At 71.1% G+C, this 113,365-nt stretch carries 104 protein-coding genes, 2 tRNA genes, 2 pseudogenes and 1 riboswitch (1 of these 109 cut by a window edge); of the genes and pseudogenes, 61 read left to right on the forward strand and 47 right to left on the reverse strand.

Annotation, left to right across the window (positions count from 1 at the left end):
• Both P3T35_RS00005 and P3T35_RS00010 read right to left on the reverse strand, forming a co-directional pair.
• Positions 1-144, reverse strand: a 144-nt coding sequence (locus P3T35_RS00005) for a DUF397 domain-containing protein (protein WP_280704079.1), incomplete at its 3' end; no start/stop codon positions are given.
• Entirely contained in the window at positions 137-973 is an 837-nt protein-coding gene (locus P3T35_RS00010; RefSeq protein WP_101380765.1) for a helix-turn-helix transcriptional regulator, read from the reverse strand. The genes P3T35_RS00010 and P3T35_RS00005, both read right to left, overlap by 8 nt.
• Before the next feature lie 325 nt (positions 974-1,298).
• Between P3T35_RS00010 and P3T35_RS00015 the strand changes: the two genes are divergently transcribed.
• From P3T35_RS00015 to tgmC, 5 genes are all read left to right on the forward strand, one after another.
• Positions 1,299-1,505 carry a hypothetical protein gene (locus P3T35_RS00015; protein ID WP_101380766.1) on the forward strand — a complete coding sequence of 69 codons (207 nt, stop codon included), beginning with the start codon at positions 1,299-1,301 and terminating at the stop codon, positions 1,503-1,505.
• Positions 1,506-1,788: 283 nt separating this feature from the next.
• Entirely contained in the window at positions 1,789-2,214 is a 426-nt protein-coding gene (locus tag P3T35_RS00020; protein WP_101380767.1) for an ATP-binding protein, read from the forward strand.
• A gap of 54 nt (positions 2,215-2,268) precedes the next feature.
• Positions 2,269-2,544 carry a putative ATP-grasp-modified RiPP gene (gene tgmA, locus P3T35_RS00025; protein ID WP_101380768.1) on the forward strand — a complete coding sequence of 92 codons (276 nt, stop codon included), beginning with the start codon at positions 2,269-2,271 and terminating at the stop codon, positions 2,542-2,544.
• Between the two features lie 4 nt (positions 2,545-2,548).
• Positions 2,549-3,517: an ATP-grasp ribosomal peptide maturase gene (gene tgmB / locus P3T35_RS00030; protein WP_101380769.1), complete on the forward strand. Its 969-nt coding sequence runs from the start codon at positions 2,549-2,551 to the stop codon at positions 3,515-3,517.
• Entirely contained in the window at positions 3,514-4,656 is a 1,143-nt protein-coding gene (gene tgmC / locus P3T35_RS00035) for an ATP-grasp peptide maturase system methyltransferase (protein WP_101380770.1), read from the forward strand. Before tgmB ends, tgmC begins: the two co-directional genes overlap by 4 nt.
• A gap of 116 nt (positions 4,657-4,772) precedes the next feature.
• On the opposite strand, the gene P3T35_RS00040 is transcribed toward tgmC, so the two are convergent.
• The 10 genes and pseudogenes from P3T35_RS00040 to P3T35_RS00085 all read right to left on the reverse strand — a co-directional run bounded on the left by P3T35_RS00040 (position 4,773) and on the right by P3T35_RS00085 (position 16,127).
• Positions 4,773-5,936 (reverse strand): hypothetical protein, encoded by a 1,164-nt coding sequence (locus tag P3T35_RS00040; RefSeq protein WP_101380771.1) that lies wholly within the window; start codon positions 5,934-5,936, stop codon positions 4,773-4,775.
• 290 nt (positions 5,937-6,226) lie between these two features.
• The gene (locus P3T35_RS00045; protein WP_101380772.1) at positions 6,227-7,402 is read right to left on the reverse strand and encodes a Fic/DOC family N-terminal domain-containing protein; all 1,176 of its coding nucleotides are present in this window, start codon (positions 7,400-7,402) and stop codon (positions 6,227-6,229) included.
• Positions 7,403-7,711: 309 nt separating this feature from the next.
• Positions 7,712-8,878 (reverse strand): pyridoxal phosphate-dependent aminotransferase, encoded by a 1,167-nt coding sequence (locus P3T35_RS00050; RefSeq protein WP_101380773.1) that lies wholly within the window; start codon positions 8,876-8,878, stop codon positions 7,712-7,714.
• 165 nt (positions 8,879-9,043) lie between these two features.
• Positions 9,044-9,688, reverse strand: a complete 645-nt coding sequence (locus P3T35_RS00055; RefSeq protein ID WP_101380774.1) for a hypothetical protein — start codon at positions 9,686-9,688, stop codon at positions 9,044-9,046.
• The gene (locus P3T35_RS00060) at positions 9,685-10,896 is read right to left on the reverse strand and encodes an alpha/beta hydrolase (RefSeq protein WP_101380775.1); all 1,212 of its coding nucleotides are present in this window, start codon (positions 10,894-10,896) and stop codon (positions 9,685-9,687) included. The genes P3T35_RS00055 and P3T35_RS00060 overlap by 4 nt, the downstream gene beginning before the upstream one ends.
• A gap of 238 nt (positions 10,897-11,134) precedes the next feature.
• Positions 11,135-11,314 (reverse strand): annotated as a pseudogene (locus P3T35_RS00065) (aminotransferase class I/II-fold pyridoxal phosphate-dependent enzyme); the annotation flags it as partial.
• A 2-nt stretch (positions 11,315-11,316) separates the two neighbouring features.
• Positions 11,317-11,667: a cupin gene (locus P3T35_RS00070; protein WP_101380776.1), complete on the reverse strand. Its 351-nt coding sequence runs from the start codon at positions 11,665-11,667 to the stop codon at positions 11,317-11,319.
• A gap of 85 nt (positions 11,668-11,752) precedes the next feature.
• A complete protein-coding gene (locus P3T35_RS00075; protein WP_101380777.1) occupies positions 11,753-12,313 on the reverse strand; it encodes a YbjN domain-containing protein in 561 nt (186 codons plus the stop codon).
• 218 nt (positions 12,314-12,531) lie between these two features.
• Positions 12,532-15,126 (reverse strand): ATP-dependent chaperone ClpB, encoded by a 2,595-nt coding sequence (clpB, locus tag P3T35_RS00080; protein ID WP_101385060.1) that lies wholly within the window; start codon positions 15,124-15,126, stop codon positions 12,532-12,534.
• A gap of 95 nt (positions 15,127-15,221) precedes the next feature.
• A complete protein-coding gene (locus P3T35_RS00085) occupies positions 15,222-16,127 on the reverse strand; it encodes a LysR family transcriptional regulator (protein ID WP_101380778.1) in 906 nt (301 codons plus the stop codon).
• A 70-nt stretch (positions 16,128-16,197) separates the two neighbouring features.
• On the opposite strand from P3T35_RS00085, the gene P3T35_RS00090 reads away from it, so the two are divergent.
• The 5 genes from P3T35_RS00090 (at position 16,198) to P3T35_RS00110 (ending at position 21,739) form a co-directional block, all read left to right on the forward strand.
• Entirely contained in the window at positions 16,198-17,310 is a 1,113-nt protein-coding gene (locus tag P3T35_RS00090) for a TDT family transporter (RefSeq protein WP_101380779.1), read from the forward strand.
• 217 nt (positions 17,311-17,527) lie between these two features.
• The gene (locus tag P3T35_RS00095; protein ID WP_101380780.1) at positions 17,528-18,547 is read left to right on the forward strand and encodes a LuxR C-terminal-related transcriptional regulator; all 1,020 of its coding nucleotides are present in this window, start codon (positions 17,528-17,530) and stop codon (positions 18,545-18,547) included.
• A gap of 209 nt (positions 18,548-18,756) precedes the next feature.
• A complete protein-coding gene (locus tag P3T35_RS00100) occupies positions 18,757-19,089 on the forward strand; it encodes a hypothetical protein (RefSeq protein ID WP_101380781.1) in 333 nt (110 codons plus the stop codon).
• 608 nt (positions 19,090-19,697) lie between these two features.
• Positions 19,698-20,771, forward strand: a complete 1,074-nt coding sequence (locus P3T35_RS00105) for a LuxR C-terminal-related transcriptional regulator (protein ID WP_107503385.1) — start codon at positions 19,698-19,700, stop codon at positions 20,769-20,771.
• A gap of 2 nt (positions 20,772-20,773) precedes the next feature.
• On the forward strand, positions 20,774-21,739 hold the full coding sequence (locus P3T35_RS00110) for a LuxR family transcriptional regulator (RefSeq protein ID WP_143676827.1): 966 nt from the start codon (positions 20,774-20,776) through the stop codon (positions 21,737-21,739).
• 48 nt (positions 21,740-21,787) lie between these two features.
• On the opposite strand, the gene P3T35_RS00115 is transcribed toward P3T35_RS00110, so the two are convergent.
• Positions 21,788-22,408 carry a hypothetical protein gene (locus tag P3T35_RS00115; RefSeq protein WP_101380783.1) on the reverse strand — a complete coding sequence of 207 codons (621 nt, stop codon included), beginning with the start codon at positions 22,406-22,408 and terminating at the stop codon, positions 21,788-21,790.
• A gap of 404 nt (positions 22,409-22,812) precedes the next feature.
• Between P3T35_RS00115 and P3T35_RS00120 the strand changes: the two genes are divergently transcribed.
• A complete protein-coding gene (locus P3T35_RS00120) occupies positions 22,813-23,112 on the forward strand; it encodes a hypothetical protein (protein WP_143676828.1) in 300 nt (99 codons plus the stop codon).
• A gap of 50 nt (positions 23,113-23,162) precedes the next feature.
• Here P3T35_RS00120 and P3T35_RS00125 read toward each other — a convergent pair whose 3' ends face one another.
• The 5 genes from P3T35_RS00125 to dnaK all read right to left on the reverse strand — a co-directional run bounded on the left by P3T35_RS00125 (position 23,163) and on the right by dnaK (position 28,556).
• Positions 23,163-24,197: a helix-turn-helix domain-containing protein gene (locus P3T35_RS00125; protein ID WP_101380784.1), complete on the reverse strand. Its 1,035-nt coding sequence runs from the start codon at positions 24,195-24,197 to the stop codon at positions 23,163-23,165.
• 142 nt (positions 24,198-24,339) lie between these two features.
• Entirely contained in the window at positions 24,340-24,864 is a 525-nt protein-coding gene (locus tag P3T35_RS00130) for a helix-turn-helix transcriptional regulator (protein WP_101380785.1), read from the reverse strand.
• A gap of 6 nt (positions 24,865-24,870) precedes the next feature.
• Complete coding sequence (gene dnaJ, locus P3T35_RS00135) at positions 24,871-26,010, reverse strand: molecular chaperone DnaJ (RefSeq protein ID WP_101380786.1); 1,140 nt, start codon at positions 26,008-26,010, stop codon at positions 24,871-24,873.
• 87 nt (positions 26,011-26,097) lie between these two features.
• Positions 26,098-26,715, reverse strand: a complete 618-nt coding sequence (gene grpE / locus P3T35_RS00140) for a nucleotide exchange factor GrpE (RefSeq protein ID WP_101380787.1) — start codon at positions 26,713-26,715, stop codon at positions 26,098-26,100.
• On the reverse strand, positions 26,712-28,556 hold the full coding sequence (gene dnaK / locus P3T35_RS00145; protein WP_101380788.1) for a molecular chaperone DnaK: 1,845 nt from the start codon (positions 28,554-28,556) through the stop codon (positions 26,712-26,714). The genes grpE and dnaK overlap by 4 nt, the downstream gene beginning before the upstream one ends.
• A 287-nt stretch (positions 28,557-28,843) precedes the next feature.
• On the opposite strand from dnaK, the gene P3T35_RS00150 reads away from it, so the two are divergent.
• From P3T35_RS00150 to P3T35_RS00165, 4 genes and pseudogenes are all read left to right on the forward strand, one after another.
• Positions 28,844-31,066: a (Fe-S)-binding protein gene (locus P3T35_RS00150; protein WP_101380789.1), complete on the forward strand. Its 2,223-nt coding sequence runs from the start codon at positions 28,844-28,846 to the stop codon at positions 31,064-31,066.
• A gap of 347 nt (positions 31,067-31,413) precedes the next feature.
• Positions 31,414-32,487: pseudogene (locus P3T35_RS00155) on the forward strand (NDP-sugar synthase); the annotation flags it as partial.
• Between the two features lie 193 nt (positions 32,488-32,680).
• Entirely contained in the window at positions 32,681-33,658 is a 978-nt protein-coding gene (locus tag P3T35_RS00160) for a Yip1 family protein (RefSeq protein ID WP_101380791.1), read from the forward strand.
• 93 nt (positions 33,659-33,751) lie between these two features.
• Entirely contained in the window at positions 33,752-34,672 is a 921-nt protein-coding gene (locus tag P3T35_RS00165) for a metal-dependent hydrolase (protein WP_101380792.1), read from the forward strand.
• 23 nt (positions 34,673-34,695) lie between these two features.
• Here the strand turns inward: P3T35_RS00165 and dcd are convergent, their stop codons facing one another.
• Together dcd and P3T35_RS00175 are read right to left on the reverse strand one after the other, a co-directional pair.
• Positions 34,696-35,271 carry a dCTP deaminase gene (gene dcd / locus P3T35_RS00170; RefSeq protein WP_101380793.1) on the reverse strand — a complete coding sequence of 192 codons (576 nt, stop codon included), beginning with the start codon at positions 35,269-35,271 and terminating at the stop codon, positions 34,696-34,698.
• A 110-nt stretch (positions 35,272-35,381) separates the two neighbouring features.
• Positions 35,382-35,585, reverse strand: a complete 204-nt coding sequence (locus P3T35_RS00175) for a hypothetical protein (protein WP_101380794.1) — start codon at positions 35,583-35,585, stop codon at positions 35,382-35,384.
• A 230-nt stretch (positions 35,586-35,815) separates the two neighbouring features.
• Here P3T35_RS00175 and P3T35_RS00180 point away from each other — a divergent pair.
• Positions 35,816-35,886, forward strand: a tRNA-Gly gene (locus P3T35_RS00180).
• A gap of 178 nt (positions 35,887-36,064) precedes the next feature.
• Here P3T35_RS00180 and P3T35_RS00185 read toward each other — a convergent pair.
• The 3 genes from P3T35_RS00185 to P3T35_RS00195 all read right to left on the reverse strand — a co-directional run bounded on the left by P3T35_RS00185 (position 36,065) and on the right by P3T35_RS00195 (position 38,611).
• Positions 36,065-36,487, reverse strand: a complete 423-nt coding sequence (locus tag P3T35_RS00185; protein ID WP_101380795.1) for an organic hydroperoxide resistance protein — start codon at positions 36,485-36,487, stop codon at positions 36,065-36,067.
• Positions 36,488-36,498: 11 nt separating this feature from the next.
• The gene (locus tag P3T35_RS00190; RefSeq protein WP_101380796.1) at positions 36,499-37,416 is read right to left on the reverse strand and encodes a helix-turn-helix transcriptional regulator; all 918 of its coding nucleotides are present in this window, start codon (positions 37,414-37,416) and stop codon (positions 36,499-36,501) included.
• An 82-nt stretch (positions 37,417-37,498) separates the two neighbouring features.
• Positions 37,499-38,611, reverse strand: coding sequence for an NAD(P)/FAD-dependent oxidoreductase (locus tag P3T35_RS00195; protein ID WP_101380797.1), 1,113 nt, complete (start codon positions 38,609-38,611; stop codon positions 37,499-37,501).
• Between the two features lie 124 nt (positions 38,612-38,735).
• Between P3T35_RS00195 and P3T35_RS00200 the strand changes: the two genes are divergently transcribed.
• Entirely contained in the window at positions 38,736-39,329 is a 594-nt protein-coding gene (locus tag P3T35_RS00200) for a TetR/AcrR family transcriptional regulator (RefSeq protein ID WP_101380798.1), read from the forward strand.
• A gap of 98 nt (positions 39,330-39,427) precedes the next feature.
• On the opposite strand, the gene P3T35_RS00205 is transcribed toward P3T35_RS00200, so the two are convergent.
• Together P3T35_RS00205 and P3T35_RS00210 are read right to left on the reverse strand one after the other, a co-directional pair.
• Positions 39,428-41,353, reverse strand: a complete 1,926-nt coding sequence (locus P3T35_RS00205) for an ATP-binding protein (protein ID WP_101380799.1) — start codon at positions 41,351-41,353, stop codon at positions 39,428-39,430.
• The gene (locus P3T35_RS00210; RefSeq protein ID WP_101380800.1) at positions 41,343-42,071 is read right to left on the reverse strand and encodes a response regulator transcription factor; all 729 of its coding nucleotides are present in this window, start codon (positions 42,069-42,071) and stop codon (positions 41,343-41,345) included. Before P3T35_RS00210 ends, P3T35_RS00205 begins: the two co-directional genes overlap by 11 nt.
• A 101-nt stretch (positions 42,072-42,172) precedes the next feature.
• Between P3T35_RS00210 and P3T35_RS00215 the strand changes: the two genes are divergently transcribed.
• From P3T35_RS00215 to P3T35_RS00230, 4 genes are read left to right on the forward strand one after another with little or no spacing between them, the layout of a single operon-like run.
• Positions 42,173-42,874: a hypothetical protein gene (locus P3T35_RS00215; RefSeq protein WP_143676829.1), complete on the forward strand. Its 702-nt coding sequence runs from the start codon at positions 42,173-42,175 to the stop codon at positions 42,872-42,874.
• Positions 42,858-44,219, forward strand: coding sequence for a hypothetical protein (locus tag P3T35_RS00220; RefSeq protein WP_280703938.1), 1,362 nt, complete (start codon positions 42,858-42,860; stop codon positions 44,217-44,219). Before P3T35_RS00215 ends, P3T35_RS00220 begins: the two co-directional genes overlap by 17 nt.
• Positions 44,216-44,902, forward strand: a complete 687-nt coding sequence (locus tag P3T35_RS00225) for an ABC transporter ATP-binding protein (protein WP_101380802.1) — start codon at positions 44,216-44,218, stop codon at positions 44,900-44,902. The genes P3T35_RS00220 and P3T35_RS00225 overlap by 4 nt, the downstream gene beginning before the upstream one ends.
• Positions 44,899-46,146: an ABC transporter permease gene (locus tag P3T35_RS00230; protein ID WP_101380803.1), complete on the forward strand. Its 1,248-nt coding sequence runs from the start codon at positions 44,899-44,901 to the stop codon at positions 46,144-46,146. Before P3T35_RS00225 ends, P3T35_RS00230 begins: the two co-directional genes overlap by 4 nt.
• Here P3T35_RS00230 and P3T35_RS00235 read toward each other — a convergent pair.
• Entirely contained in the window at positions 46,108-46,440 is a 333-nt protein-coding gene (locus P3T35_RS00235; RefSeq protein WP_101380804.1) for a CapA family protein, read from the reverse strand. The genes P3T35_RS00230 and P3T35_RS00235 overlap by 39 nt on opposite strands.
• A 10-nt stretch (positions 46,441-46,450) precedes the next feature.
• The gene (locus P3T35_RS00240) at positions 46,451-46,792 is read right to left on the reverse strand and encodes a cupin domain-containing protein (RefSeq protein ID WP_218976684.1); all 342 of its coding nucleotides are present in this window, start codon (positions 46,790-46,792) and stop codon (positions 46,451-46,453) included.
• A gap of 120 nt (positions 46,793-46,912) precedes the next feature.
• Here P3T35_RS00240 and P3T35_RS00245 point away from each other — a divergent pair, with 120 nt between their 5' ends.
• From P3T35_RS00245 to P3T35_RS00275, 7 genes are all read left to right on the forward strand, one after another.
• Positions 46,913-47,845, forward strand: a complete 933-nt coding sequence (locus tag P3T35_RS00245; protein ID WP_280703939.1) for a helix-turn-helix domain-containing protein — start codon at positions 46,913-46,915, stop codon at positions 47,843-47,845.
• 86 nt (positions 47,846-47,931) lie between these two features.
• Complete coding sequence (locus tag P3T35_RS00250; protein WP_101380807.1) at positions 47,932-49,374, forward strand: pyridoxal-dependent decarboxylase; 1,443 nt, start codon at positions 47,932-47,934, stop codon at positions 49,372-49,374.
• Positions 49,375-49,582: 208 nt separating this feature from the next.
• On the forward strand, positions 49,583-50,464 hold the full coding sequence (locus tag P3T35_RS00255) for an alpha/beta hydrolase (RefSeq protein WP_101380808.1): 882 nt from the start codon (positions 49,583-49,585) through the stop codon (positions 50,462-50,464).
• A 322-nt stretch (positions 50,465-50,786) separates the two neighbouring features.
• Entirely contained in the window at positions 50,787-51,503 is a 717-nt protein-coding gene (locus P3T35_RS00260; RefSeq protein WP_101380809.1) for a WHG domain-containing protein, read from the forward strand.
• A gap of 149 nt (positions 51,504-51,652) precedes the next feature.
• A complete protein-coding gene (locus P3T35_RS00265) occupies positions 51,653-52,921 on the forward strand; it encodes an MAB_1171c family putative transporter (protein ID WP_101380810.1) in 1,269 nt (422 codons plus the stop codon).
• Positions 52,922-53,254: 333 nt separating this feature from the next.
• Positions 53,255-53,701 (forward strand): helix-turn-helix domain-containing protein, encoded by a 447-nt coding sequence (locus tag P3T35_RS00270; protein ID WP_101380811.1) that lies wholly within the window; start codon positions 53,255-53,257, stop codon positions 53,699-53,701.
• Positions 53,702-53,714: 13 nt separating this feature from the next.
• Positions 53,715-54,281, forward strand: a complete 567-nt coding sequence (locus P3T35_RS00275) for a toxin (protein WP_101380812.1) — start codon at positions 53,715-53,717, stop codon at positions 54,279-54,281.
• A 28-nt stretch (positions 54,282-54,309) separates the two neighbouring features.
• On the opposite strand, the gene P3T35_RS00280 is transcribed toward P3T35_RS00275, so the two are convergent.
• The 3 genes from P3T35_RS00280 to P3T35_RS00290 all read right to left on the reverse strand — a co-directional run bounded on the left by P3T35_RS00280 (position 54,310) and on the right by P3T35_RS00290 (position 60,000).
• Positions 54,310-57,798 carry an aminotransferase class I/II-fold pyridoxal phosphate-dependent enzyme gene (locus P3T35_RS00280; protein WP_280703940.1) on the reverse strand — a complete coding sequence of 1,163 codons (3,489 nt, stop codon included), beginning with the start codon at positions 57,796-57,798 and terminating at the stop codon, positions 54,310-54,312.
• The gene (locus tag P3T35_RS00285; protein WP_101380813.1) at positions 57,768-58,709 is read right to left on the reverse strand and encodes an NAD-dependent epimerase/dehydratase family protein; all 942 of its coding nucleotides are present in this window, start codon (positions 58,707-58,709) and stop codon (positions 57,768-57,770) included. Before P3T35_RS00285 ends, P3T35_RS00280 begins: the two co-directional genes overlap by 31 nt.
• 91 nt (positions 58,710-58,800) lie before the next feature.
• Entirely contained in the window at positions 58,801-60,000 is a 1,200-nt protein-coding gene (locus tag P3T35_RS00290; protein WP_101380814.1) for a hypothetical protein, read from the reverse strand.
• Between the two features lie 374 nt (positions 60,001-60,374).
• On the opposite strand from P3T35_RS00290, the gene P3T35_RS00295 reads away from it, so the two are divergent.
• Both P3T35_RS00295 and P3T35_RS00300 read left to right on the forward strand, forming a co-directional pair.
• Complete coding sequence (locus P3T35_RS00295) at positions 60,375-61,433, forward strand: NAD(P)-dependent oxidoreductase (protein WP_101380815.1); 1,059 nt, start codon at positions 60,375-60,377, stop codon at positions 61,431-61,433.
• A 156-nt stretch (positions 61,434-61,589) separates the two neighbouring features.
• The gene (locus P3T35_RS00300) at positions 61,590-62,381 is read left to right on the forward strand and encodes a maleylpyruvate isomerase family mycothiol-dependent enzyme (protein WP_101380816.1); all 792 of its coding nucleotides are present in this window, start codon (positions 61,590-61,592) and stop codon (positions 62,379-62,381) included.
• Between the two features lie 360 nt (positions 62,382-62,741).
• On the opposite strand, the gene P3T35_RS00305 is transcribed toward P3T35_RS00300, so the two are convergent.
• The 3 genes from P3T35_RS00305 to P3T35_RS00315 all read right to left on the reverse strand — a co-directional run bounded on the left by P3T35_RS00305 (position 62,742) and on the right by P3T35_RS00315 (position 64,703).
• The gene (locus P3T35_RS00305) at positions 62,742-63,500 is read right to left on the reverse strand and encodes a class I SAM-dependent methyltransferase (protein WP_101380817.1); all 759 of its coding nucleotides are present in this window, start codon (positions 63,498-63,500) and stop codon (positions 62,742-62,744) included.
• A gap of 219 nt (positions 63,501-63,719) precedes the next feature.
• Positions 63,720-64,166 carry an ATP-binding protein gene (locus P3T35_RS00310; protein WP_101380818.1) on the reverse strand — a complete coding sequence of 149 codons (447 nt, stop codon included), beginning with the start codon at positions 64,164-64,166 and terminating at the stop codon, positions 63,720-63,722.
• Positions 64,167-64,472: 306 nt separating this feature from the next.
• Positions 64,473-64,703 carry a hypothetical protein gene (locus P3T35_RS00315; RefSeq protein ID WP_101380819.1) on the reverse strand — a complete coding sequence of 77 codons (231 nt, stop codon included), beginning with the start codon at positions 64,701-64,703 and terminating at the stop codon, positions 64,473-64,475.
• A gap of 264 nt (positions 64,704-64,967) precedes the next feature.
• Between P3T35_RS00315 and P3T35_RS00320 the strand changes: the two genes are divergently transcribed.
• The 6 genes from P3T35_RS00320 to P3T35_RS00345 all read left to right on the forward strand — a co-directional run bounded on the left by P3T35_RS00320 (position 64,968) and on the right by P3T35_RS00345 (position 69,927).
• Positions 64,968-65,849, forward strand: coding sequence for a helix-turn-helix transcriptional regulator (locus P3T35_RS00320; protein ID WP_280703941.1), 882 nt, complete (start codon positions 64,968-64,970; stop codon positions 65,847-65,849).
• A complete protein-coding gene (locus P3T35_RS00325; RefSeq protein WP_101380820.1) occupies positions 65,846-66,040 on the forward strand; it encodes a DUF397 domain-containing protein in 195 nt (64 codons plus the stop codon). The genes P3T35_RS00320 and P3T35_RS00325 overlap by 4 nt, the downstream gene beginning before the upstream one ends.
• A 141-nt stretch (positions 66,041-66,181) precedes the next feature.
• Complete coding sequence (locus P3T35_RS00330) at positions 66,182-66,376, forward strand: DUF397 domain-containing protein (RefSeq protein ID WP_101380821.1); 195 nt, start codon at positions 66,182-66,184, stop codon at positions 66,374-66,376.
• Positions 66,377-66,635: 259 nt separating this feature from the next.
• Complete coding sequence (locus P3T35_RS00335; protein WP_101380822.1) at positions 66,636-66,905, forward strand: hypothetical protein; 270 nt, start codon at positions 66,636-66,638, stop codon at positions 66,903-66,905.
• Positions 66,898-67,527 (forward strand): DUF6879 family protein, encoded by a 630-nt coding sequence (locus P3T35_RS00340; RefSeq protein ID WP_101380823.1) that lies wholly within the window; start codon positions 66,898-66,900, stop codon positions 67,525-67,527. The genes P3T35_RS00335 and P3T35_RS00340 overlap by 8 nt, the downstream gene beginning before the upstream one ends.
• 93 nt (positions 67,528-67,620) lie before the next feature.
• Complete coding sequence (locus tag P3T35_RS00345) at positions 67,621-69,927, forward strand: tetratricopeptide repeat protein (protein WP_101380824.1); 2,307 nt, start codon at positions 67,621-67,623, stop codon at positions 69,925-69,927.
• 214 nt (positions 69,928-70,141) lie between these two features.
• Here the strand turns inward: P3T35_RS00345 and P3T35_RS00350 are convergent, their stop codons facing one another.
• Both P3T35_RS00350 and P3T35_RS00355 read right to left on the reverse strand, forming a co-directional pair.
• Positions 70,142-70,528, reverse strand: a complete 387-nt coding sequence (locus P3T35_RS00350; RefSeq protein WP_101380825.1) for a VOC family protein — start codon at positions 70,526-70,528, stop codon at positions 70,142-70,144.
• A 210-nt stretch (positions 70,529-70,738) separates the two neighbouring features.
• Positions 70,739-71,185, reverse strand: a complete 447-nt coding sequence (locus P3T35_RS00355; protein ID WP_101380826.1) for a DUF1772 domain-containing protein — start codon at positions 71,183-71,185, stop codon at positions 70,739-70,741.
• Positions 71,186-71,274: 89 nt separating this feature from the next.
• Here P3T35_RS00355 and P3T35_RS00360 point away from each other — a divergent pair, with 89 nt between their 5' ends.
• Both P3T35_RS00360 and P3T35_RS00365 read left to right on the forward strand, forming a co-directional pair.
• Positions 71,275-71,853: a TetR/AcrR family transcriptional regulator gene (locus P3T35_RS00360; RefSeq protein ID WP_101380827.1), complete on the forward strand. Its 579-nt coding sequence runs from the start codon at positions 71,275-71,277 to the stop codon at positions 71,851-71,853.
• 90 nt (positions 71,854-71,943) lie between these two features.
• Positions 71,944-72,078, forward strand: a complete 135-nt coding sequence (locus P3T35_RS00365) for a hypothetical protein (RefSeq protein WP_280703942.1) — start codon at positions 71,944-71,946, stop codon at positions 72,076-72,078.
• A gap of 59 nt (positions 72,079-72,137) precedes the next feature.
• On the opposite strand, the gene P3T35_RS00370 is transcribed toward P3T35_RS00365, so the two are convergent.
• Entirely contained in the window at positions 72,138-74,081 is a 1,944-nt protein-coding gene (locus tag P3T35_RS00370) for a galactose oxidase early set domain-containing protein (protein WP_101380828.1), read from the reverse strand.
• A gap of 286 nt (positions 74,082-74,367) precedes the next feature.
• On the opposite strand from P3T35_RS00370, the gene P3T35_RS00375 reads away from it, so the two are divergent.
• Positions 74,368-76,629, forward strand: coding sequence for a Dyp-type peroxidase (locus tag P3T35_RS00375; RefSeq protein WP_101380829.1), 2,262 nt, complete (start codon positions 74,368-74,370; stop codon positions 76,627-76,629).
• A 7-nt stretch (positions 76,630-76,636) separates the two neighbouring features.
• On the opposite strand, the gene P3T35_RS00380 is transcribed toward P3T35_RS00375, so the two are convergent.
• Complete coding sequence (locus tag P3T35_RS00380) at positions 76,637-77,551, reverse strand: LysR family transcriptional regulator (RefSeq protein WP_180356480.1); 915 nt, start codon at positions 77,549-77,551, stop codon at positions 76,637-76,639.
• A gap of 326 nt (positions 77,552-77,877) precedes the next feature.
• On the opposite strand from P3T35_RS00380, the gene P3T35_RS00385 reads away from it, so the two are divergent.
• The 4 genes from P3T35_RS00385 (at position 77,878) to P3T35_RS00400 (ending at position 82,400) form a co-directional block, all read left to right on the forward strand.
• Entirely contained in the window at positions 77,878-80,235 is a 2,358-nt protein-coding gene (locus P3T35_RS00385) for a glycosyl hydrolase family 18 protein (RefSeq protein WP_101380831.1), read from the forward strand.
• A gap of 158 nt (positions 80,236-80,393) precedes the next feature.
• Complete coding sequence (locus P3T35_RS00390) at positions 80,394-81,173, forward strand: hypothetical protein (protein ID WP_101380832.1); 780 nt, start codon at positions 80,394-80,396, stop codon at positions 81,171-81,173.
• A 97-nt stretch (positions 81,174-81,270) separates the two neighbouring features.
• The gene (locus P3T35_RS00395) at positions 81,271-81,855 is read left to right on the forward strand and encodes an NUDIX domain-containing protein (RefSeq protein WP_101380833.1); all 585 of its coding nucleotides are present in this window, start codon (positions 81,271-81,273) and stop codon (positions 81,853-81,855) included.
• Positions 81,852-82,400 carry an NUDIX domain-containing protein gene (locus P3T35_RS00400; RefSeq protein ID WP_101380834.1) on the forward strand — a complete coding sequence of 183 codons (549 nt, stop codon included), beginning with the start codon at positions 81,852-81,854 and terminating at the stop codon, positions 82,398-82,400. The genes P3T35_RS00395 and P3T35_RS00400 overlap by 4 nt, the downstream gene beginning before the upstream one ends.
• Before the next feature lie 15 nt (positions 82,401-82,415).
• Here the strand turns inward: P3T35_RS00400 and P3T35_RS00405 are convergent, their stop codons facing one another.
• Together P3T35_RS00405 and P3T35_RS00410 are read right to left on the reverse strand one after the other, a co-directional pair.
• A complete protein-coding gene (locus P3T35_RS00405) occupies positions 82,416-82,625 on the reverse strand; it encodes a hypothetical protein (protein WP_101380835.1) in 210 nt (69 codons plus the stop codon).
• Entirely contained in the window at positions 82,568-82,801 is a 234-nt protein-coding gene (locus P3T35_RS00410) for a hypothetical protein (RefSeq protein ID WP_280704084.1), read from the reverse strand. Before P3T35_RS00410 ends, P3T35_RS00405 begins: the two co-directional genes overlap by 58 nt.
• A gap of 153 nt (positions 82,802-82,954) precedes the next feature.
• On the opposite strand from P3T35_RS00410, the gene P3T35_RS00415 reads away from it, so the two are divergent.
• The 10 genes from P3T35_RS00415 (at position 82,955) to P3T35_RS00460 (ending at position 96,006) form a co-directional block, all read left to right on the forward strand.
• Positions 82,955-84,304: a CoA transferase gene (locus P3T35_RS00415; protein WP_101380836.1), complete on the forward strand. Its 1,350-nt coding sequence runs from the start codon at positions 82,955-82,957 to the stop codon at positions 84,302-84,304.
• Between the two features lie 207 nt (positions 84,305-84,511).
• Positions 84,512-86,638: a hypothetical protein gene (locus P3T35_RS00420; RefSeq protein ID WP_101380837.1), complete on the forward strand. Its 2,127-nt coding sequence runs from the start codon at positions 84,512-84,514 to the stop codon at positions 86,636-86,638.
• 189 nt (positions 86,639-86,827) lie between these two features.
• Complete coding sequence (locus P3T35_RS00425; protein ID WP_101380838.1) at positions 86,828-87,727, forward strand: sugar ABC transporter permease; 900 nt, start codon at positions 86,828-86,830, stop codon at positions 87,725-87,727.
• Entirely contained in the window at positions 87,724-88,542 is an 819-nt protein-coding gene (locus P3T35_RS00430; RefSeq protein WP_101380839.1) for a carbohydrate ABC transporter permease, read from the forward strand. Before P3T35_RS00425 ends, P3T35_RS00430 begins: the two co-directional genes overlap by 4 nt.
• A 43-nt stretch (positions 88,543-88,585) precedes the next feature.
• Entirely contained in the window at positions 88,586-89,962 is a 1,377-nt protein-coding gene (locus tag P3T35_RS00435) for an ABC transporter substrate-binding protein (RefSeq protein ID WP_101380840.1), read from the forward strand.
• Positions 89,963-90,180: 218 nt separating this feature from the next.
• On the forward strand, positions 90,181-91,479 hold the full coding sequence (locus P3T35_RS00440) for a hypothetical protein (RefSeq protein ID WP_280704086.1): 1,299 nt from the start codon (positions 90,181-90,183) through the stop codon (positions 91,477-91,479).
• 76 nt (positions 91,480-91,555) lie between these two features.
• Positions 91,556-92,332 (forward strand): MerR family transcriptional regulator, encoded by a 777-nt coding sequence (locus tag P3T35_RS00445; RefSeq protein ID WP_101380841.1) that lies wholly within the window; start codon positions 91,556-91,558, stop codon positions 92,330-92,332.
• A 146-nt stretch (positions 92,333-92,478) separates the two neighbouring features.
• Positions 92,479-93,795 carry a hypothetical protein gene (locus P3T35_RS00450; protein WP_101380842.1) on the forward strand — a complete coding sequence of 439 codons (1,317 nt, stop codon included), beginning with the start codon at positions 92,479-92,481 and terminating at the stop codon, positions 93,793-93,795.
• Positions 93,796-93,904: 109 nt separating this feature from the next.
• Positions 93,905-94,600 (forward strand): SigE family RNA polymerase sigma factor, encoded by a 696-nt coding sequence (locus P3T35_RS00455; RefSeq protein WP_348533388.1) that lies wholly within the window; start codon positions 93,905-93,907, stop codon positions 94,598-94,600.
• On the forward strand, positions 94,597-96,006 hold the full coding sequence (locus P3T35_RS00460) for a hypothetical protein (protein WP_180356481.1): 1,410 nt from the start codon (positions 94,597-94,599) through the stop codon (positions 96,004-96,006). Before P3T35_RS00455 ends, P3T35_RS00460 begins: the two co-directional genes overlap by 4 nt.
• Positions 96,007-96,047: 41 nt before the next feature.
• Here P3T35_RS00460 and P3T35_RS00465 read toward each other — a convergent pair whose 3' ends face one another.
• The gene (locus tag P3T35_RS00465) at positions 96,048-97,544 is read right to left on the reverse strand and encodes an aminopeptidase P family protein (protein ID WP_280703943.1); all 1,497 of its coding nucleotides are present in this window, start codon (positions 97,542-97,544) and stop codon (positions 96,048-96,050) included.
• A 144-nt stretch (positions 97,545-97,688) separates the two neighbouring features.
• Positions 97,689-99,209, reverse strand: coding sequence for a PP2C family protein-serine/threonine phosphatase (locus P3T35_RS00470; RefSeq protein ID WP_101380845.1), 1,521 nt, complete (start codon positions 99,207-99,209; stop codon positions 97,689-97,691).
• A gap of 529 nt (positions 99,210-99,738) precedes the next feature.
• Between P3T35_RS00470 and P3T35_RS00475 the strand changes: the two genes are divergently transcribed.
• Positions 99,739-100,452 carry a bifunctional DNA primase/polymerase gene (locus P3T35_RS00475; protein WP_101380846.1) on the forward strand — a complete coding sequence of 238 codons (714 nt, stop codon included), beginning with the start codon at positions 99,739-99,741 and terminating at the stop codon, positions 100,450-100,452.
• Between the two features lie 267 nt (positions 100,453-100,719).
• Here P3T35_RS00475 and P3T35_RS00480 read toward each other — a convergent pair whose 3' ends face one another.
• From P3T35_RS00480 to P3T35_RS00495, 4 genes are all read right to left on the reverse strand, one after another.
• Positions 100,720-101,694, reverse strand: a complete 975-nt coding sequence (locus tag P3T35_RS00480) for a DUF5926 family protein (protein ID WP_101380847.1) — start codon at positions 101,692-101,694, stop codon at positions 100,720-100,722.
• A gap of 126 nt (positions 101,695-101,820) precedes the next feature.
• Entirely contained in the window at positions 101,821-102,366 is a 546-nt protein-coding gene (locus P3T35_RS00485; RefSeq protein WP_101385067.1) for an ATP-binding protein, read from the reverse strand.
• A gap of 226 nt (positions 102,367-102,592) precedes the next feature.
• Entirely contained in the window at positions 102,593-103,435 is an 843-nt protein-coding gene (locus P3T35_RS00490) for a glycerophosphodiester phosphodiesterase (RefSeq protein WP_101380848.1), read from the reverse strand.
• Between the two features lie 61 nt (positions 103,436-103,496).
• Positions 103,497-104,867, reverse strand: a complete 1,371-nt coding sequence (locus P3T35_RS00495) for a cytosine permease (protein WP_101385068.1) — start codon at positions 104,865-104,867, stop codon at positions 103,497-103,499.
• Positions 104,859-105,007, reverse strand: a riboswitch (TPP riboswitch). It overlaps the preceding gene by 9 nt.
• 239 nt (positions 105,008-105,246) lie before the next feature.
• Between P3T35_RS00495 and P3T35_RS00500 the strand changes: the two genes are divergently transcribed.
• The 6 genes from P3T35_RS00500 (at position 105,247) to P3T35_RS00525 (ending at position 111,072) form a co-directional block, all read left to right on the forward strand.
• The gene (locus tag P3T35_RS00500; protein ID WP_280703944.1) at positions 105,247-107,106 is read left to right on the forward strand and encodes a trypsin-like peptidase domain-containing protein; all 1,860 of its coding nucleotides are present in this window, start codon (positions 105,247-105,249) and stop codon (positions 107,104-107,106) included.
• A 73-nt stretch (positions 107,107-107,179) separates the two neighbouring features.
• Positions 107,180-107,267 (forward strand) — tRNA-Ser (locus P3T35_RS00505).
• 94 nt (positions 107,268-107,361) lie between these two features.
• Positions 107,362-108,213: a hypothetical protein gene (locus P3T35_RS00510; RefSeq protein WP_143676831.1), complete on the forward strand. Its 852-nt coding sequence runs from the start codon at positions 107,362-107,364 to the stop codon at positions 108,211-108,213.
• A 114-nt stretch (positions 108,214-108,327) separates the two neighbouring features.
• Entirely contained in the window at positions 108,328-109,119 is a 792-nt protein-coding gene (locus P3T35_RS00515) for a hypothetical protein (RefSeq protein WP_101380849.1), read from the forward strand.
• Between the two features lie 75 nt (positions 109,120-109,194).
• A complete protein-coding gene (locus P3T35_RS00520) occupies positions 109,195-110,559 on the forward strand; it encodes an FAD-linked oxidase C-terminal domain-containing protein (protein WP_101380850.1) in 1,365 nt (454 codons plus the stop codon).
• Between the two features lie 180 nt (positions 110,560-110,739).
• On the forward strand, positions 110,740-111,072 hold the full coding sequence (locus tag P3T35_RS00525; RefSeq protein WP_101380851.1) for a hypothetical protein: 333 nt from the start codon (positions 110,740-110,742) through the stop codon (positions 111,070-111,072).
• Positions 111,073-111,111: 39 nt separating this feature from the next.
• On the opposite strand, the gene P3T35_RS00530 is transcribed toward P3T35_RS00525, so the two are convergent.
• On the reverse strand, positions 111,112-112,065 hold the full coding sequence (locus P3T35_RS00530) for an EamA family transporter (RefSeq protein ID WP_218976685.1): 954 nt from the start codon (positions 112,063-112,065) through the stop codon (positions 111,112-111,114).
• A gap of 183 nt (positions 112,066-112,248) precedes the next feature.
• Here P3T35_RS00530 and P3T35_RS00535 point away from each other — a divergent pair, with 183 nt between their 5' ends.
• The gene (locus P3T35_RS00535; protein ID WP_101380852.1) at positions 112,249-113,151 is read left to right on the forward strand and encodes a glycoside hydrolase domain-containing protein; all 903 of its coding nucleotides are present in this window, start codon (positions 112,249-112,251) and stop codon (positions 113,149-113,151) included.
• Here the strand turns inward: P3T35_RS00535 and P3T35_RS00540 are convergent.
• Positions 113,148-113,365, reverse strand: partial view of a nuclear transport factor 2 family protein gene (locus P3T35_RS00540; RefSeq protein WP_101380853.1) — the 3' portion only. Its footprint extends 196 nt past the window's final position; 218 of the gene's 414 nt are visible here — the last part of the coding sequence; its start codon lies off the right edge, out of view; its stop codon occupies positions 113,148-113,150. The genes P3T35_RS00535 and P3T35_RS00540 overlap by 4 nt on opposite strands.

Here is a 113,365-nt window from a genome sequence, read left to right on the forward strand (position 1 = left end):
GGGGAAGTAGAGGGCGGGGCCTTCGGGGTCCTTGCTGTCGCGGACCGGGGTGACGCCGGGGAGGCCGGGAGCGACCTCGACGCAGTTGCCGCCGTGGTCGCTGTAGGACGACTTGACCCAAGCCGTCGCAGTGAGGTCAGTCATGCTGGAGTTCCCTTCGCACCGTTTTGATCAGGTCCAGGGTCTGGGCTGGACTGAGCGCATTCACCTGCAGCTGATCGTAGGCCACTTCCCAGGCCCTCAGCAGCTCCAAATCCCGTTCCAGATAGCCCCGTGCGGCCGATTCGCTGTAGCCCAGCAGGCTCCGGTCGCGCATGGTCAGGAGCACCACTGGCCGGTTGAAGGGCTGGAGCTCACCCATGCTGAACGGGACGGCCTGGATGGTGACCTTGGGGCGGGTCGCAAGCTGCTCCAGGTAGTCGAACTGGATGTCCATCACCTCCGGTCCGCCGACCATCCGGCGCAGACAGCTCTCGTCCATGACGGCATAGAACCGGGGCGCGGTCGCGGCGTTGATCAGCTGGCGTTGGCGGTTCTCCAGGAACGCCAGGCGCTCGCGTGCCTGGCCCGCTGTGACCGCCCCGCGCCTCACATGGGCGCTGGCCAGGGCCGCCGCATACTGCGGTGTCTGGAACATGCCGGGAATGACGTTGAGTTCATACGTGCGGATCTCCGCTGCCCGCACCTCCTCGTTCGACAACTCGGTGAACCCGTCGAGGAAGACCTGGTCCTTGATCGCCCTGCAGAGGATCTGGAAGGTCAGGCCGGTGCCGAACAGCTCATCCGCTCTTTTCGCGAACTGGGGACTCGGTGACTTCGCCCCCGTTTCTAGCCCGGAGATGTGCGCACCGGTGCACCCCATCAGCTCGCCGAGCTGCACCTGGGTCCAGCCCTTCTCCATGCGTGACTTGCGCAGTTGGTTGCCGAAGGCGGCCACGGAAGACGCCGAGGGGTCCAGCTTCTTGATGTTCATGGTGGCTCCCGCTATCTAACCCGGGGGTTTCCGAAAGTTGCGCAAGTACCGGACAGCCCGGGATGGTTGTCCCGCTCGGTGGTCGTACGGCTACCAAGAGGAACGGTGCTGCCCAGCGGCAGGATCGCTGATCACGCGTCAGATCGCCAGCCATTCCGCACGCGTAGCGCAACTTTGCTCGATTCGGGATGGATTGAGGCAACCGCACGTCAACTAGCCGAATGACTTTGTTCGTTTACCCGCGTTTTCCGGACCAGACCGATCGGGCCCTTGTCGTCCCTGAGGACGGTCCGCCCCAACCGCCGTGAACCGAAGGGATATCGCCGTGAGCACCGCTCCCTCCTCCCCGTCGGCCTACCAGGCCGCCGCCCTCGCCGAGCTGCGCTCCCTCGGGTGCAGCCTGGACCGCCAGGTGGCCGAACGCACCGGTGTCGCCGAGCACGAGGTGGACGCCATGCTCCGCCTGATGAAGCAGGTGCACACCGGGATCGTGACGTCCCACGGGGAGAGCAGGGTCGCCCGCGCCGCCTAGCCGGCGCTCCACAGACCCCCGCAGAGCAAGGCGTTTCTGCGGGTTCGGCCCCTCTCCGGTGGCACGAGGGGGTCAACTCCGCCATCGGCCATGGGCGTTGGCCGAAGCGGACACCGGGGGCCCCGCCTGCGGGCGGGGCCACCACCGCCGCAGACTCCCGCACGGCCGAGCTTGGGGAAGAGGCCGCGCGGGCCGCCCGCCCCGGTCGCCGCCCCGTGCACGGCGTCCGACCGGGGCGGGCTATCCACCACAGGGGGGCCGGTCCACCAGTACAGGAGGCCTCATGCGTCTCATTCCCGTGCCCACTCCGACTGTTGACGAGCCGTCCGTCACCGCCGCCGACGACCCCCTCCTCGCGCTCGTCGTCGGCGCCACCCTGCGAGCGGCACGCCACCGCCTCCGCGATCACCTCACCAGCCTGGGCCTGGACCCCGACGACGCCTGCCTGGTCCTCTCGGAGCTGGTGGGAAACGCCCTGCTGCACGGCGGCGACACCGCCGCCGTCGCCTGGCGCCTGGCCGGCGACCGCCTCCACATCGGCGTCGCGGACGCCGCTGCCCTCAGCCTCCCGGTCATCCAGGACAGCTGCACCCGCGAGGGCGGCCGCGGCCTGCTCCTCGTCGAGCAACTCGCCGAATCCTGGGGCGTGCGGCCGCTCGGCGCCCTCGGCAAGGAAACCTGGTGCAACCTGCAGGTCGCTTCGGCCTGAAGCACCGGACCCACTCATCTCGCCACCGTCACCCACCAGATGAAGGAAACCACGATGCCGAACACCGTCCCCGTTCCGTGGGGTACCACCCGCATGCGCCCCTACGCCGACACGCACCCGGTGGCAGCGCTGACCGCCGCCATCGACCCGCGCACCCAGGTCGCCGTCTTCCACGACCAGCAGGGCCGCACCGTGGAGATGGGCAAGCACGGCACCAGCACCGATACCAGCACCCCGACCAGCACCGGTGGCGGTGGCGGCGACGGGCAGAGCGGAGGCCAGTCCCAGCCGACCGACCTGGACAGCATCACCGCCAACGACCAGGACTGACGCAATGACCGGAGAGCGGCAGCGGGCCGTGCTGGTCCTGACCTCCCCCTATGACGCGACGGCCGACCTGGTCCTACGGATCCTGGCCGACCGCCGGGTCCCGCTCGTCCGTACCGACCCCAGCGCCGATCTCCACCAGGGTGCCGCGCTGACCGCCTGCTACACCAGCGGCGGACGGCGCGGCACCCTCACCACCGCCAGCCGAACCCTTGACCTCGACCGGGTCCGATCGGTCTGGTACCGGCGTCCATCGAACTGGCAGGCCCCGGACGGCATGGAGGGACAGGATGCGGCGTTCGCCCGCTCCCAGGCGCAGTGGGGCGTCGGCGGCATCCTCGGTGCCCTGCCCGGCGCCCACTACGTGAACCACCCCTGGCGGATCCGGGACGCCGAGCACAAGCCCGCCCAACTCGACGCCGCGCTCGCCACCGGGTTCGCCGTCCCGGACACGATCGTCACCAGCGACCCCGCGCAGGCCCGTCGCTTCTGCGCCGATCAGCGCGGCGGAGCCGTCTACAAGCCGCTGTGGAACTCCCCCTACGCCAAGGACAGCGGCGCTGCGCAGGCATGGGTCGCGCCGGTCGCGCCGGGCGAGATCACCGACGCGGTCTCGGCCTGCCCGCACCTGTTCCAAGCCCGGGTGGACAAGGACTTCGACGTGCGGCTCACCGCCGTGGGAGCCGAGCTGTTCGCCGTACGGATCGACAGCCCCGACCTGGACTGGCGCCGCCGCCAGCACCTGCTCGCGTACACCCCGATCGACGTCCCGCCCCCCGTGCGCCGCTCCGTGGCCCGCTATCTGGAGCGGTTCCAACTCGTCTACGGTGCCTTCGACTTCGCGGTCGACCAGACCGGCCGGTGGTGGTTCTTCGAGTGCAACAGCAATGGGCAGTGGGCGTTCTTCCCGCCACCGACGACCGATGCCATCGCCACTGCGATCGCCGACCAGCTAGAGAAAGGCCCTGCCGCATGACTCCCACGTCCGCCGGACTGCGTGCCGCCCTGGCCCAGCAGTTGGCCGCCGACGGCTACCTCACCGACCCGGCCTGGCGCGCCGCCGTCGAGGCGGTCCCCCGTGAGGTCTTCGTCAGCGAGTACTTCCGCGAGATCGCCGGCTCGTTCCCGACCGCCTACGAGCCCGTCACCGAAGGCGGTGACCGCCGGCTGCAAACGGTCTACGGCAACCAGACCCTCATCACCCAACTCGACGGACGGCTACGGCCAGGTGACACGGACGGCCCGGCTACCGGCTCCCCGTCGTCATCCTCCACTCTGCCGTCACTCGTCGTGCAGATGTGGCACCAGCTCGACGTCCAGCCCGGCCACCGGATCCTGGAGATCGGGACCGGCACCGGCTACTCGACCGCACTCGGCGCGCACCGCCTGGGCGCCGAGAACATCACCAGCATCGAGGTCGACCCGGGGGTGGCCGCCCGGGCTGCCACCTCCTTGAAGGCGGCCGGGTTCGCGCCGCACCTGGTCGTCGGCGACGGGCTGGCCGGCCACCGACCCGAGGCGCCGTACGACCGGCTGATCGCGACCTGCGCCGTCCGCACCCTGCCCTACGCGTGGCTCCACCAGGTCCGGCCGGGCGGGAAGATCCTGGTCACGTTCTCCGGGTGGATGTTCGCCTACGGCCTCGCCCTGCTGACCGTCACCAGGCCGGGCGAGGCGACGGGCCGGTTCCTGCCCGGCCACACCAGCTTCATGATCGCCCGCCCGCACGACCGGCCGCCCCGCCAGAACCCGGCGCTGCTGCCCGGCGACGAGACCTCGACCTGCCTCGATCCGGCCGTCCTCAGCAGCTGGACCGGCAGTTGGGTCGCCCAGCTCGCCGCGCCGTCTGCCGAACGCATCGGCGCAGGGAGCCAGCAGATCCTCGCGGACCACGCGACCGGTTCCCAGGCCCGCACGGCTCCGGACGGCGACGGCGGGTGGACCGTCACCCAGCGCGGCCCACTCCGCCTGTGGGACCAGGTCGAGAGCGCGATCCATGACTGGCAGCACGCCGGCGCCCCGCACCAGGAGCAGTTCGGCATCACGATCACCGACCACGGACAGCGGGTGTGGATCGGCACCGAGGACGGACCCGGCTGGAACCTCCCGGTCTAGCCGTCGCCGGCCGGCTCCCCGTCACTCGGCGGGGCGGTCAAAGACAGGGCCCCCGTCGTCAGTGACAGGGCCCCCGTCGGCGTCGTGCCGACGAGGGCCCACGGCCGCTGCTGGGCTCAGTCCTTGTCCCCCGGGACGAACAGCAGGCCCTTGGGGTTGACCAGCGTGACGCCGGCCGAGACGTGGGTCACCACACCGGTGCGGGTGTTCACCACCGCGAGCGCCGGGTCGTTCGGCAGGTCGCCCGCCTTCGGCGCGGGCTGCGAGGCGAACAGCGTCCCGGCGGGGACGTCCCCGGTGTCCGCCCGGTAGATGGTGCCGGTGCCGCCGTCCGCGACGAAGAGGGTCCCCGGACCGTCCACCCGCTCGACGTCGTCGAGCTGCGGGGTGGCCGCGCCCTGGGAGGGGGTCACCGCGTTGGTGAGGTTCAGCTGCTTGACGGTCGGCTTCTTGGCGTCGAGGTCGGTGACGAACACCAGCTTGCTGTCCGCCTGGGCGTCCTGGACCAGAGTGCCGCCGTCCTTGCCCCGCAGGAACCGGTTGGAGTCCGGGTCGGTGAGGCCGAGCGGCGCCGAAGTCGGCTGCCCGGCAGCCGGGTTGATCACCGGGACGGTGTCGTTCACGCCGAACAGCGGCGTCAGCCGGGCCGTCGAACCGCTCAGCTTGAGGGTGTAGACCGCAGCGGTGTTGTCGGCGCCGGGCAGCGAGGTGTCCGGGTTGGAGTGGGCGACGTAGACCGTCCCGTTGGAGCCGATCGAGATCGCGTCGGTGCCGCCGTTGGTGCCGTCGGTGCCGGTCTCGGCCGGGCTCGGGCTGTAGGTGTAGTGCGTGATGGTGCCGTGGCCGTCGTGGTCCCGGTCCGGCGTGATCACGTACAGGCTGGAGTTGAGGTCCTCGTTCGCCGAGGCCAGCACCCGGTGGTGCTTGGTGTCGGCGGTGAGCCCGTCGACCTTGCCCGGGATGGTGTAGGTCTGCTTGACCGCGCCCGTCTTGCGGTCGAAGGCCACGACCGTGCTCCTGCTGCCCGCGGGCGAGCCGTCGGGGCCCGCGTCGTTCTGGTAGGTGGCGAAGAGCAGATCGCCGAGCAGGGTGATGTCGTCGAGGCCCTTGGCACCGGCGGGCGCCGAGGCGAACGGCTTGAGCTGAACCGACGGCACCGGCGCGGCCGAGGGGTTCGTGGTGTCGGCGAAAGCGGCGGGTGCGGTCACCACGGCAGCCGACAAGGCGGTGAAGGCGGCCAGCAGGCCGACTCGGCGGCGGGTCGTCTTGCGCATGGGCATGCGAAGGCTCCAGTGCAATGGGGGAGGCGCTCCCGGAGCGGAGCAACGCCGTCACCATCCTGGAAGCCTGCGCTGAGTAGCAAGATCGAAGTCCGGTTCCGACCGACTGTTCACCGCCCTGCCCTGGCGAGTTCCGCCCCCTCCCAGCTTGCGCAAAGGTGCAAGCGTCAGAGCTGCCGCAGTTCGTGGCGGCATCGCCTCGGGTTCCTGCATCCCGGTACGCCTGCTCCCCATCGTCGATCCTCGGTCAGCCGACCGGCGGGCGCTGCGCTCCTGATTCGCTTCGCAGGTCAGCCGATCAGGACTCGCATCGTGTCGTCATTGACGAAGATCCGGCCGTACTTCCCCTCTGAGAACTGGCGCAGTAGGCCGAGGCTGACGAGTTTGTTCACCGCATTGCTCGCAGCCGGGTAGGTGACGCCGTGGCGCTCGGCTGCCCAGGTGATCGTGAGCATGGGGTAGCCGATCAGGTCATCGACGATCCGTTGGGTGACGCCCTTGGAGCCTGCACGGTGCAGCATGTCGAGCATCTTCTTCTTCAGGCCGACGAGCGTCCCGATGCGCTCGACGGCCTCCCTGGCCTGCGCGGTCACCGCATCGCAGAAGAACTGGACCCACGGCTCGAAGTCGCCAGTGGCACTCACCTCGAACAGATGGTCCTGGTATTCGCGGCGCCGTGCCTCCAGCCATGGGGACAGGGCGATGACGTGCAGTGCAAGCTCTCCGGCGGACATCAGCTGGAGCATCGCCACCAGGCGGCCCAGGCGGCCGTTCCCGTCGTTGAACGGGTGCAGGGTCTCGAACTGGTAGTGGCCGATCGCCATGCGCACCAGCAGGGGCATGTCCTCGCTGGCCCTGTTGATCCAGCCCTCCCATTCGAGCAGGCCGTCCCGTAGGTAGTGGCCATGTGGGCAGGGAACGAAGCGGGCCTTCTCGACGTCGGCAGTCTTGAGGCCGATGAAGACATCGGTATCGCGAACACGGTCGGCTTGAACGGTGTCGCTGGAGGTTCCGCGTACGAGGATGCCCTGCAGGTGTTCTAGTAGGGCGACCGTGATCGGTCGGTCCTTGATCCACTCGGTCGCGGTCTCTGCGGCGGTGACGTAGTTCTGGATCTCGGCCACCTCGGGGCTGATGGTGGAGGCGTCCTCGAAGTCGGCCTTGAGGACGTCCTCCATCGCTGCGTAGGTGCCCTCGATCGCGGAGGTGCTGAGAGCTTCCCGCCGGATCGCAAGCCGGGCCAGCAGATCCGGATTTGGGAGCTGGGTGACTGCCTGGTCGGCGCGAGCGACCATGCTCGTGGCCCGCGTGACAGCCATGTAGGTCCGTGCGCTCAGCACGACCTCTTTCGGTGGCGGTGCGGGCAGGAAGGCGTGGGTGTTGTACGCGCGTTGGTTGCGCGGGTCGAATCCGCTGATCGGGATGAGCGAGCCGACGGGTGACTCCGCGAGGCGAGAGATGTCCACGAAATTAAACTGTATCGGCAAAAACTTGAAAAGGTCGCCCGGGTTTTCAAGTCGCCTTGAGCGCGCTGGACCTGCCTTCGAACCCTTGTCTGAGCGGCTAGTCAGATCCGATCGGGCATGCAGGCGGACTTGAAAACCAGGGTTGCAAACTAAAGTCTGAGCGAAGGGGCCCAGCCGTGCGTGGCGGGCCCGCGCGTCGATACGGCCCTGATCAGCTGTTGCGCCCAGCTGCCGGGGAGAACAGTGTGCCGCCGTGTGGTTTGCGACCCACGGCCGTCGCCGCACCCACCGGGTTCTGGCGGTACCGGCTCAGGCTCCCAGGCGTTGCAGACGGCTGACGGCTTCCTGGAGGACTTCGTCCTTCTTGCAGAAGGTGAACCGCACCAGCGAGCGGCCGACCTCCGTGTTGTCGTAGAAGACCACGTTGGGGATGGCGACCACGCCGCAGCGCTCCGGGAGGGTGCGGCAGAACTCGATGCCGTCCTTCTCGCCGAGCGGGGTGATGTCGGTGGTGATGAAGTAGGTGCCCTCGGGCTGGTGGACCCCGAACCCGGCCGCCGAGAGACCGTCGGCGAGCAGGTCGCGCTTGCGGAGCAGGTCGGCGCGGAAGTCGGCGAAGTAGTCGTCGGGCAGGCGCAGGGCGTCGGCGACGGCGTACTGGAACGGGCCGGCGCTGACGTAGGTGAGGTACTGCTTGGCGGTGCGGACCGTCGCGACCAGCTCGGGGGTGGCGGTCACCCAGCCGACCTTCCAGCCGGTGAAGGAGAAGGTCTTGCCGGCGGAGGAGATGCTGACGGTGCGCTCGCGCATGCCGGGGAGGGCGGCGAGGGGGTGGTGGGTGCCGGTGAAGACGAGGTGCTCGTAGACCTCGTCGGTGATCACCAGGAGGTCGTGCTCGATGGCGAGTTGGGCGATCGCGGCGAGCTCGTCGTCGTTGAGGACGAGGCCGGTGGGGTTGTGGGGGGTGTTGATCAGCAGCAGCCGGGTGCGCGGGGTGATGAGCGAGCGCAGCTCGTCCAGGTCGGGGCGGAACTCGGGTTGGCGCAGCGTCAGTGGGACCCGGGTGGCGCCGGCCATGGCGATGCAGGCGGCGTAGGAGTCGTAGAACGGCTCGAAGGCGATCACCTCGTCGCCGGGTTCGAGCAGGGCGAGGAGCGAGGCGGCGATGGCCTCGGTGGCGCCGGCGGTGACCAGTACCTCGGTGTCGGGGTCGTAGGTCAGCCCGTAGAACCGCTGCTGGTGCTCGGCGATCGCGGCCCGCAGCTCGGGGATGCCGGGGCCGGGCGGGTACTGGTTGCCGCGGCCCTCGCGCAGTGCCCGGACGGCGGCTTCCCGGACCTCCTCGGGCCCGTCGGTGTCCGGGAAGCCCTGCCCGAGGTTGATCGAGCCGGTGGCTGTAGCGAGCGCCGACATCTCGGCGAAGATCGTCGTCCCCATACCCGCCAACCGGCGGTTCAACAGCGGCCTCGCACCCATTGTGGCTCCTCGCAGCTCGTCGTCAGGGCAATCCTCTGATGGCCGGCGGGCGATGGACAAGCATGCGCACCCGCCGACCGGGCTGTTCCGCCGCTGCGTGGAGTCGGCGGCATCGGAGACAGCCGCGCGTATTGCCCGCCGGTCGGGCCCACGGAGCGCCGACTCCTAGCTCACCCGGGGGGAGGGGGGAGGGAGACTGCCAATCCCGCTCGGCCCGACTTCCTCGGGCCGGGCGGGATTGGCGGCGTCATGCGACCAGTACGGGTCGTCGACCGATGCGCACGAGGCGGCGTAGTCAAGCGGGCCCTGGCCGAACCCGCCCTCCATGTTGTTGTCGCTGGTGTCTTTGACATCGCTCAGGGTGGCCCGCAACTCGGCGCAACCGTTCACACCGACGACGAACCAAAGGCTGAGCTCCGAGCTGTTCACCTCCACGGCCCAGCCTTCACGGTGGACCGGATACCCCTTTGCGGCCCAGAGTGCCTGGACGATGTCGAGCGGCTCGTGATCCCGCGTGGAGCTGATCCGGACTTTGGCCGCCTGTTTGGCGGTCATCTCCGCCCGGCCTGTCTTCTTGCACCCGGATGTTCCGCAGAATCCGGTCAGGTTGGGTTCGCTTTCGTACCTGGCCTCGGCCCACTGGAGTCCTGGGTGGAAGGCTCCCGCGACGTCGGCGAGCTCGGCCTCGATCCGGTGCTGCGCCTGCTCGACCGGCATGATGGGTTTGTCGGGCTCCGGCCAGACGTACCAGCCGACCAGGAGTGCCAGCAGTACCCCTGGCACGGTCTTGCGCCAAACCGCGGCCCTCACGACGGCCCCTCCCGGGTGATCGTGTTCCCGTGGCCGCTCACGATCCTCCCGACGTTGGAGAGCGAGTCGCCGCCCTTCTTGACGTCGAAGTAGTTGTCATGGGAGTCGCCCAGTGAACCGTCGGCCACCGAGAAGCGCTGCGCGCCGAAGCCTTGGCTTGCCGGGTCCGCGCCGAACCACGACCCATTGAAATCAGGCCCACCAGTCCCCTTCCCGAGGGTCGGCGGCACCTCCATGGGATCATTATTGGCCATGCCGACGTACACGTGATCCGCACCGACCCCGAGCTGCGATGCCGTGTCCACCCCGACACCCGGGCTGCCGACCAGCACGATGTCGTCGACGGGCAGGCCACCGGGCTGCTGGGTCGCCTTCCCGACCACCAGGGAGCCGTAGCTGTGCCCGATCGCGGTCATGTGTGCCGGCGCCCCCTCGTGGGTGGCCCGGAGTCCGGTGAGGAACTTGTCGTACGCGGGCCCGCCCTGGTTCGCCCGGTCCTCCATGAGCACCGAGGGGCCGTCCAACTGCGGGGCGTCGTACCCCAGCCAGAACACGGACGCGACGCTCGGCGTGTCGCGGTTGACTTCCGCACTGTCCACTGCGGAATCGTAGATGTTCTTCGCCGTCATGGCATCGCCCCCTCCGACGCCGGCCAGGTTGCTGTTCAGCCCGGGCACCAGCGACGAGACGTTCTTGGCCTTGTCCGGGTCGCCCCAGGACAGGATCGCGCGGCCCTGCCCCTGATCGCCGATCCCCAACAACAGCAGCGGCGGGTTGGAGTTCGGCCCGCCACCGTCCCGGTACTTGCCGTCGAGCCGGCTCTGAATGGTCTGGAAGCCGGTGAGCTGCTCCTGCAGGGCGTCGTGCTTCTGCTTCCACGCGGTGTAGTCGGGGTTCTCCACCGGCCCGCCGTTGGTCTCGGCGACGCTCAGCATCTTCGGCGGCTCGGGGCCGAGGTTGGCGAGTTGGGTCTGGCGGTCCTGGATCAGGTTCTTCAGGTTGATCCGGTTGGCCTGGTCGCGGGCGACGGCGGGGATGCCGTCGAGGTTGCCGATCTGGTCGGGGTGGTTGAGGATCATCCGCTGCTGCTGCTCGTCGGTCAGGCCGTTCCACCAGGCCTTGACGCTCTTCGGGTCGGTGCCGGCGCTCTGTCCGCAGCCGTCCAGCTCAGCCGGATTGACCTGGAACCCCAGACCGGGATCCGCCATGTGTTCCCCCCTGCGCTCTGCCGCGGGCGTTGCCCGAAGCCCGCGTTCCCCCAGAAATGATTACTTTCGGATAGGCATCGGTTTCTGGCTGCGATCGGTGGACCTGGGCGCTGGCATGAACGCGAGCGGGGCATGGACAGCCAAGGCGTGGGAGCGCTCGCAGGCGGACCTGGCATCTCGGCCGGGCCACCGCAATCGCCCTCAGCTCACCAGCGAACAGGGCGGGCGAACAGGGCTTGACCCAGCCGACCTTCCAGCCGGTGAAGGAGAAGGTCTTGCCGGCGGAGGAGATGGCGACGGTGCGCTCGCGCATGCCGGGGAGGGCGGCGAGGGGGTGGTGGGCGCCGGCGAAGACCAGGTGTTCGTAGACCTCGTCGGTGATCACCAACAGGTCGTGCTCGACGGCGAGTTGGGCGACGGCTAGCTCGGCTCGTACACCGTCAGCCCCGCGCCCTCCAGGGCCAGCGCCGTGAGCCCGGTGTCGCTGCCCGAGGTGTGCTGCTCGCCGGCGGACCAGAGGACGCCGGTGCCCGCGGTGATGGGGTGGGGGACGCCGTCGGGGCCGCTGACCCAGCCCTCGCCGGCGATCACCAGGAAGAGCTGGTCGCAGGGGGCCGGGTGGGTGCCGATCGCGCCGCCGGGCTCGATGGTCAGGCAGGTCAGGTGGACCGCGCCGTCCTCGCCGCCGGTGGCGACCCGGGTGGCGTGGGCGCCGGTGCTGGCGTAGCGGGCGATCAGCCGCTCGGCGCGGTCGAAGGTGAAGAACTGCACGGGCGGTCCCAGCGGAGAAGGACCTGGCCCGGCCCGCTGGGAGGGCGGGCCGGGCCAGGAATCACAGGTGCGGGCAGGCGGGAGGTCAGTCCTCGGCCGGGCCGTCGCCGTCGGGGCCACCCTCGCCGTCGATCTCCTCGATGTCCTCCTGGAGGCCGAGGCGCTCCACGATCCACTGCTCGAAGCCGACCGCCGCCTGGGTCCAGTTGGCGGTGGTGGTGATGAAGTAGTCGATGTTGACGCCGGTGCCGATGATCATCTGGCACTCGCCGATCAGCCGGACGACGCCGTCCTCGTGGGTGTGGGTGTAGACCTTGGGCCAGAGGGTCTCGCGGTTCCACTCGTCGATGAGGTCGAGGATCTCGCCCTTCTGCTCCAGCGTGTACGGCCGGTCGTAGAAGGCGCGGACCGCGAAGAGCTCCTTCTGGTCGCCGCGGAACATGTAGTAGACGCGGAAGCCGTCCCACGGCGCGACGAGGTCACCCTCCTCGTCCACCACGTGCTTGAGCTGCATCTGGTCCAGCAGCTGCGTCACCAGGTTCTGGTCCGGGACCACGATCGGCGGCGGACCGGCCGGACGGCCGCCACCGCCCGCGGGCGGCTGAGGAACGCCGAAGGACGGGATCGACGACGGGTCAATGCTCACGGGGGAGGTCCCTTCAACAGTGCACGAGGGTGGCTGGTGGTGTTCGGGGCCGCCCTTCCAACTGCTTCCCATCCTGCCTCATCCGGGGCCCCGGGCACAGGCGCTCAGGGCCGCGGTTCGAGGTCGGCACAGCAAGATCGGTTCACCGGGTTGACGACGGTGGTCCGGCGCGGCCGCTCAGTGCCCGGCGCGGCCGCCCAGTGCCCGGCCGGCACCGCTCAGTGCCCGGCCCGCACCGTCAACCGGTCGCCCGCCTCGTCCCGCTCGACCACCACGGTGTCGCCGTCGCGGACGTCGCCGGACAGGATCGCCCGGGCCAGCTGGTCGCCGATCGCGGACTGCACCAGGCGGCGCAGCGGCCGGGCGCCGTACGCCGGGTCGTAGCCGGTGAGCGACAGCCAGTCGCGGGCCGCGCCGGTGACGTCCAGGGTGAGCCGGCGGTCGCGCAGCCGCTGGGCGAGCTTGGCCACCTGGAGGTCGACGATCCGGCTCAGCTCCGCGGAGCCCAGCGGGTCGAAGACCACGATGTCGTCCAGCCGGTTGAGGAACTCCGGCTTGAAGTTGCCGCGCACCGCGTCGAGCACCAGCTCCTTCTTGGCGGTCTCCGGCACCGTCGGGTCGACCAGGTACTGGCTGCCCAGGTTGGAGGTGAGGATCAGGATGGCGTTGCGGAAGTCCACGGTGCGCCCCTGCCCGTCGGTCAGCCGACCGTCGTCGAGCACCTGGAGCAGCACGTCGAAGACCTCCGGGTGGGCCTTCTCCACCTCGTCGAGCAGCACCACGCTGTACGGGCGGCGGCGGACCGCCTCGGTGAGCTGGCCGCCCTCCTCGTAGCCCACGTACCCGGGCGGGGCGCCGACCAGGCGGGAGACCGAGTGCTTCTCGCCGTACTCGCTCATGTCGATCCGGACCATCGCGCGCTCGTCGTCGAAGAGGAAGTCGGCCAGCGCCTTGGCCAGTTCGGTCTTGCCGACGCCGGTCGGGCCGAGGAAGAGGAACGAGCCGGTCGGGCGGTCCGGGTCGGCGATGCCGGAACGGGTGCGCCGCACCGCGTCCGAGACGGCCTGCACGGCGGTCTGCTGGCCGATCAGCCGGCGGCCGAGCTCCTCCTCCATGCGCAGCAGCTTGGCGCTCTCGCCCTCCAGCAGCCGGCCGGCCGGGATGCCGGTCCAGGAGGCCACCACGTCGGCCACGTCGTCCGGGCCGACCTCCTCCTTGACCATCGAGGCGGTGGCATCCTCGTCCTGCGCCTTCTCCTGGGCATCCGCCAACTGCTGCTCGGCGGCCGGGATCTCCGCGTACATCAGCTTGGAGGCCTGCTCGAAGTCACCGTCCCGCTGGGCGCGTTCGAGGGCGCTGTGCAGACCGTCGAGGCGCTCCTTGAGCTCGCCGACCCGGTTGAGGCTCTTCTTCTCCTGTTCCCAGCGGGCCGTCAGGGCGCTCAACTGCTCCTGCCTGTCGGCCAGATCGCGGCGCAGCCGGGCCAGCCGCTCGACCGAGGCGGCGTCGGACTCCTTCTCCAGGGCCAGCTCCTCCATCCGCAACCGGTCGACGGCGCGCTGGAGTTCGTCGATCTCCACCGGCGAGGAGTCGATCTCCATGCGGAGCCGGGAGGCGGCCTCGTCGATCAGGTCGATGGCCTTGTCGGGCAGGAACCGGGAGGTGATGTAGCGGTCCGACAGCGAGGCGGCGGCGACCAGCGCGGCGTCCGCGATCTGCACCTTGTGGTGCGCCTCGTAGCGGCCCTTGAGCCCGCGCAGGATCGCGATGGTGTCCTCGACACTGGGCTCGCCGACCAGCACCTGCTGGAAGCGGCGCTCCAGCGCCGGGTCCTTCTCGATCCGCTCGCGGTACTCGTCCAGCGTGGTGGCGCCGACCATCCGCAGCTCGCCGCGGGCCAGCATCGGCTTCAGCATGTTGCCGGCGTCCATCGAGGAGTCGCCGCCGGCACCGGCGCCGACCATGGTGTGCAGCTCGTCGATGAAGGTGATGACCTGGCCGTCGCTCTGCTTGATGTCGTTCAGGACGGCCTTCAGCCGCTCCTCGAACTCGCCGCGGTACTTGGCGCCGGCCACCATCGCGCTCAGGTCGAGCGCGACCAGCCGCTTGCCGCGCAGCGACTCGGGGACGTCGCCGGCGATGATCCGCTGGGCCAGGCCCTCGACCACGGCGGTCTTGCCGACGCCGGGCTCGCCGATCAGCACCGGGTTGTTCTTGGTGCGCCGGGAGAGCACCTGGACCACCCGGCGGATCTCCTGGTCGCGGCCGATCACCGGGTCGAGCTTGCCGTCGCGGGCGGCCTGGGTGAGGTCGGTGCCGTACTTCTCCAGCGCCTTGTAGGTGCCCTCCGGGTCCGGCGAGGTGACCCGCCCTGAGCCGCGGACCTCGGTGAACTTGTCGAGCAGCGCGGTCGGGGTGGCGCCCTGGCGGGTCAGCAGCTCGGCGACCGGCCCGCCCTCGGCGGCCAGGCCGACCAGCAGGTGCTCGGTGGAGACGTAGGCGTCGTCGAGCTTCTCGGCCCGGCGCCCGGCGTCCTCCAGCACGGCCAGGGTGTCGCGGCCCAGCTGCGGGGCGGAGACGGTGGATCCCTGGGCGCTGGGCAGCGCCTTGAACTGCTGCCGGGCGGCGCCGATCAGCTGCGGAACGTCGGCGCCGACCGCCTCCAGCAGCGGACGGGCCAGGCCCTCGGGCTGCTCCAGCAGGGCGAGCAGGATGTGCACCGGCCTGACGTCCGGATTGCCGGCGTTGCCGGCCTGCCGGATGGCGACGGACAGGGCGTCCTGCGTCTTGGTGGTGAACTTGCTCGCGTCCATGGCCACGATGGGGTGCTCCTCCAGGTGCTTACTGGCTACACGATGCTTATTGGGTACTAAGGCAAGTTGAGTCTAGCGCGCTCAGGTTTGATGCCTCAAGTATGCGCGGCCTTGGAGCTGGTCAGCGCCAGCAGGTCGCGGGCCGGGCCGCTCGGCCGCTGCCCGGCCGGCCAGACCGCGCGCAACGGCCGGCGCAGATCCAGGTCGGCCACCGGCACCTCGACCAGCCGCCGGGTGGCCAGCTCGTCCGCCACCGCCAGCTCGCTCAGGCAGACCGGCCCGGCGCCGGCCAGCGCCGCCGCCTTGAGCGCGGTGGTGGAGGCCAGCTCCAGCAGCGGTTCGGCCGGCGAGCCGAGCGCCCGGTCCAGCACCTCGCGGGTGCCCGAGCCCGGCTCGCGCAGCACCAGCGGGGTGCCGGCCAGCTCGGCCCGGGTGACCGGGGCGCGCCGCCTGGCCCAGGGGTGCCCGGGCGCCACCACCACGGCCAGCCGGTCGGCCCCCACCGCCACCCCGGCCAGGCCCGGCGGGGTCCGGGTGCCCTCCACGAAGCCCAGGTCCGCCTCGCCGGCCAGCACCTGCCCGGCCACCGCCTGGGAGTTGGCGGTGCGCAGCGTCACCGCGGTGTCCGGGCGGACCGCGCGCAGCGCCAGCAGCCAGCCCGGCATCAGGTACTCGGCGACGGTCAGCGAGGCCACCACCCGCAGCCGGGCGTCCCGGTCCTCGCGCAGTGCGGCGATCCCGGCGTCCAGCGCCTGGGCGGCCTCCACGACCTGCCGGGCCCACTCCACCACCAGCCGCCCGGCCGGGGTGGGCCGCGAGCCGCGCGGCGAGCGCTCCAGCAGCGGCACCCCGAGCTGCCGCTCCATGCCCTTGATCCGCGAGCTGGCGGCCGGCTGGCTGATCCCCAGGGCCGCCGCCGCCCGCCCGACACTGCCCTGCCGGGCCACTTCGAGCAGCAGTTCCAGCGCGCCCAGTTCGGGGACCAGGGGGGAGAGAGCCATAGATCCAGGTTATGTCCCCATAGGTCCATGGCGGCTACCGGCGCGGGCTCGGCGAGCCGAGGGTGGAGTCATGACCACCCTGCTCGCCCGCCCCGCCACCGCCGCCGCCGCCCGCGGCCCGCTCGACCTCGCCCAGCTCGGGCCCAACTGGTACGCGGCCGTGATGGGCACGGCGATCACCGCCAACGCCGCCGTGGCGCTGCCCCACCGCGTGCCCGGTCAGCTGGGCTTCGCACAGGCGGTCTGGGCGCTGTCGCTGGCCATGCTGGCGGTGCTGGTCGCGGCCCGGCTGGTGCACCTGACCAGGCACCGGGCGGCGGCCCGCGAGCAGCTGCTGGACAACCCCGCCACCGCGGTCTTCTACGGCTGCCCGCCGATGGCGCTGCTGGCCGTCGGCTTCGGCACCCTGACGGTCGGCGCGCCGGTGATCGGCACCGGCCCGGCGGTCGCACTGGACCTGCTGCTGTGGAGCACCGGCACGCTCTACGCCGTGCTGGTCGCCGCCAGCCTCCCGTACCTGATGGTCACCCGGCACCGGCTCTCCGCGCTTGCCGCCAACCCCACCTGGCTGCTGCCGGTGGTCGCCCCGATGGTCGCCGCAGCGCTCGGCCCGGCGCTGCTGCCGCACCTGCCGGCCGGTCTGCGCCCTGGGCTGTTCTACGCCTGCTACGGCATGTTCGGCGCCAGCCTGCTGGCCGTCCTGGTGATGCTGCCGGTGGTCTTCGCCGGCCTGGTGCACAGCAAGCTGCCCGCCGTGCTGCTCACCCCCTCGCTCTTCCTGGTGCTCGGCCCGCTCGGGCAGTCCAGCACCGCGGTCGGCAACCTGGCGGACGCGGCCCGCACGGTGGCGCCCGCGCTGGCCGCCCCCGCGTTCGGCTTCGCGGTGCTCTACGGGGTGGCGATGACCGGCTTCGCGCTGCTCTGGCTGCTGCTGGCAGGAGCCGCCAACCTGCGGGCGCTGGTGCGGGACCGGATGCCGTTCGGCATGACCTGGTGGGCCTTCACCTTCCCGGTCGGCACCTGCGTCACCGGCACGGCGTCGCTGGCCCGGCACACCGGGTTCGCGGGCTTCGGCTGGCTGGCGGTGGCGCTCTACGGGCTGCTGCTGGCGGCCTGGGCGGTGGCCGGCGCGCGGACGGCGAGCGCGCTGCTGGGCGGCCGGCTGCTGCGCGCGGCGGTGTGACGTGCGCCGGCACGACGGGTGCCGGCATGTCGTTCGCCGGTGTGACGGGTGGTCATCTGACGGGAATGAACCACCCCTCGACGGCAGCCCGTCTGACGGAGCGTGTGATGATCTGCATCGCGCGACCGACCGAACGGCCGAACGGTACCCGGTTCTCGCGCCCTGCTCTGCCGACTGGCAAGATGGCGGAGGACAGTCAAGTCGGGGGTGGAGTGCGATGGCGGAGCCGGCCGATCCGGTGGGGCACCGCGAAGAGCCCGGCGCCCTGGATCTCAAGCTGGACCCGGCGGCCCGTGCCTTCTACCTGGCTGTGGTCGCCGGCGGCGGCTGGGTGAAGTCCGACGAGGTCCGGCCCGGGGACGCCGCGGCGCTGGACCGGCTGCTGGCTCTCGGCCTGGTCCGCGGCCTGCCCGGCGGCACCTTCTACTCGGTGGTCAGCCCGCGCGCCTTCCTCGGCCGGGCCGGCGGCGCCCTGCGCGCCCGGGCCGCCGAACTGCTCCGCCAGGCCGACGAGATGCCGGCCCTGCTCGACGAGCTGACCCAGGCCTACGAGGCGGCTCCCCGCAGCTACGGACTGCGCCCCGGCGTCGTGGACACCGTCACCGACCGGGACAACATCCGGCACCGGATCGCCCAGCTGGTGGCCGACACCGAGAGCGAGATCCTCACCGCCCAGCCCGGCGGCGACCGCCCCGCCGACCATCTGGCCTGGGCGATGGCCCAGGACGTGCCGTTCCTGCGCGGCGGCGGCGTGATGCGCACCCTCTACCAGCCGGTGGCCCGCACCGACCCGGCGACCAGCTCCTACGCGGCCGCCGTCACCCCGTACGGCGCCCGGATCCGGGTGCTGGACGAGGACTTCCAGCGAATGCTGATCTTCGACCGCAAGGTCGCGCTGATCCCGGCCTCCGCCGACATGGGCAGCGCCGCGTTCGTCTGCGACCCCACCGCGGTCGAGGTGCTGGTCGAGATGTTCGAGCGCGACTGGCAGCGCGCCGAGCGGGTGGCCTGGGGCTCGGCCCACCCGATGCCGGACGCCGGGGCGGTGGCCGACCGGGTCGCCCGGCTGCTGGCCTGCGGCCTGAGCCGGCGCGCCATCGCCAGCCGGATCGGCCTGAGCGAGCGCACCGTGGCGGCGCACATCGCCCGGCTGCGCCAGGAGTACGAGGCGGAGACGCTGTTCCAGCTGGGCTGGCTGATGCGCGGCCAGGGAGAGCGGGGCGCCGGCGACTGCTGACCCGCGAACCGATCGGTGCGGCCGGGCGGCTGCAGGAACACGCAGCTGCGGAAACCTGCACCGGTCCGCGCCTTGTCGTGCCGCGGGCACTGCGGCACCCTGGCAGCTCAGCTGATCGTCTGTCAGGAAACCGTCCGGCAAGGGGAATCGGGGGCGCCGAACGGTAGCGCAGCCCCTCGCCGGACGGGTCCGCGGGGGAGGAGTACGCGATGGTCGGGCGTTCGCATGTGCTGGTGGAGAGTCAGGTGGTCTGGGGCAAGCCGGAGGCGGACAGCTTCCTCAAGGAGGCCGTCTCGCTCGCCGAGTCCGGTGACCGGGTGATCCTCTACCTGGTCGAGGACGGGGTGTTCGCCGCCGTCTCGGACGGCATCCCGGAGCTGGCCCGGCTGGTGGAGCTCGGCTCCGAGGTCTGGGCCGACGAGTACTCGCTCGGGCACCGGGCGCTGGTCGCGACCCGGCTCTCCCCGTTCGTCCGGGTCAAGGCCGCCGAGGCGCTGGACCATGTGGTGCGGCAGGCGGACGGGCGGGTGGCGATCCACTGAGCGATCCACTGAGCGGCTTTGGCCCTGCGGTCAGCGGGGGCAGAGACCGAACGTTCTTCTCTCATACCCGCAGCTCAGCTGTGCACGGATGACCACAGCGCCGCGTCATTCTGCACGTTTGTGCAGTTGCGGGAATCTGCAGGAGGAACGCCCTTGTTCCCAGGTCCGCGCTTTGTGAGGCTTGGGATACACGCCAAGCCGCCCGGGTAACCGCAACCCGCTGGTGGTGACTCGTCCACCGTCCTCGCACAGGGGCAGAGGTATCTGTGCGAGGGGCCGGGGGACGCCGGGCGGTCGCTATTTGTGGTGATGGCGACCGCGCCCGGTACCAGCGAGGCGTTGCTGCTCCGCCTCGCTGGAAGCACCTCGGATTTGGCGTCAGTGAAGTGGATCCGCCCGGAGACAGGAGACCGAGAGTCCCTGACTCCGGGCCGGATCCGCCCACGGAGTCGACGTCGGTTGCCCGCTCGGGGGGCGGGCAACCGGACCCTCCTCCGTGCTGCCGGTGGCGCCCGCGGCGTGCCGTGCCCGTTCCTGATGAGATGATGCGCCCGAGGCGGTCGTTCGACCGCTGCCAGTCCGGCGCGCAGGGGGAACGGATGGCCGACATGCCTGACAAGTCCGAGGTGCCCGACAGTCCGTCAGCCGCCGCCCGTCCGCAGCCGGCCGAGCCGTCCCCGGGCGAAGCCGGCGCACTCGACAACCTGGTGGGAGGGCTCCCGCTCCCCGGCTACGCCGCCCGGACGCTCTATCTGGCGGTCCTCGGCGACGGCGGTCAGCTGCCGATGGCCACCGTGCCCGAGCCCGACCGGCCGGTGGTCGCCGAACTGCTGGAGCTCGGCCTGCTCAAGGCCGACCCGGTGGCGGGCGCCTACACCGTGGTCAACCCGCGGTCGGTGGGCGGCCGGCTCAGCGAGGAGCTGCGCTCGGCCGGCACCCGGCTGCTGGTCCAGGCCCAGGAGATGCCCGCACTGCTGGAGGACCTCACCCGGGCCTACGACCGGACCCCGCGCAAGGTCGACCGCTCCGGCGAGGTGCAGCACGTCCACGGGCACGCGGAGGTCCGGGCCCGGATCGACCGGCTGCGCGACGGCGCCACCGGCGAGCTGCTCTCCGCCCAGCCCGGCGGTGCGCTGAGCCCGCAGCTGCTGGACAACGCGGTCGCCGCCTGCAGCTCGCTGCTGGAGCGCGGCGGCAGCATCCGCACCCTCTACGAACCGGGCGCCCGGGCCCACGCCCCGACCGCCGCCTTCGTGCTGGACGCCACCGAACTCGGCGTGCGCTTCAGGGTGTTGGGCGAGTCCTTCAAGCGGATGATGATCTTCGATCGGTCCACCGTGGCGATCCCGTCCGGCCCCGACTACGCCAGCGCGGCCTTCGTCGAGGACCCGGCGGTGGTCGCCTTCCTGAGCGGCATGTTCGAACGCGACTGGGCCCGCGCCGAACCCGTCCAGTGGAGCGCCGCCACCGCCCCCGAGCCGGTCGGCCAGCCGGTCCACCTCCAGGTCGGCCGCCTGCTCGCCCAGGGCCTCACCCAGCGCATGATCGCGTCCCGGCTCGGCCTCAGCGACCGCACCGTCGCCGGCCACATCTCCCGGTTGCGCGAACTCTACGACGCCGAGACGCTGTTCCAGCTGGGCTGGCTGATGCGCGCCGCGAACGGAGACGGGCGAGGGGAGTAGGGGTGACGGGGGACGGCCCGGACGGCGGGAGAACCGCGCCACCGCAGGTGCCGGACGCCGCGGCGAAGGCGCTGTACCGGGAACTGCTGGCGGGGGGTGGGCTGTTCCACCCGGCCGAGGTGCCGGCCGGGGACGCGGTGGCCCTGGAGCAGCTGCGGGCAGCCGGGCTGGTGGTGCAGCAGCAGGGGTACGAGCTCTGGACGGTGGTCGACCCTCGTGCGGCGGCCGCGCGGATCAGTGCTCAACTGCGCTCTGCCGGAATGGACTTGCTGGTCCAAGCCGACGCGCAGCCCGGAGCGCTGACGGATCTGGCGGCGGCGTACGAGGGCATGCCGCGTCCGGCAGCCGGCAACAGCGTGATCCAGCAACTGCACGACCTCACCCAGATCCAGCAACGCGTGGAGCAGGCGGCCGCCGAGAGCAGGTGGGAGATCCTGGTCGCTGGGCCGGGACCTCGGCACCAGGTGGCGGCCGACCAGGCGAAGGAGACGGCCAGGGGCCTGGTGGGTCGAGGGGTGGCGTTCCGGGTGCTGTACCAGTCCGCGGCGCGGCAGGTGCCCGCAGTCGTGGAGTACGCGGCCTACGCCAGTCGTCTGGGCGTTCGCTTCCGGGTGCTGGATGAGCCGTTCCTGCAGACGATGATCTTCGACCGCAGGGTGGCGGTGGTCGGCTCCCCCGGCACCTTCCACGCGTCGTTCATCGAGGATCCGGTGCTGGTGGACCTGGTGGTGGACCAGTTCGAGCGGGACTGGGCACGGGCGGAGCGGGTGCGGTGGGACGCGCCGAGGGAGACGGACCCGTTGGTTCCACTGCTCGCCCAAGGGCTGACGCAGCGGGCGATCGCCAAGCGGCTGAGGTTGAGCGAGCGGACGGTGGCGACCCAGATCGCCCGGCTGCGCGAGGAGTACGACGCCGAGACGCTCTTCCAACTGGGTTGGCAGATCCGGGGCGAGCAGCCCGACTCGTGATCCGCCGAGCTGGGCTGCCCACCTCTGGCTACCTCTGGCCGGCGAGGCTCAGCCGGTCACCGCACCGGTGCTCGGCCAGCTGCTGTACGGGTTGCGCAGGCTGGAGGCCGGGCTGAACTGCTCGCCCGGGGCGGTCCAGAAGCCGTCGCGCAGCGAGAGCGCCATGCCGGCCCAGTCCAGCGCGGTCTCGACGATGTGGCGCAGGCTCTCCTCGGACCAGGTGTCGTCGAAGACCAGCGGGAGCACCGGGGCGACCTGCTCGATGGTGGCGATCAGCGGGTTGTGGGTGATCGCCTCGTCCACCAGCAGCACGATCGGCTTGCGCAGGGCGGAGCCCCAGCCGAGCTCCAGCGAGACGCCGGCGGAGAGCGGGGAGCCGACGTACGCGAAGATCAGGTCCGCGCTCTGCATGGCCCGGAAGTCGGAGGGCACCCGCGGCTCCGGGGCACGCCCCTCGATCGTCCACGCGTCGCTGTGGTGCGCGCTGAAGACCGCGGCGCCGCTGTGCAGCAGCGAGCTGCGCAGCGCGGTCAGGCGGGTCCGGCTGGCCAGCGTCACGACGCTGTCGGCCGGCCCGGTCAGTCGCATCAGCGGGGCGGCGAGGAAGACACGGGCCCGGCGACCTTCGGTGGCCTGGGCTGCGTGCTGGCGCATGTAGGGCTCAGTCATGGCGATGGCTCCGGGGATGGATGGTCCTGCGCTGTGTGGTGTCAACGCAGGTCAAGCAGGTGTCGACGACGGGGCGCGGTTACTGAAACCGCCTCGGGCTCGAGAAGAGGCGGGGGCCCGTCCGCTCATTGATCGTCACTGCTGACAACGCATGGAGTCCACAACGGTGGTGTGTCATCTCGCTGACTGGCATTTGGATGACACCGATGCACGTGCATCTGCAGGATCGGGCTGGCGAAGAGGTGTCATATTTCTGCCTGGCAGCACTATGACACCGACTGCTTGATGCCTGGGCTTGCCTAGCCGCCAGAGTATGGCTTTGATAAACACTTGTTCGCGTTCCCCTGCGGTGCTCGGGTATGCGTTGATAAGGATATATCAGGTTCATGACAAGGAGGCACAGCATGCGTCGGCCCCGATTTGCGGTTCGTGTGTTTGTGCTCGGTGCCACGGTCGGCGCAGGTCTGGCGGTGTCGGCACTCGCGCTGTCGGCTCAGTCGGCGGGCGCGGCAACTGCGTCCCCGAATGACTACATATGGGGCAAGAGCTCGACGGGTGCGGTGCTGCAGGCTGTTCCTGCCAGCCACCAGTCGGGCCCGGCCGGGGTCGCCCTGGCTGTGCCAGCCGACTATCAGTGGAATGCCAGGCCGGCGGCCGCAGCGGGCACCGCTGCGGTCAAGCCCCTTGACTACCAGTGGAACTGAGCAGTCCAGCCGAGCCCTCGCGGGATCGACGACACCCCGGATCGGTAGCGCTACCGCTCCTCGCTCGACTCTGAGTCGGCCTCCTCGTAGGCCGGCGCCGAGGAATTGAGGGCCATCCGCCAGCCGAGCTGGAAGAGGGTCTCCGAGTCGTACTCCTCGCGGAACTCGGCGATATGGCGTGCGAGCGTCCGCTCGCTGATACCGAGGTTTCTGGCGATGACACGGTGGCCGATGCCCTGTGTCATCATGCGCAGAATGTTGACCCGCAGGCGGGAGATGACCTCTTGCGGCACCTCGGTGGCGCCGACGAAGGGGATGGACCGCTCCCACATCTGCTCGAACGAGGTGAGCAGGTAGGCGACGATCGCCGGGTCGCTGATGAACGCGGCCTTCTCGGTGTCCCCCGGGAAGGGAATGATGGCGATGCGGCGGTCGATCACGAAGAGCCGGCTGAACGGCTCTTCCAAGGTGCGGACCTCGGCGCCCGCGTCCGTCATGGCCTCGACGTACTGCCGAGTGGGTGCCGAGTAGCGGGCGCTCGGGTGGTACAGAACGCGTCGTGCCACCCCACGGCGGACCAAGGAGAGGTCGCCCTCCAGCGCACCCTTCAGTAGGAGCAGCGACTGCCGGCGGCTGCCCCCGGGCTGCGCCGTCAGCAACTCGAACTCGGCGCTGTCGAGCAGCACTCCGACGCGTTGGTTGATCTCAACGAGGCCGTGTATGTGCTCGACCGGCCCGCCCTCTTGAATGTGCCGGTCGAGCGACTGAAAGGCGTGGTTCAGTTCCTGCATTGCGGTCGGGACGGCCACAGCTTGCGAGAGCAGCGAAAGGGCTTGCTTCTGCCAGGACGAACTCAGCCGCGCCGCAAGGCGATTGGGATCAGTCGCGGTCATGGTCGCCGGTTTTCCTTGGCTCAGAACCAACAGACCGAGTTCCGTCAGTTCCTTGCAGGGGGCGTTGAGATCCTCGCCCTCGACCTCCATGGTCCCGCCTGCCGCGATGACCTGGAGATACAGTGCCTTCGCCTCTGCGGAGACGAAGTCGACGTGGTCCTTCTCCCCCTCGGCGCCGCCTGTCGAACCCATCCCCTGGCTCCCCCTCCCGGGAAAAGTCGGTCACCAACACGGTTTGCCAACACGGCAGGCTGCACTCTACGCAAGCGCGGGAACGGTTGACACCCCGCTGACTGATGGGGTGCCAACCGTTCCCGTAAAGAATCTTGAGCCGCTAACGCCGCGGCCGCCAGACCACCAGCGCGGCCGACTGCGTCGGCGGCTGGTACGGCACCAGGTCACGGCGGTACGACGCGTGCACCGCGGCCTCCCTCGCCTGGAGCGCCGCGCCCGCGCCCTCGACGGCGGCGGCGAGTTCGGCGACCCGGGCCTGCAGGGCGGCGACCTGGTTCTCCAGCTCGATGATCCGCTTGATCCCGGCCAGGTTGATGCCCTCGTCCTGGGAGAGCCGCTGCACCTCGCGCAACTGCTGGATGTCGCGGGCCGAGTAGCGTCGCCCGCCGCCGCCGGTGCGGTCCGGGCAGACCAGGCCGAGCCGGTCGTACTGCCGCAGGGTCTGCGGGTGCAGGCCGGACAGCTCGGCAGCCACCGAGATCACGTAGACCGGGGTCTCCTCGGTGAGGGCGTAGCCCGCGCCGGCGGGTGCGGTGCGCCGGCGGCGGGGTGCGGTGCCGCCGGGCAGGCCCTCGCCGATGCCGGCGCCGATGCCGGGGCCATTACCGGAGTCATGGGGGTTCATGTCGGGTCACGCTCCCTCCGCCGCCTTGAACAGAGCGGCTCGCGGGTCCTCGGATGCGGTGGCGTCTCGGTACTGCTCCAGTGCGTTCAGGGCCTCGCCGGAGACCTCCTGCGGGACCGTCACTTCGACGGTGACCAGCAGGTCGCCGCGGGTGCCGTCCTTGCGGGTGGCACCCTTGCCGCGGGCCCGCAGGGTGAGCCCGTTGGCGCTACCGGCCGGCAGCCGCAGCTTCACGGCGGGGCCGTTGAGGGTGGGGACGTCGATGGTGCCACCAAGGGCCGCCTCGGGGAAGGAGACGGGCACGGTGACGGTGAGGTTGTCGCCCTTGCGCCCGAAGACCGGGTGCGTGGTGACGTGGACCGTGACATACAGGTCGCCGGGCTGACCGCCGCGCTCGCCCTGGGCGCCCTTGCCCTTGAGGCGGATCCGCTGGGCGTCCTGGACGCCCGCCGGGATCCGCACCTGCATGGTGCGGGCGGAGCTGGCCCGGCCGCTGCCGTGGCAGTCGGGGCACGGGTCGTCGACGATCATGCCGCGGCCCTTGCAGTCCCGGCACGGCTCGGAGAGCGCGAAGGCCCCCTGGCCCCGGCTGACCGTGCCGGCCCCGACGCAGGTCGGGCAGACCCGCGGCGTGGTGCCGGTCTTGGCGCCGGTGCCGGCGCAGCTGCGGCAGGCCGCCTGGCTGGTCATCCGCAGCGGCACGGTGGCGCCGTCCACGGCCTCGTCGAAGCTGAGGGTCACCTCGGTCTCGACGTCCTGGCCGCGGCGCGGCTGGGGCTGCCGGGTGCGGTTGAACAGCCCGCCGAAGACGTCGCCGATGCCACCGCCGCCGCTGGTCTGGCTGCCGTTGAAGAGGTCGCCGAAGTCGAAGCCGTAGCCGTTGCCGCCGGCGCCGCGCATGCCGCCGGCGCCGAACAGGCTGCGGGCCTCGTCGTACTCCTTGCGGCGCTTCTCGTCGGAGAGGACGTCATACGCCTCGGAGATGTCCTTGAACTTCTCCTCGGCCTTGGCGTCGCCCTTGTTGGCGTCCGGGTGGTACTCCCGGGCGAGCTTGCGGTAGGTCTTCTTGATCTCGGCGGTGGTGGCGTCCTTGGGCACGCCGAGGACCTTGTAGTAGTCCTTCTCCACGTAGTCCTTCGTGCTCATGACTCCCAACCACCTCCCGGGGGCGATACGGCGCTGCGGAGCCGCGCGTCACCGGTGGTGACGCGCGACCCCGCAGCACACAGCGTGTCAGTTCTCGGCAGCACCGTCAGCCTCGGGGCCCGCCGGGCCGTCAGCGTCCGGGCCGGCCGTGGACTGGGTGCCCGGCTGCGGCTCGGCCACCGCCACCATCGCCGGGCGGATGATCCGCTCGCCGATCCGGTAGCCCGGCTGCAGCACCTGCACGCAGGTGTCCTCGGTGACCTCCGAGGAGTAGCTGTGCATCAGGGCCTCGTGCATGTTCGGGTCGAAGGGCTCGCCCTCCTTGCCGAACTGCTGCAGACCGAGCTTGGCCACCACGGTCTCCAGGTTGTCGGAGACCGACTTGAAGCCGCCGGTCACCTCGCCGTGCTCACGGGCCCGGCCGATGTCGTCCAGCACCGGGATCAGGGACTCCAGGATGTTGGAGACCGCGATCTCACGGACCGTCAGCCGGTCGCGCTCGACCCGCTTGCGGTAGTTCTGGTACTCGGCCTGCAGGCGCTGCAGGTCGGCGGTGCGCTCGGAAGCCTCGCGCTTGGCGGTGGCGAGCTCGTCGGACCCGACCTCCCCGGCGGCGGCCTTGACGGCCTCCTCCGCGGCCTTCAGGACCGCCTCGTCGGCGTTGGAGTCGTCGCCGGGCTCCACGCCCTGCGGCTTCTCCGTCATGCCGCACCGCCCTTGGGCTTCTCGTCGTCGATGATCTCGGCGTCGACGACGTCCTCCTCGGCACCGGCCTGGCCGGCCTCGGCACCAGCGGCACCGGCACCGGCGGCCTGGGCGTCGGCGTAGAGGGCCTGGCCGAGCTTCTGGGCGGTGGTGGAGACCTTCTCCGAGGCCTCGCGGATCGCCGCGATGTCCTCGCCCTTCAGGGCCTCCTTGAGCTCGCCGATCGCGGTCTCGACCTCGGTCTTGACCTCGGCCGGCAGCTTGTCGGTGTTGTCGGCGATGAACTTCTCGGTCGAGTAGACGAGCTGCTCGGCCTGGTTGCGGGTCTCCACGGCCTCGCGGCGCTTGTGGTCCTCCTCCGCGTACTGCTCGGCCTCGCGGGTCATCCGCTCGATGTCGTCCTTGGGCAGCGAGGAGCCGCCGGTGACGGTCATCCGCTGCTCCTTGCCGGTGCCGAGGTCCTTGGCACCGACGTGCATGATGCCGTTGGCGTCGATGTCGAAGGTGACCTCGATCTGCGGCAGGCCGCGCGGCGCCGGCGGCAGGCCGGTCAGCTCGAACATGCCGAGCTTCTTGTTGTACGCCGCGATCTCGCGCTCGCCCTGGTAGACCTGGATCTGCACGGAGGGCTGGTTGTCCTCGGCGGTGGTGAAGATCTCCGAACGCTTGGTCGGGATCGTGGTGTTGCGCTCGATCAGCTTGGTCATGATGCCGCCCTTGGTCTCGATGCCCAGGGACAGCGGGGTGACGTCGAGCAGCAGGACGTCCTTGACCTCGCCCTTCAGCACACCGGCCTGCAGCGCGGCACCGATCGCCACGACCTCGTCCGGGTTGACGCCCTTGTTGGCCTCCTTGCCGCCGGTCAGCTCCTTGACCAGCTCGGAGACGGCGGGCATCCGGGTCGAGCCGCCGACCAGGACCACGTGGTCGATCTCGGACAGCTGGATGCCGGCGTCCTTGATGACGTTGTGGAACGGAACCTTGCACCGCTCCAGCAGGTCGGAGGTGAGCTGCTGGAACTGGGCCCGGGTGAGCTTCTCGTCCAGGTGCAGCGGGCCCTCGGCGGAGGCCGTGATGTAGGGCAGGTTGATCGAGGTCTCGGAGGACGAGGAGAGCTCGATCTTGGCCTTCTCGGCCGCCTCGCGCAGGCGCTGCAGCGCCATCTTGTCCTTGGAGAGGTCCACACCGTGGCCGGCCTGGAAGGTCTTCACCAGGTGGTCGACGATCCGCTGGTCCCAGTCGTCACCGCCGAGGTGGTTGTCACCGTTGGTGGCCTTGACCTCGACCACGCCGTCGCCGATCTCCAGCAGCGACACGTCGAAGGTGCCGCCACCGAGGTCGAAGACCAGGATGGTCTGGTCGTCCTTGTCCAGGCCGTAGGCCAGGGCGGCGGCGGTCGGCTCGTTGACGATGCGCAGGACGTTCAGGCCCGCGATCTCGCCGGCCTCCTTGGTGGCCTGGCGCTCGGAGTCGTTGAAGTACGCCGGGACGGTGATGACCGCGTCGGTGACGGTCTCGCCCAGGTAGGCCTCGGCATCCCGCTTCAGCTTCTGCAGGATGAAGGCGCTGATCTGCTGCGGGTTGAAGTCCTTGCCGTCGATGGCGGTCTTCCACCCGGTGCCCATGTGGCGCTTGACCGAGCGGATGGTCCGGTCGACGTTGGTGACGGCCTGGCGCTTGGCGACCTCGCCGACCAGGACCTCACCGTTCTTGGCGAAGGCGACGACGGACGGCGTGGTCCGGGCGCCCTCGGCGTTGGTGATGACGGTGGGCTCACCGCCTTCGAGAACACTGACGACGGAGTTCGTCGTGCCGAGGTCGATACCGACCGCGCGTGCCATCTGGATACCTCCACGAGAGTTGAGCTTTACGCGCTCAAGCATGCATGAGGGGCGGGAATGAGTCAACAGGCATGAGCTGGCTCGACTCAACTTTTCTGCCCCGCTCCTTGACCCCTTCCAGTTTGCCCCCAATGGGTGAGTATGGGCTTACGTGACTGCCGCCATACCTTGAGCGTCTTCTGAAAAGGTGCTAATGGGCGGTATGGTCCGGCCGGGTGGGCGCCAAGTTACCCACCAGTACAATTGACCGACATGCCCTCACCGCCGCTGGAGTACGGAGAGCCCGGATGCAGCTAGCAGCGATCGTCATCTCACTAACGACCATCGTGGTCGGCGTGGCGCTGTTCGCTCGCGCCATCGCCAAGATCTACCGATTCGTCAGGCTCGGCCAGCCCGTGCCGAAGGGATCGCGGATCAACGACCCGGTCGCCCGGACCGTCACGCTGGCCCGGGAGTTCCTCGGGCACACCCGGATGAACAAGTGGGGCATCGTCGGCGTCGCCCACTGGGGTGTCGCCATCGGCTTCTACGCGCTGATCTTCACCCTGGTCGGCGCGATCGGTCAGCTCTTCGACCCCAACTGGGTGGTCCCGGTCATCGGTGACTGGGCCCCGTACCTGGTGTTCCAGGAGCTGCTCGGCCTGGTGACCTTCCTCGGCATCGCGGTGCTGACGGTGATCCGCCAGCTGAGCCTGCCGAACAAGTCGGGCCGCAAGTCCCGCTTCGCCGGCTCCAACATGGGCTTCGCCTACTTCATCGAGTGGGTCATCCTGATCATCGGTGCGGCGATCCTGACCCTGCGCGGCATCGAGGGCGCGCAGCTCGGCGTCAACCACTACGAGGCCTCCTACGTGGTCTCGTACCCGCTGGTGCAGGCGTTCTCCGGGCTGAGCACCGGGACCCTGCACAACCTGCTCTTCCTGGTCGCGGGCATCAAGATCTCGGTCTCCTTCATCTGGATGATCACGGTCTCGCTGAACACCGACATGGGTGTCGCCTGGCACCGCTTCCTGGGCTTCCCCAACATCTGGTTCAAGCGCAACGCCGACGGCGAGGTGGCGCTCGGCGCGCTGCAGCCGATGACCAGCGGCGGCCAGCCGATCGACTTCGAGGACCCGGCCGAGGACGCCGTCTTCGGCGTCTCCCAGGTCGAGCACTTCTCCTGGAAGGGCATCCTCGACTTCTCCACCTGTACCGAGTGCGGCCGCTGCCAGTCGCAGTGCCCCGCCTGGAACACCGGCAAGCCGCTGTCGCCCAAGCTGCTGATCATGTCGCTGCGCGACCACGCCTACGCCAAGGCGCCCTACCTGCTGGCCGGTGGCGGCAAGGACATGGAGGGCGAGGAGAAGGCGACCGCCGAGCAGCTGGCCGACGTGCCGGCCGCCGCGCTGGCCGAGGCCGAGCGCCCGCTGATCGGCACCGCCGAGGAGAACGGCGTCATCGACCCGGACGTGCTGTGGTCCTGCACCACCTGCGGTGCCTGCGTCGAGCAGTGCCCGGTGGACATCGAGCACATCGACCACATCGTCGACATGCGCCGCTACCAGGTGATGATCGAGTCGTCGTTCCCGACCGAGGCTGGGACGATGCTCAAGAACCTGGAGAACAAGGGCAACCCCTGGGGCCTGGCCACCAAGGCCCGGCTGGACTGGGTCAAGGAGCTCAAGAAGGAGACCGGCATCGAGGTGCCGGTCATCGGCCAGGACATCGAGCCCGCCGAGGTCGAGTACCTCTACTGGGTCGGCTGCGCCGGCGCCCTGGAGGACCGGGCCAAGAAGACCACCAAGGCCTTCGCGGAGCTGCTGCACACCGCCGGCGTGAAGTTCGCCATCCTGGGCAAGGAGGAGTCCTGCACCGGTGACTCCGCCCGTCGCCTGGGCAACGAGTTCCTCTTCCAGATGCTCGGCGCGCAGAACGTCGAGACCCTGAACGCGGCCCTCGAGGACGCCCCCAAGAAGCGGATCGTGGCCACCTGCCCGCACTGCTTCAACACCATCGCCAACGAGTACCCGCAGCTCGGCGGCCACTTCGAGGTGATCCACCACACCCAGCTGCTCCAGCACCTGATCGACGAGGGCAAGCTGATCCCGGTCAACCCGGTCGAGGGCCTGATCACCTACCACGACCCCTGCTACCTGGGCCGCCACAACAAGGTCTACAGCCCGCCGCGCGAGATCATGGACAAGGTCCCGGGTCTGCGCCAGCAGGAGATGCACCGCCACAAGGAGCGCGGCTTCTGCTGCGGCGCCGGTGGTGCCCGGATGTGGATGGAGGAGCGGATCGGCAAGCGGATCAACACCGAGCGCGTCGACGAGGCGCTGTCGCTCAACCCCGACATCGTCTCCACCGCCTGCCCGTTCTGCCTGGTGATGCTCTCCGACTCGGTGAACGGCAAGAAGAACGAGGGCGCCGCCAAGGAGCACCTGAAGGTGGTCGACGTGGCCCAGCTGCTGCTCGACTCGGTCAAGGCCGCGCCGGTCGTCGAGGAGCCGGAGCCCGTCGAGGCCTAGGCCGAGGCACAGGCCTGGGTCGAGGCCTGGAACGTCAGGCCTGGGTCGAGGCCTGGAACGTCAGGCCTGCCTGAGTACTACGTGAGAACGGATGTTTGAGCCGAGCGCGAATGTGCTTGCGGCTCAACGCCTCACATATGATGCCTGCCCCGGGCCAAACCGCCCGGGGCAGGCTGCGTGGGGCTGCCTTTCGGGTCGTCACCAGGCACCCGCGAAGTCCCGTTCGAGCGTCCGTCAACTGATCAGCAGTCGGTGAGCGGCGCATACCGAGCACCAAGAACCCAACGACGGTCCTGGCAAATCGACAGGCCAGATCGCTGACCGGAACCAAGGGGAGAAACGCACAGATGACCCAGGCGATCATGCTGGTGGGTGGTCAGGGCACCCGGCTTCGCCCGCTCACCACGCACACCCCGAAGCCCATGCTCCCGGTTGCGGGTGTGCCGTTCATCGCGCACCAGCTCGCCCGGGCGGCCGCGGCGGGCGTCACCCGCGTGGTGCTCGCCACGTCCTACCTGGCCGAGGTCTTCGAGGAGCACTTCGCCGACGGCTCCCCCTACGGCATCGAGCTGGTCTACCTCACCGAGAAGGAGCCGCTGGGCACCGGCGGCGCGATCCGCAACGCCGCCGAGGGCCTGACCTGCGGCCCCGACGAGCCGGTCCTGATCTTCAACGGCGACATCCTCTCCGGCCTGGACATCGCCGCGCTGCGCGACGGCCACGTGGCCGCCGGCGCCGACGTCACCCTGCACCTCACCCGGGTCGAGGACCCGCGGGCGTTCGGCCTGGTACCGACCGACGAGCAGGGCCGGGTGCTGGAGTTCCTGGAGAAGCCGGAGACCCCCGAGCAGATCGTCACCGACCAGATCAACGCCGGCTGCTACGTCTTCACCCGCTCGGTGATCGACCGCATCCCGGCCGGCCGGGTCGTCTCGGTCGAGCGCGAGACCTTCCCCGGGCTGCTGGAGAGCGGCGCGCTGGTGCGCGGCGTGGTCGACACCTCCTACTGGCTGGACCTGGGCACCCCCGGCGCGTTCGTGCGCGGCTCCGCCGACCTGGTGCTCGGCCGGGTCGACTCCCCGGCGGTCCCCGGCCCCACCGGTGAGGCGCTGCTGCTGCCCGGCGCCACCGTGGACCCGGCCGCCGTGCTCAGCTCCGGCACCGTGGTCTCCGAGGGCGCCTCGATCGCGGCCGGCGCCATCGTCGAGGGCTCCGTGGTGCTGCCCGGCGCGGTGGTCCACGCGGACGCCGTGGTCAAGGACTCGATCGTGGGCGCCTACGCGGTGATCGGCGACCGCACCGTGCTGGACGGCGCGGTGATCGGCGACGGCGCCGTGGTCGAGGCCGACAACGAGCTGCCGAACGGCATCCGGATCGCCTGCGGCATCCGGCTCGGGGTCGGCGCGGTGCGCACCACCGCCGGCCCCGGCGGCTGCCCGGCCGGCGAGACCTCCGCGGCGGCCGTGCACGGGTCGGTGCTGCAGAAGTAGTCGCCGCCTGGGTGGGGGCTTTCCTCCGTTCTTCCGTTCGAGGGGTTGCGGCAGTGCGTCACAGCACTGCTGCAACCCCTCGGCGCATCCGGTCCCGGTGCGCCTTTCCGGGTACCTTCGGAGGGTGGCTGGGAACGGATATCAGAGCGGGTGGGGCGGCGACCGGCGGTACGCCGGTGACCAGGCGGGGAACACCCTCCCCGACCAGGGCGGGTACGGGGGGTACGGCTCCGGGTACGGGGCTCGGCCCGACGACCGCACCATCGACGGCGGCCGGGCTCGGCACGACGAGCGGACCCGGTACGACCTCGGTGCCCGCTACGGCGAGGACGCCGGAGCTGGGGCCGGCAACGACGACGGCGCGGGGCAGCCGTACTACTACGACTCCGATTCCCCGTACGAATCCGGCTCCGGCGCTGGCTCCCGCTCCGGCTCCGGCTCCCGGTCCCGTGGCGACGAGGGTGCCGGCGAGCCGTACTACTACGACGAGCAGGCCGGCGGCCAGGACCGCGTCACGACCTACCGGGCCGGCGGCCGCACCGCACCGCGGACCGGCGGCCCGCGGCTCGCCTGGCGTGAGCTGCTGTTCGGCATCTACCGGGCCCCCGCCCGCACCTTCGACCAGATGCGCGACCACCAGGCCTGGCTGCCCGCGATCACCGTCTCGCTGCTCTACGGCGTGCTCGCCGTGCTCGGCTTCGGCGACACCCACAACGAGGTGGTCGGGGCCACCTTCTCGGTGGCCGCCTGGTCGCTCTTCGGGTCGGCGCTGGCCTTCACGGTGGCCGGCCTGATGCTCGGCTCGGTCACCTACGCGCTGGCCCGCCAGTTCGGCGGTGACGGCCCCTACGCGTCGACCGTCGGGCTCGGGGTGCTGATCGGCTGGACCACCGACGTGCCGCGGCTGGTGCTGGCGCTCTTCCTGCCCTCGGCCAGCCCGGTGGTGCAGGCGCTCGGCTGGGTCAGCTGGCTGCTCTGCGCGGCGCTGCTGACCACCCTGGTGCGCAGGGTGCACGACCTGCCCTGGGGCAAGGCGGCCGGCGCGGCGGCCGTCCAACTGCTGGCGCTGCTGGTGCTGATCAAGCTGCCGACGCTGGGCTGAGCGGGCCGGCGCGGCGGCGCCGAGCGGCGCCGAACCCGGGCCGAATAGGCTGGACCGTCCCAGCCCGACCCGTCACCACCTCGGAGACCCCGTATGACCCTCCCCACCACCCGTGTCAGCTTCCCCGGCGGAGCGGTGGCCGGCGAGTCCACCGTGCTCGCCGTCCACCAGCTCGGCGACGGCCGGTACGGGGTCGTCACCGCGGACACCCCGTTCCACCCGCTCGACCACACCTGGCCCGACCAGCCCGCCGACACCGGCACGCTGACCGTGGCGGGCACCGAGCTGGCCGTGGTGGACTGCCTGACCGCCGCCGTCGGCCCCGAGGACGACGAGGGCGGTGAGCACGGTGAGCACGGCGAGCTGCTGGTGGGCGCCGACATCCCGGTGCGGCGCGGCGACGAGGCCTGGTCCTGGCTGGTGCTGCACGTGGTCGAGGAGCAGCCCGCCGAGCTGGTCCCGGGCGCCCCGGTGGCGCTCGCGGTGGACGCCGAGCGCCGGGCCGCGCTGAGCGCCGCTCACACCGGCTGCCACCTGCTGGCGCTGGCCCTCAACGAGGCGCTCGCCGAGCGCTGGCGCAAGGACCCGGGCCGTGCCGACGCCTTCGGCAACCCGGACTTCGACAGCCTGGCGATGGCCTCGTCGGTGATGGACACCGAAGCCAGCACCGACACCTACCGGCTCGGCAAGTCGCTGCGCAAGAAGGGCTTCACCACCGACGCCGCCGACGGCCTGCCGGCCCTGGCCGACGTGCTGCCGGCGATCACCGCCGCGGTCAACGAGCGGCTGGCCGGCTGGGTGGCTGCCGACGCCCCGGTGCGGATCGAGGTGCCCGGCCCCGAGTTGACCGCCCGCCGCAACTGGCACTGCGAACTGCCGGCCGGCTCGGCGCGCATCGCCTGCGGCGGCACCCACCTGCACCGCCTGGGTCAACTGTCCGCACTGGAGACCGAGTTGACGCTCTCGGAGGACGGCAGCGAGCTGGTCGCGGTGACCCGCCCCAAGCGGGTCTGACGACCTTCCCCGAACGTGAACGCCTAGACGTTCGTCCGGTGGAAGTTGAGGTACGAGCGGGACGGCGTCGGTCCGCGCTGCCCCTGGTAGCGCGAGCCGTACCGCTCGGAGCCGTACGGGTGCTCGGACGGCGAGGAGAGCCGGAACAGGCAGAGCTGCCCGATCTTCATGCCCGGGTAGAGCTTGATCGGCAGCGTGGCCACGTTCGACAGCTCAAGCGTCACATGGCCGCTGAAGCCCGGGTCGATGAAGCCCGCCGTCGAGTGGGTCAGCAGGCCCAGCCGGCCGAGGCTCGACTTGCCCTCCAGGCGCGAGGCCACGTCGTCCGGCAGCGTGATCACCTCGTAGGTGGACGCCAGCACGAACTCGCCGGGGTGCAGGATGAACGCCTCGTCCCCGTCCGGCTCGACCAGCCTGGTCAGGTCCGGCTGCTCCTGCGAGGGGTCGATGTGCGGGTAGCGGTGGTTCTCGAAAACCCGGAAGAACCGGTCCAGCCGCACGTCGATGCTGGACGGCTGGACCATGGCGGGGTCGAACGGGTCGATGACGACCCGGCCCCGGTCGATCTCGGCGCGGATGTCTTTGTCGGAGAGCAGCACGCCACGAGGTTACGTGGTCAGCGGCCGTCTCCCAATTTTCTCCACGCCCCGGCACTGCCGCGGGCCCTCCCGCAGCCGCCCACGGCGGCCGCGAGAGGGCCCACCCGGCGCTACACGAGCCGCAGCGCCCTTGCCAGTTGCCCCTCGGACAGCACGCTCGGATCGGCCGGCACCGCACTGCGCAGCCGCCCGCACTGCGGACACCGCAGCAGCCGCTGCGGCCCGAGCCGCCCCGCCCCGAGGTTCCGCATCGGGAACGCGCTGATACTGAACAGGTGCCCCTCGGCACAACGAACAACGGTCCGCCGCTCCATCGATCCCCTTCCCGGACTTCCCCGGCCCGGCCCCCGTACACCGCCGGGCCACGACAGCCGTCACATTAGGGGACCATCCCGACATCCCGCCCCCAACTCGCCGCCCCGCCCGCGAACCCTCACGACGCCCACCACCCCTCCACGCCCCACCCCTCGGCAACCCGGTACGGAGCCCCCTCGGGGATGAGGTAGAGTGGAGCATGATCGAGCCGTTCCTGACGGGTCGTCACGCGGGCGTAGTTTAATGGTAGAACATGAGCTTCCCAAGCTTATAGCGCGAGTTCGATTCTCGTCGCCCGCTCAGAGGGAAAGCCCCAGGTCAACGACCTGGGGCTTTCGTGTTGTCTGGACCAGTCCGGGGTCGTCGGGCCAGGTAGGCCTGGCGCAGTGCTAGATCTTTTGGTGATCTGTGTCACATTTCGCTTGGTTGGTCGATCTGTTTGGCCCGCTGACCTCCAGCGAGGAGTTCAGCCCCCGGGTCAGACCGTCGCTTCGAGGGTGACCGAGATGTTCCCCCGGGTGGCGTTCGAGTACGGGCAGACCTGGTGAGTGGTCTCCACGAGCCGGTCGGCGGTGGCCTGGTCCAGGCCGGGCAGGTGTGCCGCCAGTGCGACCTTCAGTGAGAAGCCCCCGTTGTCCTGGGCGATCAGGCTCACCGTGGACCTGACGGTCGACTCGCCCAGCTTCACCTTCTGCTGACCTGCTATCAGGCGCAGCCCGTTGTGGAAGCACGCGGCGTAGCCGGCGGCGAAGAGTTGCTCGGGGTTGGTCTTGTCGCCGCCGGGGCCGCCCATCTCCTTCGGGACCGCGAGGAGTTCGTCGAGCACCCCGTCGGAGGTGCGGACCTCTCCGTTGCGGCCGTCGCCGGTCGAGAGCGCCTCGGTGGTGTAGAGCGTGGACATGGGGTCTCCATTCACAGGCATTCAGAAAAGGTGGACGGGTTGTCGGTTGCCGGACGAGTGCGTCCGTCCGGGGCGGTGGCTTGGGCGAGCAGGGCCAGCGCGGCCTGCGAGGCAGAACCCGCCATGGCGGTAACCGCGACGAGTCGCTGTCCCTGCTCGTTCGGGACCGGCATGGCCTGCTGGGTGACGTCCATCGGTCCGACGAGCGGATGCCGCATCCGGTAGGCCGCGATGTCCCAGGCGCGGACCCGGTGTTCGGACCAGAGGTTGGTGAACTCCGGGCTGTGCATCACCAGTTCACCGATCAGCGCCGCCAGCAGCGGATCGTCGGGGTACCGGCCGACGGCGAGGCGCAGTCTCCCCACCGCGTCTCTGGCCTTCTTCGGCCAGTCCTCGTACAGCTCGCGGGTGTGGGCGTCGCGGAAGACCAGCCGCGCGGTGTTCGGACGCCGGGCCGGGTCCTGCGGGCTTCTCGGATCGAGGTGCCCGGCGAAGAGCGCATGCCCGGTGCGGTTCCAGGCCAGTACGTCGCTGAGGCGGCCGAGCACGATGACCGGAGTGTCCCCGAAGGCGTCGATCAGCTGCCGGGTGGTCTCGGTGATGCCCTCGGGTGCCGGCGGGTTGCGGGTTCGGTCGTTGCCGCCCCTGCGCCCGACACCAGCAAGGTCGTACAGGTGACGGTGTTCGGTCTCGTCCAGGCGAAGTGCCCTGGCGAGCGCATCCAGTACCTCCCTCGACGCGCCTCGTGACAGCCCCTGCTCCAGCCGCGTGTAGTACGACTCGCTCACCCCCGCCAACCGGGCAAGCTCGTCCCGGCGCAGTCCCGGCACCCGCCGCCGCTCATCGAACTCCGGCAACCCGACGTCCGACGGCTGCAGTTGCGCCCGACGCGTCCGCAGGAACCGCCCCAACTGCGACTTGCTCTTCATGGACTTGAGTATGGACACGGGCGGCGGCGCGTGCCTGCCCCTGCCAGTGCCAGGCAACGCGGCTTGAGGCGGTGGGGCCGGCTCAGGAGGTCGTCGCAGGAACGAGGTGGTCGAGTCCCTGCGCACTGCCCTTCGCGGCCTCGATCGAGCGCGGCAGCATGGTGCTCTCGTAGGCGTGGACGGCGTCGTCGACGCTGGATTCGGTGACGAGGGCGTGGGCGAGGTCGGAGCCGTCGAGCATGGCGAGATTGGCGCCCAGCCCGACCGGGGGCATCAGGTGCGCGGCATCGCCGAGCAGCGTGACGCCGGGAACGTGCTCCCAGGTGTGCGGGGCGGGCAGGACGAACAGGGACCGGTTGATGAACCCGCTGTCGCTGTTGCGCAGGATGTAGCGCAGGCTCTCGTCCCAGCCGTCGAACATCCTCAGCAGGTGCCTCCGCACGGCCTGCTGGTCGCCGAGGTCGATACCGGCAGCCAGGTGCCAGTCCTCCGGCACGCGGACCGCGATGTAGGCGCGGATGTGGCCGTTGCTGTTGCGCTGTGCGACCAGCGACCTGCCGGCGCCCTTCGCCAGCATCGATCCGTTGCCGACCAGCCGCGCGAGGTCGGGATGGCGGGTGTCGCAGTGGTCGAATCCGGTCTCGACGAAGGTGACACCGGTGTAGCCGGGTGCGGCCTGCGACAGGGCCGGGCGCACGCGCGACCAGGCGCCGTCGGCACCGACCACCAGGTCGAAGTCCTCGGCGGTGCCGTCACCGAAGTGCAGCCGGCAGGTGCCGTCCGGGAGCGGGGTGACCCCGCTGACGGCGCGGTCCCACCGCACCGTGCCCTTGGTGATCGAGTCCAGGAACAGGCCGCGCAGTTGGCCTCGGTCGATCTCCGGTCGGCCGCCGTCGGCGGCGGCCGGCGGCTGTTGCTTCAGGAGCGCGGCGGTGGCGGGGTCGAGCACGCGCCACTCGTCCCCTTCGGGGCGGGCGAGGGCGTGGAACCGGTCGAGCAGCCCGGCCGAACGCAGGGCGGCCTGGCCGGTGTCGGGGTGCATGTCGAGGGTGCCGCCCTGCGGGCGGGCGTCGGCGGAGGCCTCGCGTTCGAAGACGGTGACGGAGCGGCCGCGTTGCTGCAGGACGCGGGCGCAGGTGAGGCCGCCGAGGCCGGCGCCGACGATCGCGATGCGGGGGTCACGAACTGCGTGCATGGGAGTGCCCTTCGAAAGGTGGGTGAGCCGCCGGGAGGTCCGGCACCACCAAGAAAGCACACTCGATAAATAAGTGCAATGACTAAACTTTCGTAGCGGATGCACTTCGGGGTATGGTGGGCGAGTGACCGAACCGACCGGGCGCCGCGAGCGCAAGAAGGCCCAGACTCGCCAGTCCCTGGCCGACGCCGCACTCGAGCTCTTCCTCGACCGCGGCTACGACCAGGTCGGCGTCAAGGACGTCGCCGACGCCGCCGACGTCTCGGTGACGACCCTGTTCAAGCACTTCCCTGGCAAGGAAGCCCTGGTCTTCGACCAGGACGACGACCTGGAAGCAGCACTCGTCGCCGCGGTCCGCGACCGCACCCCCGGCCAGTCGATCCCCCAGGCGTTGCGCGAGCACATCCTGCTGACGCAGACCCAGTTCGCCGTCCACACCACGGACCCGCGGTTCGCCGAGTTCACGCGCATGGTGCAGGAGACCCCCGCGCTGCGCGACTACGCCCACCGCATGTGGACACGCCACGAAGCAGCCCTGGCGCGGGCCATCGCCGAGGCTGTCGGCGCCCCCGAGGACGACGTCAGCTGCGCCGCCCTGGCTCGTTTCGCCCTTGAGGCCCGCGGCCTCATCCTGCGGCACGCCGAGCCGAGCCGCGCCGCCGACGAGGCCTTCGCGTTGCTCGAACACGGCTGGGCGGCCTCCCATCCGGGCAACTGACCCGGTCTGCGCCTGCCACCGCCTCAGTCGCCGCTATGAGCGCCGGCTGATCCAAGACGCTCAGACGGCTGTGCCATGCGACGGTTCCGCCCGGGTGGTCAGCCCGCGGCGGTTGGGTCCGCGTCCGTCCTCGGCAGCCGCAGGGTGAAGACCGCGCCCTCGCCGGGTCGGCTGGTCGCGGTCACCGTTCCGCCGTGGGCGTGCGCGAGCTGGCGCACGATGGCCAGCCCCAGGCCGCTGCCGCCGGTCTGCCGGCTGCGGGACTTCTCGGCCCGCCAGAACCGGTCGAAGACGTGGGGCAGTTCATCAGGGTCGATACCCGTGCCGGTGTCCGCCACCTCGATGACCAACTCGTCGCCCACCGGGCAGGCTGCGACCGTGACGCTCCCGCAGCGCGGCGTATGCCGCACCGCGTTGTCCACCAGGTTCCCGACGGCTTGGCGCAACCGCACCGGGTCGGCCACCAACTCGGCTTCCCCGTCCGTGGGCAGCACGCTCAGGAGCACGCCGGCGGCCTCGGCCCGGGCTCGATGGGCCTCGGCGACCTGGTCGATGAGCTCGGCGATCCGGACCGGCTCGCGGTGCAGGCGGAAGCTGTCCGCGTCGGCCGCCGCCAGGTCCCGCAGATCGTCGATGATGTGCTGAAGCAGGAGCGCCTCCTCCAGCAGTGACGCCATCAGCGCCAGGTCAGGGGTGGCCACGCCGTCCTGGGTGGCCTCCAGCCAGCCGCGGATGTTGCTGAGCGGCGTACGCAGTTCGTGCGCGACATCGCTGACCATCGCCTTGCGCTGCTCCTCGATCCGTTCGCGGCGCTCCGAGAGGTCGTTGAACGCGGCGGCCAGGTAGCCGATTTCGTCGTTGCCGGTCACCGGGACGCGGGCGTGTGGTTCGGTGGGGTGCTGGGCGGCGTCGGTCAGCGCGCGCAGCGGCCGGACCAGCCGGGTGGCGAGGAGGACCGAGAGCGCCACGGTGAGGGCCAGGACCAGGCCGGTGACGCCGGCGATGCGCAGGGCTCCGGCTCGGGTCAGGTGGAAGGCGGGGGTGGTGGTTCCGTTGCTGTCGCTGATGAACAGCAGTGCGGCGGGAGCGACATAGGGAGCGAGTTGCTGGCGGCGGCTGGAGTCGACACAGGTCGCCACCGCCTGATCGGCGCTGTCGGCATTCGGGTTCGGCAGCGGGGTGGGCGTGATCGCGGGGGTGGCGGGAGAGACAGGCGAGCCGGGAGAGACAGCCGGGCCGGGCGGGATGACGGTACCGGGGGAGGGCGTCCCGGGGCTCTGTACCCGAGGGCTCGGCACCACCCCGCTGGGGCCGATGCCGAGCTTGACCGGCCCCAGCCCCTCCGGCGACAGGCAGGCGTCGACCAGCTCGCCGAGCCTGCTCAGAGCCTGCTGCTCGGTCGGGGTGGGAGCGGAGAGCCGGGGGAGGCCACAGACCGCGGAGGTGCCGTCGTCGGGGGCGAGCCCGGCGACGGTCACGTTCGGTCGGCCGCTCGGGTCGGTGCCGGTCTCGGCGGCGAATCCGCGCGTGCGCAGGCAGTCGGCGGTCGCGCCGGCCGCCGAGCGCAGCTGGGCGCGTTCTTCGGCGGAGAGGGCGAACGGCCCGACGGCGCGCGGGTCGATGCGGGTGGTGCCGCTGTTGGGTGCCAGCGTCTGGTCCACGTCGAGCGGGTCGATCACCGCCGATGCCTTGGACGGGACCGGCGACGCGTGCGGGGCGGCGGAACCGCCGATGGGTCGGCGGCTCTGGTCGGTCAGCGCGATGTGACGGCCCGTCCGCTTCGTCAGGTCCGCCAGCACGGGGCCGGCGCCGTCCCAGTCGTGGTGGGTCGCGGCGAAGCCGAGCAGGGTCTCGTAGATGCCGGCGTCGCCGGAGAGGGTCTGGACCTGTTCCTGCTGGATCTCCTGCGACGTGGCGTTCACCGCCAGCCAGGCGGTGGCGGCGACCGAGCACACGGCGACCAGGATCGAGGCGGCCAGCAGCCGGACCAGCAGGCTCTTGCGCAGCGGTACCCTACGGCGCACGGTGGCGTCCGGCCGTGCCGTCGGTGAGCTTGTAGCCGACTCCGAAAACGGTCAGCAGCCGCACCGGGTGCCGGGGGTCGGGTTCGATCTTCCTGCGCAGGTTCATGATGTGCACGTCGATGGTGCGCTCGGATATGTAGGGACCGAACCCGCCGGTGCCGCCCAGTAGTTGCGCCCGGCTGAAGACCTGCTCGGGGTGTGCGGCCAGGGTGCGGAGCAGCTCGAACTCCCCTGGCGTGCACGGCACCAGGGTGCCGGCGACGCGGACCTCGTGGCGGTCGGGGTCCACCGTGAGCTCGCCGACCCGCAGCACCGGGTCGGCCGGGGCCCTGCGCTGTGCCCGCTGCGAGCGCCGGAGCAGGACGCGCACCCGGGCCATGAGCTCACGGGGGCTGAACGGTTTGGTCATGTAGTCGTCGGCGCCCAGGTCGAGTCCGAGCAGCAGGTCGTCCTCGGCGGACCGGGCGGTCAGCACCAGGATCGGGAGTTCGGACTCGCGGCGCAGGACGCGGCACACGTCGAGGCCGTCCACCCGGGGCATCATCACATCGACGATCAGCAGGTCCGGTTCACGTCGCCGGACCTCGTCGATCGCCGCGCGTCCGTCGTGGACGACGGCGGCGGTGTGGCCCTCCAGCTCCAGATAGCGACGGATGAGCTCGGCCTGTTTCGGGTCGTCCTCGGCCACCAGGACATATGCGCTCACCCTTTCGATCATAGGTGGCGTGAGCCGCCATCAGATCGGGTCGGCAGGCCACGTCATCAGAATCGAAAGACATCCTGACAGGTTCCAAACATCCATTGGCGATCATCGCAGCCATGCCGAAGTCAACTGATGATCGCCCCCGGCGTCGGGACCGCCGGCTGCTGCGGACCGCGGTGCTCTCCGCTGTTCTGCTGGTCCCCCTGGGCGCCCTGACGGCGTGCGGTTCCGGCTCGGGTACGCAGAGCAGCGCACCCGGCGCCGGCGTGGCCTCGCTGCCGAGCGCCGCGGCTCCGAGTTCGCCCGCCGCGGGCGCCTCCCCCGCGACCGGCGGCGACCCGGCCCCCGGGACGAGCGCGGCCTCGGGTGCCCCGTCCTCCGCCTCCACCGCAGACCGCCCCCAGGAGCGGCTGGACGACAGCGCTGCGCGCGACGGCCAGCTCTGGGACGCCTACTACGCCTGCCTGGGTGCCAACGGAGTCCCCCTGACGGGCGGGATCGCCCCGGCCGGACAGCCTATGCACAAGATGCCGCCGCCGGGTGCTGCCATCCCCAAGGCCGCTGAGGCGGCCTGCCAGTCCAAGATGCCGCTGCCGCCGCCGCAGACGGATCCGAAGCTCAACCCGAACTACGGCGCCGATTTCAGCGCCTGGGTCAACTGCATCAACGGCAAGGGGTTGAAGGTCAAGGCCTATGGCACCCCGGGCAGCGGGGACAGCGGGTGGAGCTACGACGGGCAGCCCACGATGCCCGAGCCGCAACGGGAACAGGTGATACAGACCTGCAAGATGGAGGCATTCAGTGGCAGCGGGCACTGACGCGGGGAACGCCGACATCGACGACGTCCCCGCCACCGAGCCACCCTCGCGGCGAACACGCAGGCGGCGCGTGGCCGTGATCGTCGCCCTCGCCGTGACAGTCGGCATCGGAGCGGCGAGCGCGGTGGGGCTGAGCAGCCGGCAGAAGCCGCACGCAGCCGCGAGCAGCGGCGCGCAGGTGCACACGGTCGCCGTGGTCAAGACGGACCTGTCGAACACTCAGACCATGAGCGGCACCCTGGGCTTCGGCACGGCGCAGACCTTGACGGGCGCCAAGCAGGGCATCATCACCGCGCTCCCCGCCGCCGGAACCACCGTGACCAGGGGCCAGCAGCTGTACCGGGTGAACGACCAGCCGGTGCCGCTCTTCTACGGCGGCACCCCGCTGTTCCGGCCCCTCGACAAGCCCGGCCTGGTGGGCCGGGACGTCCAGGTGGTCGCGAGCAACCTGCAGGCTCTCGGCTACGACGTGGGAACGCAGCCGAAAGTCGGCACCGTGATCACCCAGCCCGCCGCCGACCCGGCACCCGGTGGCAGTGCGCCACCGCCGAAGGACGGGGGAGGGACGGCGGCTCCGGCCGCCGGGAGCGGCACGGGTGCGCCAAGCGGCGGGCCGACCAGGGCCCCGGCCGCCCCGACCGCTCCGACCAGCCCGACCACGGCCGGCACGCCGGCCGCGCCGACCCAGACCACGGTGGAATCGGGCGACGGGGTCGTCACCGATTCCCTGATCGCTGCGATCAAGCGCTGGCAGAAGGCTGTCGGCCTGCCGCAGACGGGAAGTCTCGGCATCGGCGACGTGGTGGTGCTGCCCGGCGCGGTCCGGATCGGCGCCCTGCAGACCCAGCTCGGCGAGCAGGGGGCCGAGGCACTGATGTCGGTCACGCCGACCGACAAGGTGGTGACCGTGCCGGTGGATCCGGCGAACGTCGGCTCGATCAAGCAGGGTGACAAGGTCACCATCAGCCTGCCCGACAGCTCGACGACACCGGGAACGGTCAGCGGCGTCGGCACCGCCGTCAAAGGAAACGCCGGAAGCAACTCCGCTGCGGGCGCCGGACCGGGCGGCCCGCCCACGGTCGATGTGACCGTGGCCATCGACGACCCCTCGACGGTGAAGAACTTCGACTCGGCCACCGTCCAGGTGGCCTTCGTGTCGGCGACCGCGACCGGAGTGCTGGCCGTTCCGGTCGGCGCGCTCCTCGCCCTCAGCGGCGGCGGCTACGCCCTGCAACTCCAGGGCGGCGGGCTGGTGGCGGTGCAGACCGGCATGTTCGCGAAGGGCATGGTGGCGATCACCGGCAACGGCATCGCCGCGGGCACCCAGGTGGTGACCGCCGCATGACTCCGGTGCTTGTGGTGCGCGGGGCCGGGATGGCCTATCCGGGCGGGGTCAAGGCCCTGGACGACGTCTCGCTGACCATCGACGAGGGCGAACTGCTGGCCATCCTCGGACCGTCCGGCTCGGGAAAGTCCACCCTGCTCAACATCATGGGCACCCTGGACCGGCCGACCAGCGGCACGGTGGAGGTAGGCGGCCACGACATCGCGCGGCTCTCCGACCGCCGACTGTCCGCGCTGCGCGGACGCTGGCTGGGCTTCGTGTTCCAGCAGTTCCACCTCACGGACGGCCTCAGCGCCGTGGAGAACGTGGCCACCGGGCTGCTCTACGCCGGAGTGCCGCGCCGCCGGCGGGGCCCGATGGCGCTGGAGGCGCTCGGCCGGGTCGGCCTGGCACACCGCGTCGGGCACCTGCCGCACCAGCTCTCCGGCGGCGAGCGGCAGCGGGTGGCCATTGCCCGGGCACTGGTCAACGAGCCCGCCCTGGTGCTCGCGGACGAGCCCACCGGCGCCCTGGACACGGCCAACGGCAGAGCGGTCCTGGCGCTGCTGACCCAGCTGAACGACGAGGGAACCACCATCGCGATCATCACCCACGACCGTGGCATCGCTGAACTGATGCCACGTCAGATCGAGATCCTGGACGGGCACCTGGTGTCCGACCGCCGTACCGGGGTCAGCGCATGAGCAACGGCGGCACTCACCGCGGCGGCACGCACAAGTCCGTCGCGAACCGGACCAAGCCGGTGCGGTTGGCTCCGGCCGACGTTCTCGGCCTCGGACTGCTGGGCATCCGCACTCGGAAGGCGCGTGCGGCGCTGTCGGCCCTGGGCATCTCCATCGGCATCGCCACGATGATCATCGTCATGGGCATTCCGGCGTCCAGCCAGAAGGCCCTGCTGGAGCGGCTGTCGGCGCTGGGCACCAACATGCTGCAGGCCACGGCCGACCCCGGCCAGAATCCTCCGGTGGTCTTCCCGCCCGAATCGCCGGACATGGTCGCCCGGATCGGCCCGGTGACCGTCGCCAGCGCGGTCGCCAACACCAACACCGTCGTCGCACGCTCCGACAAGGTCGACCCCGACAACGACACCGGCCTCGCCGTACTGGCCGGCAAACTGAACCTGCTGCAGGCGATCAACGGCAAAGTCCAGTCGGGCCGCTTCCTCGACGCGGCCACCGAGAGGTTCCCCACCACGGTGCTGGGCTCCGCGGCCGCCTCCCGACTCGGCATCACCACGCTGCCGACCGATCGACCCGGCCCGCAGGTCTACATCGACAACCACTGGTTCACCGTCATCGGGATCCTCGCTCCCGTGCCGCTGGCTCCGGACATCGACCACTCGGTACTGGTCGGCTGGGACGCCGCGAAGGCCCAGCTGGGCTTCAACGGCAACCCCACCGTGATCTACGTCCAATCCCGGGAGTCACAGATCGAAGCGGTCCGCGCGGTGATGCCCGCCACCATCGATCCACAGCAGCCGGGCCTGGTGCAGGTCAGTCGGCCCTCCGACGCGCTTGCCGCGAAACGGGAGACCCAGACCGCCTTCTCCGCGTTGTTCCTCGGCCTCGCGGGCGTGGCCCTGCTGGTCGGGGGCATCGGCGTGGCCAACACCATGGTCATCTCGGTGCTGGAGCGGCGCAAGGAGATCGGACTGCGCCGGGCACTGGGCGCCAACCGAGGGCAGATCCGCGGCCAGTTCCTCGCCGAGTCGGTGGCGCTGTCCGGGCTCGGCGGTATCGCCGGCACTGCCATCGGCGCCCTCGTGACCTTCGGCTACGCCACCTCACAGGGCTGGCCACTGGTCATCCCCCTCCCAGTGCTGCTCGGCGGCATCGGCGGGGCGGTCGTGGTCGGCGTGGTGGCAGGCGTCTACCCGTCGATCCGCGCCTCACGGCTCACCCCCACCGAGGCGCTGGCCTCGACCTGATCGGCCGGCGAGAGGGCGGGTGCCAGGCCGAGGCGGGGTGGGGTTGCGGGAGAGGGCGATCTGCGGTGGGGCGGCGAACCGCGGGACGCCCAGGAACGGTCCCTCGGCTCCCGCGAACGGTGTTTCGAGGTGGCAGATCGCGAGGTCGGCCCGGGAGACCGCCGGTCGCAGTCCGGCCAGCATCGACCGGAAGTCGAATCCGCCGGTGCCGGCGGCCTCGGCGTCGAGGGCGGCCTGCTCGATCAGCGGGGGGTGGATCAGGACGTGGCCGCCGGCGACCACGGTGAACTCCATCCCGCCATGGTCAGCCCTCGGGGTAGAGGACGAACAGGGTGCAGCCGGTGGTGGTCTGGGGGACGTGCGAGGAGCCGGCGGGGCAGTGGATGAAGGAGCCGGCGGGGTAGTCGCGGTGGCCGTCGTTGAAGGTGCCGGAGAGGACGAACACCTCCTCGGGGCCCGGCTCGTGGACGTCGGTGCCCTGCCAGCAGGTGTTCGGGTCCATCTCCAGGACGTGGGCCGCCGCGCCGTCGTCCCCGCGCCACAGCGGGCGCAGGCGGATGCCGGGGAAGAGCTCCCGGATCGGGGCGTCCTGGACGTGGGACCAGGTGAAGGCGAGTGCGTTCGGTTCCGAAGTCTCGGTCGTCATGAGGTCAGCTTGGCGGATCACGGCTGTGCGGCCGAGTGTCAGAAATGACATCAGGGAGTACTTTTCTGACAGGAGGATTCGGGCAGGGGTTTCCGGCAGGGGGTTTCTGACGTGCATCGAGTGGTGGCACTGGTTCGCCCACCGCAGTCGACGTTCGAACTCGCCTGCGCGGCGGAGGTGTTCGGGCTGGAGCGGCCAGGGCTGCCGGCGCGGTACGCGTTCAGCGTGTGCACGGAGCAGCCCGGCCCGGTGGCCACGCTCGCGGGCTACGACATGCTGGTGGCCGAGGGGTTGGACGCGCTGCGGCGGGCGGACACCGTGATCGTCCCGGGCTGGCTGCCGGTCGAACGGCCGCCCTCGGACACGGTGGTCGAGGCGCTGCGGCGTGCGGTGGAGCGTGGGGCGCGAGTGGTGAGCATCTGCTCCGGCGCGTTCGCGTTGGCGCACGCCGGGCTGCTGGACGGGCGGCGGGCGACCACGCACTGGGCCACGGCGGGGAAGTTGGCCGAGGAGTTCCCGGCCGTGCAGGTCGACCCGGATGTGCTGTACGTGGACCACGGCGAGGTGGCCACCAGCGCGGGCGCGGGGGCCGGCATCGACCTGTGCCTGCACCTGGTCCGCGCCGACCAGGGCGCCGGGTACGCGGCCCGGGTCGCGCGGAGCATGGTGATGCCGCCGCACCGCGAGGGCGGGCAGTTGCAGTACTCCGCGCCCCCTAACGCGGGGCAGTTGGACGGCTCGCTCGCGCCGCTGCTGGACTGGGCCACCGGGCGGCTCGGGGAGCCGCTGGCGGTCGCGGACCTGGCGGCGCACGCGGGCGTCTCGGCGCGCACCCTCGCCCGGCGGTTCGATGAGCAGCTCGGCACCAGTCCGGGGCACTGGCTGCTCGTCCAACGGATCACCGCAGCACGGGAGTTGCTGGAGTCTTCCGACCTCCCGCTGGATGCCGTCGCCCGCCGCGTGGGCCTCTCCTCGGCCACCAACCTGCGGCGGCGCTTCCTGGGGGCGTTGGGGACCACGCCGGGTGCCTACCGCCGAGCCTTCCGGGCGTAAGGCAGGCCACTCGGATGGAATTGGACCGGGACAGCCGAACGGACCGGTGGCTAGCCTCGGGCGTAGTCGATCTTTGGAGGCCACCCGTGCACCCTGAACTCGCCGCCGATCTGGACCAGTTGCCCGCGTTGCTGGAGGAGGTGCGGCAGCAGGCCGTGGTCTTCCTGGACGGGCTGGACGAGCGAGCGGTGATTCCGGAGGCGGAACAGGCGGGGAAGCAGGCGGACTCGGTGCCGCTCGGCGGGGAGAGCGGCGGAGTGCGGGCGGCACTCGCGGAGTTCGGCGAGCGCTGGCAGCCGAGGCTCTCGGCGAGCGCCGGGCCGCGCTACTTCGGGTTCGTCACCGGTGGCGCGACCCCGGCGGCGCTGGCCGGCGACTGGCTGACCGCCGCCGTCGACCAGAACTCCAACTCCGCGATGGACCCGGCCGGTCAGCAGCTGGAGCGGGAGACGCTCGGCTGGCTGCGCGAGCTGTTCGGGCTCTCGGAGGCGCACAGCGGCAGCTTCGTGAGCGGCGCGACGATGTCCAACACGGTGGGGCTGGCGGTCGCCCGGGAGTGGCTGGGCGAGCGGCTCGGCGTCGATGTGGCCGAGGACGGGGTCGGTGCGCTGGGGAGGGTGCGGGTGCTGTCGGGGAACGCGCACTCCAGCGTCGCCAAGGCGCTGTCGGTGCTGGGGCTGGGACGCGCGGCGGTGACGCCGGTGGCCGCGCTGCCGGGCCGGGAGGCGGTGGATGTGGCCGCGCTGGAGCGGGCGTTGGCCGAGGCGGGCGGTCCGTGCGTGGTGGTGGCCAACGCCGGCACGGTGAACACGGTGGACTTCGACGACCTGCGGGCGATCGCCGCGCTGCGCGAGCGCTACGACTTCTGGCTGCACGTGGACGCGGCGTTCGGCGCCTTCGCGGCGCTGGTGCCGGAGCACGCGGAGCTGGTGGCCGGACTGGACCTGGCCGACTCGGTCTGCGTGGACCTGCACAAGTGGCTCAACGTGCCGTATGACAGCGCGGTGCAGTTCACCCGCCGCCGCGACCTGCAGGCGCGGGTGTTCCAGAACGCGGCCGCCTACCTGGGCCCGCTGGGCGAGGACCCCGACCTGGTGCATCTGACGCCGGAGAACTCGCACCGACTGCGCGCGCTCGCCGCCTGGTTCACGTTGCGGGCGTACGGGCGGGCCGGCCACCGGGAGATCGTCGAGCGCTGCGTGGCGGGTGCCCGGGCACTGGGGGAGGCGGTGGCCGGGATGGCGGGGCTGCGGCTGCTCGCGCCGGTGCGGCTGAACGTCGTCTGCTTCACGCTGGCGGCGGACCCCACCGCCGAGCGACTCGCCGCGCTCGCCGCGGAGTTGGCGGGGGAGGCCTTCGTCACGCCGACGCGGTATGCCGGGCAGCCCGCGCTGCGGGCGGCGTTCAGCAACTGGCGGACCACCGAGGCGGACGTCGAGCGGACGGCGGCGGCGCTGGAGCGGGCCGTGGCGCGCCTGGGGGAGGCTGGGGGAGGCTGGGTAATGGGGGCGATTAATGGGAGCAATTAATGGGGGCGATCAGTGGCGGTGGGCGGAGGCTGGCGGCGGCTGAGGCGCGATTAATAATGCGCATTAGGTTAATGGGGCGTATTAAGGTGCGTTGAGGTGCGTTGACGTGCACCGAACGGCCAGGCCGCGGGTGCTTGGCGGCTGACTGGACCTAATGCGAACCATTAATCGGATGCATTACGACGATTCGTCATGTAATGCTCCACCCATGCCGATTGCTGACGTGTCCCCCGGAGTGTCCATCGCCTACGAGACGTTCGGGGACCCGGGGGACCCGGCGGTCCTGCTGGTGATGGGGCTGGGCGCCCAGATGCTCGGGTGGGACGAGGCGCTGTGCCAGGAGCTCGCCGGGCGGGGGCGGTATGTGATCCGCTACGACAACCGGGACTGCGGGCTGTCCACCAGGTTCGACGAACACCCGGTCGACGTCGGGCAGTTCATGGCCCTGGTGGGCGCGGGTGAGATCGCGGCCGCGTCCGCCCTGGTGCCGTACACGATCCAGGAGATGGCCGACGACGGCCTCAACCTGCTGACCGCGCTGGGGATCGAGCGGGCGCATGTGGTGGGGTCGTCGGTGGGCGGGATGCTCGCCCAGGTGATGGCGATCAGTCGGCCGGAGCGGGTACTGACGCTGACCTCGATGATGTCGTCGACCGGCGAGCCCCAGTACGGCAAGGCCACCCCCGAGGCGCAGGCGGCGATCGCCGCACCGCGGCCGGCGGACCGCGAGGGGTTCATCGCGGCGGCGGAACGCGACCTGATGTGGGCCTCCAGGCGCTACGGGGACCCGGCGGTCCTGCGCGACCTGGCAGCCCGGAGCTACGACCGCGCGTACTACCCGGCCGGGGTCGGACGCCAGCTCGGGGCCGTCACGCTCGGCGGCTCGCGGGCGGACGCGCTCCGCGAGCTCAAGGTGCCGACGCTGGTGATCCACGGCCTGGACGACACCCTGATCGACCCGAGCGGCGGCAAGCGCACCGCCGAACTGGTGCCCGGAGCAAAGCTGCTGCTGCTCCCGGACATGGGCCACGACCGCCCCCGCCCGCTCTGGCCGCAGCTCATCGGCGCCATCGAGGCCCACACGGCCTGAGCGGCTCGCGCCGCTTGGGCGGCCCGCGTTGCCTTGGTGAAGCCCACGCGTCGCGTGAGTGGCGGCTATCGCCTGGGGGGTCTGAAGCGCCGGACGGCCTGGGCCGCTTGAGTGTCTGGAACCGCTTGGGCGGCCCGCGTTGCCTTGGTGAAGCCCGCGCATCGCCTGAGTGGCTGCCACTGCCGGGTGGCTCCCACAGTTTGGGCGGCCTGCGCCGCCTGGGCGGCTCACGCCGTCTGGCCGACGCTCCGGGCCGCGTGAGTGGGACCCGGAGGGCTGAGCCCCTCGAACGGCGTTTGGGTTGGCGGGTACGGTTTGGCCCATGGATGTTTCCGGAGCAAACGCCGCCGACGCAACCGCCGTCAAGGGCGCGGCACGCCAACTGCTGGCGAAGGTGGGCGCAGCAGGCCTGTCCCTGGAAGGCGTCGCCGACGAAGGCGGGTTGACGGTCGCCCAGGTGCGGGAGCTCTTCCCGCACCGGGACGAGCTGCTGACCGCGCTGCTGATCGACGCCTACAACGAGTCGGGCGCCGCGATGGAGCACGCCGACCAGGCCGCGGTGGCGGCCGGCGCGTCGGGGGGTGCCCGGCTGCTGGCGGTGACTCGGGCGCTGCGGGCGTGGTCGTTCGCCAACGCGGCCGAGTTCACGCTGGTCTACGGCTCGCCGGTCCCCGGCTACCACGCGCCGCAGGACACCGTGCCGCCCGCCTCCCGGACGCCCGCCGTGCTGGCCGGAATCGTCAGGGCGGCCCTGGAGGCCGGTGAACTGACGCCGCCCAAGCGCCAGTTGACCAAGGAGTCGCTGCTGCTGCCGGAGGCCGTGCAGCTCTTCGGCGGGGTGCCCGGGGCGCCGTTCGCGGATGTCGTCGAGCGCGGCATCGTGCTGTGGAGCAGCCTGGTCGGGCTGCTGGTGTTCCAGGTCTTCAGCCGCACCCATGACAGCGTGCGCGACGAGTCCGCCTTCTTCGACTTCGCCATCGCCGTGGCGGCCGAGGGCATCGGCCTTGAGGTCCCGCTCGGCGAGGCCGCCACCGGCTGACACCGGCCCGCCACCGGCTGACACCGGCTGGCACAGAGCAGCAACATCACCGATCAGCACAACGCCGATCAGCACCACCACCGATCCGCAGCACCACCCACTAGCCCCACACCGTCCGCCGCACCCCGGCAGTGACGGGGAATCAGGCCGTGAACACCACTCGATCCCTCTGTTTCGCCATCTCCGCACTGTCGTCGTGCGCCGCGCTCGTCTACCGCCTCTGCCAGGTGCGGGGCAGCCGACGCGACAGTGCCTACCGCACCCTGGTGGTCACCCTGGTGCTGCAGTGCCTCACCTTCACGATGGGTGCCGTCGCCACGGGGAGCAAGAGCTTCCTGGGCGTCGGCAACCTCGCCATCCTGGTGATGCACGTATCGGCGGTGGCGTTCTGCGTCAGCGCGCAGATCATCCTGCTGCGCTGGGCGAGCGACGCCGAGGTGGCAGCCCGGCAGTCCCGGTACTGGCTGATCGGCGGCAGCGTCGTCAGCGTGCTGCTGGTGGCGTTGTTCTTCGCCGCGGACGGTCCGAACCGGTCGGCCGACGACTTCAACGGCAGCAGCCGCCCGCTGCTGCTCACCTACCTGCTGGTCTTCGTCGTGTCGCAGGCGGTGCCGTGCGTGACGATCTTCCGGCAGGTCCGGGCCTACGCCGGGGTGGCGGGTTCGCCGTCGCTGCGGCAGGCGCTGCGGCTGCTGTCGGTGGCCGCGGTGCTGCTCTTCCTCTACTGCACGGCCCGGACGGTGAACATCCTCACCCTCGCGTGCGGGATCGACATCGGCGTCTGGCAGCTGGCCGCCTCGGTGCTCAGCGCGGTGGGGATCGTCGTGCTGTCGCTGAGCCTGACGGTCTCCTCTTGGGGCACCGCGGCGGCGAGGCTGCTGGAGTGGGCGCGCAGCTACCGGGCCTACCGGGTGCTCTACCCGCTCTGGCGGGACCTGTACGAGGCGTCGCCGGACATCGCCCTGGAGCCGCCGCGAGTCAGGGTCTCCGACCTCAACTACCGGCTGCACCGCCGGGTGGTGGAGATACGGGACGGCTGGCGGGATCTGCGCCCGTACATCGACCGCGCGACCAACAGCGCTATCGACGGCGCGACCAGCGGCAGCAGTGCGGCCAACGGCGACATCGACGGTACGACCAACGCCGACGCTGCGACCAACGGCGGTTTCGACCGTACGACCACCACCGGCAGTGCGACCAACGCCGACGCTGCGACCAACGCCGACGAGTCCCGGCAGGCCTTCGCCGAGGCGGCGCAGATCCATCAGGCGCTGCGGGCCAAGCGGATCGGCAGCATCCCCGATGACAACAAGGACGCCGCCGACTTCGAGGACCGCGACACCGACAACTTCACTGCGGAAGTCGCCTGGCTGAGTAAGGTCGCGGTTGCCTACCGTAAGCTGGGCAGCGCAAGTTGAGAGCTCCCGCCCGGTCTGTACCCCCGTCAGACCGGGCGGGTTTCTCATTTCCCCAGGGTTTCCCCCGGGTTCCCCCCTCGTCCCCCCGTTTCCCACTGTCGGTCGGACGGGGACGTGCCCCGTCCGACCCGGGCTCGGACCGTCCCCCGACTGCCGAGCGCAGGCCGATGCGACTGACAACCAACGCGGCTACCCCCGTGAGCGGAGTTAGCTGACAGCTATCGGCAAGGTCCACCGTGTCGGAGTCCGGCTCGATTGTCAACTGGCAGTTAATCTGCGAAACTGACGGATAGCCAAGGGCTATGCCAGGGAGGTTGACGGGGGGAGACCTGGATGTCCGAGTCAGAGACTGACGAGCGCCCGATGCTGGCGGTGCGTCTGGACGACCTCTTCAAGACGGTCCGCCCCAAGGGCAAGCACTGGACCAACGCGGAGGTCGCCGAGGAGCTGAAGCTTCTCAATCCCGATCTCAAGGTCGGCGGCGTCTACCTGTCCCAGCTGCGGACCGGCAAGCGCTGCAACCCCACCCCCGACCTGCTGGCCGCCCTGGCGCGGTTCTTCGGCGTGTCGGTGGCCTACTTCTTCGACGACCAGGTCGCCGAGTCGGTGCTCAGCCAGGTCGCGGCCATCGAGGCGCTGCGACAGGCCGGCGTGCGCGCGGTGGCGATGCGGGCGGCCGGGATGAAGAAGGAGAACCTCCAGGCCATCACGGCGATCATGGACCAGTACCGCGAGATGCAGGGCCTGCCGCCGGTCACCGACGGCACGGAGCCCGAGTGAGGAGACCGCGGCGGTGATAGGCAGCAGAAGGGGCTGGACGGCCCGCCAGGCCCGCCGCAGCCAGCTCAAGAAGCTCCGCAAGGCGGGTGCCCGGCGGATCGCCGAGCTCGGCCTGCCGGAGACCGCCGACGTGGCCGAACTCTGCGCCTACCTCGGCGAGATCCGCCAGCGGCCGATCCTGCTGGTCCCGATGCCGATGCCCGCCTCGCACCCGTGCGGCATGTGGGTCGCCGCCCGCGACGAGGACCTCATCTTCTACGACGCCAACACGACCGGCGCGCATCAGGAGCACATCATCTTGCACGAGCTGGGGCACATCATCTGCTGCCACCGCGGGGCGGGCGGGCTGGACGAGGCGAGCGCCCGGCTGCTCTTCCCCGACCTCGACCCCGACCTCGTGCGCGACATGCTGCTGCGCGCGACCTATGACGACGTCCAGGAGCAGGAGGCGGAGATCATCGCCTACCTGCTCTCCCAGCGAATGGGCGCGGCCGCGGACGCCCCGGCCGAGCGCGCCGGGGACGGCACGGACACCGGAAGCGACGCCATGCGCAGCCGGATCGAACGAACGCTGATCTGAACCGGCCTGCGGGTCAGGCGAATTCACGTCACCGCCGGACCGCCGCCACCTCCTCGGCCAGCACCGACACGGCCCGCCGGATGTCCGCCTCGCGGTGCTCACTGGTGACGAAGAACCGCAGCCGGGCCAGCCCCTCCTCGACGGCGGGGTGGAAGATCGGGTCGGCGATGACGCCCCGCTCGTACAGCCGGTCCGCGACCCGCAGCGTGCGCGCCGAGTCGCCGAGCAGGCACGGCACGATCGGCGTGCCCGCGCTGGCGCCGGTGGCCAGGCCGGCTGCCCCGGCCAGGCCGAGGAAGAGCTCCGCATTGCGCCGCAGCGCGGCCACCCGCTCCGGCTCGGCGGTGATCAGTTCGGTGGCGGCCAGCGCGGCGGCCGCGTTGGCGGGGGTCAGGCCCACGCTGTAGACGAACCCGGGCAGCGTGTGCCGCAGCCACCGCACCATCCGGGCCGAACCGCCCAGGTAGCCGCCGCAGCTGGCGAACGCCTTGGAGAGGGTGCCCATCCAGAGGTCCACGTCCGCCCGGTCGACGTCGAAGAACTCGCCGACGCCGCGCCCGAGTCGGCCCACGGTTCCGATGCTGTGCGCCTCGTCGACCATCAGCAGCGCGCCGTACTGCTTCTTCAGAGCAATCACGGCGGGTAGGTCCACCAGGTCGCCGTCCATGCTGTAGGCGCCCTCGACGGCGATCAACACCCGGCGGAACCGCGAGCGGTTGAGCCGCAGCAGGTGCTCCAGCTGCTCCATGTCGTTGTGGGCGAACGGGCGTCGGGCCGCCCCGGACAGGGCGCAGCCCTGCAGGATGCTGTCGTGGGCGAGCGCGTCGTGCAGCACCAGGTCACCGGCGCCGACCAGGTGCCCGATCGCGGTGACGTTGGTGGCGTGGCCGCTCACCAGCGCCAGGCAGTCCGGCACGCCGAGGAACCTGGCCAGCGCCTGCTCCAGGCGGATGGTCAACTCCCGTTCCCCGGAAAGCACTCGGCTTGCCGAGACCGAGGTGCCGTACCGCTCGACGGCTCGCTGCGCGGCCTCGTTGACGGCCGGGTGGCCGGACAGGCCGAGGTAGTTGTAGCTGCCGAAGGACAGGTAGCCGCGGCCGTCGACCACGGTGGTGTCGCGGATGGTGCCCTGGTGGACCCGGAAGTACGGAAAGTCCGCGCCGCTGCCCGTGATGGCGCTCAGCCGCTCCTCGAACTGCCGCACCTCGGGGAAGTCGTCGACCCGTGCGGTCGCACTCGCCCACTCGGTGCCGCGCTGCCGGGGCACGGAACGCACGGGGACGGGCGGTGCGGTGTGCTGCGGGTCGGCCAGGGCGGTCAGCTGCCCGATGGTGAGCTCGGGGGAGAACAGCTCGGCGGCGTCGATGCCCGGCAGGCGGTTGCTGATGTTGACCTCCAACTCCTGCAGCATCAGGGAGTCGAAGCCGAGGTCACCGACCAGGGTCAGCCGCTCGTCGAGGTCGGAGAGCGGGAAGACGCCGACCCGGGAGATCTCCTGGAGCACGATCTCCGCTGCGGAGGCCTGAGTTGGCGGCACGGCGGTCTGGCGGGGTGCGGTCGCTTTGCGGGCCGGTTCGGTGGCGGTCTGGCGGGGTGCGGTCGCTTCGCGGGCCGATTCGTCCACCGCCCAGTGGCGGCGCGGGGCGAGCGGGCTCGGCGGCAGGGTGACCGGGGGTATGCGTTCCGGTGACGGACGCAGCCCGGCACCGGTGACCGCCTGCTCGGCGAGCCGGGTCAGCTCGGCCATGCGTTCCGCAACGGGCAGCGAACTCGGTGCCGGGACAGCGGCCTTGGCCAGGTCGCCGACCCGCGCCAGGTCGCCGAGCCGCCCCGAGCCGGCCCACTGCCCCGGCCCGAGCTCGCCGCTGCGGCCCGCCATCACGGCGTCGGCCGCCGCGGTCAGCTTGGCGATGGCGTCGGCAGCGTCCCGCGCCACCAGGGCGAGCCGCTCGGCCAGCGGTGCCCGGCGCGCCAGGGTGTCGGCGACGGCGGCCAGCGGCAGCCGGTCGTCGGCAATGGCCTGCGCCAACTCCCGTGCGTATCGGGCGAGTCCGCCACGGTCACGAGCGCTGACGAGCAGCAGCTGCGGCCCGGTCTCCTCACCCGCCCCCGACTCGGGAGCCGCGCACTCCTCGACAACCAGATGAACCCCGGTGCCGCCGAAGCCGAACGCGCTGACGCCGGCCCGGCGCGGCTGCCCGGAGGCGGGCCACGGGGTCGGCGCGGTCGGGATGGTGAGCCGCGCATCGTCCAGCGCCGCCCGGTCGGCCGGCTCGAACTCCGGCTGCGGCGGGATCACTCCACGCTGCACGGCCAGTACCGCCTTGATCAGCCCGGCGATGCCCGCGGCGTTGAGCGCATGCCCGACCACGGCCTTCACCGCGCCCAGGTACGCCGGCGCGGCCTGCTCCCCGCGCAGTTCACGCAGCACGCCGATCTCGACCGGATCGCCCACCGTGGTCCCGGTGCCGTGCGCCTCCAGGTAGTCCACCGCGGCGGGCGCCAGGCCGGCATCGCGGTACGCCCGCCGGAGCGCCCGGAGTTGGCCGGCCGCCTGCGGATGCATACCGCCGGCCACCGTCCCGTCGTTGGCGGTGCCCACGCCCCGGAGCACCGCGTAGACCCGGTCGCCGGCCGCCAGCGCGTCGGCCAGCGGCCGCAGCACCAGCACCCCGGCGCCCTCGCCCAGCACGAACCCGTCGGCCTCGGCGCCGAAGGGCTGGCAGCGGCCGCTGCGCGAGAGTGCGCCGATCCGGCTGAGGCCCACCAACAGGTCGGGGGTGAGGTTGAGTTGGGCACCGCCCGCGATCGCGATCCGGCACCGACCGGCCCGCAGGGCGAACACCGCGTTGGCCACGGCCATCAGCCCGCCGGAGCACGCCGAGTCCAGCGCATAGCTCTCACCGTGCAGGTCGAGTATCGAACTGACCGTGTTGGGGCCCATGTTGAGCAGCAGCCCGGCCACCGAGCTGCCGTGCAGCCCGTCGACCGCGCGGGCTGCCTCCAGCCACTGCGGGTCGCTCGGCCGGGCGCCGAACTCGCCGCCGGCCAGTTGGCGCATCCTGAGTCGGAGGGTGCTGATCTCGCGGTAGCCGCTCTCGGTGAGCGCGGTGATGACCGAGGTCTCCTCGCGGTCGAACCCCTCGGCCTCCCACCCCGCGTCCTGGATCGCCTCGCGGGCCAGGTCGATCAGCAGCCGGTGCTGCGGGTCCATCGAACGGGCACGGCGCGGGGGGATGGTGTAGTGCGCCGCGTCGAAGTGGCCGACGTCCGGCAGCAGCGCCATGGTGTCCGTGTAAGAGGCGGACGTGTCACGGATGTTGTCGCTGCGGAAGGCTGCGCTGTGCCACCGGGAGTCAGGGACGCTGGCGAACTGCGGCTGCGGGTCGGTGAGCAGCCGCCAGTACTGGTTCAGGTCCCGGGCGCCCGGGAACCGGCAGGCCATGCCGACGATGGCGATGTCGTCGGGTCTTGAGCCGCTCGCTGTCACCGCGCGCCGCCGACTCTGGCGCGCCACCAGGCCACCGTCGCCTCGACCTGCTCGTCGAGTGGCGTGGCCCGCAGGGCGAACTCGCCTTCGTACGCGCTGGAGTCGATGACGAACGGGCGGTCGAACTGGTAGCGGATCTCCTTGAGTTCGCGGATCAGCGGGGAGACCAGGGACATCACGCCCAGGACGGCCGACGGCACGGGACGCACCGCGACCGGTGCGGTCCCGGCTTCGGAGGCCAGGCGGTTCACCATCTCCCGGGTGGAGAGCGGGGGTTCGGTCGGGACGTGCCAGGCGCGTCCCCAGGCATGCTCCTCGCCGGCCACCTCGACCAGGGCGGCGGCCACGTCGGGGAGGTAGCTCCAGCTGTGCGGGACGTCCGGGTCGCCGAGGGCGGAGACCGGCTTGCCGCGCAGCAGCTTCGGCATGACGCGGGCGGCGAGGTGGCCGCCGTCGGTCACGCCGGGGCCGAAGAAGTCCGAGGCGCGCACCTCGACGGCCTTGATCCGGCCCTGCTGGTGGAGGTCCCGAGCCTGCTCCCAGACGGCGGCGCGCACCCGGCCCTTGGTACCGGTGGCGGCGAGCGGCAGGTCTTCGGTCAGCGGGCGGTCGACCGGGCCGTAGCCGTAGAGGTTGCCGAGGGTGACCAGCACGGCGCCGGTCGCCTCGGCCGCCGCGCAGGCCGATGCGGCCAGCGGCGGCCAGTCGCTCGCCCAGCGGTGGTACGCGGGCGCGGCGCAGTTGAAGATCGAGGCCGCGCCCGCCGCGGCCTCGATCAGTCGGGCGCTGTCCGTCGCGTCCAGCGCGACGTGCTCGATGCCGGGCTCCGAAGTGCCGCCCGACCTGGTGACGACCCGCACCGAGTGCCCCTGCGCGGCCAGTAGGCGAGCGGTGGCGGCCCCGGCGGGCCCGGATCCTATGACGAGTTGAAGGCTCACGCACGCACAGTAGCGCGAGAACGATGAGACTCTGTCAGGACCGGGCCCGCACTGGGCAATCTCGTCTGACCTGCGGCTTTGCGAGGGAGGCCTACTCGGGCAGGCGGTCCAGGATCCAGCTGCCCAGCTCCTCGGTCATGGCGCTGTGCGGGGTGTTGGTCGAGGAGAAGATGTAGTCGTCGACCTCGAACTCGTCCGGGGAGAGCTGTTCGAGGTCCGTGTAGACGTCCGCCTGCTGGTCGAGGTTGCGGACGGCGAGCGCACTGACCGAGGGGACGAAGCAGATCGACTCGGTGCCCGGCTCGATGTCCACCTTGCCGGTGATCTTCAGCTTGCTGCCGGCGATGCCGAAGCTCTCCAGGGTGCCGCCGGGGGCGCCGTCCAGCTCCGGCAGGTCGTTGGTGACGACGCGCTTCTCGGAGAGCAGGCCCTTGAGGCGGGCCACCTCCTGGTCCTTGCCGGCGGACTGGGTGCGCAGGGTGGTGCCGTTGAACCAGCCGGAGGTGACCTTGATCGCGTCGACGCCGGGCTTCACGCCGTTGCCGCTGCCGTTCCCGGTGCCGTTGGCGACGGCGAGCAGGCGCGGGATCCGCGGCCAGCTGCCCACGCGGTCCAGCTCCTCCAGGAACTTGGTGCGCAGCGGGTCCTGGCGGGGCGTGCCGTCGGCGGTCTCGATGTGCCGCCACAGCAGTTGGCGGGCCGCCGGGCTGTTGATCTGCTGCGACATCTGCGGGGTGGCCTTGAGGAAGTGGGCCAGGCCCTGGAGGGCGATCGGGATCCAGGCGCCGCGGTGCGGGCTGTCGTAGGAGAGGTAGACGCCGACCCCGTGGTCGATGCGCTGCATTTCCATCCGGGCCAGGGCGTAGCGGGTGACCAGGCCGCCCATGCTGAACCCGCCGACCAGCAGCCGGGTGTCGCCCAGTTGCTCGGCGCGGGTCCGCATGATGCAGGCCGTCGCTGCCTGGGCGTTGTCCAGGATCGAGGCGCTGCGCTCGTCGTAGCCGATCAGGATCAGGTCGCGGCCGCGTCGACGCAGCTCCGTGATGAACGGGTAGCCGGTGCGCTCCAGGCCGTGGTAGAGCTCCTTGAGGCTGCTCGGGCCCGTGTTGAAGCCGTCGGACAGGATGACCGGCCTGGTGACTCCCTCGTTGCGCTCGCCGTAGTACACCCAGGCGGTGCCGCCGGGCAGCGGCCAGGTCTCGTCGGGCGTGGGCGCGGCCGGGATCTCCGGCGCAGGGGGCGGTGCGAGGAAGCCGAAGGGCTCGATCACGGGCTCGTTCTGGTCGGGCAAGGTGGGTCCCTTCAACGAGTGAGGGTGGCCCCGCAGTCGACTGCGGTGCGGGGCGAGCCGGGGTGGTGGCCCGGCGTTCCGGACCCGCACCTACCCACCCGGCCCTGCTCGCCATGCACGCGTCACTCCTTTGAGTGAATCCTGATGGATCGTCAGATAAGAATCACAACTTCAGTGCAGTGCACGGCCGTTGAGTCGCCGCCCGAGGCGCAGCGAACCCGGTTGAGGGCGGCGCCGACCAGGTGGGCGTTGGTGGGGGAGCCGGCCCGGTGGTTCCCGGACACGCCTGAGTGAGCGAGGGGGCTGGGCGCGGGGTCTCTCGCCGACCAGTCCCTGGAGCGCAGTAGGGTCCGTGCAGGGGAAGGGGGGAGCACATGGATCAGGCCCGAGTCCTGCTACTGGACGCGGCTCCTGGCGAGTTGCTCGGTCGGGAGTTGGATCGCCTGCTCGGCCACGGCCTGGCCGTCACGCTGAACCTCCGCCGGGTGGCCGATCCTGCCGGGGCGCGAGCTGCCTGGGACGGCCGGGTGGGCTTCACCGACTTCGACCCCTTCGATGAATCCGCGCTGCTCGCCGAGACCGCCCGGGACGGACTCGGCTACCACGCGGTCAAGTCCCGTGCCGGTGTGCCGCTGCGCGCCGCGTTCCTCTCGGCTGCCACCGACGCCGCGTTGGCCAACCGGCTGCGGGTGGTCGGGCGGGCCGGAGCGGGCACCGATCACGTCGAGTTGGCGGCCGCTGCCCGTCACGGCGTCTCGGTCACCCATACCCCGGGGTCCAATGCGAACGCGGTCGCCGAATTCACCCTGGCCCAGCTACTCGCCCTGACCCGGGATCTCCCCACGCACAACGAGATCGCGCACCAAGGCAGTTGGCGTGCACCGGTCGCACCAGCGGTGGAACTGTCGGAGCTGACCCTGGGCATCGTCGGGCTGGGCCGGATCGGCCGGGCACTGGCTGCGCGGGCCACCGCCCTGGGCATGGCGGTTCAGGGCCTCTCGCGGCGCCCGGCTGAGGCATCGGTGCCCCTGGCCCACTCCCTCCCCGCCCTGCTGGCGACCAGCGACGTGGTCTCCCTGCACCTGCCGCTCACCGCGCGGACCCGAGGGCTGGTCGGGCGGGCGGAACTGGCGCTGATGCGTCCGGGGTCGATCCTGCTGAACACCGCCCGGGGCGGAATCGTCGACGAACAGGCGCTGACCGACGCGCTGCGCGACCCGGCACATCCGCTCGCAGCAGCCGCGATCGACACCTTCGCACACGAGCACGCCGCCTTCGCCTCGCCGCTCTTCGGCCTGCCGAACGCGCTGCTGACCCCGCATGTCGCCGGGATGACCAGGAGCGCCATGGCCACGGCGGCCCTGTGCTGCGCGGACCACATCGCGGCCCTGCTCGCCAACCGGCCGGACGGCGTACCCGTGGTGACGGCGTGACAGTTCACGCAGCGCCGCGACGAGGCGCTCCACCACCCAACGGCCGGGGGACACGTCGTCGGGGCCCGTGGCACGCGCCCGCCGCGTCGGCTGGGCGTCAGCGTCGCCTGCGAAAATCGCTGTCCGGTCGCCGAACCGGGCTGATAAACATCCGGCGTGCAAAAGACTCTGGAGTTCCCTGACCTGCTGCGGTTGCTCGACGATCGAGCGACGGCGTTCCGCGCTGCGGTCGCCGCCGCGCCCAGCCTCGATGTGCAGGTGCCGACCTGCCCCGAGTGGACGCTGCTCGACCTGGCGCAGCACATCGGCGAGGGGCGCCGCGCCTGGGCCGCCACCATCGCCGCAGGGCCTGATGCCACGGCCAAGTCCGCAGCGCCGGGCGCCCCGGTCGCACCTCGGGAGCGCGAGGCCCAGCAGGCCTGGCTGGCCGCATCGACGCAGGAACTGGTGGACGCCCTGCGGGAGGCCGGCCCGGAGCGCGGTTGCTGGACGTGGTGGGGTGCGTCGCAGTCGCCGCAGACCTGCGGTGCCGTCGCCCGGCACCAGCTCCAGGAGATCGCGATGCACACCTACGACGCCCAACTCGCGCTGGGCGCACCGCAGTCGCTGCCGGTCGAGGTGGCACTCGACGGTGTCGAGGAGTTCCTCTCCACCTGCTGCGCCACGCCTAGCGCCTGGCCGCACCAGCCCACTGCCTTCGACTTCCACGCCATCGAGGGCCGCTCCTGGCGCCTCACGGTCGACGGCGACGGCGCCCGCTTCACCCGCATCCCCGCGGCCGGCACGGCATCCGGCACGGCACCCGCCACCGCTGCCGGCGCCTCCGTCCACGGCACGGCCAGTGAGCTGGTCCTCTTCATGTACGACCGCATCCCGGCGGCCTCCCTGCGGATCGACGGAGACGCAGGGCTGATCGACCTGCTCCGTGCCTGGGAGCCGGAGGAGTAGGACGCGACGATGCGCCACCTCGCTCGCCCCGAGCGCAGCGATGTCGGCCATCGCCACGGCGTCGTTCGGGTCGCCGGTCGTCTCGGCAGCGCCTGCCGTGTGCCCCGAGCGGGTCCAACCCGATGACGTCCCAGTCGTGGCCGGCGAGTCGTGTCGCGATCGCGGCGCCCATGCGGCCCAGGCCGAGGACGGCGATCGTGCGCGGTGTGGTCATGCGTTTCAGCGTGGCGGCACCGCAAGGTCTGCGACAGGCGCAGATCCAGCAGGGCAGCCATGCGGAAGTACGCATATCGCCAGGCTGGGGCACGCCGACCGGCGGCCCCGACCGAGCATTCACCTTTGAGCTGCCAATCGCGCTTCTCAGGCGCGGTCGGCGGCGACGGACCACACCGGGAAGAGCAGCCGGTTTTGGTTGTCAGTGGGCAGGTTGTCAGCGAACTCCCGCCCGCCAGGGACGTTCAGTGCGTCAACGATCTGGTGGAGGATGTCCCGGGTGAATCTCGCGGACAAGGTGTACGTGGTCTGCCGCAGACTGTTAATCGACCAGCCCGCACCGGCGAAGGTACCGCGCAGTTCCTGCTCGGAGCAGCGGTTGGGCGACGCGATGTCCTTGGGCACCAGGTCCGAGAAGCAGATCACGTGCAGGGTCGCCCCCGACGTGGTGGCTCGATGCAGCGTGGCGAGGTACTGCGTTCGCTGCTCTGGGGCCAACCCGTGGTAGAGGGCGCTGTCGATCACGGTGTCGAAGTGGGCGTCCGCGTCGATCCCCTCAAGGGTGACGGCGTCGGAGACGACGAACCGCACGTCGAGGCCGAGCGCCGTCGTCAGTTCGGTGGCGCGCGTGATGGCGTTGGGGGAGACATCGAGGGCGGTGACGCGGTGCCCTCGCCCTGCGAGGAAGCGGGCATTTTCGCCCAGGCCGCAACCGACGTCGAGCACTTTGCCGCGGAATCCGCCGGCTGTCTCGATCTCGACGAGCGCCGGCTGGGGGCCTTCGATGTCCCAGGGGATGATGTTGCCGCAGATCTCTTGAAGCGGGGAGTCGGGGCCGTACGGCGAGTCGCCGTTGTAGCTGGAATCGAAGCGGATGTCGGCCAGTCTCGGGCTGACTTCTGGCATGGTTCTTCTCCCGGATCCTTGTCACCGATGGCGAGGATTCAGAGTGGCTGACAGCCGGTGGCGTATACGACTGGCGACAGCTGTTTGATTACAGACTTTATTGCTTGAGGCCCTCCTTGGGGAGGCGCGTGACATCGATGTGAAAGCGCGTCAGGGCGCCTGACACGCTTTCCACGCCCCGGAGACGCCCAGTTGGCGGCTTGTTGGGCAGCGCTCACGTCAGGCCGCTTTGACCTGGAGTTGGCACCAGATCTCCTTGCCGACGGTGCCGAGCGGCCGTACGCCCCAGGACTCGGCGAGCAGGTCGACCAGGAACAGGCCGCGCCCGCCGTCCCGTTGGCAGTGCTCCTGGAGCACGGTGAGGCCGAGCGCGGCGCCGTCGGCCACCCCGATGTGCAGCCGGTCGCCGTGTAGTCGCCAGGCGACGGCGGCGCTCTCCCCGCCGTGCAGCAGTGCGTTGCCGACCAGTTCGGAGAGCACCAGGCAGGCGTCGTCGGGGTCCAGGCCGTGGGCGGTGAGCTGGTCGTGGAGGCGGTGGCGCGTGGAGCTCAGGGTGGAACGGACGACGAGCGCCACGAGGCCGAAGGAGTCGATGGAGTCGAGGGAGTTGGAGGAGGAGTCCGGGTGCCCGTCGTGGGACGGGCTCGGCAGCGGAACAAGACGCATGAAGGTCTCCAGTCCTGTGGGATCAGCGCCCCCCTTGCCCCGTGTGTGGTGGCCCGCCCCGGCCGGCCGGTATACGCGTAGCGGCCGACGGGGGTGGGCGGCCCGCGCGGCCGCTTCCCCAAGCTCAGCTGCGCGGGAGTCATGTGATGGTGGGTGGTCCCGCCCGCGGCGACGGGGGCGCCTGGCGGGCGGGACCTGGTTGCGTCGGCCAACGCCCTTTGGCTGACGCGGGGTTGGCCCCTCCTCACCACATGAGGGGCCGGGCCCGCAGAGACACCCGGGCTCTGCGGGAGCTTTTGCGGGTCGCTAGGCGGCTCGGCCCTGGAGCGAGCGGTGGACGACGGACGACAGGCTCGCGCTCAGGGACCGTTCGACCCGGATGTGCAGCTGCTTCATCAGGCGGAGGGTGGCGTCCAGCTCGGGAGCGGTGACGCCGGTGCGCGAGGTCACCTGGAGGTCCAGTCGGCGCCCGAGGGTGCGCAGTTCGGACAGGGCGGCGGCCCGGTCGGACGGCTGGGAGGAGAAGGCGGCGTTCACGGTGAATCCCTTTCGGTCGGGGAGTTGACCGCTCAGTGGTGGGTGGGCTTCAACTTGGTTGAGCAGTGGGGTGGTTGGGGGCAATGGTCAACTTCGGTACTCACACTTTCGAGTGAATAAGAGCTCTGCTTGCGCGCGGACCCTGTGGCGTCCCAAGTCAGCCCGGATTTCGCAGACTTGGGGAACATGTGGGCCGGCGGTGGGCCGGTCCGCCGATGCACAGCTGCCCCTTCCCGAAGCACTCTGCTACCAGATGCTCACACTGTGCTCTACGCTCAGAGCACCTTCAAACTGGCCGCTCGGAAAGAAAAGTCAGCCTTGAACATCAAGCAGCTCAATCCAGATGCCTCCCCGCGAGCCGCCTTCGGTGCCGAACTCCGACGAGTCCGCGAAGAGTTGGGCATGACACAGGATCAGGTCGCGGAGCGGACGGGCTACTCCTCGGGGCATATCTCGTCGCTGGAAACTGGCAGGAAATCCCCGACCTTGCGACTCGCTCGCAAAGTTGATCGCGCGTTCGGTACCGGTAGCAAGTTCGAGAATCTGTTCTTCGACCTGCGGGCGAGCTCGTTGCTCCAGGGCTTCGGTGACTACATGGCTCATGAGGCCCGAGCGGTAGAACTGCGCCTCTTTGACCTGGGCATCGTTCCCGGCTTGCTCCAGACCCCGGAGTACGCGGAAGCGATCACGCGCGGGGCTGTGCGCCGGGGCAGCATCACCCAAGTCCAGGCCAACGAACGGCTGGAGGTTTTGGCCAGCCGTCAGGCGAAGCTCTTCCGCCAGCCACCGCCGCTGCTCTTCGCTGTGCTTGATGAGAGCTGCCTCTGGCGTCCCGTCGGGGGACCCGAGGTCATGGGAGCGCAACTGGACCGCCTGGTCGAAGTCTCCGAGCTGCCGAACGTCACGATCCAGGTCGCGCCCTATGCTATGGCTGAGGCCAGGGCCTTCGACCTTCCGATCTACCTGCTGACGCTGCCAGGTCACTCTGTGGCCGCCTACTCGGAGTCGTCGCAACGCGGGCACTTCGAGCATGATCCGGACGCGGTGCGGCCGTTGCTGACGGACTACCATCACCTGCAGGTAGAGGCTCTGTCGCAGGCCGCGTCCGTGGCGCTGATCCGCAAGGCACGAGAGGAACTCCAGTGATCAACCCCGAGTGGTTCAAGTCCAGCTACAGCAGCAACGGTGGCGCCTGCGTTGAGGTCGCCGCCAACATCCCCAGCGTCGTCCCCGTCCGTGACTCCAAGGACCCCGAGGGCCCGTTCCTGACCTTCACCGCCAAGGGTTTCGCGGCCTTTGTGGCAGGTGTGAAGGGTGGCGAGTTCGGCGCGATCTGACGAACTCCCCGACACAAGCCCCTGTGCGGCCGCTCGACGGCCTCACAGGGGCTTCGCGTTGCCCGCGTTCTGCTGACGGTCTACCAACATCTGTGAACAGGCCGCATCCTGGCTGGGAAGCGCGACCCGAGAGGAGATCCCGTGATCAGCCCCGAATGGTTCAAGTCCAGCTACAGCAGCAACGGTGGCGAGTGCGTCGAGGTGGCCGCCAACATCCTCACCGTCGTCCCCGTCCGCGACTCCAAGGACCCCGAGGGCCCGTCCCTCACCTTCACCGCCCCCGCCTTCGCCGCCTTCGTGGCGGGCGTCAAGGACAGCGAGTTCGGCACCGCCTGACGAACTCCCCGACGCAAGCCCCTGCGCGGCCGCTCGATGGCTCCACAGGGCCTTTGCGCTGCTCAGCGCGGCGACTTGGGGGAGCCGAGCGGTCAGTTGCTGCCCACTGTTCGGCAGCTTGATCAGTGGGTGCGGCGGACCGGTGTCCGCCCTGCGGCACCGACCGCTGCCGGCCGATAAGCGGAACATTTCCCTGACTGACCGTCAGGTGTAAGATGCATAGTTCCTTGTAGTTGCGTCGCGAAAAATAGGGGCAGCCATGGGCCGCGCATGGGAAGCCGATCCATCCGCCGCGTTTGCAATGCGCTTGGGAAAGTCCGCGAAGGAGCTGGGAGCCTCTGACGGCCGGGACGAGTGCCCGGATATCTGGGAGCTCGACAACGGTGATATCGCGGTGATCGGCCGGGATCTCACGGAGAATTACCGCGGCAACCTTCCCGAGGGTGTGTTCCTGGCTTCGGGTGAGCGGTTGGTCGTCATCCCCGGAGCCATGCTCAGTGCGGCGAAGGCAGACATCCCGGATGCGTGATCGTCGTACCCCGGAACTGCGGCCCGAGTGGGGCGACAGGCTCGTCCGGGAGGACTACAAGCGGGACTTCCGGGAGCGTGACGCGCAGGTGAGGGACGCGGACTCCTGGAAGCTCGAACGCCTGCAGTACTTCGAGGAGCAGGGCAGCCCGAGTCGGGAGGCGCTGCGCCGGGGTGACTGGGAAGAGTCGCTGCGACTGTTGGAGGAGCGGCGCGGCTCCTTGCTCGCGATCGGCCGGGAGGATGAGGAGCGCCGCTCTGTCTTTCACCGTGTGCGGGTGATCGAGAAGCCGTTGACCGAATATCTTCAATGGGAGTTGCATTCGCTGCGGATGCGCGCTGAATACGGCGAGAGAGTCCGCATCATCCGTGCCGACGATCTGGCCGGCGCGGAGGAATTCGGCCGGTTGCCGGACCTGGTCGTCCTCGGTGGTCGCACGTTGTTCCAGCTGCTGTATGCGGAGACGGGGATTCCGATCGGGGCGGTCCGCTACACCGATCGCGATCTCGTCGAGCGCTGGGAAAACTACATCAAGGATCTCTACGAGGCGGGCGAGGATGTGCAGGCCTACTTCGACCGCGAGGTCGCGCACCTGCCCCCGCCGAGCACAGGGACGGAGTAGGCGATCAACGAGCACAGTGGGGGCGCAGACGGCCTCGGCAGTACGCGCAACGAGCTCTCGGGATCGTCGCGTAATGCCGTCCAGGCGAGGAACGTGAGCGGGGGCATCCACTTCCACGACGCTCCTGACCGCGAGAGCCCTCCAACTCCTCGCCAGCTACCAGCCGATGTGCGCGGCTTCGTCAACCGCGTCGACGAACTTCAGGAGCTGAACGCGGTCCTGGCCGACGAAGACGGGGACCCGCTCGTCGTCTCGGTGTTCGTCATCGCCGGCACCGCCGGTGCCGGCAAGACCTCGCTCGCGCTGTGCTGGGCACACCAGGCCCGCGACCACTTCCCGGACGGACAGCTGTACGTCAACCTGCGCGGCTACGACCCGGGACAGCCGGTCACCGCCCACGAAGCGCTGCACCGGTTCCTGATCTCGCTGGGCGTCCACGCCCAGTCCGTCCCGCAGGACCTGGATGCGGCCGCCGCGCTCTACCGCTCCCTACTGGCCGAGCGCCGCGTCCTGGTGGTCTTGGACAACGCCGCCACGGTCGGTCAGGTCCGCCCCCTGCTACCCGGCAGCGTCGGCTGCCTGGTCGTCGTCACCAGCCGCAGCCGCCTGTCCGGTCTCGCGGTGCGTGACGGCGCCCGTCGACTGACCCTTGGCACACTGCCCGAACCGGAAGCCGTCGCACTGCTACGCGCCATCACCGCCGGCTACCGCCCCCAGGACGACCCCGACAAGCTCACCGAGCTCGCCCGACTCTGTGCCCAACTGCCCCTCGCTCTACGCATCGCCGCCGAGCGCGCCGCCAGCTTCCCCCACATGGGACTGGACGACCTGATCGCCGACCTGCGCGACGAGTCCGCCCTGTGGGACGCCCTGAGCGTGGGAGACGAGGAGGAAACCGACGCCGTCCGCACCGTGTTCGCCTGGTCCTACCGCGCTCTACCCGACCAGGTCGCCCGCCTGTTCCGTCTCCTGGGCCTCCACCCAGGCCCCGAGTTCGGACTTCACGCCGCAGCCGCCCTCGCCCACCTCACCGCCGGCCGCACCCGCCAACTCCTCGACTCCCTCGTCGGCGCCCACCTCGTCGAACAGACCGCACCAGACCGCTACCAGTTCCACGACCTGCTGCGCGCCTACGCCAGCGACCAAGCCCAGCACGAGGAAGCCCCCGCACAATGGCAGGCCGCGCTGCGCCGCGTCCTGGGCTGGTACCTGCACACCGCCGACGCCGCCCAGCACTGGCTCGCCCCGGCCGAAGAGCACCTGCCGCTCGCCCCGCCGGCCGACGGCGTGCAACCGCTGGCCTTCCCCGACTACAACTCGGCCGTGGACTGGGCCGAACGCGACCGCGCCAACCTCCTGCAGGCCGTCCGAACGGCCGCCGCGGCCGGCGAGGACCAGCTGACGTGGCAACTGGCCGCCGTGCTCTGGAACGCGCAAGCTCCCTCAGCACCGGGCGCGGACTGGCCCTCCGTAGGCCACATCGGTCTGGCAGCAGCAGAACGCCTGGGCGACAACACCGCCCGGGCGCTGCTGCTCACCGACCTCGGCATGGGCTACACCCGGATCAACTCCTTCGCCGAAAGCCTGGAGTACCACCACAAGGCACTGCCGATTTGGCGCGACCTGGGGGACCGGCTCAGCGAGGCTCACTCACTCAACCTGCTCGGCCTGGTCCACCTGCGCAGCCGGCAGCTGACCGAGGCCGCACGGTACTTCGAGCGGGCCATTACCGCCTTCCAACTGCAGGGCGCCACACACTGGGAGGCCACCGCGCTCTCCAACCTCGCCAGTGCCCACTATCGGGCCGGACACTTCCGACAGGCGACGGCCACCATCGACCAAGCACTGACGGCACACCGCTCGCTGAACAACCAGCGAGGCGAGGGAAATGCCCTGCACCTGCTGAGCAACCTGCAACGCGAGCAGGGGGCCGTCGATGCGGCCCTGGCATCGGCTCATGACGCAGTGGAGATCGCGTTGAGCCTACGCGCCCACCGACTGGAGGGCTTCTGGCTCATCACGCTCGGAGACGCCCAGCGGGCCAACGGCCTGTTGAGTGAAGCGTTGGACTCCTACCAGCGCGCTGCCGTCCTCCACCGTCGCCTCGGCGACCGCAGCCGGGAAGCTTTGGCTTGGTATGGCGTCGGAGAGACGTACTGTCAGCTCGACCGCGAGGCAGAGGCGACCAACTTCTACCGCCAGGCCGCCACTGCTCATCACGAGCTCGGCGACGCCTGGAACGAGGCACTGAGCCTGGACGGCCTGGCACAATCCCTGCGGAGCCGCGATCCACAATCGGCCCGGCAGCATTGGGCCGAGGCACTCAGGCTTCTGGCCGACTACGACGACCCGCGCGCGGCAGCGCAGCGGAACCGGATCGAACGCCGGCTGGGAACGTGATGAAGACGGCCCGTCAGACGAGGAGCCCGGCCATCGGCGTCTGGACCGGTTGAGATCGCCGTACGGCCCGCCGCGCCCCCGTCGCTGTTCGGGCAGCAGCGTCAAGTCGACCGGGAACGTCACCGGACCGTCCGCGCACAGCACGGCGTCGGTCGCGACTGCGAATGCGATCCCGTCACCAGCGAAGCCGTGATCCGCTGAGCCGCCATCGGTCTCACGACCCGGTGCCGCACCGGGTGAGGAGTTCCATGAGATGTCCGTCGGGGTCGCGGAAGTAGGTGCCCCTGCGGCCTTCGATGTGCTTGCTGTGATAGATCTGCCCGATTTCTTGGCATGCGGGATCGCCGTAGTGGGTGATTCCGCCGTGCTGGATGCGGGCGAGGGCTGCGTCGAACTCCTGCTCGCCGAGCATGAACGCGTAGTGGTGTGGCTCGAAGTCGTCCAACTGGTCGTAGTCCAGGCTGACCTGGTTGGCCAGCCTGACCGGCGTGAAGTGCGCCAGCGGCGGGTCGACGCTCAGGCCGAGGATTTCGGCCAGGAACTGCGCCGAGGCTTGCGGGTCACGGGCGGGGACGATGGTGTGATTCAGTTCCACGGTCATGGTGACTCCTCTTCAGGGGCGGGGCTACGCATGGTGGGGTGCTCGGCGGCCTCGGCGACCCGGCATGGTGCATGGATGCGTGACTGCCCGAGGGAGGACAGGGCTTCTCCGGCTACAGCTGCGATGTGATGTAGATCGAGGTGGCGGTGCCGCACGTCGGGCGCACGGCCGAGCGGTTGCGGCTCACGACCGGGCGGGCGAGCCGCGGGCTCAGGCGAGGGCGGCGACCAGCAGGGCGAAGGCGGCGATGATGACGGCGACGCGGACGTAGTGGAAGCGGTCCCAGCGGTTCATCTGCTCCTTCCAGTCCGCAGGCCGGTTCTCGGGGGTCCACGTCTTGCCCCGGTTGTTGATCGGGACGAGCAGCAGGACCGACATGATCACACTGAGGATCAGCAGCGCACCGGCGGTGACGACGAGGCCGGTGCCGTGGTGGTGCCATCCGGCGACGGCCCAGACCGCGCTAAGGACGAGCGAGCCGATGTACCAGAACGGCATCACGGCGCCGAGCATCCGGCCCCCGTGGGCGCGGGCGAGTTGGTTGCTGTCGTCGGGGAGGGCGTTGAGGATCGGGTTGAGGACGAAGGCGACGGAGAACTCGACCCCCACCATCACTCCGACGACCACGGTGGTGACGATCTCGAGTGCGCTGAGCATGATGACCCCCTGGGATCTAGCGTTGCTAGCTGATGAGGCAACGCTAGTACTGCTGCCGCTCATTTGTCTAGCGGTGCTAGGATCGACTCATGTCGGTACAGGAACGCAAGCAGCGTGAACGGGCGGGCCGCGAACGCCTCATCGTGGCGACGGCCCGCGAACTCGCCGAGCAGCAGGGCTGGGACGCGGTCACCACCCGCCGGCTCGCCGAGCGCATCGAATACAGCCAACCCGTCCTCTACAGCCACTTCAGCGGCAAGCGCGAGATCATCGGCGCCGTCGCCCTGGAGGGTGCCACCGAGATGGCCGCGGCGGTGCGGGTCGCGGCCGCCGCCGCGGACGGCCCGCGCGCCCGGGTCATCGCCCTCGCCCGCGCCTACCTCGACTTCGCCGCACGCAACCCGGCGGTCTACGACGCCCTGTTCCAGCTCGACGGCGGCTTGGCCTTCGCGGCCGAGGACACCCCGGAGCCGCTGAAGGACGCCTTCGCCGCCCTGCTGGAGAACCTCGGCGAGGTCGCCGGGGACGGCGTCCATCCGGGACTGTTCACCGAGGTGTTCTGGGCGGCCCTGCACGGGCTGGCCACCCTGACCCGGGCGGGACGGCTGCCGCCGCCGGAAGCCGAGCGGAGGGTGGAGCTGCTGGTGGACCGGCTCGCCGTGGTCTGAGACACGCCATTCCGACGGGCACGCAGCGCGCAGCCGGCGGCCGACGCGGCCGGGCGCGGACGGGGGGTGCTCGTCAACGGCCCTCCGGGGGTGGTGTCTTGGCGCGAGGACGGGACGCCGCTGTCGGTCATCGCGTACACCGTGGTCGACTGCCGGATCACCGAGAGCACGGTCGTGGTCGACCTGGCCAAGCTCGCCGCGATGGGTCTGCCGGACCCGGTGTGACCCGGACACGTGGCGGCCCGGGGTGCTAGCCCCGGGCCGCCACACGCCTGTTGACGGTTCTACGGCAGTGAGCCTCCCGAAGTGGCGTCCAGCTTCACCCACTTCGCTTCACTCGGCACACCGTTCGCGTCCAGCAGGAACAGCATGTAGTACCCGGGCGGCGCGGCGTTCGTGCTCGGCGGGCTCTGCAGCGTCAGCTTGTTGCCGTCGCGCTTGGTGATCTGCAGCTCCACATGGCGCTGGGCGGTGTCCACCGAGTGCGTGGAGGTGATCGGCGACATCAGCACGGCGCGGGTCACCTGGCCCTGGGTGGACGAGGTGACGTCGAAGCTGCGGCTGTACCGCACCCCGTCGCTCGGCGCCGAGTCCAGCTTGGGCCGGGCACCGCTGTGCAGGTACCACGGCTCGTAGATCTCGATCGTGCCGCCGTTCTCCGTCTTGATGTTCGGATTGTTGGCGATCTGCTGCAGCTCGTCACCGGTGATCATCACCCGGCCGTCCGGCAGGATCACCGCGTTGGAGTGGTAGCCGCGCGGCAGTCGCTGGACCGGGCCGAGCTTCCAGTTGCCCTGCTTGTCGCGCATCTCGGTCTGGCGGTACTTCAGGTCCGCGTTGGGGTTGTACGCCCCGTTGCCGTAGTCGCGGATGTCGAAGGCGCCGTTGACGGTGAAGAGGTTGCCGTCCGGGAAGATCAGGGTGTCGTCCTGGGTGCGGCCGAAGGCGCGCGGGGTGTCCGTGGACCACTTGCCGCCGGAGAGCTTGTAGGTGTTGGGGTCGGCGTTGTTGCCGCCGAGGATCAGCACCGAGTCGGGCCCCTTGGTGCCGTTGGGCAGCGCCACCGCCGAGCCGTAGTTGCGGTTCATCACCCCGGGAGCCAGGTTGTCCGGGCGGGCCGGCAGGTCGGCGCGGGTCTCGGCCTTGGGGTCGAAGACCCACTGCTGCTTGGGCACCCGCCCGAGCCCGTAGATCTTGCCGTCGTTGAGCGAGAAGAGCTGCGGATAGTCGGTGGTGAACGGGGCGTCCGCGCCGAACCGGTCGACGGGACCCATCGGCACCTTCTTGGAGTCGTAGACCACCGGGTCCTTCTTGGCCGGGAACCGCTCCACGATCGGGGTCGGGGTGCCCCAGCCGATCTCCGACTGGCCCGACATGATCAGCTGCCGGCCGTCCGCGCCGGTCACCACCGACGGGTACCAGCGGCCGACGGACATGTCGGGGTTCTTGGTCCACTTCTCCGTCCACGGGTCGAAGATCAGCGACAGCTTGGCGCCCGCACCGCCGTTGCCGCCCAGGTTGCCGCCGAAGATGCCGACCATGCCGTTGGCCAGGTAGGAGTGCCCGGCGCAGAAGAACGGCGCGGGCCGGTTGGCCCCGGTGCCGTCGTCCAGCACCACGTTGGGCGGCGGTACCGCCGTGAAGGCGTTGGAGCCGGTGCCCAGCGACGGGTCCCAGAGGTAGGCGCGGCCCTTGTTGGCCGAGCCGATGATGTTGGTCGGCGCGGGCTCCTGGGTCGGGTCGGTCTCCACCGGCTCGAACGAGAAGAGCAGCACCTTGCCGGTGGGCAGCAGCGCGACGTGGTCGCCGTACTCGGGCGAGGTGAAGTAGTCGGTGAACTTGCCGAAGACCGACGGGTCGAAGTTCTTGTTGAGCTCCGCCTGGGTCTTGGTGAGCATCTCCAGGCGGTGCACCCGGATCGGGAGCGGGTAGCCGTTGTCCGACCCGCCCTCGGCCCGGGTGTGCGCGGCCTCCCGGAGGCCGGCCCGGGTCTCCAGGCGCTGCCAGGCCAGGTAGCCGGCCTCCTCCGGGCCGAACGCGCGCACTTCGTCGGCACGGGTCTCGGCCTGCACCTGGGCGGCGGTGATGGACTGCTCGTCGGGGCTGGTGGTGGCGGCGCCCGCGCTGAGCGGGACGGCCAGGGCGGTGGAGGCGGCCACGGCGGCGACGGTGCAGGCGCGCACCAGGGCGGCTAGCCGGCGTCCGGGCGGCACAGCGGTACGGGACATGGATTTCCTTCACAGTGAGGGACGAATGGCGGCCCTGACTACGCTTGGTAGCGGAAAGTGAGGGGCTTCGGCACCCCTGGCGGATGCCGCCGCAACGGCGTGCGCGCGGCCGCGACGGCCGGATTCAGAGCCGTGTTCAGTCTTATGACCAGCGCGAGTTGCTGTCGCGTCAGATACCGCCAACGGGTGGCCCGGGCACCCGTCTGATGGCTCGTCGGTCGCTCGGCTCAAGTAGGTCGCATACGGTCATGATTACCGACCGCCATCAGAGAATCGTGGAGACTCCATGCCCGTCGACCTGCCGTTGCGCGAGAACGAGGACATCCAGGGAGATGTGCTCGCCGGATTCAAGAAGGACCAGATGGTGCTGCTGATGCTCTCCTTCCAGGACGGCATCAAGGCCCGCAGCTGGCTCCAACGGCTGACCCCGCGGATCGCCACCACCAGACAGGTGGCCGGCTTCAACGAGGCGTTCAGCCAGGCGCGCAAGCGCAGCGGTGGCGACCCCACCGGTCTCAAGGCGACCTGGATGGGCCTCAGCTTCACCTACTCCGGCCTGCAGATGCTGCTCGGCCGGGAGCCCTACCCGTCGGCCGACCCCGGCACCACCCTCGGCGCCTTCCAGCAGGGCCCGGTGCCCCGGGCCGAAAAGATCGGCGACAAGGGCGACAGCCACCCGAGCCACTGGCTGTTCGGCAACAACAAGACCGAGGGCCTGATCCACGCGGTGCTCACCATCGCCTCCGACACCGTCGAAGACCTGAACGGCATGGTCACCGAGCAGCGCGAGCTGGCCGTCAGGTACGGCATCTCGATCATGTTCCAGCAGGAGGGCGCCACCCTGAAGGGCAGCCGGCGCGGCAAGGAGCACTTCGGTTTCAAGGACGGCGTCAGCGAACCGGGGGTGATCGACTTCGACGAGCCCGACCCGCTGATGCCGGAGTGGGTCAAGGACCACCCGGGCACCCGGCTGATCCCCGCCGGAGAGTTCGTGGCCGGCCACCCCAGGGTCGGGGACGCTCCCAACACGCTGCCGCAGTGGGCGTTCAACGGTTCGTTCCAGGTGATCCGCCGGCTGGCCCAGGACGTCCCAGGCTGGTGGGCGCAGATCTCCCGGCAGTTGGAGCCGCTCAAGAAGGCCAAGGCGATCCCCGACGACGCCACGGTGGAGTGGGTGGCCTCCCGGGTGGTCGGGCGCTGGCGCTCCGGCGCCCCGGTGGCCAACTGCCCGCTCGCCGACAAGCCGTACGACACGGTGGCCGCCAACGACAACAACATCAGCTACCTCAACGACTTCGAAGGGCACCTCACCCCGCTCTTCTCGCACCTGCGCAAGACCAACCCGCGGGACGCCCTGCAGGAGCGCCCGGGCGCCGATCCGTTCCCCGAGAACCCGGTGATGGACCGGCGCCGGATCGTGCGGCGCGGCAGCCCCTACGGCGCGCCGTTCGACCCGGCGTCCGAGGGTCCTGGCGGGCCTGACGAGTCGCGCGGGCTGCTCTTCATCTGCTACCAGACCGATCTGATCGACCAGTTCGAGTTCATCCAGAACCGGTGGATCGACAACCCCGACTTCCCACCCAACCGTGTCGACGACGAGCCCGGCCCCGATGCCATGGTCGGCTTCAACGGCACGGTCAACTGGGAGCACGCCGGCGGCGAGCCGGTGCAGCTCGGCTTCGAGCGGTTTGTTCGCACTGAGGGCGCGGTCTACGCCTTCCTACCGTCGATCACCATGCTCAAGGCACTGGGCGAGGGCCGGCTGCCGTCGGACATGCCGCCGGTCGGGCAGCCGGTGGACACCTTCCTGCCGGTGCCCGACCGGCAGCGCACGGACGGCAAGAGCTGGTACTGGGCGTTCCGCACGGTCGCCGGCGAGCAGCAGTTCCGGGCGATCTCCATCGCCGACGGCGACCAGCACACCGACCGCAAGGAGACCGACGACCAGCCGGTCGACAACTGGGCCTCGTTCACCGACATCACCCAGGTGGACTGCCTGCTGCCGTTCCCGGACAAGCAGAACGTCGACAACAAGACGTCCTACTGGCTGTTCCACAGCGCCAACGCCATGCAGCGCTACCGGGTGGTCTCGATCGCCAACGGCAGCGACCACCAGGACGTCATGGAGCGCGACGACGCCCCACTGACCACCTGGCCCGCGCTCGCCGGGGTCGCCCGGGTGGACTTCTTCCTGCCGATGCCGGACCGGCAGCGGGTCAACGGGATGAGCCTCTACTGGGTCTTCCACACCCTGAACGGCCAGCAGTTCCACCGGGTGATCAGCATCGCCGACGGCGAGCAGCACGCGAACCAGATCCTCCGCTCCGACCGCCGGCTCTCCGCCTGGAGCTCGTTCGCCGGGATCGACAAGGTCACCACCATCCTGCCGATCCCGGACATGCGGGAGGTGAACGGCCGGTCCTGGTACTGGGTCTTCCACCGCGACCGCTACCGGATGATCTCGATGCTGAACAGCGGCGACCACGACGACCAGATCGAGGTGCCGGACCGGTCGACCACGCTGTGGAGCTCGCTGACCGTGAACTGACGCAGCGTCACAGGTAGTTGTGCCCACCGCCGAGGGCGACGAAGGCCCGGACCTTCGCGTCCTCGGCGGCGGCACGCCACACCAGTGCGCCATGGGCCGGCGGCAGGCCGGTCAACGGGCGGCTGGTGACCCCGGGATGGCAGTAGTGGCGGAACAGGCCGGCGTGGGTGGGCCAGACCAGGCGGCCGGTGGCCACCTGGTTCAGCGCCTCCTGGTAGGTGCGGGCAGCCCCGGCGGTGGGGGTCCCCCCGGTCGAAGGCTGGGGGCGGATCGGGCGGCCCCTCGGGGTGACCGGAGGCTGGGCCGACAGCCGCAGCGCGGTGGGGAGTTGGGCGGGCAGGGCGAGTACCGGGTAGTCGGCCAGCTGCTCCGCGTCCACTGTGGCGGCCGCGGCCAGCGGGTGGTCCACGGCGACGGCCAGCACCCGGTCGTGGCCGACCAGCACCGGGCCGAACCGCAAGTCCGGCTCGGCCACCGGCAGCAGGCTGAGCACCAAGTCCAACTCGCCGCCGCGCAGCTGCCCGTAGAGATCGGTCCAGGGCACCTCGGCCAGGCTGATCCGGCAGGCCGGGTGAGCCGCCGCAAAGTCGGCCGCGAGGGTGGTCAGCGGGGCGCCGTTGAGGCAGCCGAGGAAGCCGATCCGCAGGGTGCCGACCACGCCCTGGGCCACCGTGCGGGCCTCGTCGAAGGCTTGGCCGAGCGCCTGGTAGGCGGCGCCCAGGCCGTCCCTGGTGTGCTCGCCGAGCCGGGTCAGCTCCACCCGGCGGCTGGTCCGGGTGAACAGCGGTGCGCCGAGCCGGCGTTCCAGCGACTGGATCTGCTGGCTCACCCGGGACTGGGACAGCCGCAGCCGCTGCGCGGTCCGGCCGAAGTGCAACTCCTCGGCCAGCGCCAGAAAGGTCTCGATCTCCCCCAGATCCACGGCTCCCCCATGCTCGCCCGACGGCCCGGGAGCGATCATCCGCCGAGGCCGCGACCGCCTGCAACACCGGCCCGGGCAGAGGTCTCGACCAATGGTTCGGCTCCTTGACTTGGGGTTCAGGCGGTCGCGCGTTCCAGCAGGTGACAGACTTCCTGGATTGCCGATTGGTACAGACCTGTTGACCTGACGCGGCGGCAGGGCCTACCTTCGGCGCAGTCCGCGGAAGCAGGTCGGACCGGGTGCGCACCCGGTCGGGCCCAGGTACACCTCCCCCCACTCAACGCCCGGCCGCCCCACACCGGTCGGACGTGACCCCTGGAGCGACCATGCCCGAACGCGCAGCCGCTGCGCGGCAGACCGAGCGTCCGACGACCGCTCGACGCCCCCTTCGCAACGCCACCGCTCTGGCCACCGCCACCGCCCTGGTAGCCGGAGCCGCCGGCCTCGCCACCCTGATGGGCGGCACCGCCGCCACCGCCGCCGGCACCAACCTGCTGACCAACGGCGACTTCGAGACCGGCACGCCGACCGGCTGGAGCTGCTCCGGCGGCCTCGGCAGCATCACCACCAGCGCCCCGCACAGCGGCAGTTACGCACTGCAGGCCGCCGCCTCGGCCTCGGACACCGCGCAGTGCTCGCAGACCGTCGCCGTCACGCCCGACACCGCCTACAGCCTGTCCGGCTGGCTGAAGGGCGACTACACCTACCTCGGTGTCACCGGCACCGGCACCACCGACACCAACACCTGGGGCTCCAACGCCAATTGGGCCAACCTCAGCACCAGCTTCACGACCGGGGCCGGCACCACCTCGGTGACGGTGTACGTGCACGGGTGGTACGGGCAGGGGACGTACTACGCGGACGACCTGGCGCTGACCGGGCCGGGCGGCGGCGGTGGCAGCACCAGTGCGTCTCCCACGTCCTCGTCTTCGTCCACCCCGACGTCGACTCCCACTTCGACTCCCACCTCGACGCCTTCGTCCACCCCGACGTCGAGCCCGTCGCAGAGCGCGACCCCCACGCCGACCCCGACCACCACCCCCTCCGGCGGCACCGCGCCCGGTGGCGACGGCCTGGTCTCCACCCCGACCGGGGTGAGCGCCAAGGTGCAGAACAACACCGTGACGCTCAGCTGGGCGGCGTCCACCGACGGCGCGCAGAACGGCAACGTCCCGGCCTACTACGTCTACAGCGGCGCCAACCTGGTCGCCACCTCGATGGGCACCACGGTCACCGTCAGCTCGCTGCTGCCCAACACCGCCTACAGCTTCACCGTCCAGGGCTATGACAAGGACGGACACAAGAGCGCCCAGTCCGCGCCCGCCCCCGCCACCACGGGCGCCGCGCCCACCGGTGCGGTGAAGTCCGCGTACTTCGCGCAGTGGGGCATCTACGGCAACGCCTACTACCCGAGCAGCCTGGCCAGGACCGGCGCGGCGTCGGGCCTGAACACGGTCACCTACGCGTTCGAGAACATCGACCCGACCAACCTGAGCTGCTTCGAGACCGTCAAGGCCGCCGACACCAACGACGCCGACCCCAACGCGGGCGACGGCGCGGGCGACGCCTTCGCGGACTACCAGAAGTCGTACACCGGCGACATCAGCGTGGACGGCAGCACGGACGCCTGGAGCCAGCCGATCAAGGGCAACTTCAACCAGATCCGCGAGCTGAAGGCGAAGTACCCGAACCTCAAGTTCACGGTCTCGCTCGGCGGCTGGACCTACTCCAAGTACTTCTCCGACGTCGCCGCCACCGACGCCTCGCGGAAGAAGTACGTCTCCTCCTGCATCGACATGTTCATCAAGGGCAACCTGCCCACCGGCATCTCGGGTGACGCCTCCGGCGGCACCGGCTCGGCAGCCGGCATCTTCGACGGCATCGACATCGACTGGGAGTACCCGGCCTCGGCCGGCGGCCACACCGGCAACCACTACTCGGCCGCCGACACGGCCGACTACACCGCGCTGCTCGCCGAGTTCCGCAACGAACTGGACGCCTACGGCTCCAGCATCGGCAAGCACTTCCTACTGACCGCGGCGCTGCCCAGCGGCCAGGACAAGATCACCAACGTCCAGACCGACCAGATCGGCAAGTACCTGGACTACGGCAACATCATGTCCTACGACATGCACGGCGCCTGGGACGCGACCGGCCCGACCAACCTCCAGGACCCGCTGCACGACAGCCCGAACGACCCCAGCAAGGCGGTCGCCCCGGGCACCGAGAAGTACAACGTCGACAACGCGGTCAACGCCTTCATCAACGGCGACGCCGCCTACGGCATCAAGGGCGGCTTCCCGGCCAACAAGCTGGTGCTGGGTGTGCCGTTCTACTTCCGCGGCTGGACCGGCGTGCCGGCCGGCGCCGACAACGGCCTCTACCAGAGCGCCACCGGCCCGTCCGCCGCGCAGGCCACCAGCCAGGCGGCCGGTGTGGCGTTCTGGAAGGAGCTGGTGGCGACCGGCAAGACCGGCTCGGCCGATGTGCACTGGGACCCGACCACCCAGAGCTCCTGGATCTACGACGGCACCAACTTCTTCACCGGTGACACCCCGCAGGCCATCGCCGCCCGCGGCGCCTATGCCGGCGGCAAGGGACTGGGCGGCATCTTCGCCTATTCCCTGGAAGCCGATGACCCGTCCGGCACCCTGGTCAAGGCCATGACCAGCAGCATGAAGTAGGACATTTACGGTCCATCAGGAACATTCCTCCCCGGTCCCCGGTGTCAATTCGGCACCGGGGGCCAGGGCTATTCGATGTGTCATCAAGACCTGTTAATCTCAGCCTTTTTCCGCCGCACCCGCGCTGGCGGACTAGACGGGGTAAGAGGGAAAGAAACATGGCGATTCGCCGGTCGAAGCAGAAGGCACAGGTCATCGAGAAGCTCTCGCAAATGGCACCGCCTGGCGAGCACTTCATCGCGTGCGTACACGTGGAGACCGGTCCGAGCCCCTGGCTCAACGGGATCTTCGACGAGATCCCGGGCCTCGGCCTGATCGTCGCGCTGACCCGCAAGTTCTACTTCCTGACGCTCACCAGCAGCTCGGTGGTCGTCAACACGGCCAACCGCTGGACCAACCGCCCCGGCGACGTGATCGCGGTCTTCCCGCGCCACGCCTTCCCGGTCAGCCGGGTCAAGCGGCGCAGCATCTGGAGCTCGATGTACATGCAGCTCCCGACCGACAGCAAGCCGAAGCGCATCAACATCCACCGCTACTGGCGCAACGAGCTGGACCAGCTGAGCGCGGCCTTCCCGCCCGGATCGATCGACCCGAGCTCGCAGCCGTTCGAGAACGTCCCGCAGGGCCAGCCCTTCCCGCCCCAGGGCCAGCCGTTCCCCCCGCAGGGCCAGCCGTTCCCGCCGCAGGGCGCGCCGATGCCCCCGATGGGCGCCCCGGTGCCGCCGCAGGGCCAGCCGCCGTTCCCGCCGCAGGGCGCTCCGGTGCCGCCGCCGTTCCCGCAGCAGGGTGCCCCGGTGCCCCCGCCGCCGGGCCAGCCCTACCCCCCGCAGGGCGCGCCGATGCCCCCGATGGGCGGCCCGGTCCCGCCGCAGGGCGCCAACCCGTACACGGGTCAGCCCGGCCAGCCGGGCTACGCCCCGCACCCGGACCAGATGTGACACGGCACCGCTGAGGCGCCCGTCGGGCCCGCCCCCTTCCCATGGGTGCGGGCCCGACGGCTTTTCGGGTGTCAGTGTCCGTTGCGAGGATGCGCGGATGACCACAACGGACCATCAGCCGCGGGCCCGCCTCCTGGAATCGGTCGGCGCGATCGAACCGTGGGACGACCTGGAGCACACCCATCTGACCACCGCCGCGGAGTGGATCGGTGGCGGAGCCCCGCTGTACCGGGTGCGCAAGCCCGACGTTCCGGCGATGCACCTGGTGACCTACTTCGTCGTCCTCGACGACACGCGCGGGCAACTGCTGTTGGTCGCCCATCGCAAGGCGGGCCTGTGGCTGCCGGCCGGCGGGCACGTCGAGCCGGGCGAGGACCCGTGGGCCGCGGTGGTCCGCGAATGCCGGGAGGAGCTTGGCATCCAGGCCGTGGCATCACCGCTCACCGGGGAACGCCCGTTCTTCCTGACCGTGACCCGCACCCGAGGCGAGGGCTCCCACACGGATGTCTCGCTCTGGTACCTGCTGAACGCCGACACCGATGCCGTCACCTCCTACGACGACGGCGAGTTCAGCGCGATCCGGTGGCTCACCGATGATCAGGTACTGGAGGAGTCGCCGGAATTCCTTGACCCCCACATGCACCGCTTCACCCGCAAGCTGCAGCACATACTGAAGCCATGACCGAGCCAGAGCCCGTGCCCGCGTTCAGCCACGTGAAGATCCGCGTCGGGGCGCTGGTCTTCTGCGGGGACGAGGTTGCCCTCATCCGGCGTGAACGGCCCGGTGGGGTGCGGTTCTTCACGCCGCCCGGGGGCAATGTCGAGCCCGGGGAGGACCTGGAGGCCGCGTTGTGGCGGGAGCTCGACGAGGAGCTCGGGCTCGCACAGGGGCAAGTACCCGCTGCTCCCGAGCTGTTGTGGGTGGTGGACCAGCGCGTCAGTCGGCCCGGGCCGACTGCGGCGCCGCGCAAGCTGCATCTGGTCTACCGGCTGCACATCAGTGAGGCGGTGCGCGATGGCCTCGCCGCCGAGGAGTACGACGAACTCCCCGACGGCACCCACGAGGTGGGCCACATCGACTGGCTGGACTACCGCAGCACCGCCGACCTGCCGGTCTTCCCACTGATCGGCCCGGCCCTCGCCGCGCTCCCCGCCCCCCACGCACCGATCAGCAGCGCCGCGCTGCCCGCCGTCACCGACGCCAACTACACCTGGGTCGAACGATGAGACGAGGCGGCCGCCTCAGTCGTCCAGCAGCGTCAGGTCCAGCTGCGCCAGGCGGTCCTGGTCGGCCAGGATGTTCAGCTCCACCACGCGGTCGTCCGCGACCGTGAACGACATCACCGAGACGACCTGCTCGCCGTCGCTGGACACCATCCCGTACGCGCCGTTGATCAGCGCCTGGTGGCTCTGGTAGGCGAACTGGCGGAAGAACAGCGCCTGCGAGGCCACCGCCGCGCCGCGCCGCGCACCAGCCGGCCGCCCACGCCCACGCCCACGTCGGCGCGGAGCAGCACGTCGGGGTCGAGCCAGGCGCTCAGGTTGTCGATCTGCCCGGCGTCGGAGCGGCTCAGCCGCAGCCAGGGCTCCTGCACCGCGTCCTCGGCCTCGGGCACCGAGCCGAGCATCCGGTACGCCACCGCGCGCAGTTGTCCCCGGGCGGCCTAGAAGCGATCGGCCAGCCAGTCGTGGTCGTCCATGATGATCTCCTCCCCGTCGTGTCGTTCATATCACCGACGGATACCGGCCAGGAGATGTGACAGGCGAGGAGAATGCGGCAGATGACGACTGACGACTTCACCGCCGCCGCCTGGTCGGCCCTCGGCGGCGACCCGGCCGCCGCCACCGCCGTCGAGTACCGCGAGGTGCCCGGTGCCCTGGCCGGCCCGCTGCCCGTCCGGCAGCTGGCCCGGGCCACCGTGGCCGCCTGCTCGCTGGCCGCCGCCGAGCTGCTGGCCGAGCGCAACGGCACCGAGGCTCCCGCCATGGGGGTCCCCCCGGCCGGAGGCTGGGGGAGGATCGACGAGGGCGCCGTGGCCACGGCGTTCACCAGCGAGCGGCAGCTGCGCATCGACGGCCGGGCGCTGACCACCTTCGCCCCGCACTCGGGCTTCTGGCGGACGGCGGACGGCTGGGTGCGCACCCATGCCAACTACCCGCACCACCGGGCCCGGTTGCTGGCCGCGCTGGGCCTGCCGGAGGACGCGTCGGCGGAGCAGCTGGGCAAGGTGCTCAGCGAACGCAGGGCCGCCGAGGTGCAGGAGACCGCCTACGCGGCCGGCGCCCTCGCGGTGGCCGTCGCCGGCCCGGTACCCACCGACCACCAGCTGATCGAGTACCTCGAACCGGGCGTCAGCACCCGCCGACTGGCCCCCGCCGAGCTGCCCGCGGCCGGGGTGCGGGTGCTCGACCTGACCCGGGTGATCGCCGGCCCGGTCGCCACCCGCACGCTCGGCCTGCTCGGCGCGGACGTGCTGCGCATCGACTCGCCCCGGCTGCCGGAGAGCGAGGACGCGCACGCTGACACTGGCTTCGGCAAGCGCTCGACCCGGCTGGATCTGGCCGAGCCGGCCGACCTGGACGTGCTGCGCGAGCTGGCCGCGACCGCCGATGTGGTGGTGGCCGGATATCGCCCCGGTGCGCTGGACCGGTTCGGGCTGACGCCCGAGGCGCTGCCGGGCGCCATCGTGGTGCAGCTCAACGCCTGGGGCTGGCACGGCCCGTGGGCCGGGCGCCGGGGCTTCGACAGCCTGGTGCAGGCGGGCTGCGGGATCGCCGAACTGACCCGGGACGGCACGGAACCGGGCGTGCTCCCCGCCCAAGCCCTGGACCACGGCACCGGCTACCTGATCGCGGCGGGCGTGCTCCGCGCCTTGACGGAGCGTCAACGCACCGGGCAGGCCGCCTGGTTGCGCTACTGCCTCGCCGGCACCGCGCAGTGGCTGCTCACCACGCCCGCCGAGCCCACCGGCCAAGCGCCCTTCGATCCGACCCCGTACCTGGTGGAAACGCCGTCCCCCTACGGACTGCTGCGCCATGCCCGCTCGCCGCTCGGCTACCAGGGTGCCCCGAGCAACTGGCAGCACGGCCCGAGCCGCTGGGGTAGTGACAACCCGGTCTGGAAGGCCTGACTTTCGGTCAATCTTGCTCCGTTCACCCTGACTTCACCACGGCAGCGCGCACGCCTCCTGTTGCGTTCAGGTCGGCTGTGGCAGCCTGTGGCACGCGTGGCGGGGGGTGGCTCGGGCTGCCCTCCGGCCAGCGATCTACGCGCGTCCCCGACATGGCACCACTGCGGGCGCGCGGACGTGCCCGCAGGCGCCCAGAGAGGGAGCAGGATGCGCAGGAGCAAGTGGCTGGCGCTGTCGCTGACGGCGGGGCTGGGGCTGGGGATGGTGACCGCCGGTGCGGCGACCGCCGACCCGGGCCACCGCCACCCGCAGTCGAACGGTTGCCAGATCTCGGCCGACGGCCGGGACGTGCAGCATGTGATCTACCTTCAGTTCGACAATGTGCACTTCACCCGGGACAACCCCAACGTGCCGTCCGACCTCGAGCAGATGCCGCACCTGCTCGACTTCCTCAAGGACAACGGCACCCTCGACACCGACCACCACACGCCGCTGATCGCCCACACCGGGGACGACATCCTCACGTCGATCACCGGCCTCTACGGCGACAAGCACGGCCAGTCGGTCTCCAACTCGTACCGGTACTACAACCCGGACGGCACCACCAACTCGGCCAGCAGCTTCGCCTACTGGACCGACGGCGTGGCCGACACCTCGGTGCCGAAGCCGTCCGACAGCGCCCCCACCATGGTGGGCCCGGACGGCAAGATGGCACCGGCGCCGTGGGCCGCCTACACCAAGGCGGGCTGCGACTTCGGCTCGGTCTCCACGGCCAACACCGTGCTGGAGAACACCACCGTCGACATCAACAAGGTGTTCGGCACCGACGGCCCGCAGTACGCCGAGGCCAAGGCCGACCCGGCCAAGGCGCAGGCCGACTACGTGGGCATCGGCGTGCACTGCGCCAAGGACTCCGCGATCTGCGCCAAGGGCAACCCCAGCCCGGACGTGCTGCCGGACGAGCCGGGCGGCTATAACGGCTACCAGGCCCTGTTCGGTGCCAAGTACGTTGACCAGGCGATCAGTTCGGACGGTGTGGTGCGCAGCACCGCCGGCACCCCGATCACCGACCCGAAGGGCAACCCGGGCTTCCCGGGCTTCGACGCGATGACCGCCGACAACTCGCTCGGCTACGTCGCGCAGATGCAGGAGTCCGGCGTGCCGGTCACCTACGCCTACATCTCGGACGCGCACGACCAGCACGGCGCCGACGCCGGTGCGATGGGACCGGGCGCGGCCAACTACACGGCCCAGTTGAAGTCGTACGACAACGCCTTCGGGAACTTCTTCGACCGGCTGAACAAGGACGGCATCAACAAGAGCAACACGCTCTTCGTGGTCACCTCGGACGAGAACGACCACTTCGTGGGCGGCCAGCCGACCCCGGCGAACTGCGACGGCGTCACCGTGCCGTGCAGCTACCAGCAGATCGGCGAGGTGAACGCCAACGCCCGTGGCCTGCTGGCCACTCAGCAGGGCGTCACCACCCCGTTCCAGGTGCACGCCGACTCGGCGCCGAACTTCTACCTGAACGGCCGGCCCGGCCAGGACGACCCGACCACCAGGTCGTTCGAGCAGGCCTGGTCCAAGGTGACGGCGGTCAACCCGATCACCGGCAAGACCGACACCGTCTCCAACTACCTCGCGGACCAGGCGGAGCAGAAGATCCTGCACATGCAGACCGGTGACCCGCTGCGGACGCCGACCTTCACCTCGTTCGCCGACCCGAACTACTTCGTCTACGCGGGCGCGGCCAACTGCAACGCGGCCTGTGTGGCGCTCGGCCCGGCGTACGCCTGGAACCACGGTGACTTCTCGCCCGACATCAACACCACCTGGCTGGGCCTGGTCGGCCCGGGCGTGCGGCACGACGGCGAGACCGGCAAGGTCTGGTCGGACCACACCGACATCCGTCCGACCATGTTCGCGCTGCTCGGCCTGACCGACCCGTACACCCACGACGGCCGGGTGCTCACCGAGTTCCTGGACAACAACGCGCGCCCGGGCAACCTGCGCGGGCAGCACGGCCGGGACTACCAGAAGCTGGCCGCGGCCTACAAGCAGCTGAACGCGGGCGTCGGCGCCTTCGACTCGGCCACCCTGAAGGCCTCGACCCGGAACATCGAGTCGGTCAGCGCCGGCGACCAGCAGTACCAGCAGGGCACCGCGCAGCTGACCGCGCTCGGCAGCCAGCGGGACGCGCTGGCCGGGCAGATCGCCAAGGTGCTGGACCAGGACGCCTTCGGCGGCCAGCGGATGGACGCCCCGCAGGCCGACCGGCTGACCGCCCAGGCGGACGCCCTGGTCAAGCAGGCCCAGCAGCTGGCCGGTTGAGCTCCGGATAACTGACTGAGCGTCATCCTGCCGTCCTGGGAGTGCTGTTCCCAGGGCGGCAGGTTCGCATCCGTGTGGTTGTGGGCATGACACCCAAGCGTTGCCCGCCCGCTACCGAGCAGTCATCCGGGCGCGAAACGGTCTGGCGAGCAAGGCACGGGGACACCCCGGGGGAGGAAGAGAATCCGCATGCCACGACCACCATCGTCCGCCCGGCCCGCCGAGAAGGCGCTGGCCTGGGCCTTCCTGCTGCCCTCGGTGGCCGTCTTCGCGCTCTTCCTGGGCTACCCGCTCTACCGCAGCTTCTACTTGAGCACGCACGCCAACGACCTGTTCGGCGCGCCCACCCGGTTCGTCGGCTTCCAGCACTACACGGACCTGCTGAGCTCCGCCGAGTTCGCCCGCACGCTGGCCACCACCGGGCTGTTCGTACTCCTCACCGTGGTGCCGGGGGTGCTGGGCGCGCTGCTGCTGGTGCTGCTGCTGGAGAGCCGGATCCGCGGGGTGCGGCTGCTGCGCTCGGCCTTCGCGCTGCCGTTCGCCTTCTCGGTGGCCAGCGCCTCGGTGGTGTTCGGGGTCTTCTACAACCCGGCCACCGGGGTCATCAACGGGCTGCTCTCCCACCTCGGGGCGGGCCCGGTGAACTGGCTGACCGATTCCGGGGTCGCGCTCGTCTCGCTCTCGCTGGTGACGATCTGGCTGAACCTCGGCTACAACGTGCTGGTGCTGTCGGCCGGGGTCGGCTCGATAGCACCGGAGATCAGCGAGGCGGCCCGGCTGGACGGCGCCGGCGGCTGGCGGCTGGCCCGCTCGATCACCGTGCCGCTGCTCGGTCCGCACCTGTTCTTCCTGGTGGTGGTCTCCACCATCAACGCGCTGCAGACCCTGGGCCAGATCAACATCCTCACCAAGGGCGGCCCGGACCACTCCACCACCACCCTCAACTACTCGGTCTACCAGAAGGCCTTCGCCTTCGGCTCCAGCGACTTCGGCACCGCCAGCGCCCAGGCCGTGGTGCTGCTGCTGGTCGTGCTCGCCTGCACCGCGGTGCAGTTCGGGGTCATCGAGCGAAAGGTGCACTACGCATGAGTCGCGCGCTGGGCCGGGCCGCCGTCTACCTGCTGCTGGCGGCCGCCGCGCTGGTGGTCTGCTTCCCGGTCTACTACGTGCTGGTCGGCTCCTTCATGACCAACGCAGACCTGGCGGTCTACCCGCCCGCGCTGGTGCCGCACCACCTGACGCTGGGCAACTTCAGCGGGGCGGCCCGCTCGGTGCCGCTGGCCCGGCAGTACCTCAACTCGGCGCTGGTGGCCGGGCTGATCACGGTCGCCCAGCTGCTCACCTCGATCCTGGCCGCCTATGCGCTGGTCTTCCTGCCGCTGCGGCTGCGCGGCGCGGTCTTCGGGGTCTTCCTGGCCACCCTGATGGTGCCGTGGGAGGCCGTGATCATCCCCAACTACCTGACCCTGTCCGGCTGGGGGCTGGGCGACAGCTACACCGCGCTGGTCCTGCCGTTCCTGGCCTCGGCGTTCGGCACCTTCATGCTGCGCCAGGCGTTCCGGCAGTTCCCGGCGGAGCTGCGGGACGCGGCGCGGATCGACGGCGCCGGGCACTGGCGGTTCCTCTGGCGGATCCTGGTGCCGCTCAACAAGCCGACGCTGGCGGCGGTCGCCATCTACGTCTTCCTGTCGGCCTGGAACCAGTACTTCTGGCCGCTGATCATCACCCGCAGCGCGCAGATGCAGACCCTGCAGATCGGGCTGGCCAGCCTGCACGACGCCGATGTCGCCAACCCCGGGCTGATCCTGGCCGGCGTACTGCTCTCGGTGCTGCCGACCCTGCTCCTGGTGGTCTTCGGCCAGCGCTACATCGTCCGCGGACTGACCGCCGGTGCGGTCCGCTGATCCACCGAACCAGGCTGAGACCTAGCTAGAAGGAGACAGTGACGTGCGCAAGCTGCTGGCAGCGACGGTGGTGGCGGGCCTCGCCCTGACCGCGTGCAGCTCGTCGACGGGGAGCGGTTCCGGATCGGACGGCTCGGCGCCGGGCGCCCAGGCGCTCACCGACGCCAAGGGGGTGACCACGGTCACCTTCTGGCACGCCATGACCGGGCAGAACGCCACCGTGCTGAACGGGCTGGTCGACAAGTTCAACCAGGAGCACCAGGGCAAGATCCAGGTCAAGCCGGTCTTCCAGGGCACCTATGACGACGTGATCTCCAAGTACAAGGCGTCGGTGCAGCAGAAGGGCACCCCGTCGCTGGTGCAGGTCTACGACATCGGCACCCGGTTCATGATCGATTCCAAGCAGACCGTGCCGGTCCAGGCGTTCTCCGACAAGGACGGCTACCCGCTGACCGACATCGAGGCGCCGATCCGCAACTACTACACGGCGGGCGGCAAGCTGGTCTCGATGCCGTTCAACTCCTCCATGCCGCTGCTCTACCTGAACGCCGACGCCTTCAAGGCGGCCGGCCTGGATCCGACCAAGCCGCCGCAGACCCTGGCCGAGCTCGGCGACGACGCCAAGAAGCTCACCGTCAAGGACGCCGGCGGGCAGACCACCCAGTACGGATTCGGCGCGGCCATCTACGGCTGGTTCGTCGAGGAGCTGCTGGCCGAGTCCGGCACGCTCTACTGCGACCAGAACAACGGCCGGGACGGCAAGGCGAGCAAGGTGGTCTACGACTCGGCGCAGGGCGCGCAGGCCCTGCAGTGGTGGGCCGACCTGGTCAAGAACGGCTACGCGGTCAACACCGGCCGGGTCACCGCGGACGCCCAGGCCGCCTTCAAGGCCGGCCGGGTGGCGATGAACCTGGAGTCCACCGGCGTGCTCGGCGGCTATGTGCAGGCGGCCAAGTTCCAGGTCGCCACCGCGCCCTACCCGAAGATCAACGACGGCGACCCGGGCGGCCCGGCGATCGGCGGCGCCTCGCTCTGGATCGACGGCCCCGGGCACTCGGCGGCCGAGCAGCGGGCGGCCTGGGAGTTCACCAAGTGGCTCGCCGAGCCGGCCCAGCAGGCCGCCTGGCACACCGGCACCGGCTACTTCCCGATCAACGGCAAGGCGCTGGACGACCCGACCGACAAGGCCTGGGTGGCCAAGCACCCGCAGTTCCAGACCGCGATCGACGAGCTGAACGCCACCAAGCCGTCCGCCGCCAACGCGGGCTGCCTGCTCGGCGTGATGCCGCAGGCGCGCCAGGGCGTCGAGGACGCCATCGAGCAGACCATCAGCGGCTCCAAGACCGCCCGGCAGGCGCTCGCGGACGCCGCCAAGGCGATCCAGCCGGCCATCGACAACTACAACAACTCGGTCGGCTGACTTCCGGTGCCCGGTCGAACCGCCGCGACTCGGCACTCGATCGGGCTCTGACCTGCGGCGAAACCGAACCGCCCGGGAGGTTTGGCCTGCCGTTCGCACTGATCGCATAGGATGTCCGGCCAGTGGGGGCAGGTCCGGGGAAGAGGAACCAGGTGCGCGGAGCAAGCGCAGAGCAGGGCGCGACTGACTACGGGTCGAAGACCGGTCGGATCGGGAGGATCCCGGTCCGTCGGCACCACCTGCTGCTGTTCGCCTGGACGGTGCTCTGGTTCGTGATCGTCGAGCCGAGCGGTGGCTTCTCCTGGCACTACCTGCGCCAGGGCGAGCAGCTGCTGTTCAGCCATGCCGGCGACGGCGGGCTCGCGCTCTACGCGCATCACCCCGAGCTGCAGATCGGCCCGGTCAGCCTGGCGGTCGCCCGGCTCTTCGGCGCGCCGTGGCCGCCGCACATCGGGCAGGTGCTGGCCGAGGGCTTCATGTCCATCCTCGGCCTGATCATGGTGGTCATGGTCGGGCGCACCGCCGCCTGGTACTACCGGGGCACCGGCACCAACCACCGCCGGCTGCAGCAGCGGATCCTGATCGCGGGCCTGGCCTTCATCCCGATGTGGGTCGAGGTCTCGGTGCGCTTCGGGCACATGGACGACGTGCTGGCGCTCTTCTTCACGATGCTGGCCGTGCACGCCATGGTCCGCAACCAGGTCGCCGCGACCGGCATCTACCTCGCGATGGCGGTGGACTCCAAGCCCTGGGCGGTCGCCTTCCTGCCGCTGATCCTGGCGCTGCCGAAGAAGGACTGGAAGCGCGCCGCCATGTGGTGCATCGGCCTGGTGGCGATCGCCTGGCTGCCGTTCTACCTGAGCAACCTGGGCTCGCTGTCAGCGGCCAAGTTCACCATCCCCAACCAGCCCGCCTCCTCGCTGCGCTGGCTGGGCGTCTCCGACCCGTCCACCCCGGTGTGGGACCGGCCGGCCCAGTTCGCCATCGGCATGGGCCTGGGCACCCTGGCGGTCTGGCGCGGGCGCTGGCCGGCCGTGGTGCTGGTCGGGTGCAACGCGCGGATCCTGCTGGACCCGAGCGTCTACACCTACTACACCGCCTCGATCCTGCTCGGCACCCTGCTCTGGGACGCCGTCGGGCAGCGCCGGCTGGTGCCGTGGTGGAGCTGGATCGCGCTGTTCTCGCTCTACGGCAGCGCGCTGGCGATCCCCTCGGACTCGGCCAAGGGCATGATCCGGCTGGCCTTCGTGGTGGTCTCCACCGCCTACGTGCTGCTCTGGCCCACCAAACGGCCCCGCCGGCGCGGTGGTGGCGGCTCCGGCACCCGGCGGCGGCCGGTCGGCGCGGAGCGGCCCACCCTGGCGCTCACCCCGATCTCGGCCCCGATCGGCGGCGGCAGCGCCGCGGCCGGCGGCCCCGCGCCCAGCGGGGGCGGCGGGCGGCGGGCGAAGGGACGCGGCGGGATGCCCCGCCAGCCCGGCGGCGAGTACCGCACCCCGGCCACCTCGCGCACCTGACGCCCTCCTCCAGCGGGCTTGACCCTCTCGCTACGTCAGGCCCGAGGGTGGTGCCCAAGCGAGGAGGGAGACCCCGATGAGCGGTGGGACCGACGGCTACCCGGTCGGCGACGTGGCCAGGATCGCCAAGGTGACGGTGCGCACCCTGCACCACTACGACCAGATCGGCCTGCTGTCGCCCGGCGGCCGCACCGCGGCCGGCTACCGGCTGTACCAGGACCGCGATCTGGACCGGCTGCAGCAGATCCTGTTCTACCGCGCGCTCGGGTTCTCCCTGGACGAGGTCGCGGCCATTCTCGACGACCCGCAGAGCAGTCCGCGTGACCATCTGCGGCGCCAGCACGCCCTGCTCAAGGAGCGGATCCGGCAGCTGGAGGAGTTGGCCGAGGCCGTGGAGCACGCCATGGAGGCAGAGAAGATGGGCATTCAGCTGACGCCCGAGGAGAAGTTCGAGCTCTTCGGTCCGGACTACGACGAGGCCTGGGAGCAGGAGGCCGAGCAGCGCTGGGGCGACACCGACGCCTGGCAGCAGTCGCAGCGCCGCACCGGCTCCTACACCAAGGAGGACTGGCAGCGGATCCAGACCGAGACCGCCGCGCTGAACGAGCGGATCGCCGCCGCGATGGCGGCCGGCGAGGCGCCCGAAGGGGAGGCCGGCATGGACCTCGCCGAGCAGCACCGGCAGCACATCTGCGAGAACTTCTACGACTGCACGTACGAGATCCACCGGGGCATCGCCTCGCTGTACGTCGGCGACCCGCGGTTCACCGCAAACCTGGACAAGATCGCCCCCGGTCTGGCCCAGTGGCTGCACGACGCGATGCTGGCCAACGCCACCCGGGCCGGCCACTGAAAAAATTCTTGAGACCACCTGCAACCCCCCGGGGTGCTGGACGTCTATCAGGGTGAGAGCAAGGGGAACGGGACCGGCCGGGTGACGGCACGCCCGGTCGAGGCTCTCAACAGACCAAGGACATCCACACCCTGGGGGGCTGCGTCATGCGCGCGTCCGTTATCAACCGAATTGCGAAGATCTCCGCCTCGGCCGCGCGCCGCGCCGACACCGCCTGGGTCCGCCGACTGGCGGCCACCGTCCCGCTGGCGGCCGTGGTCGCCGTCGTAGCGGTCGGCGCCGGCCCGGTGAAGGGCGACGGCACCGCGCCGGCCGCCGCCGCCAAGCCGGCCGGCCTCCCGTCCGCCGCCATCCCCGGCGCCGGGGCGCCGGTCGCACCCACCGCCTCGCCGAGCCCCACCGCGCCCACCGCCTCGGCCGCGCCGACCACCGGCACCGACGCGAACACCCCGGCCGCGCACACCCCCACCGGCCACTCCAAGGCCCCGGCCGTCCCGGCCGCCGCCGCGCAGTCCACGGCCCCGTCCGCGACCGGCCCCGCCGCCAAGAACGAGCTGTCCGCCGGTGTGCCCGGCCAGGACGCCGTGGCCATCCGGTTCAACGGCCTGGGCCTGGGCCCGAACCAGGGCCTGCCGGTCGGCGCGATGAAGCCCACCGCCTTCTCGGTCACCTGGACCAACACCAGCGGCCACCGCCTGGACGCGGTCGCCCCCGTGGTCGCCGCCCAGCACTACGCGCACGCCCGCTGCCAGGGGACCTCGATGGCCCAGGGCAGCCTGCAGCGCCAGGACGCCTCCGGCTGGACCGACCTGCCGCTCAGCCAGGGCCTGGGCACGGACTACGTGTACAGCGGTGACGACGCCGCCTTCGCGCTTGAGCCCGGCGCCAGCCGCACCATCGACTACCGGGTCGGGCTCGGCGCGGACAACGGCCCCGGCACCCTGCTGCTGGAGGCCGACGCCTTCCTCCCGGTCTCCAAGCAGTCGCACCCGCTGCTCGGCGGCACCACGGACGAGGTCACCGTCTCCGACGACCACCGTCCGACCGCCTCGATGCCCACCATGACGCCGCACCCCACCTCGGTCAAGGTCGGCGGCCCGGCGGTCGAGGTGGAGGTCTCGCCCGGGAACTTCACCAAGGAGCAGATGGGTTGGCTGGCCCCGCGGCTGACCTTCAACGACGCGGCCGGCGAGCTCCGGGCCCAGGACGTCACGGCCGAGGTCATGGTCAACGGCGCCTGGAAGCAGCTCCCGGTGCGGCAGGACTGCGACGGCGTCTCGGTGGACGCCTCCTCGGTCGCCACCATCCCGGCTCCGGCCGGGCGGGTCTTCAACTACGACTTCCGGTTCGCGCTGAAGGCGAGCACCGCCAAGGGCATCACCTCGCTCACCGTGGGCGCGGGCGCCGTCGGTGACGCCCACTACGCGGCGCCGGTGACCATCCCGGTGGCCGTGGTCCGCTGACGGGCCGGCTGCTGCGACAATCGCCCTTCCAAGATCAACTGCGTCAAGACCAACAGTCTGGACGGCGGCCGGCCCCAGCCGCCGTCCCCGGGGGGAAAGCAGAAAGCACATGTCACTGGTAGTCGGCCTGCCGCCCGCTGTGCTTGCGCGCAGCGGGCGGCAGGCCTGGGCGCCCGCGGGGATGCTGAAGGCGTTCTTCAGCGCGCTGAGCCCGGCCGCGAGCACGGAGGAGCCCTCCGAGTCGCCCGGGCAGGCGTCCGCCGTCCGCCGGTCCGGATTCCGGCTGCTGCGCGGCGGCCGGGCGCCCGAGCAGGACTCCCGCCCCACCCTGACCGAGCTCTACCACGCCCACCGGCTCGGCCTGGTGCGGCTGGCGGTGCTGCTGGTGGACCGCCAGGACATCGCCGAGGACGTGGTGCAGGAGGCGTTCACCGCGCTCTTCCAGAAGCACGGCGAGCAGTTGGACGACGTCGACAACGCGCTCGGCTACCTGCGCACCTCGGTGGTCAACGGCGCCCGCTCGGTGCTGCGCCGCCGCAAGACCGCGCGCGAGTACGTACCGCCGCACGAGGCCGACGCCCCGTCCGCCGAGGAGCACGCCGTCCTCAACGACGAACACCGCCGAGTGGTGGCCGCCTTGCGGCAGCTGACCGAGCGCCAGCGCGAGGTGCTGGTGCTGCGCTACTGGTCCGATCTGTCCGAGGCGCAGATAGCCGAGGCCCTGGGGCTCTCCCGAGGAGCCGTGAAGTCCACCGCGAGCCGGGCCCTGGACGCCCTGGAGAAGCAGCTGGAGAAGGCCAGATGACGACTGATCAGAAGCATCCCGAGGGCGGCGGGCCCGGTGACAGTCCGGTGGAGCGGCTGTTGCGCGAGGCACTGGCCGCCCGGGCCGACCAGGTGGGCGTGCACGATCTGCGCCCGGCCGCGCCACCGAGCCGCCGGATCCGCCGGCTGAAGCCGGTCTATGCGGCACTGCTGCCGCTGGGGCTGGCCGCCGCCGTCACCATCGGCTTCGTGGGCTTCAGGTCCAGCACGGTGGCGGACCGGGCCAAGCCGGCGCCCGCCGGCTCGATCACGGCGAGCCGCAGCGCCGCGCCGACGCCGAGCCCGAGCGGCAGCCCGGCGCCGAGCCCCAGCACCTCGACGAGCCCGAGTGCGAGCACGAGCCCGGACGCGGCGGGCGGCTCGCCTAGCGCCCCCGTGAGCGACCGGTCGGCGGCGACCACGACGACGTCGCCCGGCGACGGACCGGCGGCACCGGTCAGCCTGGGGCCGGTCCGGTCCTACCGTGGGGTCAACTTCCGGCTGCCGAGCGGATGGTCGGTCAGCGTCATGAGCCCGGCGGAGGACACCGTCTGCCTGACGACGCCCGATCCCAACGCCACCGCCGGTCTGGGCGCGTGCGGCCCGGACGGCATTGCGCTCACCGTCTACACCACCAGCGAAGAGGTCGATCAGGCCCTCTACCCGCGGGTGGGGGATTTGGACAGCGACCACGGCTGGGGCCACCAGCCGTACTGCTACGACCCGGGCAATCCGCACAGCAGCGACGCGACTACAGCCTCCTACGAGAAGACGGCGGTCACCCTGCCCGCCGGCCAGGCCGACCTGGCCACCTGGAACGTCGACTGCACCGGCGGCGGGCAGTACACCGTCAGGATGTGGGGCTTCCGCCAGCAGCAGGTACTGGTCGCCGTCCGCGGGCTCGACCCGAAGTACGAGAGCGGGCTGCAGGCGGTGCTGGGCAGCCTCGACCTCAGCGGCCATCTGCCGCCGATGCCCGACCCCGTGAGCATCACCACCTCGGGCCTGGGCCAGGGGGGCCCGCAGGTGCCGGACGACAACACCAAGGTGCCGTTCTCGGTGACGTTCACCAACACCGGCAGCACCCCGCTGCTCCAGGTGGTACCGGACGTGACGGTTCCCGCGGCCGGCGCCGGCACGCTGGAGGAGCAGGCGGGCGACGGCTCTTGGATCAGCGTCGGTCTGGCCTCCGGCGCTCCGGGCTCGAAGGAGAACGTTCCGGCCTTCCCGCTCGCTGCCGGGGCCGCCAAGACGGTCAACTACCGCATCTCGTTCGCCCCGGCCGCGAACTTCGCCCAGTCGCCCCTCAACCTGAGTGCGATGGCGTGGCTGAAGTTCGTCCCGGAGGGCAGCCTGAGCGTGGTGGGCGCCGCCATCAGCGTACCTGTGCCGACCGTCGCCAAATAAGCCCCAGGGGGCGCCCGTTGGGCGCCCCCTGGGCGTACGTCTCAGGCGTTCAGTGCCGCCATCCACGCCTCGACGTCCGTCGAGGTGCGCGGCAGGCCGGCCGAGAGGTTCTCGTTGCCGGTCTCGGTGACCAGGATGTCGTCCTCGATCCGGACGCCGATGCCGCGGTACTCCTCGGGCACCGTCAGGTCGTCGAGCTGGAAGTACAGGCCCGGCTCGACGGTCAGGCACATCCCCGGCACCAGCTCGGCGTCCACGTACTGCTCGCGGCGGGCGTGGGCGCAGTCGTGCACGTCCAGGCCGAGCATGTGGCCGGTGCCGTGCAGGGTCCAGCGGCGCTGCAGGCCCAGCTCCAGCACCTTCGCCACGTCGTAGACCGCCGGGTCGAGCAGGCCCCAGGCGAGCAGGTGCTCGGCCAGCACCCGCTGGGCGGCGTCGTGGAAGTCGCGGAACCGGCCGCCCGGCTTCACCGCGGCGATGCCGGCCTGCTGGGCCTCGTAGACCGCGTCGTAGATCTTGCGCTGCAGCGGGGTGAAGGTGCCGTTGATCGGCAGCGTGCGGGTCACGTCGGCGGTGTAGAGCGTACTGGTCTCCACGCCGGCGTCGAGCAGCAGCAGCTCGCCGGGGCGGACGTCGCCGTCGTTGCGCACCCAGTGCAGGGTGGTCGCGTGCGGGCCGGCGGCAGCGATGGTGCCGTAGCCCACGTCGTTGCCCTCGACCCGGGCGCGGCGCCAGAAGGTGCCCTCGATCCAGCGCTCCGAGGTGGCCTGGGCCCGGTCCAGCTCGCGCACCACGTCGGTGAAGCCGTTGACGGTGGCGTCGCAGGCGGCCCGCAGCTGCTCGATCTCCCAGGCGTCCTTGACCAGGCGCAGGCCGCTCAGGAAGACCCGCAGCTCCTCGTCGCGCTCCTCGTCGGTGCCGAGCGCGCCCTCCAGGCCGGCGTCGTAGCCGCGCACCAGGCGGGTCGGCACGGCGGTGCCGGCGGTCAGCTCCTCGACGGCCTCGCGGACATCGCGGGCCGGCACGCCGAGCAGCCGCTCCGCCTCGGTCAGGCTGTGGCGGCGGCCGACCCACAGCTCGCCCTGGCCGTCCAGCCAGAACTCGCCGTTCTCCCGGTTGGAGCGCGGCAGCAGGTAGAGCACCGCGTCGTGGCCGCCGGCGGCGAGCGGGTTCAGCACCAGCACGGCGTCCTGGGTCTGGTCGCCGGTGAGGTGGACGTACTCGCTGGCCGCCCGGAACGAGTACTCGGTGTCATTGGCCCGGGTGCGCAGGTTGCCGGCCGGGACCACCAGCCGCTCGCCGGGGAAGGCGGCGGACAGCGCGGCGCGCCGGGCGGCGGTGTAGGAGGCCTGCTCGACGGGCTGCAGGTCGTGCAGCTCGGTGTCGGCCCAGCCGGACTTCATCGACTCGGCCAGCTCGTCGGACACGCCGTCGTACAGGCCGTTCTTACGGGCCTTGATCGGCTGCTCCGCGGCCTCCTCGTCGGTGCCGGTGCCCTCGGGGTTCTCCGCCACTGCCGGGGTGCGGTCCTCGGTCACGTTCGTCGCCTCCTTGCGATTCCCTCCGCCCCGGGGCGCATCGGATCGCGACACGACACGGGCGGCTGTGGCTCCCATGGTACGGAGGACCATCCGATCACTCGTTCGGTAGGTGCGCCGGCCTCCGTGCGGCGCGGCCCGTGGCTACTCGAACCGTGCGGCGAGCATGACGAGGTCGTCCGCCGCGCCGTCGCCGGCGCCGTCGCTCGCGCACGCGGCCAGCAGGTACCCGCACAGCCGGTCCGGATCGTTCCGCACGTCGCGGGGCGCGTCGGCGGCGGCCTTGCGCAGGCAGGCCTGGCCGGCGTGCAGGGTGGCGCCGCAGCGGCGGGCCAGGCCCTCGGTGTAGAGCAGCAGCAGGTCGCCGCGCTCGGCGCTCAGCTCCACGCCGGGCGCCTCCCAGCAGCTCAGCATGCCGAGCGGCGCCGAGAGCGAGGTCTCCACGAAGTTGGCGCCGTACCGGGTGACCAGGATCGGCGGGCAGGCGCCGGCCCCGGCCAGGGTGATCTGCCGCTCCAGCGGGTCCACGCAGGCGTAGACGGCGGTCGCGGTGCGGGTCGGCTCGGTGGTCTTGAGCAGCAGCTCCAGGTCGCCGAGCACGGCCACCGGGTCCTCGCCCTCCAGCACCGCGTAGGCGCGCAGCGCGGCCCGGATCCGGCCCATCGCGCTGGCCGCACCCGGCGCGGAGCCGGGCCCGGCGCCCGGGCCGTCACCGGTGACCGAGCCGACGCTCAGCCCGAGCGAGCCGTCCGGCAGTCCGATCGCGTCGTACCAGTCGCTGCCGCCCGCCTGCTCCAGGCCGGCCGGCACCCAGCGGGCGGCCAGCCGAAGGCCGGCCGGCCGCGGCAGGTGGTCGGGGAGCAGTCCGCGGCGCAGCGCCTCGGCGGCGCGGCGGCCGCGCTCGGCGGCCACCCGGCAGGCCAGCAGCGGTGCGGCGAAGGCGGCGTAGCGGCGGGCCAGGTCCTGCCGGTCGGCGGTGGGGCGGGTGGGCTCCGGGAAGAACCAGGCGGCGGCGGCCAGCGGCCCGTCCTCGTCGGTGGCCAGCGGCAGCGCGTAGCAGGCGGCGAGCCCCAGGTCGGCCGCCACCTCGCGGAACCGGGGGGACACCTCGGCGCCGTCCAGCAGGTCGGGGTGGAGCAGCTGGTCGGGGCGGTCGACGGGGTCGAGCAGCCCGGCGAACGGGCCCTGGCGCACCGGCACCGTCTCCAGCGCGCCGATCGCCGCCCGGTCCAGCGCCAGGCCGACCATCGGCCCGTGGCCCGCGTGGTCGGGCCAGCCGGCGCCGATCGGGCCGCGCAGCCCGCAGGGGTCGGTCGGCTCGCCGCCGTCGGCGCCGCGGGCCAGGGTGACGAGCAGTCCGCAGCGGGCGCCGAGGAGTTCGGCGCCGGAGTCGAGCAGCGCGGTCAGGGCGGCGGGCAGGTCGCGGGCGGTGGCCAGCCGCTCGGTGTGGTGCTGCAGCCAGTCGAGCGCCGCCGGCGGCTCCAGCGGGACGAGCGCCTCGGGGGCCGGCCAGGGGGCGGCGGGCGCCCGCTGGGGCAGGTCGAGCAGGCTGGTCAGTCGTCCACCGGTTGTTGACGGTCCGTCAGTCGGCTGGTCGCCGGCGCCGCTGCCGTCCTCCCGCTCGGGCGTGGTCCCACTGGCACCGGACGGACGCTTGTCACTCATGCCGCGACTCCCAGCGCGGTGGCCCGGACCGCCCGGACCCCCATGGCCCAAGCCCGGCCAAACCACTCTTTAATGTCCCGTTTCTACACAGGTCGGTCGGCACGTGTCCAGGATCGGGCCGCAGCCGGATGGCTGGTTCTTCCTTGGTGCTTCCTCACATCCGGCACGGCCATGGGGACTTCCTGGGAACCGCCGCGGGAGTGGAGCACCCCGGGAGCGGGCAGAAGCTGACCAGAAGGCTGCCGGAACCCTGCCCGGAGCGTAGGGATCCCCCTGCCCGGCAACCGCGCTGACCAGAAGTCACTCACTCGTACGGTGGAACCGGACGGCGCCGAACGGCGTCCATCCGGTCGCATCAGGGATTCTCGAACCATGCCCCGGCCGATCGCTCCCCCAGGCTTCGGCCGGGGGACCCCCATGGTCGGCGGTGCTTTCCCCGAGTTGCCTCCTGCGGCTGTCCGGCCGCGCGTCAGGTCGTGATCCACCCGCTCGCCTTGATCCACCCGGTCACGGAGAGGAACGAGTGCCCATGCGTGAGACGCGGGAGCCGTCCGGCAGACACCGCCGGACCCGACAGGCCCTGCTGCAGGCGGCGTTGACCTGCACCCAGCGGTGGCACTGGCCGGTGGTGCCCGGTGCGGTGCCGGTGCTGCGGGCCGGCGACGGCACCGGCCCCTCGGTGTGCTGCGGCTGCGCCGATCCGCACTGCCCGGTGCCGGCCGCGCACCCGCACGGCCAGTCGCTGCTGGCCGCCACCACCGACGCCCGGATGGTGCGCTGGTGGTGGGAGCGGCACAACCCGCAGGCGCCGGTGCTGGTGGCCACGGGGACGGCGGTGGCGGCGGTCAGCCTGCCCGCGGCGGCGGGTGCCCGGCTGCTCGGCTACCTGGACGCGCTGCGGATCCCCTGCGGCCCGGTGCTGGCCGGGCCGACCAGGTGCGCGCTGCTGGTCGCGCCGTACGGCTACCCGGAGTTGGGCGAGCTGCTGGCCGCCCAGGAGGCGACCCTGCGCGCCGGTGGTGCGCCCGGGCAGGTGCCGAGCTGCGTGCGCTACCACGGGCCCGGCGGGTTCCTGGTGCTGCCGCCGTCGCGGGTCGGGCTCGGCCAGGCGGCGGTGCGCTGGGTGCGGCGGCCGGTGCCGCTGCCCGGCGGCGGGGTGCGACTGCCGCCGGTGGCGCAGCTGTTGGAGGGGCTGGTGGCGGCGGGCTCGGCGGTGCCGGACGGCAGCCGGCTGGCCTACTGAGGGCGGGGCCGGGTCCGACTGCGGCTGAACTTCGGGGACTGGCCCCTCAACTCGGGCCCGATCGCTCAACTTTGGGCCAGAAAAGGAAAATCCGGCCGCTGGCGACGGGGGATGCACCAGCGACCGGACTTTTCAACAGTAACAAGGATTGGCGCCATAGCCAAAGCCCCTGGCAGGGTTGGTCCTGAGATTTCCCTGCCCAGGCGGGTGGATGTGACCAGTTTCACGTCGATTCGGCCGGAAACGATCACATGGCGCCAGCACCGGTCAGTTGAGCGTGACCTGACGGCTCACCAGGTTCGCCCGAGCCCGGCGCTCCTCGCCGGTGAGCGGCGCCTCCTGGGCCAGCGCGCCTGCCAGGCGCTCGGCGAAGGTTGCGGCCGGCTTCTCGCAGTCGGCGGCCGACATCTCCACCGGCAGGTCCCAGACCGGCACGGTCAGGCCGTGCGCGCGGAACGAGCCGACCAGCTTGGTGCCCTCGCCCAGCGAGGCGTCGCCGGTCGCGGCGAGCCGGGCCAGCGCGTCCAGCAGCTGCTCCTCCGGCACCGTCATCACCCAGCGCAGGTGGTTCTTGTCCGGGGTGCCGCACCAGTAGGCGCTGTCCACGCCGGCCAGCTTCTCGGTCGGGATCGCCGAGGCGTTGGCCCGCTCCAGCGACGCGGCCACCTCGCCGCCGGCCGACTCGGCGTCCTCCAGCCAGAACTCGAAGCCGGTGTGCACGGCCGGCGTGAACGGCACGTCCAGGTCCAGCAGTTCCTGCAGGCGCGGACCGTCGGCCGGTGCCCGGCGGGTCGGCACCGGGGTGCCGGGCTCGATGGTGAGCGCCTGGACGAGCGCATCGGCCAGGTCCCGGCTCAGGTCTCCGGAGGACGACTGGGTCTGCAGGCCGAGCAGGATCGAGCCGTCCGGACGGCGCAGCGCCGGCCAGGCCAGCGGCAGCACGGTGGCCAGCGTGACCGACGGCACCTCGCCGGACGCACCGGCGGCCGCGGCGGCGGTCAGGGTCAGCGGAGCGGTGGCGGCCGGCACCAGCTCGCGCAGCGCCACCCAGTCCGCCTCGCCGGGCAGCCCCTCGAACGGGCGCTGCACCAGCTCCTGCTCGGCGTGCGCGGCCTGCCGGCCGTGGCAGGCCTTGTAGCGGCGGCCGGAGCCGCACGGGCAGGCCTCGCGGGCGCCGACCACGGGGACGGTGCCGGTCGCGGCGGTGGACTGGGCGGACTTGTTGGCGGCCTTCTTGGCCATGGCGCGGCTCTCCCGGAAGTGGGGTCAGTGTCTCCGGGGCAGCCTACTGAGAATCCGCGGCCGGCTACCGGCGCCCGCGGCGGCCCCCGGCCGCGCCTGCCAGGGCTACAGTCGCACCCGCCACGGCTACGGCTGCACCCGCTGCGGCTCCGGTACCCGGTCGTGCGCGGGCAGCGCGGCCCACACCGTCACCTCGCCCGGCGCGTCGCGCACCCCCCAGTCGGTGGCCAGCTGGCCGACGATGCTCAGCCCGCGGCCGCCCCTGGCGGTCAGCGAGGGCCGGGCCGGCAGCGGCCTGGTGGTCGCGCCGCCGTCGGTGACCTCCAGTGTCAGGGTGCCGTCGCCGTGCATCTGCCAGCGCACCAGGATGCCGCCGAGATCTTCGGTCGCGGAATCCCTGACTTCTTGGTGCCACGTCATATTGCTGCCATTGCCCGGAAATTCCTCGGCGAAGTCCCGTTCCGTAAGGTCCAGCAATGGACCGAGTGGCCGGGCATAGCGACAGGAATTGCTGAGCAGTTCGGAAAGGATCAGGACCGCGTCATCGATGACGGTGTCGGGCACCTCCTGGTCGCCTAGATCACGGCGCAACCTGCGCCGGGCTGCCCCGACGCTGGCCGGGCCGTGCGGCACCGCCATGGTCGATGAAGTCGGCACTTCACGCGCCACCATCAACGCCACCCCCGGACCTCCTTCAGCGTTTGCCGAGGGATGGATGCCCCGGTGGAATGCGACGGAAACGGCTCCGGGTGCACGGGGTGCGTCAATTGTGAAGTCGTCGCGACACTCATCGACTTTCGCGACCCAGCGTACGCAAAAGGTGATTATCCGCTTACGCTGCGTCAATCGCAGGAGTGGGATTCCGCCGCCGCGGGTATTCCCCGCGCCGGGCGTACGCTCAGCGCCCGAGTTGGTCCAGCACCGCGCGGGGCCGATTGGTGATGATCGCCGAAACGCCGAGTTCCAGGCAGAGCTCGACATCGGCCGGCTCGTCCACCGTCCACACGTGCACCCGGTGCCCGGCCGCCCGCAGCGCGCGGACCAGCTCCGGGCGACGGCGCACCAGCTCGATGCCCGGCCCGGCCACCACCGCGCCCTGCGGCAGCCCGGCGCCCGGCCAGAGCCGCAGCAGCTCCGGGTGCTCGAACAGGAAGACCCGGGGGAACTCCGGCGCGGCCCTGCGCACCCGGCCCAGCGCCAGCCCGGAGAAGCTCATGATCCGGGCGTGCGGCCGCCCCGAGGCGCCCTCGCCGTCGGCCTCGTACGGCCCGACCGCGCCGGCGATCCCGAACCGGCGCAGCATCGCCACCAACTCGGTCTCCACCCGGCCCCGGAACCGCACCGGATGCTTGGTCTCGATCGCCAGGTCGACCCGGCGGCCGGCGTCCGCGACCAGCTCCAGCAGGCTCTCCAGGGTCAGCACCGGCTGCGGCTCGGGCTGCTCGGGGTGCTTCCAGGAGCCGAAGTCGTAGGCCCGCAGCTGCTCCAGGGTGAGCGCCGAGACCACCCGGCGGCCGCCGTCGGAGACCCGCTCGATGGTCCGGTCGTGCACGCAGACCAGCTGCCCGTCCGCGGTCACCCGCACGTCGCACTCCACCGCGTCGGCGCCCTCGGCCAGAGCGCGCCGGTAGGCGGCGAGGGTGTGCTCGGGCAGCGCGGCGGAGGAGCCGCGGTGCGCCACCACCTGCACCGTCTGCGCGGTGCGGGCGGCGTCGGGGGCCGTCAGATCGGGGGTCGTCACGGGCTCCAGCCTAGAGCCGCGAGATGACGCGAACGCGACGGGCACCCCAACAACCGGACCGTCAGGCCTTGGGAACGGCCCTGGTCAGCGCCCAGGTGGCGAGCCCGGCGACCAGGAACGAGTAGAGCGAGGCCGAGGTCCAGTCGCCCGGGGTGTAGTGCAGCAGCGACTGCGCCCTGGTCCAGAACGCGGTCCAGCCGGTGGTGATCGGGGTGGGCGACAGGTACTGGTAGGTCGCGAAGCCCAGCACCCACGGGAGCAGCAGCAGCGGCCGGGACGGCGCGTCCTGGGTGAGCGCCCAGCCCTGCCGGCGGCCGCGGCCGAGGAAGTAGTCCACCGCCAGCACCGCGAGCAGTGGCACGAAGACCGAGCCGATCAGGTAGAGGAAGTTGGAGTACCAGGTGGCGAGCTGGTTGATCTGGGTGGCGACCGCGGTGACCAGCACGCCGATCCCGGCGGTCAGCCAGCGCCGGTCCACCCGGGGGAGGAGGTTGTGCAGCGACATCGCGGTCGAGTAGACGTTGGCGAACGACTGGTCGGCCTCGCGCAGCACCAGCACCAGCAGGAACGCCCAGCCGGCCGTCACCCCGGTGAACGAGGTCAGCAGGTTGTCCACGTTGCCCTTCGCCTGCAGCAGCGCGATCAGGCCCAGCAGGTAGCACCAGACCTGGGCGATGGTGTAGCCGGAGAAGGTGCCCCAGAACGAGGCGCGCGCGGTGCGGGAGTGCCGGGTGTAGTCGGCGGCCATCGGCACGAAGGAGACCGAGATGGCGATGATCGCGTCGGTGGCCTGGGGGAAGCCGTGCCAGTTGCCGGCGCCCGGGTTGGGGATGTGGTGCCGGCCGAGCTGGACGGTGAAGTAGACCATCGCCACGGCCACGGCGACCGCCACGTACTTGCGCAGCGCCGTGATCGAGCCCAGCGGCCAGATCGTCAGCACCGTGGTCAGCGTCCCCGCCACCAGCACGAAGAGCCAGTGCCAGCCCTGGGTGCCGACCACCGTCTGGGCGCCGCTGGAGATCACCAGCAGCTCGTAGATCCCCCAGCCGACGCACTGCAGCACATTGAGCACGGTCGGCAGGTAGGAGAGCCGGGTGCCGAACAGGCCGCGCAGCACCGCCATCGCCGGAGCGCCGGTGCGGGCGCCGATCAGCGCGGCCACCGCCAGCATCGCGGTGCCGATCACGGTGCCGAGCACGATCGCGGTGGTCGCCGCGGTGATCGACAGCTCCTGGCCCTGGGCGCCGAGCACGGTGCTCGCGGTGGTGAAGCCGATCAGGCTGATCCCGAGGTTGGCCCAGAGCGCGAACTGGTCCCGGAAGCCCAGGGTGCGCGGCGGCGCGGTGTCCAGCACCAGCGGCGCCTCGGCGCGGACGGGCGGTGCGTCCTGCAGCACCGCGGTGGAGGCAGGGGAGGGCGAAGCAGCCGTCATGGCGAAACTCCCTACGCCGGCATTACCCGGACAGGTTCCGGCGGTCTGCGCTCCCTCGCCCGCGCCGGCGAAATCGCCATGGCGTACGGTCGACCAGCGCACTCTCAGCCTGGTGGGTCCAAGCTCCCGCGTGTCAGATTTGGCCCGGAAAGGGTAGCCCGACACGCGGAATACGCCAAGGATGGGGGAATGCGCCGTCCGGATCGGCGGGACACCACGTTCGGTCGAGGCCGATCGAGTGGTCCCGAGGGGTGGGCGATCGCGGGCCGTCGGGTGCGCCTAAGGATTCTTACCAGTTCTTCAGGCAGGCCCTTACGGCAACCAGATCGGGCATGGGAAAAACTATGGGCCAAGGTCCTGTCAGCGATGGAGGTCGTCCGTGAGCACCGAGCACGAGAGTGGTTCCACCGGGCCGCAGGGGGAGCAACTCTCCAGCGGTCACGGCGAGCCGGGGGGCACTCCGGCGGTCGGTGGTGCGGCGGCGCCGGGCACCGGCGAAGTGACGCCGACGGTGGCGTTCGGCAAGGTGCCGGCTCCCGAGGCGGAGCCGGCCGCGCCGGCTGACAAGACGATGGCGTTCGGCCGGGTGCCGGCCCCCGAGGCTCCCGCCGCTCCGGTTGGCGAGCCCACCGTCGCCGAGGGCCTGAGCGCGCCCGAGTACATCGACGCGCCGCCGCCCGCCGCGCCGGGTGCCGGCTCCGGATACGTGGACGCGCCGCCGCCGGTGCTGCCGCCCGCCCCGGCTCAGCCGGCGCCTGCCGTCGAGCCCCTGGCCGTGGAGCCCCTGGCCGTGGAGCCCACGGTCGTGGAGCCCCCGCTCAACCCGTACGCGACGCCCGCGGCCGCCGCCGACCCCCGGGTCGCCCCGCAGATCACCGCCGGTGTGCCGGCCGGGTCCCCGCAGGAGCCGCACCACCCGTTCGGCGCCGGCCACCCGGTCGGCGAGGGCTGGGGCGGCGCCCCCACCGCCCCGGGCGGCCCCGGCTACCCCGGTGGCCCCGGCTACCCCGGCGGCCCGGGCGGCGACTACCCGGGTGGTCCGGGCGGCGAGTACTCGGGTGGTCCGGGCGGCGAGTACCCCGGCGGCTGGGGCCAGCCGGCCCCGCGCAAGAAGGGCAAGGGCGGCCTGGTCGCCCTGATCGCCGCGATCGCCCTGGTGGCGGGCCTGGCCGGCGGTGTCGCGGGCGCCGCGATCAAGGGCGGTGACTCGTCGAGCAACGCGGGCAGCAGCCACAACAGCACCACGGTCTCGGTGAACGGCGGCAGCCAGGCGTCCAACCGGGCGCCCGACTCGGTGGCCGGGATCGCCAACAAGGCGCTGCCCAGCACCGTCACCATCAAGGCCGAGGGCAGCAGCGAGTCCGGCACCGGCACCGGCTGGGTCTTCGACACCGAGGGCCACATCCTGACCAACAACCACGTGGTCGCCCCGGCCCAGGGCGGCGGCAAGCTGACCGTCAAGTTCTCCGACGGCACCACCTACCCCGCCTCCGTGGTCGGCCAGGCCAAGGGCTACGACATCGCCGTGGTCAAGTTGGACAACCCGCCGGCCGGCAAGCTGGTCCCGCTCCCGCTGGGCGACTCCGACCAGGTGCAGGTGGGCGACACGACCATCGCCATCGGCGCCCCGTACGACCTGGAGGGCACCGTCACCTCCGGCATCGTCAGCGCCAAGAACCGCCCGGTCCAGTCCGGCGACCAGGCCGGCAACCAGACCTCGTACATGATGGCGCTCCAGACCGACGCCTCGATCAACCCCGGCAACTCCGGCGGCCCGCTGCTCAACGGCCAGGGCGCGGTGATCGGCGTCAACTCGGCGATCCAGTCCAACTCCAGCGGCAGCGGCCAGGCCGGCAGCATCGGCCTCGGCTTCGCCATCCCGATCAACCAGGCCAAGCGGGTCGCCCAGATGCTGATCAAGACCGGCACCCCGGTCTACGCCACCCTCGGCATCCTGCGCAACGACGACTACCAGAACGGCGACGGCGCCCAGGTGCAGACCCAGTCCATCCAGGGCACCCCGCCGGTCACCCCCGGCGGCCCCGCCGACAAGGCCGGCCTCAAGGCGGGCGACGTCATCACCAAGCTCGGCGGCGTGCAGATCGACGGCAGCCCGGCCCTGGTCGCCACCATCTGGACGCACTCCCCTGGTGACCAGGTCCAGGTGGACTACACCCGCAACGGTCAGGCCAGCACCACCACCGTCACCCTCGGCAGCCGCTCCGGCGACACCAACTGACCCACCCGGTGCACCGGGCCGCCAAACCCGGTGCACCACACCCCCTTGGACCCGTTAGGCTGACCTCCGCCTGGGAGAGCTGCCCGAGCGGCCTAAGGGAACAGTCTTGAAAACTGTCGTGCGGTGACCCCGTACCGTGGGTTCGAATCCCACGCTCTCCGCTGGTAGGCGAAAGCCTGGTCAGGGCGGGTACCGGTGACATGCCGGTGCCCGCCTTTTTCGTATCGGAGGGGGATTCTCTTGAGGCGCAGCAACGTGCTCAGACGGACCGCCGTGGCGCTGCTCAGTGCCGCCGCGCTGGCGGTCACCGCGCCGGCCGCCACCGCCGCCGCGCCGGCCCCGAAGGCCGCTGCCACGGCGACGACGGACACGTTCCTGGGGAGCGGGCAGCAACTGCTGCCGGGGCAGAGCCTGACCAACGGTGAGTCGGCCCTGGTGATGCAGGGCGACGGCAACCTGGTGATGTACCTGCTCGGCCCGACCGGTAACCACGGCCCGGCCATCTGGTCCAGCGGCACCTGGGGCCACAGCGGCGCCTACGCGTACATGCAGCCCGACGGCAACCTGGTGGTCTACCTGCAGGGCCGGACCGACTCGTCGGCCGCGCTGTGGAGCACCAACAGCTGGGGCCACCGGGGTGCCAAGGCCCAGCTGCTGAACGGCTGGTTCTGCGTCTTCAGCAACGGGTTCCTCTGGCAGACCAACACCGGACTCCTGCCGGCCATGGGCGGAGCCCCGGATGCGGGGAGCATCATCGACGGGCACGCGGGTATCGGGCCCGGCCGGTGGATCGAGTCGAAGTCGGTCTGGCTGCTCAACCAGTCCGACGGGAACCTGGTGCTCTACCGCAAGCGCGACGGCGCGGCGCTGTGGTCCAGCGGGACCCAGGGTCAGCCTGGCGCGTGGTTGTTCATCCTGAACAACACCGGCGTGCTGTACCTCTTCAACCCTGACAACGGCCGGACCAACTGGACCACGCCGGACTTCCACAGCCCCAATGACTACGCCAAGGTGCAGGACGACGGGAACTTCGTGGTCTACCGCGCCGGCGGCGGCCCGACCACCGGCGGCGCCCTGTGGTCCACCGGGACCTGGGGCAACTGGTAACCGGCGACGCCGTATTGCCCCGGCCCCTGACCTGCGACGACGGTCAGGGGCCGGGCGTTCCGGCCGAGTCGGATCTTCAGGTGGTCTTCAGGTCCGCCTGACATATTGGCGGCCATGACGACTGCTCAACTCCGGCCGAGTGAGTCGGCCACATCCGCGCGGGCCGTGCTGAGCAAGGTGCCCGAGGTCACGGCGCTGTTCTGGGTGGCCAAGGTGCTGACCACCGGCATGGGGGAGACCGCGTCGGACACCCTGGCGAACTCGCTGGGGCCGATCCCGGCGGTGGGGCTGGGCGGCCTCGGCCTGCTGGTGGCCCTGGTGCTGCAGTTCCGGGCGAAGCGCTACGTGCCGGTGGTGTACTGGTTCGCGATCGTCATGGTCAGCGTCTTCGGCACCATGGCGGCCGACGGGCTGCACGTGGTGGTCGGGGTGCCGTACCCGGTGTCGGCGTCGCTCTTCCTGGTGTCGCTGGTGGTGATCTTCGCCTGGTGGAAGAAGGCCGAGGGCACGCTGGCCATCGACAGCGTCCGGACGAGGCGCCGGGAGCTCTTCTACTGGGCCGCGGTGCTGGCCACCTTCGCGATGGGCACCGCCGTCGGCGACCTGACCGCGTACGGCTTCAACCTCGGCTGGCTGGAGGGCGCGCTGCTGTTCGCGGTGGCGATCGCGCTGCCGGCGCTGGCGCACTGGCTGCTGCGACTGAACGCGGTGCTGGCCTTCTGGCTGGCCTACATCCTGACCCGGCCGCTGGGCGCCTCGCTCGCCGACTGGCTGGGCGCGCCCAAGGAGCACCACGGCCTGGGCTACGGCTACGGTCCGGTGACCGCCGTGCTGACCGTGGTGATCGTGCTGGTGGTGGCCTACCTGCAGGCCACCCACGGGCGGCAGAAGCGCAAGCACGCCTGACCCACTCGCGCCGCAGGGCGCGTAGGCTCCGTTCCGTCCTCGGATCCGGCACGACCGAACCGAACGGAGCCCGTGATGAGCGAGTTGACCACCCGGCTGCTGGCCGGCCTCCCGGACTCCGCGGTGGTCGTGGACCCGGCCGTGACCGCCGCCTACCGGCAGGACATGGCCGGGTTCTGCGCGTCCGGGGAGCCCGCGGTGCTGGTCTTCCCGAGCACCGTGGAGCAGGTGCGGCACGTGCTGCGGACCGCGAGCGAGCTGCGGGTCCCGGTGGTGCCGCAGGGGGCTCGCACCGGGCTGTCCGGCGCGGCCAACGCGGTGGCCGGCTGCATCCTGCTGTCGCTGGTGAAGATGAACCGGATCCTGGAGCTGGACCCGGTGAACCGGCTGGCCGTGGTGGAGCCCGGCGTGGTCAACGCGGTGCTCTCCCGGGCCGCCGAGGAGTTCGGCCTGAGCTACCCGCCGGACCCGTCCAGCTGGGAGTCCTGCACCATCGGCGGCAACATCGGCACCGGCGCCGGCGGGCTGTGCTGCGTCAAGTACGGGGTGACCAGCGAGTACGTCCTCGGCCTCGACGTGGTGCTGGCCGACGGGCGGCTGCTGCGCACCGGCCGGCGCACCGCCAAGGGGGTGGCCGGCTACGACCTGACCCGGCTGTTCGTGGGCTCCGAGGGCACCCTCGGGGTGGTGGTCGGCGCGGTGCTGGCGCTGCGCCCCAAGCCCGCCCCGCAGTTGGCGCTGGCGGCCGAGTTCGCGGATCCGGGGGCGGCCTGCGCGGCGGTCAACGCGGTGGTGGAGGCCGGCTTCACCCCGTCGCTGATGGAGCTGATGGACGGCGTGGTGGTGCGGGCGGTCAACAAGCTGGGCCGGATGGGGCTGCCGGAGTCCACCCGGGCGCTGCTGCTGGTGGCGTTCGACGGGGCCGAGCCGCAGCGGGAGTTGGCGGCGGTGGCCGAGCTGTGCCGCAAGGCGGGGGCCACCGAGGTGGTGCCGGCCGCGGACCGGGCCGAGTCGGAGCTGCTGCTGGCGGCCCGCCGGCTGGCGCTGCCCGCGCTGGACACCCTGGGCACCACGATGGTGGACGACGTGGCGGTGCCGCGCTCCCGGCTGGCCGACATGCTGGCGGGGGTGGCCCGGATCGCCGAGCGGTGCGGGCTGACCATCGGTGTGGTGAGCCATGCGGGCGACGGCAACACCCACCCGGTGGTGGTCTTCGACGCGGCCGACGCCGACCAGACGGCCCGGGCCCGGGAGTCCTTCGACGAGATCATGGCGCTGGGGCTGGAACTGGGTGGCACGATCACCGGGGAGCACGGCGTCGGGCTGCTGAAGAAGGAGTGGCTGGCCCGGGAGTTGGGGCCGGTCGGGCTGGAGCTGCAGCGGCAGCTCAAAGGCGTGTTCGACCCGTTGGGGATCCTGAATCCGGGCAAGCTGTTCTAGCCGTTCGCGCTGATGTCGGGTGGTTTGGCCGGCTGGGCTCACGCGATCGAGGGAATCGGACGGCGGGCACTGGAAGTCGGCGGCCGGATTGCCCAGGCTGGATTTCGGCGTCGCAGCCCGCAGGAGTTCGTCTGGCCGCGAACTCCCGCACCAGCTAACCGAATTCGTGGAGGATTTCGCATGGCTCGCATCCGCATGGCGCGGACGATCGCCGCACTCGCCGCGGCCCCGCTCGCCGCGGGTCTGCTGCTGGCCGGCGCCGGCGCCTCGTTCGCCGACGACGGTGCCGGCTCCTCGGGCAACTCCAATGCCGGCGTGGTGTCCAGCGTGGGCAGCGGCAACATCTTCGGCGGCGTCGACGGCAACGCCAACTCGACCCAGCAGGTGGCCACCGGCAGCGGTGCCTCCAACCAGAACAACACCCTGGGGGTCAAGGGCAACTCCGGGGTGGTCTCGACCGACCAGGGCAACCGCAACGTGGACATCACCTTCGCGCCGATCAACCCGCAGTAGCCGATCAACCTGCAGTAACCGACGTCCGCCGACGAGCCGTCAGTCGTGGCGGCTCGTCAGCGTTGCCCCGGCGCTCGCGCCGACCACGCAGGCGATGCCCAGCAGCTGGGCCCAGCCGAGCAGTTGGCCGAGCAGCAGGAACCCGACCAGGGTGCTGACCGCCGGCTCCAGGCTGAGCAGGATGCTGAACACCCTCTCCTGCAGCCGCCGCAGCGCCGACATCTCCAGCACGTAGGGGATCACCGGCAGCAGCATCGCCACCCCGGCGGTGGCCAGCAGCAGCTGACCGGGGTGGGCGGAGCCGGCCAGCCCGTGCCAGGCCTCGGCGAGCCCGAACGGCGCCAGCACCGCCGCGCCCACGGTCATCGAGACGGCCAGCCCCTGGAAGCCCGGGAAGACCGCGCCCACCTTGTTGGTGGCCACGATGTAGCCGGCGTAGCAGGCGGCCGCCGCGCTGCCGTAGCCCAGGCCCAGCGGGTCGAGGGCGTGCCCGCCGCCACCGCCCCCGCCGAGCAGGGTGAGCAGCGCCACCCCGCCCGCGGCAAGCACCGCCCAGGCGAGGTGGCTCGCCCGCCGCGCGTGCATCAGCGCCACCGCGAGCGGCCCGAGGAACTCCAGGGTCGCCGCGGTGCCCAGCGGCAGCCGGGAGGTGGCCAGCGCGAAGAACAGGGTCATCCCGGCCGAGGCGGTGCCGAGCAGCGCCGCGGCGGCCAGATCGCGGGCGCTGCGGCCGCGCAGCCGGGGCCGGGTGGCGGCCAGCAGCACCGCGGCGGCGCAGCACAGCCGCAGGAACGAGGTGCCCATCACCCCGAGCGGGCCGAACAGGTGTGTGGCCAGGGCCAGTCCGGTCTGCAGGACGACCATGGCCAGCACGCAGAGCAGCGGGGCCGGTGCCCGCCCGAGCACGCCGCCGTCGGCCGGGGCGGCGGCCCCGGTGGCCGAGGCGGACGGGATGGAGGGGGCGGCTGGTTCGCGATGGTCGGTGGTGGACACCAGCCGAGTCTGACGTCAGGACCATAAGCCTGACAAGCCCCTGTCTTAGAACGTGATACAAAGACATGAGCTGTTCATCTGACTGTCCGTCACGAGATCGGTGGCTAGCCCGAACGGGTGGAGATCGGGGGTGCTCCGGTGTCGCTCGGCCTGCTGCCGGAGGCGGGCGGCCAGGCTTGAGGAATGCTGCGCTACCTGCGTCCGGCGGCCGCTTCTGCCGCCGTCCTGGTGCTGCTGGTTGCCAACGACGCCAGCGCCCATCGACTGCCCGCCGCCCTGGCCGGGGCGATGGCCCGACCCGCCGCCACGAGTGCGACCAGGCACCGGGTCACGGTGCTCGCCGATCCGGGGTGGGCCAGGCTGACCATCGAGCCGCACACCGTGTTCACCGGCAGCGGCTTCGACGCCTGCTCCGCTCCGCCGCTGGACGCGATGCGGGTCTGGCGCGGCGCCTCGCCGTACGGCGCGGTCGGCATCTACACCAGCGGCAGCCAACGAGCCTGTGCGCAACCCGAGCTGACCAGGGAGTGGGTGCGCGAGGCGCGGGCCCTCGGCTGGCGGCTGATGCCCACCCACGTCGGCCGCCAGGCGCCGTGCGCGGACCGGCCGGACAAGCCGGACAAGATCGACCCGGACAACGCGGTGGCGCAGGGGCAGGAGGAGGCGGCCGAGGCGGTGCACCGCGTCCGGGTGCTCGGATTGGGCCCGGGCACGCCGGTCTACCTGGACATCGAGGCCTACCAGCCGGGCGACCCCGACTGCGCCAAGGCGGTGATCGACTTCACCGAGGGCTGGACCCGGGCGCTGCATCTGGCGGGCTACTTCTCGGGCTTCTACTCCAGCGTCGACTCCGGCATCACCGACCTGGCGGACGCCGCCCGGGCCGGTGCGGCCCCGCTGCCGGACGCCGTCTGGTACGCCCGCTGGGACAACCGCAGCTCCACCGACGGCTCCGGCGCGCTGGACGCCGACCAGTGGCCCGAGCACCGCCGGGCGCACCAGCTGACCGGCAGCAAGGCGCAGACCTGGGGCGGTGTCGAGCTGGACGTCGACACCGACCAGCTCGACACCCTGGTGGCGCGTTAGCCCTGCTGCGGGAAGAGCACCTGGGCGGCGTGCTTGGTGTCCAGGTACTCCTCGACGCTGGTGATCCGGCCCTGCGCGACGGTGAAGATGCCCAGGCAGCGGTTGGCGTACTGCCCGCCGCCGGCCGCGACGCCGTCGGCCTTCCACGCGGCGACCACCTTGTCGCCGTCGGCCAGCACGCTGACCAGCGTCACCTTGGGCGCGCCGCCCGGGG

It is taken from the genome of Kitasatospora sp. GP30, assembly GCF_029892145.1.
GTDB lineage: Bacteria > Actinomycetota > Actinomycetes > Streptomycetales > Streptomycetaceae > Kitasatospora > Kitasatospora acidiphila.

What these genes read in the sequence shown, in the direction of transcription:
- P3T35_RS00010 (WP_101380765.1), bottom strand. Translation starts at nt 973, where the DNA reads ATGAACATCAAGAAGCTGGACCCCTCGGCGTCTTCCGTGGCCGCCTTC.
- P3T35_RS00020 (WP_101380767.1), top strand. Translation starts at nt 1,789, where the DNA reads ATGCGTCTCATTCCCGTGCCCACTCCGACTGTTGACGAGCCGTCCGTC.
- tgmA (WP_101380768.1), top strand. Translation starts at nt 2,269, where the DNA reads ATGCCGAACACCGTCCCCGTTCCGTGGGGTACCACCCGCATGCGCCCC.
- tgmB (WP_101380769.1), top strand. Translation starts at nt 2,549, where the DNA reads ATGACCGGAGAGCGGCAGCGGGCCGTGCTGGTCCTGACCTCCCCCTAT.
- tgmC (WP_101380770.1), top strand. Translation starts at nt 3,514, where the DNA reads ATGACTCCCACGTCCGCCGGACTGCGTGCCGCCCTGGCCCAGCAGTTG.
- P3T35_RS00040 (WP_101380771.1), bottom strand. Translation starts at nt 5,936, where the DNA reads ATGCCCATGCGCAAGACGACCCGCCGCCGAGTCGGCCTGCTGGCCGCC.
- P3T35_RS00050 (WP_101380773.1), bottom strand. Translation starts at nt 8,878, where the DNA reads ATGGGTGCGAGGCCGCTGTTGAACCGCCGGTTGGCGGGTATGGGGACG.
- P3T35_RS00060 (WP_101380775.1), bottom strand. Translation starts at nt 10,896, where the DNA reads ATGGCGGATCCCGGTCTGGGGTTCCAGGTCAATCCGGCTGAGCTGGAC.
- clpB (WP_101385060.1), bottom strand. Translation starts at nt 15,126, where the DNA reads ATGGACGCGAGCAAGTTCACCACCAAGACGCAGGACGCCCTGTCCGTC.
- P3T35_RS00085 (WP_101380778.1), bottom strand. Translation starts at nt 16,127, where the DNA reads ATGGCTCTCTCCCCCCTGGTCCCCGAACTGGGCGCGCTGGAACTGCTG.
- P3T35_RS00090 (WP_101380779.1), top strand. Translation starts at nt 16,198, where the DNA reads ATGACCACCCTGCTCGCCCGCCCCGCCACCGCCGCCGCCGCCCGCGGC.
- P3T35_RS00095 (WP_101380780.1), top strand. Translation starts at nt 17,528, where the DNA reads ATGGCGGAGCCGGCCGATCCGGTGGGGCACCGCGAAGAGCCCGGCGCC.
- P3T35_RS00100 (WP_101380781.1), top strand. Translation starts at nt 18,757, where the DNA reads ATGGTCGGGCGTTCGCATGTGCTGGTGGAGAGTCAGGTGGTCTGGGGC.
- P3T35_RS00105 (WP_107503385.1), top strand. Translation starts at nt 19,698, where the DNA reads ATGCCTGACAAGTCCGAGGTGCCCGACAGTCCGTCAGCCGCCGCCCGT.
- P3T35_RS00115 (WP_101380783.1), bottom strand. Translation starts at nt 22,408, where the DNA reads ATGACTGAGCCCTACATGCGCCAGCACGCAGCCCAGGCCACCGAAGGT.
- P3T35_RS00120 (WP_143676828.1), top strand. Translation starts at nt 22,813, where the DNA reads ATGCGTCGGCCCCGATTTGCGGTTCGTGTGTTTGTGCTCGGTGCCACG.
- P3T35_RS00125 (WP_101380784.1), bottom strand. Translation starts at nt 24,197, where the DNA reads ATGGGTTCGACAGGCGGCGCCGAGGGGGAGAAGGACCACGTCGACTTC.
- P3T35_RS00130 (WP_101380785.1), bottom strand. Translation starts at nt 24,864, where the DNA reads ATGAACCCCCATGACTCCGGTAATGGCCCCGGCATCGGCGCCGGCATC.
- dnaJ (WP_101380786.1), bottom strand. Translation starts at nt 26,010, where the DNA reads ATGAGCACGAAGGACTACGTGGAGAAGGACTACTACAAGGTCCTCGGC.
- grpE (WP_101380787.1), bottom strand. Translation starts at nt 26,715, where the DNA reads ATGACGGAGAAGCCGCAGGGCGTGGAGCCCGGCGACGACTCCAACGCC.
- dnaK (WP_101380788.1), bottom strand. Translation starts at nt 28,556, where the DNA reads ATGGCACGCGCGGTCGGTATCGACCTCGGCACGACGAACTCCGTCGTC.
- P3T35_RS00150 (WP_101380789.1), top strand. Translation starts at nt 28,844, where the DNA reads ATGCAGCTAGCAGCGATCGTCATCTCACTAACGACCATCGTGGTCGGC.
- P3T35_RS00165 (WP_101380792.1), top strand. Translation starts at nt 33,752, where the DNA reads ATGACCCTCCCCACCACCCGTGTCAGCTTCCCCGGCGGAGCGGTGGCC.
- P3T35_RS00175 (WP_101380794.1), bottom strand. Translation starts at nt 35,585, where the DNA reads ATGGAGCGGCGGACCGTTGTTCGTTGTGCCGAGGGGCACCTGTTCAGT.
- P3T35_RS00185 (WP_101380795.1), bottom strand. Translation starts at nt 36,487, where the DNA reads ATGTCCACGCTCTACACCACCGAGGCGCTCTCGACCGGCGACGGCCGC.
- P3T35_RS00190 (WP_101380796.1), bottom strand. Translation starts at nt 37,416, where the DNA reads ATGAAGAGCAAGTCGCAGTTGGGGCGGTTCCTGCGGACGCGTCGGGCG.
- P3T35_RS00195 (WP_101380797.1), bottom strand. Translation starts at nt 38,611, where the DNA reads ATGCACGCAGTTCGTGACCCCCGCATCGCGATCGTCGGCGCCGGCCTC.
- P3T35_RS00210 (WP_101380800.1), bottom strand. Translation starts at nt 42,071, where the DNA reads ATGATCGAAAGGGTGAGCGCATATGTCCTGGTGGCCGAGGACGACCCG.
- P3T35_RS00215 (WP_143676829.1), top strand. Translation starts at nt 42,173, where the DNA reads ATGCCGAAGTCAACTGATGATCGCCCCCGGCGTCGGGACCGCCGGCTG.
- P3T35_RS00225 (WP_101380802.1), top strand. Translation starts at nt 44,216, where the DNA reads ATGACTCCGGTGCTTGTGGTGCGCGGGGCCGGGATGGCCTATCCGGGC.
- P3T35_RS00230 (WP_101380803.1), top strand. Translation starts at nt 44,899, where the DNA reads ATGAGCAACGGCGGCACTCACCGCGGCGGCACGCACAAGTCCGTCGCG.
- P3T35_RS00235 (WP_101380804.1), bottom strand. Translation starts at nt 46,440, where the DNA reads ATGGAGTTCACCGTGGTCGCCGGCGGCCACGTCCTGATCCACCCCCCG.
- P3T35_RS00240 (WP_218976684.1), bottom strand. Translation starts at nt 46,792, where the DNA reads ATGACGACCGAGACTTCGGAACCGAACGCACTCGCCTTCACCTGGTCC.
- P3T35_RS00255 (WP_101380808.1), top strand. Translation starts at nt 49,583, where the DNA reads ATGCCGATTGCTGACGTGTCCCCCGGAGTGTCCATCGCCTACGAGACG.
- P3T35_RS00260 (WP_101380809.1), top strand. Translation starts at nt 50,787, where the DNA reads ATGGATGTTTCCGGAGCAAACGCCGCCGACGCAACCGCCGTCAAGGGC.
- P3T35_RS00270 (WP_101380811.1), top strand. Translation starts at nt 53,255, where the DNA reads ATGTCCGAGTCAGAGACTGACGAGCGCCCGATGCTGGCGGTGCGTCTG.
- P3T35_RS00295 (WP_101380815.1), top strand. Translation starts at nt 60,375, where the DNA reads ATGGATCAGGCCCGAGTCCTGCTACTGGACGCGGCTCCTGGCGAGTTG.
- P3T35_RS00305 (WP_101380817.1), bottom strand. Translation starts at nt 63,500, where the DNA reads ATGCCAGAAGTCAGCCCGAGACTGGCCGACATCCGCTTCGATTCCAGC.
- P3T35_RS00310 (WP_101380818.1), bottom strand. Translation starts at nt 64,166, where the DNA reads ATGCGTCTTGTTCCGCTGCCGAGCCCGTCCCACGACGGGCACCCGGAC.
- P3T35_RS00335 (WP_101380822.1), top strand. Translation starts at nt 66,636, where the DNA reads ATGGGCCGCGCATGGGAAGCCGATCCATCCGCCGCGTTTGCAATGCGC.
- P3T35_RS00340 (WP_101380823.1), top strand. Translation starts at nt 66,898, where the DNA reads ATGCGTGATCGTCGTACCCCGGAACTGCGGCCCGAGTGGGGCGACAGG.
- P3T35_RS00350 (WP_101380825.1), bottom strand. Translation starts at nt 70,528, where the DNA reads ATGACCGTGGAACTGAATCACACCATCGTCCCCGCCCGTGACCCGCAA.
- P3T35_RS00355 (WP_101380826.1), bottom strand. Translation starts at nt 71,185, where the DNA reads ATGCTCAGCGCACTCGAGATCGTCACCACCGTGGTCGTCGGAGTGATG.
- P3T35_RS00360 (WP_101380827.1), top strand. Translation starts at nt 71,275, where the DNA reads ATGTCGGTACAGGAACGCAAGCAGCGTGAACGGGCGGGCCGCGAACGC.
- P3T35_RS00370 (WP_101380828.1), bottom strand. Translation starts at nt 74,081, where the DNA reads ATGTCCCGTACCGCTGTGCCGCCCGGACGCCGGCTAGCCGCCCTGGTG.
- P3T35_RS00375 (WP_101380829.1), top strand. Translation starts at nt 74,368, where the DNA reads ATGCCCGTCGACCTGCCGTTGCGCGAGAACGAGGACATCCAGGGAGAT.
- P3T35_RS00385 (WP_101380831.1), top strand. Translation starts at nt 77,878, where the DNA reads ATGCCCGAACGCGCAGCCGCTGCGCGGCAGACCGAGCGTCCGACGACC.
- P3T35_RS00390 (WP_101380832.1), top strand. Translation starts at nt 80,394, where the DNA reads ATGGCGATTCGCCGGTCGAAGCAGAAGGCACAGGTCATCGAGAAGCTC.
- P3T35_RS00395 (WP_101380833.1), top strand. Translation starts at nt 81,271, where the DNA reads ATGACCACAACGGACCATCAGCCGCGGGCCCGCCTCCTGGAATCGGTC.
- P3T35_RS00400 (WP_101380834.1), top strand. Translation starts at nt 81,852, where the DNA reads ATGACCGAGCCAGAGCCCGTGCCCGCGTTCAGCCACGTGAAGATCCGC.
- P3T35_RS00410 (WP_280704084.1), bottom strand. Translation starts at nt 82,801, where the DNA reads ATGCTCGGCTCGGTGCCCGAGGCCGAGGACGCGGTGCAGGAGCCCTGG.
- P3T35_RS00415 (WP_101380836.1), top strand. Translation starts at nt 82,955, where the DNA reads ATGACGACTGACGACTTCACCGCCGCCGCCTGGTCGGCCCTCGGCGGC.
- P3T35_RS00420 (WP_101380837.1), top strand. Translation starts at nt 84,512, where the DNA reads ATGCGCAGGAGCAAGTGGCTGGCGCTGTCGCTGACGGCGGGGCTGGGG.
- P3T35_RS00425 (WP_101380838.1), top strand. Translation starts at nt 86,828, where the DNA reads ATGCCACGACCACCATCGTCCGCCCGGCCCGCCGAGAAGGCGCTGGCC.
- P3T35_RS00430 (WP_101380839.1), top strand. Translation starts at nt 87,724, where the DNA reads ATGAGTCGCGCGCTGGGCCGGGCCGCCGTCTACCTGCTGCTGGCGGCC.
- P3T35_RS00445 (WP_101380841.1), top strand. Translation starts at nt 91,556, where the DNA reads ATGAGCGGTGGGACCGACGGCTACCCGGTCGGCGACGTGGCCAGGATC.
- P3T35_RS00450 (WP_101380842.1), top strand. Translation starts at nt 92,479, where the DNA reads ATGCGCGCGTCCGTTATCAACCGAATTGCGAAGATCTCCGCCTCGGCC.
- P3T35_RS00455 (WP_348533388.1), top strand. Translation starts at nt 93,905, where the DNA reads ATGTCACTGGTAGTCGGCCTGCCGCCCGCTGTGCTTGCGCGCAGCGGG.
- P3T35_RS00460 (WP_180356481.1), top strand. Translation starts at nt 94,597, where the DNA reads ATGACGACTGATCAGAAGCATCCCGAGGGCGGCGGGCCCGGTGACAGT.
- P3T35_RS00470 (WP_101380845.1), bottom strand. Translation starts at nt 99,209, where the DNA reads ATGAGTGACAAGCGTCCGTCCGGTGCCAGTGGGACCACGCCCGAGCGG.
- P3T35_RS00475 (WP_101380846.1), top strand. Translation starts at nt 99,739, where the DNA reads ATGCGTGAGACGCGGGAGCCGTCCGGCAGACACCGCCGGACCCGACAG.
- P3T35_RS00480 (WP_101380847.1), bottom strand. Translation starts at nt 101,694, where the DNA reads ATGGCCAAGAAGGCCGCCAACAAGTCCGCCCAGTCCACCGCCGCGACC.
- P3T35_RS00485 (WP_101385067.1), bottom strand. Translation starts at nt 102,366, where the DNA reads ATGGTGGCGCGTGAAGTGCCGACTTCATCGACCATGGCGGTGCCGCAC.
- P3T35_RS00495 (WP_101385068.1), bottom strand. Translation starts at nt 104,867, where the DNA reads ATGACGGCTGCTTCGCCCTCCCCTGCCTCCACCGCGGTGCTGCAGGAC.
- P3T35_RS00515 (WP_101380849.1), top strand. Translation starts at nt 108,328, where the DNA reads ATGACGACTGCTCAACTCCGGCCGAGTGAGTCGGCCACATCCGCGCGG.
- P3T35_RS00520 (WP_101380850.1), top strand. Translation starts at nt 109,195, where the DNA reads ATGAGCGAGTTGACCACCCGGCTGCTGGCCGGCCTCCCGGACTCCGCG.
- P3T35_RS00525 (WP_101380851.1), top strand. Translation starts at nt 110,740, where the DNA reads ATGGCTCGCATCCGCATGGCGCGGACGATCGCCGCACTCGCCGCGGCC.
- P3T35_RS00535 (WP_101380852.1), top strand. Translation starts at nt 112,249, where the DNA reads ATGCTGCGCTACCTGCGTCCGGCGGCCGCTTCTGCCGCCGTCCTGGTG.